Source organism: Bacillus coahuilensis m4-4 (assembly GCF_000171615.1).
Lineage (GTDB): Bacteria > Bacillota > Bacilli > Bacillales > Bacillaceae_K > Bacillus_T > Bacillus_T coahuilensis.
Map to the genome: position 1 here is coordinate 1 of NZ_ABFU01000066.3, position 92,904 is coordinate 92,904.

The 92,904-nt window shown below is 37.6% G+C and carries 95 protein-coding genes, 19 pseudogenes and 1 riboswitch; of the genes and pseudogenes, 73 read left to right on the forward strand and 41 right to left on the reverse strand.

Annotated elements, in window-relative coordinates:
- Window positions 1-50 precede the first annotated feature (50 nt).
- Window positions 51-173, reverse strand: coding sequence for a hypothetical protein (locus M44_RS29140; protein ID WP_272941207.1), 123 nt, complete (start codon window positions 171-173; stop codon window positions 51-53).
- A gap of 261 nt (window positions 174-434) precedes the next feature.
- On the opposite strand from M44_RS29140, the pseudogene kynU reads away from it, so the two are divergent.
- The 7 genes and pseudogenes from kynU to M44_RS24090 all read left to right on the forward strand — a co-directional run bounded on the left by kynU (window position 435) and on the right by M44_RS24090 (window position 6,216).
- Window positions 435-1,710 (forward strand): annotated as a pseudogene (gene kynU, locus M44_RS24075) (kynureninase).
- A pseudogene (kynB, locus tag M44_RS26510) lies at window positions 1,710-2,365 on the forward strand (arylformamidase). The pseudogenes kynU and kynB overlap by 1 nt, the downstream one beginning before the upstream one ends.
- Window positions 2,358-3,191: a tryptophan 2,3-dioxygenase gene (gene kynA / locus M44_RS17695; protein ID WP_010175755.1), complete on the forward strand. Its 834-nt coding sequence runs from the start codon at window positions 2,358-2,360 to the stop codon at window positions 3,189-3,191. Before kynB ends, kynA begins: the two are co-directional and overlap by 8 nt.
- 540 nt (window positions 3,192-3,731) lie before the next feature.
- Window positions 3,732-4,159: pseudogene (locus M44_RS30120) on the forward strand (TSUP family transporter).
- Window positions 4,160-4,252: 93 nt separating this feature from the next.
- Window positions 4,253-4,510, forward strand: coding sequence for a type B 50S ribosomal protein L31 (locus tag M44_RS17710; RefSeq protein WP_010175764.1), 258 nt, complete (start codon window positions 4,253-4,255; stop codon window positions 4,508-4,510).
- A 149-nt stretch (window positions 4,511-4,659) separates the two neighbouring features.
- The gene (locus M44_RS17715; RefSeq protein WP_010175765.1) at window positions 4,660-5,595 is read left to right on the forward strand and encodes a ring-cleaving dioxygenase; all 936 of its coding nucleotides are present in this window, start codon (window positions 4,660-4,662) and stop codon (window positions 5,593-5,595) included.
- A 13-nt stretch (window positions 5,596-5,608) separates the two neighbouring features.
- Window positions 5,609-6,216, forward strand: a pseudogene (locus M44_RS24090) (alpha/beta hydrolase).
- Window positions 6,217-6,258: 42 nt separating this feature from the next.
- Here M44_RS24090 and M44_RS24095 read toward each other — a convergent pair.
- Window positions 6,259-7,939: pseudogene (locus tag M44_RS24095) on the reverse strand (hypothetical protein).
- A gap of 113 nt (window positions 7,940-8,052) precedes the next feature.
- Entirely contained in the window at window positions 8,053-9,609 is a 1,557-nt protein-coding gene (locus M44_RS17730) for a catalase (RefSeq protein ID WP_010175771.1), read from the reverse strand.
- Window positions 9,610-9,735: 126 nt separating this feature from the next.
- A riboswitch (SAM riboswitch) is annotated at window positions 9,736-9,846 on the forward strand.
- A 161-nt stretch (window positions 9,847-10,007) separates the two neighbouring features.
- Here M44_RS17730 and M44_RS24100 point away from each other — a divergent pair.
- Window positions 10,008-10,352 carry a hypothetical protein gene (locus M44_RS24100; protein WP_010175775.1) on the forward strand — a complete coding sequence of 115 codons (345 nt, stop codon included), beginning with the start codon at window positions 10,008-10,010 and terminating at the stop codon, window positions 10,350-10,352.
- 100 nt (window positions 10,353-10,452) lie between these two features.
- The gene (locus M44_RS17745; protein ID WP_040365514.1) at window positions 10,453-11,304 is read left to right on the forward strand and encodes an STAS domain-containing protein; all 852 of its coding nucleotides are present in this window, start codon (window positions 10,453-10,455) and stop codon (window positions 11,302-11,304) included.
- Between the two features lie 18 nt (window positions 11,305-11,322).
- On the opposite strand, the gene M44_RS17750 is transcribed toward M44_RS17745, so the two are convergent.
- Entirely contained in the window at window positions 11,323-11,904 is a 582-nt protein-coding gene (locus M44_RS17750; RefSeq protein WP_010175779.1) for a DUF6944 family repetitive protein, read from the reverse strand.
- Window positions 11,905-12,043: 139 nt separating this feature from the next.
- On the opposite strand from M44_RS17750, the gene M44_RS17755 reads away from it, so the two are divergent.
- The 5 genes and pseudogenes from M44_RS17755 (at window position 12,044) to M44_RS17770 (ending at window position 13,691) form a co-directional block, all read left to right on the forward strand.
- Window positions 12,044-12,280 carry a glutaredoxin domain-containing protein gene (locus M44_RS17755; protein ID WP_029326965.1) on the forward strand — a complete coding sequence of 79 codons (237 nt, stop codon included), beginning with the start codon at window positions 12,044-12,046 and terminating at the stop codon, window positions 12,278-12,280.
- 12 nt (window positions 12,281-12,292) lie between these two features.
- On the forward strand, window positions 12,293-12,463 hold the full coding sequence (locus tag M44_RS28515; RefSeq protein WP_010175783.1) for a cyclic nucleotide-binding domain-containing protein: 171 nt from the start codon (window positions 12,293-12,295) through the stop codon (window positions 12,461-12,463).
- A pseudogene (locus M44_RS28520) lies at window positions 12,439-12,582 on the forward strand (cyclic nucleotide-binding domain-containing protein); the annotation flags it as partial. The gene M44_RS28515 and the pseudogene M44_RS28520, both read left to right, overlap by 25 nt.
- Window positions 12,583-12,969 carry a Crp/Fnr family transcriptional regulator gene (locus tag M44_RS28525; protein WP_237705334.1) on the forward strand — a complete coding sequence of 129 codons (387 nt, stop codon included), beginning with the start codon at window positions 12,583-12,585 and terminating at the stop codon, window positions 12,967-12,969.
- 77 nt (window positions 12,970-13,046) lie between these two features.
- Window positions 13,047-13,691: a peroxiredoxin-like family protein gene (locus tag M44_RS17770; protein ID WP_010175787.1), complete on the forward strand. Its 645-nt coding sequence runs from the start codon at window positions 13,047-13,049 to the stop codon at window positions 13,689-13,691.
- A 59-nt stretch (window positions 13,692-13,750) separates the two neighbouring features.
- Here the strand turns inward: M44_RS17770 and M44_RS17775 are convergent, their stop codons facing one another.
- The 3 genes from M44_RS17775 to M44_RS29145 form a co-directional block, all read right to left on the reverse strand.
- Window positions 13,751-14,302 (reverse strand): DUF3231 family protein, encoded by a 552-nt coding sequence (locus tag M44_RS17775; RefSeq protein ID WP_010175789.1) that lies wholly within the window; start codon window positions 14,300-14,302, stop codon window positions 13,751-13,753.
- A 95-nt stretch (window positions 14,303-14,397) separates the two neighbouring features.
- Window positions 14,398-14,718, reverse strand: coding sequence for a hypothetical protein (locus tag M44_RS17780; protein ID WP_010175791.1), 321 nt, complete (start codon window positions 14,716-14,718; stop codon window positions 14,398-14,400).
- A 100-nt stretch (window positions 14,719-14,818) separates the two neighbouring features.
- Window positions 14,819-14,944, reverse strand: coding sequence for a hypothetical protein (locus tag M44_RS29145; protein WP_010175793.1), 126 nt, complete (start codon window positions 14,942-14,944; stop codon window positions 14,819-14,821).
- A gap of 228 nt (window positions 14,945-15,172) precedes the next feature.
- On the opposite strand from M44_RS29145, the pseudogene M44_RS28530 reads away from it, so the two are divergent.
- The 4 genes and pseudogenes from M44_RS28530 (at window position 15,173) to M44_RS17795 (ending at window position 17,658) form a co-directional block, all read left to right on the forward strand.
- Window positions 15,173-15,795 (forward strand): annotated as a pseudogene (locus tag M44_RS28530) (ABC transporter transmembrane domain-containing protein).
- Window positions 15,747-16,448: an ATP-binding cassette domain-containing protein gene (locus M44_RS29150; protein WP_272941208.1), complete on the forward strand. Its 702-nt coding sequence runs from the start codon at window positions 15,747-15,749 to the stop codon at window positions 16,446-16,448. Before M44_RS28530 ends, M44_RS29150 begins: the two are co-directional and overlap by 49 nt.
- Window positions 16,432-16,854, forward strand: coding sequence for an ATP-binding cassette domain-containing protein (locus M44_RS29155; protein WP_272941209.1), 423 nt, complete (start codon window positions 16,432-16,434; stop codon window positions 16,852-16,854). The genes M44_RS29150 and M44_RS29155 overlap by 17 nt, the downstream gene beginning before the upstream one ends.
- 63 nt (window positions 16,855-16,917) lie before the next feature.
- Window positions 16,918-17,658, forward strand: a complete 741-nt coding sequence (locus M44_RS17795; RefSeq protein ID WP_010175795.1) for an SDR family NAD(P)-dependent oxidoreductase — start codon at window positions 16,918-16,920, stop codon at window positions 17,656-17,658.
- Window positions 17,659-17,705: 47 nt separating this feature from the next.
- Here the strand turns inward: M44_RS17795 and M44_RS24115 are convergent, their stop codons facing one another.
- Genes M44_RS24115 through M44_RS28545 form a run of 3 tightly spaced genes read right to left on the reverse strand, consistent with a single transcriptional unit; the run spans window position 17,706 to window position 19,278 of the window.
- The gene (locus M44_RS24115; RefSeq protein ID WP_010175797.1) at window positions 17,706-18,902 is read right to left on the reverse strand and encodes a mechanosensitive ion channel; all 1,197 of its coding nucleotides are present in this window, start codon (window positions 18,900-18,902) and stop codon (window positions 17,706-17,708) included.
- Window positions 18,872-18,967, reverse strand: a complete 96-nt coding sequence (locus M44_RS30125) for a mechanosensitive ion channel family protein (RefSeq protein WP_237705335.1) — start codon at window positions 18,965-18,967, stop codon at window positions 18,872-18,874. The genes M44_RS24115 and M44_RS30125 overlap by 31 nt, the downstream gene beginning before the upstream one ends.
- 32 nt (window positions 18,968-18,999) lie before the next feature.
- A complete protein-coding gene (locus M44_RS28545; RefSeq protein WP_010175799.1) occupies window positions 19,000-19,278 on the reverse strand; it encodes a mechanosensitive ion channel family protein in 279 nt (92 codons plus the stop codon).
- 153 nt (window positions 19,279-19,431) lie between these two features.
- Here M44_RS28545 and speD point away from each other — a divergent pair, with 153 nt between their 5' ends.
- The 10 genes and pseudogenes from speD to M44_RS28560 all read left to right on the forward strand — a co-directional run bounded on the left by speD (window position 19,432) and on the right by M44_RS28560 (window position 30,355).
- Window positions 19,432-20,238, forward strand: coding sequence for an adenosylmethionine decarboxylase (gene speD / locus M44_RS17805; protein WP_010175801.1), 807 nt, complete (start codon window positions 19,432-19,434; stop codon window positions 20,236-20,238).
- Window positions 20,239-20,589: 351 nt separating this feature from the next.
- Window positions 20,590-22,881, forward strand: coding sequence for an alkaline phosphatase (locus M44_RS29640; RefSeq protein ID WP_010175803.1), 2,292 nt, complete (start codon window positions 20,590-20,592; stop codon window positions 22,879-22,881).
- A 135-nt stretch (window positions 22,882-23,016) separates the two neighbouring features.
- Window positions 23,017-23,720: pseudogene (locus M44_RS24125) on the forward strand (DsbA family oxidoreductase).
- 129 nt (window positions 23,721-23,849) lie between these two features.
- On the forward strand, window positions 23,850-24,845 hold the full coding sequence (locus M44_RS17820) for a zinc-binding dehydrogenase (RefSeq protein ID WP_010175807.1): 996 nt from the start codon (window positions 23,850-23,852) through the stop codon (window positions 24,843-24,845).
- Between the two features lie 183 nt (window positions 24,846-25,028).
- A complete protein-coding gene (locus M44_RS24130) occupies window positions 25,029-25,382 on the forward strand; it encodes a GNAT family N-acetyltransferase (RefSeq protein ID WP_010175811.1) in 354 nt (117 codons plus the stop codon).
- 380 nt (window positions 25,383-25,762) lie between these two features.
- A complete protein-coding gene (locus M44_RS17830) occupies window positions 25,763-26,542 on the forward strand; it encodes a transporter substrate-binding domain-containing protein (protein WP_010175812.1) in 780 nt (259 codons plus the stop codon).
- 65 nt (window positions 26,543-26,607) lie between these two features.
- A complete protein-coding gene (locus M44_RS17835) occupies window positions 26,608-27,258 on the forward strand; it encodes an amino acid ABC transporter permease (protein ID WP_010175814.1) in 651 nt (216 codons plus the stop codon).
- A 19-nt stretch (window positions 27,259-27,277) separates the two neighbouring features.
- Window positions 27,278-28,006, forward strand: coding sequence for an amino acid ABC transporter ATP-binding protein (locus tag M44_RS17840; protein ID WP_010175816.1), 729 nt, complete (start codon window positions 27,278-27,280; stop codon window positions 28,004-28,006).
- Window positions 28,007-28,246: 240 nt separating this feature from the next.
- Entirely contained in the window at window positions 28,247-29,566 is a 1,320-nt protein-coding gene (locus M44_RS17845) for a GntP family permease (protein WP_029326967.1), read from the forward strand.
- A gap of 13 nt (window positions 29,567-29,579) precedes the next feature.
- Window positions 29,580-30,355: pseudogene (locus tag M44_RS28560) on the forward strand (3-hydroxybutyrate dehydrogenase).
- A 58-nt stretch (window positions 30,356-30,413) separates the two neighbouring features.
- Here M44_RS28560 and M44_RS17855 read toward each other — a convergent pair.
- Entirely contained in the window at window positions 30,414-31,526 is a 1,113-nt protein-coding gene (locus tag M44_RS17855; RefSeq protein ID WP_010175820.1) for a M20 family metallopeptidase, read from the reverse strand.
- A gap of 245 nt (window positions 31,527-31,771) precedes the next feature.
- Between M44_RS17855 and M44_RS24140 the strand changes: the two are divergent.
- The 3 genes and pseudogenes from M44_RS24140 to M44_RS17870 all read left to right on the forward strand — a co-directional run bounded on the left by M44_RS24140 (window position 31,772) and on the right by M44_RS17870 (window position 33,924).
- A pseudogene (locus M44_RS24140) lies at window positions 31,772-32,505 on the forward strand (transporter substrate-binding domain-containing protein).
- A 44-nt stretch (window positions 32,506-32,549) separates the two neighbouring features.
- Window positions 32,550-33,209, forward strand: a complete 660-nt coding sequence (locus M44_RS17865) for an amino acid ABC transporter permease (protein WP_010175822.1) — start codon at window positions 32,550-32,552, stop codon at window positions 33,207-33,209.
- The gene (locus M44_RS17870; RefSeq protein WP_010175825.1) at window positions 33,202-33,924 is read left to right on the forward strand and encodes an amino acid ABC transporter ATP-binding protein; all 723 of its coding nucleotides are present in this window, start codon (window positions 33,202-33,204) and stop codon (window positions 33,922-33,924) included. Before M44_RS17865 ends, M44_RS17870 begins: the two co-directional genes overlap by 8 nt.
- 57 nt (window positions 33,925-33,981) lie before the next feature.
- Here M44_RS17870 and M44_RS24145 read toward each other — a convergent pair.
- The 4 genes and pseudogenes from M44_RS24145 to M44_RS17885 all read right to left on the reverse strand — a co-directional run bounded on the left by M44_RS24145 (window position 33,982) and on the right by M44_RS17885 (window position 37,627).
- A pseudogene (locus tag M44_RS24145) lies at window positions 33,982-35,083 on the reverse strand (M24 family metallopeptidase).
- 12 nt (window positions 35,084-35,095) lie between these two features.
- The gene (locus M44_RS29645) at window positions 35,096-35,695 is read right to left on the reverse strand and encodes a sodium:solute symporter family transporter (protein WP_337444166.1); all 600 of its coding nucleotides are present in this window, start codon (window positions 35,693-35,695) and stop codon (window positions 35,096-35,098) included.
- Window positions 35,689-36,504 carry a sodium:solute symporter family protein gene (locus tag M44_RS29650; RefSeq protein ID WP_337444167.1) on the reverse strand — a complete coding sequence of 272 codons (816 nt, stop codon included), beginning with the start codon at window positions 36,502-36,504 and terminating at the stop codon, window positions 35,689-35,691. The genes M44_RS29645 and M44_RS29650 overlap by 7 nt, the downstream gene beginning before the upstream one ends.
- A gap of 505 nt (window positions 36,505-37,009) precedes the next feature.
- Window positions 37,010-37,627: an acetate uptake transporter gene (locus M44_RS17885; protein ID WP_010175827.1), complete on the reverse strand. Its 618-nt coding sequence runs from the start codon at window positions 37,625-37,627 to the stop codon at window positions 37,010-37,012.
- A 170-nt stretch (window positions 37,628-37,797) separates the two neighbouring features.
- Here M44_RS17885 and M44_RS17890 point away from each other — a divergent pair, with 170 nt between their 5' ends.
- The 17 genes and pseudogenes from M44_RS17890 (at window position 37,798) to M44_RS17965 (ending at window position 51,172) form a co-directional block, all read left to right on the forward strand.
- A complete protein-coding gene (locus M44_RS17890; protein ID WP_010175829.1) occupies window positions 37,798-37,995 on the forward strand; it encodes a PspC domain-containing protein in 198 nt (65 codons plus the stop codon).
- A gap of 77 nt (window positions 37,996-38,072) precedes the next feature.
- Window positions 38,073-38,825 (forward strand): Gfo/Idh/MocA family oxidoreductase, encoded by a 753-nt coding sequence (locus M44_RS24155; RefSeq protein ID WP_010175831.1) that lies wholly within the window; start codon window positions 38,073-38,075, stop codon window positions 38,823-38,825.
- 37 nt (window positions 38,826-38,862) lie between these two features.
- The gene (locus M44_RS29655) at window positions 38,863-39,120 is read left to right on the forward strand and encodes a hypothetical protein (protein WP_010175833.1); all 258 of its coding nucleotides are present in this window, start codon (window positions 38,863-38,865) and stop codon (window positions 39,118-39,120) included.
- A gap of 15 nt (window positions 39,121-39,135) precedes the next feature.
- Window positions 39,136-39,592: pseudogene (locus M44_RS24160) on the forward strand (GNAT family N-acetyltransferase).
- Window positions 39,593-39,667: 75 nt separating this feature from the next.
- Complete coding sequence (locus M44_RS17910; RefSeq protein WP_162013698.1) at window positions 39,668-40,051, forward strand: protein kinase family protein; 384 nt, start codon at window positions 39,668-39,670, stop codon at window positions 40,049-40,051.
- Window positions 39,991-40,344 (forward strand): aminoglycoside phosphotransferase family protein, encoded by a 354-nt coding sequence (locus M44_RS17915; RefSeq protein ID WP_420167127.1) that lies wholly within the window; start codon window positions 39,991-39,993, stop codon window positions 40,342-40,344. Before M44_RS17910 ends, M44_RS17915 begins: the two co-directional genes overlap by 61 nt.
- A 29-nt stretch (window positions 40,345-40,373) precedes the next feature.
- The gene (locus M44_RS17920; protein ID WP_155815004.1) at window positions 40,374-41,594 is read left to right on the forward strand and encodes a DUF4085 family protein; all 1,221 of its coding nucleotides are present in this window, start codon (window positions 40,374-40,376) and stop codon (window positions 41,592-41,594) included.
- 180 nt (window positions 41,595-41,774) lie between these two features.
- Window positions 41,775-43,010 (forward strand): acyl-CoA dehydrogenase, encoded by a 1,236-nt coding sequence (locus M44_RS17925; RefSeq protein WP_010175842.1) that lies wholly within the window; start codon window positions 41,775-41,777, stop codon window positions 43,008-43,010.
- Window positions 43,003-43,774, forward strand: a pseudogene (locus M44_RS24165) (SDR family oxidoreductase). Before M44_RS17925 ends, M44_RS24165 begins: the two are co-directional and overlap by 8 nt.
- A 32-nt stretch (window positions 43,775-43,806) precedes the next feature.
- Window positions 43,807-45,423: a long-chain-fatty-acid--CoA ligase gene (locus M44_RS17935; protein WP_010175848.1), complete on the forward strand. Its 1,617-nt coding sequence runs from the start codon at window positions 43,807-43,809 to the stop codon at window positions 45,421-45,423.
- 26 nt (window positions 45,424-45,449) lie between these two features.
- Window positions 45,450-46,013: a TetR/AcrR family transcriptional regulator gene (locus M44_RS17940; protein ID WP_010175850.1), complete on the forward strand. Its 564-nt coding sequence runs from the start codon at window positions 45,450-45,452 to the stop codon at window positions 46,011-46,013.
- 39 nt (window positions 46,014-46,052) lie between these two features.
- A pseudogene (locus M44_RS24170) lies at window positions 46,053-46,935 on the forward strand (3-hydroxyacyl-CoA dehydrogenase family protein).
- 15 nt (window positions 46,936-46,950) lie between these two features.
- Entirely contained in the window at window positions 46,951-47,364 is a 414-nt protein-coding gene (locus tag M44_RS17950; RefSeq protein ID WP_010175856.1) for an acyl-CoA thioesterase, read from the forward strand.
- Window positions 47,365-47,390: 26 nt separating this feature from the next.
- Window positions 47,391-48,452 (forward strand): phosphotransferase family protein, encoded by a 1,062-nt coding sequence (locus M44_RS17955; protein ID WP_010175858.1) that lies wholly within the window; start codon window positions 47,391-47,393, stop codon window positions 48,450-48,452.
- Window positions 48,452-49,804, forward strand: a complete 1,353-nt coding sequence (locus tag M44_RS24175; RefSeq protein WP_010175860.1) for an acyl-CoA dehydrogenase family protein — start codon at window positions 48,452-48,454, stop codon at window positions 49,802-49,804. The genes M44_RS17955 and M44_RS24175 overlap by 1 nt, the downstream gene beginning before the upstream one ends.
- Window positions 49,805-49,845: 41 nt before the next feature.
- On the forward strand, window positions 49,846-50,187 hold the full coding sequence (locus tag M44_RS30130; protein WP_155815005.1) for a hypothetical protein: 342 nt from the start codon (window positions 49,846-49,848) through the stop codon (window positions 50,185-50,187).
- A 1-nt stretch (window position 50,188) separates the two neighbouring features.
- Complete coding sequence (locus M44_RS17965) at window positions 50,189-51,172, forward strand: quinone oxidoreductase family protein (RefSeq protein WP_010175863.1); 984 nt, start codon at window positions 50,189-50,191, stop codon at window positions 51,170-51,172.
- A 162-nt stretch (window positions 51,173-51,334) separates the two neighbouring features.
- On the opposite strand, the gene M44_RS17970 is transcribed toward M44_RS17965, so the two are convergent.
- On the reverse strand, window positions 51,335-51,799 hold the full coding sequence (locus M44_RS17970) for a hypothetical protein (RefSeq protein ID WP_010175865.1): 465 nt from the start codon (window positions 51,797-51,799) through the stop codon (window positions 51,335-51,337).
- Window positions 51,796-52,004: pseudogene (locus M44_RS24185) on the reverse strand (helix-turn-helix transcriptional regulator). Before M44_RS24185 ends, M44_RS17970 begins: the two are co-directional and overlap by 4 nt.
- Before the next feature lie 654 nt (window positions 52,005-52,658).
- Between M44_RS24185 and M44_RS17980 the strand changes: the two are divergent.
- From M44_RS17980 to M44_RS24200, 9 genes are all read left to right on the forward strand, one after another.
- Window positions 52,659-53,699 carry an LLM class flavin-dependent oxidoreductase gene (locus M44_RS17980; RefSeq protein ID WP_010175869.1) on the forward strand — a complete coding sequence of 347 codons (1,041 nt, stop codon included), beginning with the start codon at window positions 52,659-52,661 and terminating at the stop codon, window positions 53,697-53,699.
- A 19-nt stretch (window positions 53,700-53,718) separates the two neighbouring features.
- Window positions 53,719-54,681, forward strand: a complete 963-nt coding sequence (locus tag M44_RS17985) for an ATP-grasp domain-containing protein (protein ID WP_010175871.1) — start codon at window positions 53,719-53,721, stop codon at window positions 54,679-54,681.
- A 457-nt stretch (window positions 54,682-55,138) separates the two neighbouring features.
- The gene (locus M44_RS29165; RefSeq protein ID WP_272941210.1) at window positions 55,139-55,702 is read left to right on the forward strand and encodes a spore germination protein; all 564 of its coding nucleotides are present in this window, start codon (window positions 55,139-55,141) and stop codon (window positions 55,700-55,702) included.
- The gene (locus tag M44_RS29170) at window positions 55,659-57,065 is read left to right on the forward strand and encodes a GerAB/ArcD/ProY family transporter (RefSeq protein ID WP_272941211.1); all 1,407 of its coding nucleotides are present in this window, start codon (window positions 55,659-55,661) and stop codon (window positions 57,063-57,065) included. Before M44_RS29165 ends, M44_RS29170 begins: the two co-directional genes overlap by 44 nt.
- A 77-nt stretch (window positions 57,066-57,142) precedes the next feature.
- Window positions 57,143-57,568 carry a GerAB/ArcD/ProY family transporter gene (locus M44_RS29175; protein ID WP_272941214.1) on the forward strand — a complete coding sequence of 142 codons (426 nt, stop codon included), beginning with the start codon at window positions 57,143-57,145 and terminating at the stop codon, window positions 57,566-57,568.
- Between the two features lie 174 nt (window positions 57,569-57,742).
- Window positions 57,743-58,603 (forward strand): Ger(x)C family spore germination protein, encoded by an 861-nt coding sequence (locus M44_RS29180; RefSeq protein WP_050771014.1) that lies wholly within the window; start codon window positions 57,743-57,745, stop codon window positions 58,601-58,603.
- A 4-nt stretch (window positions 58,604-58,607) separates the two neighbouring features.
- Window positions 58,608-58,976, forward strand: coding sequence for a Ger(x)C family spore germination C-terminal domain-containing protein (locus tag M44_RS25635; RefSeq protein WP_050771015.1), 369 nt, complete (start codon window positions 58,608-58,610; stop codon window positions 58,974-58,976).
- A 274-nt stretch (window positions 58,977-59,250) separates the two neighbouring features.
- Window positions 59,251-59,430, forward strand: coding sequence for a Fur-regulated basic protein FbpA (locus M44_RS18010; protein WP_010175879.1), 180 nt, complete (start codon window positions 59,251-59,253; stop codon window positions 59,428-59,430).
- 64 nt (window positions 59,431-59,494) lie between these two features.
- Window positions 59,495-60,172, forward strand: a complete 678-nt coding sequence (locus M44_RS24200) for a hypothetical protein (protein WP_010175880.1) — start codon at window positions 59,495-59,497, stop codon at window positions 60,170-60,172.
- A gap of 80 nt (window positions 60,173-60,252) precedes the next feature.
- On the opposite strand, the gene M44_RS24205 is transcribed toward M44_RS24200, so the two are convergent.
- The 3 genes from M44_RS24205 to M44_RS18035 form a co-directional block, all read right to left on the reverse strand.
- Entirely contained in the window at window positions 60,253-60,906 is a 654-nt protein-coding gene (locus M44_RS24205) for an SIMPL domain-containing protein (RefSeq protein WP_010175883.1), read from the reverse strand.
- 12 nt (window positions 60,907-60,918) lie between these two features.
- A complete protein-coding gene (locus tag M44_RS29660) occupies window positions 60,919-61,170 on the reverse strand; it encodes a hypothetical protein (RefSeq protein ID WP_010175885.1) in 252 nt (83 codons plus the stop codon).
- A 492-nt stretch (window positions 61,171-61,662) separates the two neighbouring features.
- Window positions 61,663-62,619, reverse strand: coding sequence for an L-lactate dehydrogenase (locus M44_RS18035; RefSeq protein WP_010175889.1), 957 nt, complete (start codon window positions 62,617-62,619; stop codon window positions 61,663-61,665).
- Window positions 62,620-63,198: 579 nt separating this feature from the next.
- On the opposite strand from M44_RS18035, the gene M44_RS18040 reads away from it, so the two are divergent.
- Window positions 63,199-63,645: an OsmC family protein gene (locus M44_RS18040; protein WP_010175891.1), complete on the forward strand. Its 447-nt coding sequence runs from the start codon at window positions 63,199-63,201 to the stop codon at window positions 63,643-63,645.
- Window positions 63,646-64,119: 474 nt separating this feature from the next.
- On the opposite strand, the gene M44_RS18045 is transcribed toward M44_RS18040, so the two are convergent.
- Window positions 64,120-65,415, reverse strand: a complete 1,296-nt coding sequence (locus tag M44_RS18045) for an NCS2 family permease (RefSeq protein WP_010175893.1) — start codon at window positions 65,413-65,415, stop codon at window positions 64,120-64,122.
- A gap of 186 nt (window positions 65,416-65,601) precedes the next feature.
- Here M44_RS18045 and M44_RS18050 point away from each other — a divergent pair, with 186 nt between their 5' ends.
- Window positions 65,602-67,242 (forward strand): M20/M25/M40 family metallo-hydrolase, encoded by a 1,641-nt coding sequence (locus M44_RS18050; RefSeq protein ID WP_010175895.1) that lies wholly within the window; start codon window positions 65,602-65,604, stop codon window positions 67,240-67,242.
- A gap of 6 nt (window positions 67,243-67,248) precedes the next feature.
- On the opposite strand, the gene M44_RS18055 is transcribed toward M44_RS18050, so the two are convergent.
- From M44_RS18055 to M44_RS18065, 3 genes are all read right to left on the reverse strand, one after another.
- Window positions 67,249-67,443, reverse strand: a complete 195-nt coding sequence (locus tag M44_RS18055; RefSeq protein WP_010175897.1) for a hypothetical protein — start codon at window positions 67,441-67,443, stop codon at window positions 67,249-67,251.
- Window positions 67,444-67,526: 83 nt separating this feature from the next.
- Complete coding sequence (locus M44_RS18060; protein ID WP_010175900.1) at window positions 67,527-68,138, reverse strand: nitroreductase family protein; 612 nt, start codon at window positions 68,136-68,138, stop codon at window positions 67,527-67,529.
- Between the two features lie 263 nt (window positions 68,139-68,401).
- A complete protein-coding gene (locus tag M44_RS18065; protein WP_010175901.1) occupies window positions 68,402-69,196 on the reverse strand; it encodes an alpha/beta fold hydrolase in 795 nt (264 codons plus the stop codon).
- A 128-nt stretch (window positions 69,197-69,324) separates the two neighbouring features.
- On the opposite strand from M44_RS18065, the gene mscL reads away from it, so the two are divergent.
- The 5 genes from mscL (at window position 69,325) to M44_RS24220 (ending at window position 73,462) form a co-directional block, all read left to right on the forward strand.
- Window positions 69,325-69,765 (forward strand): large conductance mechanosensitive channel protein MscL, encoded by a 441-nt coding sequence (mscL, locus tag M44_RS24210; protein WP_010175904.1) that lies wholly within the window; start codon window positions 69,325-69,327, stop codon window positions 69,763-69,765.
- 191 nt (window positions 69,766-69,956) lie between these two features.
- On the forward strand, window positions 69,957-71,117 hold the full coding sequence (locus tag M44_RS28570; RefSeq protein ID WP_237705336.1) for a HelD family protein: 1,161 nt from the start codon (window positions 69,957-69,959) through the stop codon (window positions 71,115-71,117).
- 17 nt (window positions 71,118-71,134) lie between these two features.
- Window positions 71,135-72,205: a UvrD-helicase domain-containing protein gene (locus tag M44_RS28575; protein ID WP_237705337.1), complete on the forward strand. Its 1,071-nt coding sequence runs from the start codon at window positions 71,135-71,137 to the stop codon at window positions 72,203-72,205.
- A gap of 247 nt (window positions 72,206-72,452) precedes the next feature.
- Entirely contained in the window at window positions 72,453-73,052 is a 600-nt protein-coding gene (gene wrbA / locus M44_RS18080; protein WP_010175906.1) for an NAD(P)H:quinone oxidoreductase, read from the forward strand.
- Between the two features lie 107 nt (window positions 73,053-73,159).
- Complete coding sequence (locus M44_RS24220; RefSeq protein ID WP_010175908.1) at window positions 73,160-73,462, forward strand: hypothetical protein; 303 nt, start codon at window positions 73,160-73,162, stop codon at window positions 73,460-73,462.
- Between the two features lie 17 nt (window positions 73,463-73,479).
- Here the strand turns inward: M44_RS24220 and M44_RS18090 are convergent, their stop codons facing one another.
- The 3 genes from M44_RS18090 to M44_RS28580 form a co-directional block, all read right to left on the reverse strand.
- Window positions 73,480-74,976, reverse strand: coding sequence for an HD domain-containing phosphohydrolase (locus M44_RS18090; RefSeq protein ID WP_237705338.1), 1,497 nt, complete (start codon window positions 74,974-74,976; stop codon window positions 73,480-73,482).
- A gap of 74 nt (window positions 74,977-75,050) precedes the next feature.
- Window positions 75,051-75,662: an RluA family pseudouridine synthase gene (locus tag M44_RS24225; protein ID WP_237705343.1), complete on the reverse strand. Its 612-nt coding sequence runs from the start codon at window positions 75,660-75,662 to the stop codon at window positions 75,051-75,053.
- Window positions 75,663-75,696: 34 nt separating this feature from the next.
- Window positions 75,697-75,945, reverse strand: coding sequence for a hypothetical protein (locus M44_RS28580; protein ID WP_237705339.1), 249 nt, complete (start codon window positions 75,943-75,945; stop codon window positions 75,697-75,699).
- 144 nt (window positions 75,946-76,089) lie between these two features.
- Between M44_RS28580 and M44_RS18100 the strand changes: the two genes are divergently transcribed.
- Window positions 76,090-76,485 (forward strand): DUF5365 family protein, encoded by a 396-nt coding sequence (locus M44_RS18100; protein ID WP_010175912.1) that lies wholly within the window; start codon window positions 76,090-76,092, stop codon window positions 76,483-76,485.
- Window positions 76,486-76,551: 66 nt separating this feature from the next.
- On the opposite strand, the gene M44_RS18105 is transcribed toward M44_RS18100, so the two are convergent.
- On the reverse strand, window positions 76,552-77,022 hold the full coding sequence (locus M44_RS18105; protein ID WP_010175914.1) for a thioredoxin family protein: 471 nt from the start codon (window positions 77,020-77,022) through the stop codon (window positions 76,552-76,554).
- Window positions 77,019-77,447, reverse strand: a complete 429-nt coding sequence (locus M44_RS18110) for a disulfide oxidoreductase (RefSeq protein ID WP_010175916.1) — start codon at window positions 77,445-77,447, stop codon at window positions 77,019-77,021. The genes M44_RS18105 and M44_RS18110 overlap by 4 nt, the downstream gene beginning before the upstream one ends.
- A gap of 168 nt (window positions 77,448-77,615) precedes the next feature.
- On the opposite strand from M44_RS18110, the pseudogene M44_RS24230 reads away from it, so the two are divergent.
- A pseudogene (locus tag M44_RS24230) lies at window positions 77,616-79,161 on the forward strand (GNAT family N-acetyltransferase).
- Window positions 79,162-79,604: 443 nt separating this feature from the next.
- Window positions 79,605-81,386 (forward strand): dihydroorotate dehydrogenase, encoded by a 1,782-nt coding sequence (locus M44_RS18125; protein ID WP_010175920.1) that lies wholly within the window; start codon window positions 79,605-79,607, stop codon window positions 81,384-81,386.
- 307 nt (window positions 81,387-81,693) lie between these two features.
- On the opposite strand, the gene M44_RS27200 is transcribed toward M44_RS18125, so the two are convergent.
- Entirely contained in the window at window positions 81,694-81,855 is a 162-nt protein-coding gene (locus M44_RS27200) for a hypothetical protein (RefSeq protein WP_010175922.1), read from the reverse strand.
- 348 nt (window positions 81,856-82,203) lie between these two features.
- Between M44_RS27200 and M44_RS18135 the strand changes: the two genes are divergently transcribed.
- Both M44_RS18135 and M44_RS18140 read left to right on the forward strand, forming a co-directional pair.
- Window positions 82,204-83,124: an alpha/beta hydrolase gene (locus tag M44_RS18135; protein ID WP_010175924.1), complete on the forward strand. Its 921-nt coding sequence runs from the start codon at window positions 82,204-82,206 to the stop codon at window positions 83,122-83,124.
- Entirely contained in the window at window positions 83,121-84,035 is a 915-nt protein-coding gene (locus M44_RS18140; protein ID WP_029326970.1) for an aminoglycoside phosphotransferase family protein, read from the forward strand. The genes M44_RS18135 and M44_RS18140 overlap by 4 nt, the downstream gene beginning before the upstream one ends.
- 18 nt (window positions 84,036-84,053) lie before the next feature.
- Here M44_RS18140 and M44_RS18145 read toward each other — a convergent pair whose 3' ends face one another.
- Window positions 84,054-84,380 (reverse strand): iron-sulfur cluster biosynthesis family protein, encoded by a 327-nt coding sequence (locus M44_RS18145; protein WP_010175928.1) that lies wholly within the window; start codon window positions 84,378-84,380, stop codon window positions 84,054-84,056.
- Between the two features lie 142 nt (window positions 84,381-84,522).
- Between M44_RS18145 and M44_RS18150 the strand changes: the two genes are divergently transcribed.
- On the forward strand, window positions 84,523-84,732 hold the full coding sequence (locus M44_RS18150; protein WP_029326971.1) for a CDGSH iron-sulfur domain-containing protein: 210 nt from the start codon (window positions 84,523-84,525) through the stop codon (window positions 84,730-84,732).
- Window positions 84,733-84,882: 150 nt separating this feature from the next.
- On the opposite strand, the pseudogene M44_RS24235 reads toward M44_RS18150, so the two are convergent.
- A pseudogene (locus M44_RS24235) lies at window positions 84,883-85,695 on the reverse strand (AAC(3) family N-acetyltransferase).
- A 13-nt stretch (window positions 85,696-85,708) separates the two neighbouring features.
- Window positions 85,709-86,730, reverse strand: a pseudogene (locus M44_RS24240) (DUF2332 domain-containing protein).
- Between the two features lie 123 nt (window positions 86,731-86,853).
- Between M44_RS24240 and M44_RS28585 the strand changes: the two are divergent.
- Window positions 86,854-87,750 carry a phospholipase D-like domain-containing protein gene (locus M44_RS28585; RefSeq protein ID WP_237705340.1) on the forward strand — a complete coding sequence of 299 codons (897 nt, stop codon included), beginning with the start codon at window positions 86,854-86,856 and terminating at the stop codon, window positions 87,748-87,750.
- A 1-nt stretch (window position 87,751) separates the two neighbouring features.
- Window positions 87,752-88,312: a phospholipase D-like domain-containing protein gene (locus tag M44_RS28590; RefSeq protein ID WP_237705341.1), complete on the forward strand. Its 561-nt coding sequence runs from the start codon at window positions 87,752-87,754 to the stop codon at window positions 88,310-88,312.
- Window positions 88,313-88,349: 37 nt separating this feature from the next.
- Here the strand turns inward: M44_RS28590 and M44_RS30135 are convergent, their stop codons facing one another.
- The 7 genes and pseudogenes from M44_RS30135 to M44_RS18195 form a co-directional block, all read right to left on the reverse strand.
- Entirely contained in the window at window positions 88,350-88,532 is a 183-nt protein-coding gene (locus M44_RS30135; RefSeq protein WP_202795628.1) for a putative quinol monooxygenase, read from the reverse strand.
- Window positions 88,505-88,636: a hypothetical protein gene (locus M44_RS29185; protein WP_010175942.1), complete on the reverse strand. Its 132-nt coding sequence runs from the start codon at window positions 88,634-88,636 to the stop codon at window positions 88,505-88,507. The genes M44_RS30135 and M44_RS29185 overlap by 28 nt, the downstream gene beginning before the upstream one ends.
- Before the next feature lie 151 nt (window positions 88,637-88,787).
- On the reverse strand, window positions 88,788-89,141 hold the full coding sequence (locus M44_RS18175) for a DUF805 domain-containing protein (protein ID WP_010175944.1): 354 nt from the start codon (window positions 89,139-89,141) through the stop codon (window positions 88,788-88,790).
- Between the two features lie 265 nt (window positions 89,142-89,406).
- A pseudogene (locus tag M44_RS24255) lies at window positions 89,407-90,489 on the reverse strand (ABC transporter permease).
- Window positions 90,486-91,397 (reverse strand): ABC transporter ATP-binding protein, encoded by a 912-nt coding sequence (locus tag M44_RS18185; protein ID WP_040365518.1) that lies wholly within the window; start codon window positions 91,395-91,397, stop codon window positions 90,486-90,488. The pseudogene M44_RS24255 and the gene M44_RS18185 overlap by 4 nt, the downstream one beginning before the upstream one ends.
- A 133-nt stretch (window positions 91,398-91,530) precedes the next feature.
- Window positions 91,531-91,758: a hypothetical protein gene (locus M44_RS18190; RefSeq protein ID WP_010175950.1), complete on the reverse strand. Its 228-nt coding sequence runs from the start codon at window positions 91,756-91,758 to the stop codon at window positions 91,531-91,533.
- On the reverse strand, window positions 91,739-92,233 hold the full coding sequence (locus tag M44_RS18195) for a class I SAM-dependent methyltransferase (RefSeq protein ID WP_010175951.1): 495 nt from the start codon (window positions 92,231-92,233) through the stop codon (window positions 91,739-91,741). Before M44_RS18195 ends, M44_RS18190 begins: the two co-directional genes overlap by 20 nt.
- A gap of 162 nt (window positions 92,234-92,395) precedes the next feature.
- Between M44_RS18195 and M44_RS18200 the strand changes: the two genes are divergently transcribed.
- Window positions 92,396-92,656, forward strand: coding sequence for a hypothetical protein (locus M44_RS18200; RefSeq protein WP_010175952.1), 261 nt, complete (start codon window positions 92,396-92,398; stop codon window positions 92,654-92,656).
- 67 nt (window positions 92,657-92,723) lie between these two features.
- Here M44_RS18200 and M44_RS30140 read toward each other — a convergent pair whose 3' ends face one another.
- Entirely contained in the window at window positions 92,724-92,882 is a 159-nt protein-coding gene (locus M44_RS30140) for a DUF6526 family protein (RefSeq protein WP_420167128.1), read from the reverse strand.
- Window positions 92,883-92,904 lie beyond the last annotated feature (22 nt).

Consider the following 92,904-nt stretch of genomic DNA (forward strand, 5'->3'; position numbering starts at 1 on the left):
AAGCCTCCTAATCCTTCTTACAAATAGAATAATAGTAGTAATAATGAAAGCTAACAGTCATACTCATTAAATGCTATATCTGGAGCAGGAGGCTCCGCAAAGGTTAAGGCATAGTTATGTTTAGAGCTACTTAATAGAAGAATGAATGTTGGTAAGGGGACTATTATATTCATATTATCTCCTTTAAACTCCACTATTGAATTATGAATATTTTAACCGAAATGAACAAATTTAGGTATAAATTATTTATTGATGTTCTATCACTAAATACAGACTTTTGAACTGCTACTCATGACAGTACCATACCAGTAGGTGTGTAAAGTACTAAGATTTGCACGAACAATAACTTTCGATCCCTGTTCGTTTTATCTATGATTCACGTTGTAAAGAAGATTGAAATTTGAAATAATTAAAAGAGCAATGAGGAAGGATGGATGAGAATGAACACGTTACAATGGGCAAAGGAAATGGATCAGCAGGATCCGCTAAACAAGTATCGTGAAGAGTTTTATATAGACAACAACAAGATTTACTTTGACGGTAATTCTCTTGGTTTATTATCGAAAAGAGCGGAGAGTGCTCTTTACAGTGTCATGGAAGCATGGAGGACATACGGGATAGATGGATGGACCGAAGGGAAACAACCATGGTTTTTATTTAGCAGAATCACTTGGGAATAGAATGAGGTCTCTAGTAGGTGCTGATGAAGGAGAGGTTGTGGTCAGTGGATCCACTACGGTCAATATGCACCAGTTGGTGTCTACTTTCTATCAGCCTAGGGAAGGAAAGACGAAGATCCTAGCGGACCATCTAAACTTTCCAAGTGATATTTATGCATTAAAAAGCCAGATAGCTCTAAAAAATTTGGATGACAAAGAGCATTTAATTCAAGTAGAAAGTAGAGATGGATATACATTACATGACGAAGATATTGTGAACGAGATGACAGAAGATGTAGCTTTTATTGTTTTACCTAGCGTTCTGTATCGGAGTGGGCAAGTGTTAAATATGGAGCGACTAACAACAGAGGCACATAAAAGAGGGATCCTCATCGGTTTTGATCTTTCTCATTCTATAGGAGCTATTCCACATGAATTGAGTAAATGGGATGTGGATTTTGCTTTTTGGTGTAATTATAAACATCTTAACGGTGGTCCTGGTAGTACAGGAGGGTACTATGTGAACAAGCGACACTTCGCGAAGGTTCCTGGTCTTGCTGGCTGGTTCAGTTCGGATAAATCCAAGCAGTTTGATATGAAGCATGAATTAGAACCAGCCTCTGATGCAGGAGCCTATCAAATTGGTACGCCTAATCTGCTAAGCATGGCACCTATTATAGGGTCCTTAGCCATGTTTGAAGAAGTGGGGATGGGAGCCATTCGAGAGAAATCTCTTAAGCTTACAGGCTATTTGATGAGCTTAATAGAAACCGAGCTAGGTGATGATCACTTTACGATTTGTAATCCTAGAGAGGACGATAGTCGAGGAGGTCATATTCTCCTTCAGCACAACGAGGCAGCAAGAATTTGTAAGGCATTAAAAGAGGCGGGAGTTATTCCGGATTTCAGATCTCCAAGCGTTATCCGGTTAGCACCTGTTGCCTTATATAATACGTTCACTGAAGTCTATCATTGCGTGGAAATTTTAAAAGACATTATGAAGAACGAGACCTATAAAAAGTTTGAGAACAAGCGAGGGGTGGTCGCGTAATGGAAAAAGGTAGATGGAAGGATATCTCTCAGGTTTTACAAAATGACATTCCACATTGGCCAAATGATACGCCGTTTACATATGAAACGAGATTTACTAAAGAACAAACAGGGTCTGTGAATGTTGGAAGAATTACGAGTAGCTTGCATACAGGAACTCATATAGATGCTCCGTATCATTTTACAAATGATGGGGAAAGAGTGTTGGATTTAGATATCAATCTATTTATTGGACCTGCAAAAGTGATAGACGTCTCTCTCTTTAATTGCTTAGATGTAGAATTACTTCGTTCCTTTCAGTTAGAAAGGGGAACGAAGAGGGTGTTGCTAAAACAACTAGTGAAGATGCACCAACAACGTTTCCTAAACAGATTCCATTGATTAAGCCAGAGGTCGCACCATACCTTGCCGGACTAGGGGTCATCTTACTCGGGGTTGATTTACCATCCGTTGATCCATTAACTAGTAAAGAGCTTCTAACCCATCATGAGCTTAATAAAAACGGTATTCATATTTTAGAGGGTTTGGTATTCGCCGATGTGGTGCCAGGAGATTATGAGCTGATTGCCTTACCTTTACCGATTCAAGATGGAGATGGTAGCCCAGTGCGCGCTGTCATTCGTCCATTAGGAAAAGGGGATGAGGAGAATGAGTAAGGACCCAAGAGTAGAGAATAGCATTCATACAGATTTTACTCATCATATGACGTACGGAGAATATTTGCAGCTGGATAAAATAGTAGATGCACAAAGTAGCCGGTCTGGCCATCATGATGAAATGCTTTTTATCATCATTCATCAAGTAAGTGAATTATGGATGAAACTTATTTTACATGAAACAAAAGCAGCGATTCTTTCCATTGAAGCGGATGATTTATCAACTGCTCAAAAGCGGTTGGCACGAGTAAGTAAAACACAAGCTCAGATTATTCAAGCTTGGGATGTACTATCTACGTTAACGCCATCTGAGTATATGGAATTTAGAGATTCACTTGGCCAAGCTTCTGGTTTTCAATCCTTCCAATATCGAATGATTGAATTTATGCTTGGGTATAAAACACCTCATGTATTAGAAATTTATAAAAAGGACTTAGTTTTACATCAGCAATTGGAAGAAGCTTATAGAGAAAAAAGCATCTATGATGTAGTCATTCGTGCTTTACATAAAGCAGGAATTCCGATAACTGAAGAAGTGTTAGAACGAGATGTGACGATAAGTTATCAAGCAAATCCTAGTGTACGTGATGCATGGATGAGAGTGTATCAACAAACGGATCAGTACTGGGAGTTATATGAGCTTGGAGAGAAGCTTGTAGATATAGAGGATTGTCTACAGCAGTGGCGATTTCGCCATATGAAAACAGTAGAAAGAATTATTGGATTTAAAAAAGGGACCGGTGGATCTTCTGGAGTGGGCTATTTAAAAAAGGTGTTAGACCAACGTTTTTTCCCTGAGCTTTGGGATATTCGAACAGAATTATAGAGAAGTATATGAGATGTCAACAGGAGGGTGGCTTAAAAGGTCGTAAAAATACGATTTTTATGAGTCATCTCTTTTCTTTTTGTAAATTGAATTGGGTATAAGATAATAAGAATAAGATTTTATTCTTTTTTAAGTACATAATAAATGTGATGAGATAAATTTTAATAAAAGTGTGATGAAAGAGGTGAAAAGCTATCATAATTCTTTATTTTTCTGTTGCCCTTATCGCAACCGTAATTGGTGCCTTAGCAGGAGGTTGGGGGGAGGCATTATTATTAAACCCGTTCTAGATCTTATTGGGAGAGATTCTATTGGGATGATTAGTATTTTATCTGCCTCCACTATTTTTTCCATGTCAGTAGTTTCGCTAATTCATGCTCTAGTAAGTAAGAGAAAGGTCAATCTCAAATTAAGCCTTCTTCTTTCAACGGGTGCAATTATGGGAGGGGTAATAGGGAAAAAACATTAGATTGGCTAGTAGAATATGATGAAATAAAAGAGTTGATTGGAAATCTTCAATCAGGCATTTTAGCCTTCATCATGCTACTTATACTCGTATATTTTTTAAATAAGCAAAAAATAAATTCGATGAAAATAAATAAGTCCTCCATAGTTTTATTAGTTGGTTTAGTGTTAGGGGTTCTATCAGCATTCCTATCTATTGGTGGAGGTCCATTAAATATTGCCATTTTGTCATTACTATTTGGCATGAGAATGGAAGCGGCAGTGATCCATTCCATTCTCATCATCTTTTTTCTCAAGGTGCTACTGTAATAACAGCATTTTTTTCAGGGAAGTTTGCGGGAGTAGATTGGCCTATTTTAGTCACAATGGTTATCGGTGGCCTGTCTGGTGGATTCATTGGATCTTGGCTGTTAAATCGGTTACCAGAAAATGTTTCAGAGCGATTATTTAGTTTAACTATATTTTCTTTAGTTCTTCTCAATGTATTTAATCTATTCTTCTAAAGTTTAGTCTGATTAAGACGGTTTATTTCTTGTATATGGGGAATAAGTAATACTAACATCGTTCAATGCTGAGAATTACTGGAGGTATTATAGATGAAGGAAGAAACTCACCCAGATTACAGAAAAGTTGTCGTCATGGATACAAGTAGTTGCAATAAGTTTTTAACAGGCTCTACGATGGAATCAACTGAAACCATTGAATGGGAGGATGGCCATACATATCCCCTCGTTAAAGTGGAGGTCAGTTCAGATACTCACCCCTTCTATACAGGAAAACAGAAATTCTCTGACCGTGGTGGTAGAGTAGAAAAGTTTAATGAAAAGTTTAATATGAAAACTGAAAAAGACTAAGAGGGAGGTGTCCAATAGCTATTATGGGCACCTTTTTCGTGAACGGATTACGAACGGCTATGTCTTACTGGAGGAATAAAATTGACAGGATGTGAAAATTGATTTAAAATTATCTCGAATTCAAGATAATTATTGGGGAGGGACATTACTTGAAAACTTTAGGTATTCATCATATATCAGCAATAGTTGGTCACCCTCAAGTCACAATAGATTTTTACGCAACGGTACTTGGGTTACGTTTAGTAAAACAAACGGTTAATTTTGATGATCCTAGTACGTATCACCTTTACTTTGGTAATCAAGAAGGAGAGCCAGGCACAATCATTACGTTCTTCCCATGGCCAGGAGCCAGACAAGGAATGATAGGAGACGGCCAAGTGGGGGTAACTTCCTATGTGATTCCGAAGGGAAGTAAAGAGTTCTGGAAAAAAAGATTAGCCTCTTTTGATATAAAAGTTGAAGAGACGAATAGATTTGGGGAAGATTATCTGCAATTTAATGATTCACAAGGCTTACAGCTGGAGTTAGTTGAACGCGCTGACGGTAAAAAGAATACATGGGAATTTGCTGGAGTGTCTTCTGATGCTGCGATCCAAGGATTTGCTGGAGCTATTCTTTTTTCTTCCCATCCGTTTTCCACTGGAGAACTTTTACACACTGGAATGGGCCTTCAAAAGATTGGAGAAGATGCTTATTATACTCGGTATCGTTCAGAAGGAAGTATAGGGAACGTAATAGATGTAAAGAAAATTCCAATGGGTAGAGGTCGCTCCGGTGCAGGGACTGTTCATCATCTTGCGTTTCGAGCGAAGGATGACCAGGACCAGCTTCAATGGAAAGAACACATTGAACATCTGGGATACGTGGTAACTCCTGTGAAAGATCGAAACTATTTTCATGCGGTCTATTTTAGAGAGCGTGGAGGATTACTTTTTGAGATTGCAACGGATCCACCTGGTTTCACACAGGATGAAGATATAGAAGCATTAGGAAAAGCGTTAAAACTTCCTCCGCAATATGAAGAGAGAAGAGAACAAATTGAGTCTATCCTGCTTCCGATTGAAGTAAAGGACCATATAAACTAGAGGAGGTTTCTCAATGAAGTACGTCTATAAAGAAGCGAAAGACCCTCAAAACCCATATTATTGTTGCTACATGGTACGGGAGGGAACGAGGAAGATTTACTTCCACTTGCTGAAATGATTGACCGTGACGCAGGAGTGTTAAGTGTGCGTGGAAGTGTACTAGAAAATGGAATGCCGCGCTTTTTTAAGAGACTTGCAGAAGGAGTGTTCGATGAAAAAGATTTAATTGAACGAACAGACGAGCTGTATGCGTTTCTCGACCACATTGCAGATGAACAAGAGTTTGATCGCAACAGAGTGATTGCGATAGGTTACTCAAACGGAGCAAATATTGCAGGTAGCCTATTATTTCATCATCCCCATTCTTTAAAAGCTGCGATTCTTCATCACCCAATGGTTCCAAGAAGAGGAATTACGATTCCTAATCTAGAGTCTACTCCTGTTTTTATTGCAGCGGGAACAAATGACCCAATTTGTTCTCTAGAAGAATCGAAAGAGTTAGCCGATCTCCTTAAAGGAGCAGGTAGTGATGTGACTTTACATTGGGAACACCGTGGCCATCAGCTAACGCTTGAAGAAGTCAAGGCAGCGAAGGAATGGTATGATCAATTGAATTTTTAAACAAAAAAACAACCAAGACTACACGGTCTTGTTGTTTTTTGTTTAGTTCGTTAGATTTTCAATGACTAATTCTTTTATAGGTAAGAATTCTTCTCCTGTGTTTAAGGTAATGGCGCGAATTTCGTCCCCCTCTTGCAAGTAAATGGATAAGGGGTTGGATTCGGCAGAGACGACATAGTTACTCCCGTTATCAAGTAAAAAGTACACAAGAACATAGTCCCCAGAGGTTTCCTTGAACACACGTGTAACGTTTCCAGTAATGCTAAGTTCTTCAGCATTAGAGCTGCCATCTACACTACTTCCTCCACGTTGTAATGCGACTTTGTATTTCTTTAATGCCTCTTTTGGCGTGGTAGCATAGGCAGAAATTTCTGGATTAGCAGCAGATACTATAAAATAGTTTTGAAAAAATCCATTGGAATCTAGCACTGGAGTTAGCCAGCTTGCTTCTCCATAAAAGTTGTAAAGAATCGGCATTTCCCCAGACCATTTCTTCTCAATAAATTTCTTTTCGATTATCTGAAGAGCTCCATAAGAATCCATGTACGATTCTTCTAAATTACCTGTGTAATACGTTGCTTTTCCTGTTCTCCCATTGGTTAAAGAGTAGCCAAGCATGGAATCTACTCCTTCTTTAGGGCTTGTAAAGTCAGTAAAGTAATACATCTCTCCATCTTCCATAAAAACAGGACTGACATTCGCTTCCGTACCTTCGTCTGATGGAAGCTTAACATTGGTTTTACCAAATATACTATTCCAATATCCTTCGATATAATTACCATAGTAACTATTTTGCAGGCTAACAGCTTCAGGAGAAATGGCTCCATCAATAAATTCTGGCGTCTCTTCAAATGTGTAAGAGGATACCTCACCAGAGGATGGATTGATCATAACGATTCCTAAAGGTGTAAATCCGTTTCGTGCACTAATAAACTCACCGTATGTTTGAATATAAAAAGGCTCTCCTTCATCGTTGATTTCTAATTGTACGTCTCCATAGAAAATTCTCTCAGGGTACGCGTTTCTAATTTTTCGGTCAACATTTTGGTGGAAATAGGAGGATGGCGTAAAAGTCATAGGTGTATCCATAAATACTGGGTTAGACGATGTATCGGTTGCACTCATGGTAAAATACCCAGGTGTTTCTTTTCCTTTTATCCATTTAAATAATCCTGAAAATTCAACTGGTGCAATGTACACGTATTGATCGTTCACATTTTGAATTTGTAGGTTTCCAAGTTCGTAATAGCTTGTATTTGGTACTTGACCAAAAGCCTTTTTCATTTTATTCCGTGCAAATTGTGGAGGGACACTTGCTGGTGTCACACTCTCATCAAACGCTTCGATTTCAACGTCTTCCTTCATTTTAGCTTGATTGAATTTTTCATCAGCATTGAAAAGGAATGCTGTAAGTAGAAAAATGGAGAAGATTAAAGTGCCTAAAAATAAAATCCCTTTCACGATTCGTTCTTTTCCAGTAGATAGAACGGTTCCTATAATAGTAGCAGTGAGAAGGAAGAACCAAATGGAAGAAACGTTTCGATCTAGATTGGTTAAATAGTACACTCCAAAAATGATGAAGGTAAAGATTAGTGCAGATCCTATCAATTTAAATAAGGAGAATGAAGATGGACTTTCCTTAGTAGATTTATGAAATAGTGGAACAGTAATGAGAGTAAGTAAAATAACCAAAAATGACAGAGAACAACAAAAGTGAACTCATAAAAATCTCCTTTCTATATGTGAGTGTAGTTGTATATACGAAATGGAAATCGAAAAGTTTCATTTCGGAGGAAAATAAAAGGAAGAAGCATATAGCTTTCTTCCTTTTATCCTTTAATAAGGGTCAGAAGGATGTCCTTTTTCTTCCGCTTCTTTAACAGCTGCTTCCATTTTGTCCACAGTCTTGTGATGTTCTAATCCTTCTTTTACTCGTTTACCATAGTCTTCGTCACATTGTGTGAACATCTCTATCATTCGGTCTTGAATTTCTTTTCGACAGCCTGATAAATTGTCAACTAAGTTTGAAATTAATTCTGAACGTTCCCATTCCTCAAATCGTCTATATGTTTCGCCAGCCTGACCGAAATTGTTTTCTCTGGAGATTTTTACTCGTTTTACATTGCCTTCTACATAAGGTTCATGTTCTTTTCCAGGGTTTTGTGCTTCTTTCAACCCTCCGATTAAGCTCGGTTCATAATTCACATGTGGATTTTGATTGGAGCTAAAGTTCGTTCGGTAATCCATTTGCCCTGCTTCTTGATTTGTAGCCACATGTTTTTTTGGCCGATTGATTGGAAGTTGTAAGTAATTGGAGCCGACTCTATAACGCTGTGTATCAGAATAAGAATATGTACGTCCTTGCAGTAATTTATCATCAGAGAAATCAAGGCCGTCCACTAAAACACCAGTTCCAAAAGAGGCTTGTTCTACCTCAGCGAAGTAATTCTCAGGATTCTTATTCAATACCATCTTTCCAACAGCATACCAAGGGTAATCCTCTTTGTACCATAGCTTTGTTGGATCAAGGGGATCAAAATCTAACTCAGGGTGTTCTCCGTCTGGCATAATCTGAACGTATAACTCCCATTCAGGATAGTCCCCATTTTCAATCGATTCGTATAAATCTTGAGTTGCATGACTATAATTCATACTTTGAATGTGATCGGCCTCTTGTTGTGTTAAGTTTTTTATCCCTTGCTTCGGTTCCCAGTGATATTTTACGAGAACCCCTTTGCCTTCTGTATTTATCCACTTGTAGGCATGTACGCCAGACCCTTGCATATGTCGATAGTTTGCCGGTATACCCCAAGGTGAAAATAGAAACGTAACCATATGCATGGACTCTGGTGTTTGGCATAAAAAATCAAACATTCGTTCAGGGTCAGATAAATTCGTTACGGGATCAGGCTTAAAAGAATGAACCATATCTGGAAATTTAAGAGGGTCTCGAATAAAAAAAATTTTCAAATTATTTCCAACAAGGTCCCAGTTCCCATCTTCTGTATAGAACTTAACAGCAAATCCACGTGGATCCCGTAAGCTTTCCGGAGAATGTCCACCATGTACCACTGTTGAAAATCTAACAAAGACAGGTGTCTCAATATCAGTATTGGTAAACACTTTAGCTCGTGTGTAGTTTGATAAGGGCTCTCCGTTATATGTTCCGTACGATTTAAAATAACCATGTGCTCCTGCCCCTCGCGCATGGACAACGCGTTCAGGAATTCGTTCTCGATCAAAATGAGAGATCTTCTCTAAGAAATCATAGTTTTCTAGTGTGGTTGGCCCTCTGTCTCCTATCGTCCGTACACTTTGATTGTCCGTCACAGGATGACCTTGCCGGTTCGTTAATATATCTTCCTCAAAAAGTTGCTTATTTTCCTCAGTCACTAAAGGCACCTCCTCATACGTAATAAAATTATACGAATAGTATTATTTCCATTATTGGATAATATATGTAATCTATATTTATCTTGAATTAATAGAGCGAAAAAGGTAAACTGGACGTAATTGTATAGTTTATCAAGAGTGAAGGAGAGATCAGGCTCAATGAATTCACAGCAACCTGCATGCTCATACATGCAAGGTGCTTCTACCTGCAAAGCATTTAGCTTTGGGTGATAAGAACGTTCTAGGCTCTTTTGCATCCATTGCAAAAGAGTTTTTTTATTGTAGCTCTGCTTATCATGCAGACCGTTTTCTACTGTATAACTCCAATCAACAGGTTGGAATACAGCAAGAATAAACATGACCGGAGCCTTCATGTAGAAAAAGGAGGAAATACATCAGTGAATGCAAATGGAAGGATTAGAGGATACTTAGCTCACCATATGAAGTTAGACTCATTTATTCAACATGTTTCATCCTCAGTAAATAGGCAACTGCAAGAATTAGATTCATCAGCAGAGATGGTAGTGGATATAGGATATAATTTTGTCTTGTTTTATGGAATAACAAATGAAAAAGTATTTCAAAAGCTACTTACCCATCAAGAAGCAAACCTCTTAAAAGCAAGAGGAAGTTATTTATTGGACCGAAGTATTTGGGAAGAAATTCGAAAAGTGAATACAGAGATTTGCCTCACGTCACACTACTTACAAACCGTATTTAGTCAACTTCCTAATTCAGAGTAGAGGAAAGGCTTAAAGAAAGACTTTTCCTTATTCATTTTGATATAATGAGGTCAAAATCTGAAGAAATAAGGTTATGTATTTGGCTGACGGAGGGAATGACGTGAATACTATTAATCGTATTGGTCAAGCATTGATAGATAGAAAATACGAGATTGTAAGAAATCTTCATCAAGAATTAGTGGGATTAGTGGAAGATTCTGAAAAGCTTCGTATTATGGAAGAAATGCAAGATGAGATTCTAGAAATGAGAGCCGAACTGGTCAACATTTTCGGTCAAATTATTAGAGATCAATCTTCTCAACAAGAAAGAGAGCATTTAATTGAACAATGGGGTGCCCAAACTGGAGAAACTATTTATCATTTAGGTGCTCATTTAGATGAAGCCTTATTTGAAACAAGATTTTACCGAAAACATATATGGAATGTACTGAAAGATGAGATTCAACAAAATGGGGTATCCATAGAAGAAATAGTTGAGATATCCGAAATCTTTCATCCTCTATTAGATCATGCAGTCTATTCATTTAGTTTAACCTTCGTTAAATTTCACCAACAAGCTTTATCCAATGCGAAGTTAGCATTTTTGGAGTTATCTGTACCGGTTGTTCCTGTTGCTGAAGGTGTAGCTATATTGCCTATCATAGGTACAATTGATACTGAACGTGCAAGACTTCTGATGGAAGAAACGTTACAATCTGCGACTAAATTACATTTAAACAAGCTCATTATTGATCTGTCAGGAGTCGTAGTAGTAGATACGATGGTGGCGGACCAACTATTTAAAGTTGCCTCAGCTCTAAAATTATTAGGAGTAGAAATTATTCTTACGGGTATTCGTCCTGAGGTTGCTCAAACGGTCGTATCATTGGGCATTCAATTTGAGAGTATTGTAATTAAAGCGAATCTTAAAGAAGCCATGTCAATCTTTGTTAAAGACGGACGTGTGGGGTAATCTATAAAAGTAGAGATCTTATTGATCTCTATTTTTTTCGTTTTCATTCGACCGGGTGTCAATGGATTGACCAATTGCGGATAATACAGACCCAACCGCTTGTATCCATGAACCCACAGCATTTAGTTCTGATGTGTCTTCATCTCTTTTTAATTCAATGAATCCAGCAATGGATTGAATGCTGTTACCTATCGTTTGCAATAAGTTCCCGTACAGGTTTAGAACTTGAACTTCAGTTGGAGTTTGTCCATAAACAAACGCTACGCTTATTCCACCTCCTAAAGCTTGTAATAAGTTTCCCTGTATATTTAATAACTCTTTTCGAGTCTCACTATAATGGAGTAATAATCCTACCAATACGGTTGAATTACCGATGGACTGTACAGCATTCCCTACTGAGGATAAATCTGCTGGTACTGTCGTATCTACAAGGACAGCATTCCCAGTAGCCTGCAATGTGTTTCCAATAATATTTAAGTCCTCTAATAAGATTTCCGGTAAGGGAAGGTTCGGTGTAGAACTAATAGCTGAGGCAATGGTTCCAAATGCTTGGGTCCATGCGCCAAATTCTGCGATTTGTTCAAGATTATGATTGTCCATCTGATTACCGCCTTCTTGATTTCTACTACAGTGTATTCACATACCCTACACAATGTTTCACTTAAATATAAATGTGAACTAGCTAACAGATTAGGATGAAAGGATTAGATTAGACTACATATTGAATAGAGCAAGGAAGTTGGAAAAGGAGCGAGAACAAATTAGAATGATATTATATACAATCACAAGCTGCCATAAGTGTGAAACAGTGAAAAAACGGTTAGACATACTACAAATACCATACAAAGAAATAAATGTTTTAGAACAGGTAAAGTCTGACCAAGAAAAAATTTATATAGATGAAGGGTTACCCCTACTAGTGATAGAAGGGGGGACATTAAATTACGACGCTATTATAGAATGTTATGAAAAATAAGAGGTGTAATGAGTGAATAAATTATTTATGTTGTCTCAAATCAATTTGTTAGATGAATTGCCCCATCATCAACTAGAGGAAATTAATGAGATGACGAGCTCGTCGCCCATAAAGAAAGGGACGATGATTTTAAGTCCCAATCATGAAATGCGCTCTTTATACTTTTTGAAAAAGGGCAAGTAAGGTTATACAAGCTCTCACCAAGCGGAAAAGAGTTTACGGTTGATATTCTAGGACAAGGAAATATTTTTGGAGAGACTTCTAGTTTTTCATTATCTGAAGATCATATTTATGCACAGACCATGGTTGATTCGTATATATGCACGCTATCAAAGGTACGATTTGAAGAACTACTTCGTAAAAGATCAGACCTGTCATTAAAACTAATTAGTATCCTGTCCAGTAAATTAAATGACGTGTACAGTATGAGTGAAAGTATTGCTTATAGGGACGTGAAGCAACGTATTATGGTACTGCTATTACAACTAAGTCATCGTTTTGGTGTTAGAAGCGGGGAATGGCAAACAGTAGGAGTCAAAATGACCCAGCATGATATAGCCAGCATGATTGGTTCTTCAAGAGAAACGGTGAGTTTATTTTTGGGTGAATTAGAGAAAGAAGGGGTTATAAAACGCAAACCTCTTCAAATTAACCCAGCATTAGTAGACACTTTAATGGAAAGTGTATAAGTGTTAGCTATCTAACATCTTTTCAATTTCAGCGAGGATAAAATAGACTTAAAATTACAAGAAGGTGGGAATTAATCATGACTAGTTTACGAGAACAATTTGATGAGAATATTCGTGCATTCAGTGAGCGCGCTCCTAAAGAAGTTGTTGAGCAAATGCAAACAGCCATTGATGAACTAGAGGCATCAAATGCCGGGAAAGGACTTCGAATTGGTGAAAAAGCACCTAACTTTACGCTTCCAAATGCAAAAGGTGAGAGCGTTACATTGTATGAAGTGTTAGAAAGAGGACCAGTTATCTTAACCTTTTATCGTGGAGGTTGGTGTCCATATTGCAATATGGAATTAAGAGCCTATCAAGAGAAACTGGAAGAAATTCACAACGTGGGTGCAGAGCTTATCGCCATTAGTCCTCAAACTCCAGATGAATCCTTAACTACAGCAGAAAAAAATGAGCTAGCTTATCATGTATTAAGTGATGAAGGAAATGTTGTGGCAAATGATTTTAATTTAGTCTATTCTCTACCGGATTATTTAGTGGAAATCTATAAAAGTTTTAACTTAGATCTTGTGAAGCACAACGGAAATGATGAGTGGTCACTACCTGTAGCTGCAACCTTTATTATTAAAGAAGATGGTACCATTCAGTTTGAATACAGTAAAGCGGACTATAAGGACCGTATGGAACCTTCTGAAATTGTAGAAAAAGTAAAAACATTATAAAACAAAAAGCTCGAGCTTAAATCATGAAAAAGGATTTTAGCTCGAGTTTTTTAACATTGTTAGTCGTTATATGGTGTACCAGGCGGTATATATGGAGGAGGTATTCGCAGCCATCCTCTTCTTTTCAATACATTCTTTAATGTTGCAGCGTATTCCATTAAATTAATTTGAATGGAAATGAATAAGAGACCAACATCTGATCGAATAGACTGCGACATGGATTGAGCGCAGAAGGAGATAGAGGCTGCTACTTTCACAGAGATTAAGTTGGCAATCTCATCATCTGTTAATCTCACGCCGTTTGGAACAGACATCGGATTAGATTCGGGTTTATTTGCATTGGATAATGGTAATGGTACCCCTTCTTTTACAAGTAAATCCTGTATCTTAATTGAATCTTGATTGCTTCCTTTAAGGGCATCTTCAAGTAATGTAATTAAATCTGGATCATTTGTCGTGTTTAGCCCGATTTGATAAAGAGAATGAGCTTCTTCGAAAGCAGTAAAAGCAGTCCATAAAGCCATGACTTCTCCAACGTGCAGGGGAGGTTTAGGCTCTTCATCTGTAAAATTCTTAACTAATTCAGTGAGCGCTTCAACAACATTAATCATTCTCCACCTCTATTTACTAAGACATTATTCCTAGTTTTCATCCTTTATAGAAAATTATGCAGACATTGATAAAAAAAACAAGAAGCTTTTAGATTCTAGCTTCTGTTTTCCATTGAACTATTTAGTGGAGAGGTTGTAAAGGCCGTGATGGTTGAACGACTAGAATAAATGGTATGTAGAGCATCGAACGCTTCGTTTGTCTCTGTTCCTTCAATGACTATTTTAAAAGTACGCTTATCTTTAGATGTTAGGAAATAGGATACTAACTTTGGTAAAGAAGATAATGCGATCTTTTTATGTCGTTCAATAAAATAAATATGACCATTATAATCCTTGGCAAAGTGATAGAGCTTTAAAACTTGCTGCATGGATAATGATTGATTCATTGTCACTTTTCTAGAATAGATTTCACTCATTGTTTTTGACCACCTTAATGGATTAGTTATTTATCTATACCTCCAAAAAGGGAAGATGAAACCAGTTTAATTGGAAGAAAAAATGAGCCCTATTGTGGACTCATTTTTTAGCTTGTGCTTTCTTTTTATTTATAGCAAGTTCTTCAGCGTATTCTTCTTGAGATTTACCCTGCTTTTGACTTTCTGATTGAATCTTTTTGAACTTGTTATCATTCAAATTAGGCAATCCTTTTCACCTCCTAGTCTACATATGTATGTAGTATGTGAAAAGCACATGAACTGTATTCAAAAGAGTGAATAGTAGTAACAGAAATGTGTTTGTGTCTATAATAAAGCTAAAATGAATGGAGAAGAGGGAAAAGTGGTTGAAAATAAGAAAAATGGTAGCGTGTTTCAGCTTTTAACCTTAATAAAGATAGCAGATCCACCCAAAGCATTATTTAGCATTTCATTAATGTTAAGTATCATAACGACTGTTGCAAGCTTAGCCATTCCATTATTAGCTAGCAGATTCATTGATAATTTTTCGCTAAGTGCTTTAAATACAGGGCTAATCATCTTACTAATTGTAGCTTTTTTTATTCAAGCTTTAGCTGGAGGTGTTTCAGTATACATATTAGCCAAAGTTGGTCAGCATATGATTGCGGCCTTGCGAAAGGAGCTTTTAAAAAACTTCTTATACTTCCTGTTAGCTATTATGATCACCATGAAACAGGAGATACAGTCAGCAGAATGACGAATGATACTGGAATCATAAAGAACTTGATAACAGAGCATCTAACTGGCTTTATAACAGGAATTATTTCTGTAATTGGAGCAATTGGTGTCTTATTCTATCTAGATTGGCCTCTTACGTTAGTGATGTTTTCCATTATACCCGTCGCTATTCTTATATTACTGCCAATTGGCAAGAAAATGGCAGACATATCAAGAGGATTACAAGCTGAGACGGCGTCTTTCTCGGCTGGGCTTACAGGGGTATTATCTGAAATTCGATTAGTAAAAGCTTCTAATGCAGAGGATATTGAATGGGAGCGAGGAAAAAAGGGATTAAAAATTTATATTCATATGGTATAAGAGAAGGCGTTATACAAGCAATTATGAGTCCCCTTGTTTCTTCGTTAATCATCGTCGTTCTTGTGCTCATTATAGGGTTTGGTGGTATACGTGTAACTTCAGGAAGTATGACGGCAGGAGAACTGGTTGCCTTTTTTATTTATTTGTTTCAAATTATCATGCCGATTACTCAAATCGTGGTGTTTATCACACAGTTTCAGAAAACAATTGGTGCTACGGAGAAGATTGTCTCCATTTTAGAGTTAGATGAGGAAAAACTTACTGAAGGGAGAGAAGTTCACCAAGCAGAAGGGCCTCTTGTTCTCGATTCTGTAGAATTTGGATACTCTTTTGATGAGATCACCTTAAAGGATATAAATATTGTGGCAGAAAAAGGCAAGGTAACGGCCATAGTAGGTCCAAGTGGAAGTGGAAAAACGACTCTATTTTCTTTAATTGAACAATTTTATCCTCCGATTAACGGAAGGATCTTACTGGGTTCTGAAGAAATTTCATCGTTTTCTTTGAAGTCTTGGCGCAAAATGCTTGGGTATGTATCACAAGATTCTCCTATTTATTCTGGTACTATTTTGGATAATATAACGTACGGATTGTCAGAGAACGTTACACAAGATCAAGTAGAAGAGGCTGCAAAAAATGGCCTATGCCCATGACTTTATTATGGACTTGCCAAAAAACTATGAAACAGAAGTAGGAGAACGGGGAATTAAGCTTTCAGGTGGACAACGTCAACGAATTGCTATTGCACGCGCTTTACTCCGTGATCCAGAAATATTAATGCTGGATGAGGCAACATCTAGCTTAGATAGCCAATCAGAAATAGTCGTGCAGGAAGCATTGAAAAATTTAATGAATGGGAGAACCACTATCGTTATCGCTCATCGACTTTCCACCATTGTGGATGCAGATCAGATCATTTTCTTAGAGAAAGGGCGAGTGACAGGGAAAGGTACTCATACTGAATTGTTTGCTTCTCATATGTTGTATCGTGAATTTGCAACACAGCAACTTCGTATAGGAGAGAAGTCAAAAGAAGCGACAAACTCTCTTACTAAATAAGAGTTTGTTTCTCTTTTAAAATGGGGAATGGTTCAAAGAGGAACAGAGGAGGAGGAAACGGGAATGTTTAGTGAATCAGTTGTGGTTATTACAGGAAGTGCTAATGGGATTGGAAAGGAAGTAGCAAGGCAATATGCAGAGCAAGGAGCAACTCTCATATTAGTTGACAGAGATCATCTAGGATTAGCTAAAATGGTGAAACAGTTGAGGAAGCAAACTGAGGTTGCAGAGTACTGTATCGATTTACAGAACGTTTCTGCCATTACAGAGACTGTTGAAAAAGTTGAGAAGAACTTCAGAAAAATAGATATATTAATAAATAATGCGGGTATTTCAAGGTTTCAGTCACCTTATGAGTTATCAGAGAATGAGTGGGACGAGATTATTGGTACGAATTTAAAGGGTTCTTTTTTTATGGCTAGGGAATGCGCTAAAGTGATGAAAAAACATGGTGGTGGAAAAATTATAAATCTTTCATCTACGAGAGCGTTAATGTCAGAGCCGGGTGGAGAGGCATACGGAGCCTCTAAAGGAGGTCTTCTTGCGTTAACGCATAGCCTAGCAATTTCTCTAGGGTCAGATCATATTCAAGTAAATTGTATTAGTCCAGGATGGATCCATACAGGGGATTATGAAGAATTATCCACTCAGGACCATCAACAGCATCCTTCAGGAAGAGTTGGGAAACCTAGTGATATTGCAAGGGCCTGTTTATTTTTAACCAATCCAAACAATGATTTTATTACAGGTGAAAACATAGTGATTGATGGTGGAATGACAAAGAAAATGATATATGGTGAATAAAATAAAAAAAGCTGATTTCAATTATATGAAATCAGCTTTTTATTTCGTTAAATGGTTGGTGGTGGTGTAAAGCCGTCTTGATGGTTATCATCATCCTCCTGAGTAAAGGTGGATGGTGTTTGCTTAGTCACAGACGTTTTTTCAATTCTTTTATCTAATTTAATTAAATATTTTTCAGCAAAATCACGTCCACCTAATCCGAATGCTAATCCGAAGGCTAAGGCTACTCCGCCAAGGATTAGCATAAAGGCTAATTGAACAATACTTTGTGCTACTTGTAATTGATCAAGTCCCATAAATACACTTAATGCAATAATCGCATATTTACTAATTACACCTAAAATCTGTAAGTCTCCTGTTAATATGGAAGATACTATTCTTTCAACAAACCCACCAATGATGATTGCTGCACCAACAATTAGTACAGCTGCTATTACATTTGGTACATAGGCAAGAACTCCAGTAGCAATCGTAACTAAAAATTCTAGCTCTACTAATTGAAGTGCTTCGACTGTGAACAGAAACACAATGAGTATTTGAGTGAGAGTTCCAATCAATGATGACAGAGAGAAACGGTTAGTTCGTATGTTTAGTTGATGAATGAAGGAATCTACTCCCACGTTTTTAAGTAAGCTAGAAACAAAACGAGCAACGAAACGACCAATGTAGATACCAGCAATAATAAGGATAACTGCCATAACAATATTCGGTATCTTAGTGAACACGTCTTCTAACATGGAGATAGCAGGTTCTGTTATTCCATCTAGTTGTAGTTGCTCTAGTGCTGTAATAATAACAGGAATTAAAATCAGAATATAAACAATATAACCTACTATTTTAGATAAAGGGTTGGACTCAGTAAGCTTGTTTAAGCCCAATTTCCTAGCCCACTGATCTATCCCCAACGCTTGTAAAAAGTTAGTAACAAGATCTCTTACTAACTTTGCGATAAACCAACCAATCACCACTACGAGGAATGCAGCAAGAAGATTAGGAATAAACGCTAGAAAATCTTGTAGCATGTTTGAGAATGGACCAGATAGTCCTTCAATTGATAAGGCTGATAGAATACCAGGTAAGAATACGAGAAGAACTAAGTAAAATACGACATTGGCAACCTGATCAACAATTGAAAATAATTGTTGGTCGTTTGTGATGAATGATGATTTCTTAAGAGCTTGAGAAACTCGTTGAGATTTGCCAATTCGTTGGATTATATTTTTAACACCACAGCAACGATCCATGCAACTAATAGGATTAGAGCAGCTTTAAGTAGTTGAGGAACGAAGCTTAAAATAGTGCTGAGCATTTCTGCAAGGGGACCAGCAAGAATGGTTAAATTTAATAAATTAAAAAACCAAATAAATACAAACAAGAGTACAAACAAGTACACAATTTTACTAATAATTTTTCAGAAGACCATTTTCTATCTCGTTTTGTATTTGGATCAGATTGTCCTAATAATTTATTGTCCCATTTTGTTCGTTTTAACAGGTTAAATACAGCTTTTTCAATAATCTTTGCTACAATCCACCCAATAATTAGTACTAGAATGGCAAGTAATAACTCTGGTAGTCGACTCGCATAATCCGCCATTTCAAATCTCCAGTAATTGTCCATACAATCTATCACTCCTTATTCATTTGTCAAAAAACGTTACCCCTCAATTTTTATCCATAAACTTCTTATGCATGAATTTTAAAGAATCGCATGATTGAATTTCCCTTTTTGGGGAATATAAAGCATGAGACAAGAAGAAATAGGGGGATTCGTATGGAACTCACTCACCAACAACGAATAGAACTTCATGGATTCAATAATTTAACCAAATCTCTAAGCTTTAATATGTATGACATTTGCTACACCAAAACAAAAGAAGAACGAGAAGCCTATATTGATTATATTGATGAACAGTATAATGCAGATCGTCTAACAAAAATTTTGACAAATGTTTCAGATATTATAGGGGCTCATATATTAAATATTGCAAAACAAGATTATGAACCTCAAGGGGCTAGTGTGACCATCTTAGTTTCTGAAGGACCTGTTGATGATGCTAAAGAAGAAGCGTTTAAAGAATCTCCAGGACCTGCTCCAACAGCGGTCGTAGGTGCACTCGATAAGAGTCATATTACCGTTCATACGTACCCAGAGTATCATCCAGATGATGGGATTAGTACGTTTCGTGCAGATATTGATGTGGCGACTTGTGGAGAAATATCTCCATTGAAGGCCTTGAATTATATGATTCAATCCTTTGAAACGGATGTTATGGTCATTGATTATCGAGTAAGAGGATTTACTAGAGATGTGAGTGGACATAAATTATTCATTGATCATGAAATTAATTCTATTCAGAATTACATTCCAGACGATGTGAAAGATCAATATAATATGTTCGATGTAAATGTGTATCAAGAAAATCTGTTTAATACGAAATGCAAGTTAAACCAATTTGACTTGGATAACTATTTATTTGGTTATACGAAGGATACTTTGTCGAAAATAGAACAAGAAGAAATCAGTCACAAACTGAATAAAGAGATGGATGAAATATTCTACGGAAAGAATATGTCATAGATTTTGGTAAACAAACTCGTCTTAAAGGCGGGTTTTTTTATTCATCGACATAACCTATTAATTATTAGAATTTTCATTTATATAGTTAGTGTAAACCATTCTTAATTGAATATAGCTACAGCAATAAAAATAAATAGCATGAAAAAAATGATGTAGTTATGGTCATTATCTGCGCAATAAGTTTTACTAATAAAATTTATTGTACACATAATATAAAATATTCTGATTAAATGTTAATTTGTTCGATAGAAATCTACATAAATTTTTACAATTATACCTATGAATGTTAAAAGTAGATTAACATGTCCACTCTATGATAATGGGTGTAAGAAACAAAGAGGAGGAAATAAATTGAAAAAACAATGGGGAAAAAAAGTAGCGCCAGTTGTTGCCGCGTCCGCTTTAGCCTTAACGAGTTTAATTTCAGGCTCAACGGATGCTTCAGCAAAAAAAGAGGTCCAGCTTAAGGGAGAAACCGGTGTAAAGAACATGATTATGGTCATTGCAGATGGAGCTGGACAACCATTTTACACAGCCTACCGATATATGAAGGATGATCCGTCAACTAAGGATCTTGAAGCAACTGTGTTTGACGATTATTTTGTAGGAATGCAAACTGTGTATGCGCATGATCATGAGGAAAATATTCCTGATTCTGCAGCTACGGCTACAGCAATGGCGTCAGGAATTAAGACTTACAATGGAGCTATCGGTTTAGATGTTCATGGGAACGAGGTTAAAACTGTTTTAGAGCAATCTAAAGAAGAGGGTCTTTCGACTGGTTTAGTCGCTACCTCTAGAATTAACCATGCCACTCCTGCTGCATATGTTGCTAAAAATAAAAGTAGAAGCAACTACAATGAAATTGCCGATGATTTTTATGACAACATGATAAACGGAGAACATGCTGTTGACGTAATACTTGGTGGTGGAGAGCAGTATTTTAAAAGAGCAGATCGCGATTTAACGAAAGAATTTCAAGAGGATGGATACGGTTATGTTACTACAAGAACTGAATTGATGAAAGATTCTCATGACCAGCTGTTAGGATTATTTGGAAAAGATTTAAGTAAAGCTATTGATCGACATGAAGAAGAACCTACTTTAGTCGAAATGGCGAAAGAGTCTATTGAACGTTTAGAGAAAAATGAAGATGGATTCTACTTAATGATTGAAGCAAGCCAAATTGATTGGGCTGGTCATGATAATGATGTTATTTCCGCAATGAGCGAAATGGAAGAGTATGCAGAGCTATTCGAATATCTTGTGGAATATGCTAAAGAAGACGGTGAAACATTAGTTGTTGCCACTGCTGACCATAGTACTGGAGGGCTTTCAATTGGTAGTGGTGGTCCTTATTTATTTCACGGTGAAGTTTTTGAAGCATTTAAACATACTCCAGATTACATAGCAGGTTTAATTGTGGGTGGAGCAGATGTGGAACAAACTCTTAAAGAAAACATAGATTTAGAGCTAACCTCTGAAGAAATTCAATCGGTTAAAGATGCAGCAGCAACAAAGGATTACTACACGATTGATGATGCAATCGATGCAATTGGTAACGAGCGCGTACGTGCAGGTTGGACAACAGATGGACATACAGGAGAAGAGGTCCCTGTATTTGCCTACGGTCCTCTTTCAGAGCATTATGAAGGATTAATTGACAACACATTTCACGCGGATATGACATTTGAAATCTTAGAACAAAACAAAGTAAATTCGATGGAAGCTGAGGTAACAACTCTTGCTGGTTCAGACCGTGTGGCCACGTCACTAGAAGTATCTCATACTCTATATCCTGATGGTTTCCCAGAAGATCATGGAAGTAAGACAGCGATTGTGACAACTGGTTCTGAATTTGCAGATGCATTATCTGCTGGGCCATTAGCTGCCATGTATGATAATGCACCGATTTTACTAAATACAGGTGAAAAGTTAAATGAAGAAGTGAAAGAAGAACTGAAACGTCTTGGTGCAGAACAAGTTGTTATTTTAGGTGGAACGAAAGCAGTGTCTAAGTCTGTTGAAGATATGATGAAAAAAGAATATGACGTGAAGCGAGTAAGTGGAGCGGATCGATTTAAGACGAATGAAATGATTAATAATGAATTAAAAGATGTGAACGGTGTATTTGTAGCTTCTGGTTCTAGCTTTGCCGATGCTCTTGCTGCAGCACCAATTGCTTCTGCTAACAACTGGGCTATTGTACTTACTGGTAAGGATGAAATTACTTCTGACGCCCTTGATTTTGTTAAAGGTAAGAAAACAGTCGTATTAGGTGGAGAAGCCGTAATCAGTAAAGACGTATACTCTCAAATTACAAAAACAGGTAAAGATGTAAAGCGTATTGCTGGAGAAAATCGTTATGAGACAGTTGCTGCATTAAATGAAGCGTTTAAAGCAGCAATGATATCCGATACAATGATTGTAACGACTGGAGAAAACTTTCCAGACGCATTAGCAGCTTCTGCGTTGTCCGTAAAAACAAAAGCACCAATGGTTTTAGTTGGCCAGTCTGTGAATGGAAAAGTAAAATCGTTCGTAGAAAGTTATTCAAAAGAGAATAAAGTACTTGATTTGTGGGTTGTTGGTGGAACAACAAAGCAAGTTGTTGTAGATGATTTAAAAAATACACTAAAATAAAAACTTTGACATCAAAGAGATGAATTCTCTTTGATGTCTTTCTATTTAGATAAGATTAATCTGAGTGTATTCCTCCTTACCTTTTCAAAAAGATGGTACAATGGGAGAGATACTAATTAATTGGATGTGATTACGATGCAAGTAGAAGTATGGTCAGATTTTGTATGTCCGTTCTGTTATATTGGCAAGAGGCGCCTTGAGAAAGCATTAGAAACGTTCCCTCATAAAATCAAGTTGAAGTCATTTTTAGAAGTTTTGAATTAGATCCTAATGCGCCAAAAGAAGGCAAGCAATCCATGGCAGAAATCCTTGCTACCAAATATCGTGTTAGTCTTGAACAAGCTAAAGGCATGTGTGACAATATGGCGGCTCAAGCGAAGCAGGAGGAACTAGATTATTATTTTGATACGATGATTCCTCGTAACTCGTTTGATGCTCATAGAGTTGTACACTATGCTTCAAAACACGGCAAAATGAATGAGATGTCTGAGAGACTTTTTTATGCTTTTTTCACTGAATCCAAAGATATTGCGAATCCAGATACTCTCGTAACCTTAGCTTCAGAAGTTGGTTTAGATGGTTTTGATGTACTCCGTATGCTTACATCTGATGAACATAAAAAAGATGTTCGGAATGATGAGGTTTTAGGTAGTAAGCTTGGGATAAAAGGTGTTCCATTCTTCATTTTTAATAAAAAGTATGCAGTGTCTGGTGCTCAACCTTTACAAGTATTCCAGGAGGTTCTTGAAAAATCTTGGAATGAAAATAAAGATATTGAAGTAGTAGCTAGTGAAGGAGAACATTGTACGGCAGATTCCTGTGACGTAACAAAAGAATAGAGAGATCAAGAAGGAGTATTTTATTTCATCATAATAAAATATTCCTTTTTTGTCTTATTCTTTGTCAATTATTCTTGCTTAGGCTACACTTTGCTATATTATGAGTAGCTACTAAGGAGGACATGCAGAATGAAGGCATTACTTTTGCACGATAAAGGACAATGGAAAGAAATGAAGGTAGAAGATTATGAAGCTCCACAAGCGAATTTAGGAGAAATTGTCGTAAAGGTTCAAGCAGTTGGGTTAAATCCAGTGGATTATAAAACAGCGACGGGCGGGAATCCAAATTGGAGCTATCCTCATATTCTTGGATTAGATGTGGCAGGTATTGTTACAGAGGTAGCAGAGGATGTTAAACATATAAAAGCAGGAGACAGAGTAGTATACCACGGTGACTTGACGAGAAAGGGTGGGTATAGTGAGTATGCAGTTACAACGGCTCATACTGTCTCTATCATACCAGAAGGGATTTCTTTTGAAGATGCCGCTGCCTTACCGACAGCAGGTTATACGGCGTATCAAGCACTATATAGAAAACTTCATATTGCGAGTGGACAATCCATTCTTATTCATGGGAGTGCAGGTGGTGTTGGCGGCTTTGCTATACAATTAGCGAAGCGAAGTGGACTTTCTGTTATGACTACTGCTTCAAGAGAGAACCACGAGTATGTAAAATCATTAGGGGCAGATTTTGTTATGGATTATAACGAAGTAGATTTTGTGGAAGATGTGCTACGCATGACTGAAAATCGCGGAGTTGATCATGTTTTAGATACGGTTAGTAGAGATAACGCTACAAGGTCCCTTCGTACTTTGGCTTTTAACGGACAGATTGCATTTATTGCGGGGCCACCTGATTTTACCGTGATTAAGCCCTTTACCAAAGCGATTTCCTATCATGAAGTGGCGCTAGGAGCTGCTCATGGAGGAGATCTTGTCGTACAAGAGAATTTAGCTACAATGGGCGATGAATTACTGAAATTAGTAGCTAGCGGTGAGATATCCCCTATGATTGAACAATCAGTACATTTAAAAGAAGTTCCACATGCATTAGAAGCGTTATCGAGAAGGCATGTAAAAGGGAAAATTGTTGCTGTTTTAGGTTTAATTGCAGCTAGAAAGTAAAGCATACTCTCTGTAAGTATGTCATAATAGTAGATGAAACGCTTACAATTAATGGGGGATAGGGTTATGACATTACATTTACGACCTGTCACAGAGGAGAACTTCTGGTCAATAATTAATTTAAAATCAGAAAGAGAACAAGAAAAAACCTTACCAAATCTTTGAACGATTTGTTGCTTCTAATTGTTTTTTATTGCCATCTCATCCGTTAATGGTTGGACAAATAGAGGGATATATGATGGAGATGCACTGGTTGGCTTTGCCACTCACGGATATGACAAAGGAAACAAGAGATATGAAATTGGTAGCGTTATGCTTGGTCATGAGTTTCAAGGAAAGGGCTACGGGAAATCAGCGATTCAGCTTGTAGTAGAAGAGATGATTGAACAGTATAACTGTGATGAAATCTATTTAACTGTAATCCCTGAAAATGAATCTGCCATAGGAGCATATAAAAAGATGGGATTTGAACGCACCGGTGAAATCTTTACTGCATCACATGATGAGCATGTGTATAAATTAAACATAATAAAGTAAACGGCAACAAATAAATGGAAAAGAGGATGTTTGAGTGGTATCACCACTTAATCATCCTCTTTTTTATGAATGTTAATTAATGTGATTGAACTAGTTTGATGAGATAGTGAGTCGACACTGCAAATAAATAGTAGATAAGAAGAGAGGGAAAAAATACGTTTACACGTGTATAGATAGGGTATTGACTAATGAATATTTCGAATTGTGAAGAAATAAGGAATAATATGGAGCAATTGTAAGGTAATCTCCAAACTTTTTTACTCACTACATCAGAAAGGGGCTGAGGATAGGAGAACGCTTGAAATCAATTTTGTGAATATTTTATACAATTAGTATAATTGGGATGTTCGGTAAAAAGAACAAGATTAGGGGGAATAGAGATGAAAAAGAAGGTAATGTTAACGATTTTACTTGCTATCATGATGAGTTTGGCTGCTTGTGGATCACAAGAAACGAATTCAACTGGTATGAAACTAGTTGAAGAAGAGAGATTTACATATGCAGCTTCAGGAGAATTTGCACCGTTTAGTGTAACGAACGGAGAAGGTCAAATGACAGGATTTGATATTGAAGTAGCAGAGGCTGTTGCAGATGTACTTGGTTTAAACCCTGTTCAGGAAAAATACAAATTTTCAGGGATTGTAGAAGGGGTCAAGGCAGGTAAGTTTGATGCTGCTGTTGCAAGTCATACGATCAATGAGGAGCGTTTAGAACAAGTTGATTTTAGCACACCGTACTATTACTCTGGCCCACAGATTTTTGTACGACCAGACAGTGATGTACAAACATTAGAGGATTTAGAAGGCTTGGAAATTGCGGTGTCAAAAGGATCTACATACGAAGAAAGTGCTGTGACTGTGACGGAAAATATCAAACGTTATGACAGTGATGTTGTTGCACTTGAAGCATTAAGCAAAGGAAAGCATGATGCTGTTATTACAGATTTTATAACGGGAAAAGAAGCTATCGCGAATGGACTAACAATTGAGGCAAGAGAACTTCTTGGTAGAAGTGAACAGGCTATTGCCGTTTCAAAAGAGAATAAGGAACTGTTAGAGAAAATTAATGAAGCATTAGACACCCTTAGAGAGAACGGAACTCTAGCTGAGATTAGTCAAAAGTATTTCGGAGATGACATCACGACAAACCCGGAAGAATAATTTCAAGAGTGAGGGATGAGGGAAGCCTCATCTCTTTTGTATATGGATTAGAAGGAGGGAGAAGGTTGGTACATTTTTTTCAAGAATTTGTAGATACATTTGATATATTTCTAAAAGGAATGGGATGGACATTTCTCGTAACGTTTGTGTCGGTCTTAATTGCGTTAGTCATTGGATTGTTTTTTGCTATCTTAAAAATTTCAGGTATTAAAGCACTTGAGTGGATTGCAAATACATATATTTTTGTGGTAAGGGGAACGCCCTTAATCGCCCAAATTTTTATTTTCTACTTCGGCTTAGCCTCACTAAATATTAGTGATTTTTGGTCAGTTGCTATGGGACTTGCCTTCCATAATGGAGCTTATATTGCAGAAATTCTTCGAGGGTCTATTCAATCAATTGATAAAGGTCAACGGGAAGCAGGTCGTTCATTAGGAATGAGTCAAGGACTTACGATGAGACGAATTATCTTACCACAAGCCTTTCGTCGTGCGCTACCACCACTTGGAAACCAATTTATTATTGCATTAAAGGACTCTTCACTTGCCTCTTTTATCGGTATGTATGAATTATTTAATGTAGCCACTACACTTGGTTCTAATAATTTTGACAATATGACCTATTTATTAATTGTTTCTGTTTATTACTTAGTCCTAGTCTACCTATTCACATTTATTGTTCAAAGACTAGAAAAACGTATGTCAATTAGTGATTAAAAAGGGAGAGTGCATCTGGATGAGTGCTATTTTAGAAGTAAAGAAACTGAATAAGTTTTTCGGTGACTTACATGTTTTAAAAGACATTGACCTTCAAGTAAGAGAAAGCGATGTTTTATGTTTAATAGGTGCAAGTGGCTCAGGTAAAAGTACTTTGCTACGATGTATCAATTTCTTAGAAGAGAAAAATAGTGGTGACATCATCATGAAAGGGAAGAGTGTAAGTGATCAAGATGATTTAAATCATTATCGATCAAAAGTAGGGATGGTTTTTCAGCATTTCTATCTGTTTCCACATCGAACTGTGATTGAGAATATTATTGAAGCTCCTATTCATGTGAAAGGAATAAAAAAAGAGCAAGCGCTAAAAGAAGCTAAGATTCTCTTACAAAAGGTAGGTCTTGCTGATAAAGAGAATGTTTATCCTAATAAACTATCAGGTGGTCAAAAACAGAGAGTAGCGATCGCTAGAGCACTAGCGATGAAACCGGATATTATGTTATTTGATGAACCTACATCCGCCTTAGACCCAGAGCTGGTGGGAGAGGTTTTAGCTACGATGAAGGAACTCGCTAAGGAAGGGATGACTATGATTGTCGTGACCCACGAAATGGGATTTGCTCGTGAAGTTGCAGACAGAGTGGTATATATGCATGATGGTCGAATTGTAGAGGATGGCAATCCTAATGAAATGTTTGAGATGGCAAAGGAAGAGCGGACTCGAGCATTTTTGGAGTCTGTACTGTAAGAAGCCTAGACGGCTTCTTTTTTTGTTTGTTTTTTTGAGAATGCTAGGTATATAAAGGAGTGTAAGCGTATACATTTTCTGTAAGAGTTTTTCTTTTGAACATGCCTTACAGACTATTCTATGATGACTAGTACATTTAAGTAGTTTTGAATCATTATAGATTTATAGCAAGCCTAGAATCTAGAGTAGGAAATAGGGTGAAAAAGAAGGATTCATTTTGAATAAGTAGAGGTGAACAGTTTGCTTAGTATGATTGGGTTAGTCGGAGGGTTGGCATTATTAATTATCTTAACCATGAGAGGGATGAATCTATTAGTAGCTGGTCCACTGTGTGCATTAGTGGTGGCTGTCTTTAGTGGGCTCCCATTGTTCCCGCAGTTGGTAGGTGAAGGAGAGGCCAATTTAGTAGGAAATTATATGTCAGGCTTCTCTGGATTTGTGGCCTCTTGGTATTTAATGTTCTTATTAGGTGCAATCTTTGGAAAAGTCATGGAGGATAGCGGAGCAGCGGATAGTGTTTCAAAGTGGATTGTCAATACGTTAGGAATGAAACGTGCTGTACTAGCTATTGTAGCAGCGTGTGCATTTCTTACCTATGGTGGGGTAAGCCTATTTGTTGTCGCGTTCTCTGTTTATCCAATGGCCGTTAGTTTATTTAAACAAGCAAATCTTCCAAGACGATTTATTCCCGCAGCATTAGCTTTTGGATCTGTAACATTTACCATGACTTCAGCAGGATCTCCCGAAATCCAAAACTGGATTCCAATTGATTATTTAAATACTTCCCCTTATGCAGGGTGGGAAGTAAGTTTGATTGTTGCCGTATTCATGGCCCTATTTGGATACTGGTGGCTAAAACGTATGATAAATAAGGCTGTAGAAAAGGGAGAAACCTATGTATCTCGTGAAAATGATCCCGTAATCGTTGATAAGGAACTTCCTAATCCGTTAACAGGTTTACTACCATTGGCCGTTGTATTAATCATCTCGTTTATCTTCCATGATTCATTGGCTCAATCTGCCCTGATTGTTGCCTTACTAGGAGGGGTAATAACAACATTAGCTTTAAACTATAACTATTTCACTAATTTCTGGGAAGCTATGTCGCAAGGAACGATTGGGGCTTTAATTGCCATTGGTAATACGGCTGCTGTCGTTGGATTTGGCGGAGTCGCAAAAGCAGTACCAGCATTTCAAACCGCTGTTGAGGCTATTACCAATATTCCAGGTAGCCCGCTTATTGGTGGAGCGGTCGCAGTTAGTGTTATTGCAGGTATGACAGGATCAGCATCAGGTGGGCAAGCCATCGCGCTTCCTTTAATCGCACCTCATTATATTGATGCTGGAGTAAACCCAGAAGCGTTACACAGGGTTGTTTCCATTTCATCGGGTGCTTTAGATTCATTACCTCATAATGGATATGTCGTGACTACCGTTCGTGCCATTTGTGGAGAAACTCATCAGGATGCTTATGGTGCAGTAGGTGCCGTTACCGTTATTGTTCCACTACTTGGGGTTATATTAGCGATTGCATTATTTTCACTTGGTTTAGGTATTTAAGGAGGGACTGTAGTTGGGAAGGGATAAAGTGGTTTTAATCACAGGAGCTGCAAAAGGGATAGGATTTGAACTAGCCCACTATTTTGCCAAGTCAGGTGCTAAGGTCGTTATTTCTGATATTGATGAAGAAGGTGTTAAGCGTTCTGTCAAACAATTGCAGGATATAGGATACGAGTCCTTAGGAAAAAAATGTGACGTAACGGTGGAGAAAGAATTAATTGAAACGATAGGTTCTACGAGAGGTCATTTTGGTAGGCTAGATATTTTAATTAATAATGCTGGTATTCAATATGTATCACCGATAGAAGATTTTCCAACAGATAAATTTGAGCTACTCCAAAAGATTATGGTAACAGCTCCATTTATTGCGATTAGAGAGGTTTTTCCAATAATGAAAGAGCAAGGTTTGGAAGAATTATTAATATGGCCTCTATTAATGGATTAATAGGATTCGCTGGAAAAGCGGCTTATAATAGCGCTAAGCATGGTGTCATTGGTTTAACGAAAGTGGCGGCACTAGAGGGAGCAGAGCACGGAATAACGGTTAATGCGGTTTGTCCGGGATACGTGAATACAGAGCTTGTTCAAAATCAGCTCAAGGATTTAGCATCAACAAGAAACGTACCGCTAGAAAATGTAATGGAAGACGTTATTTATCCTCTCGTTCCGCAAAAAAGATTATTAGAAGTAAGGGAGATTGCGGAATATTGTTTGTTTTTAGCAAGCGAAGGGGCTAGAGGTGTAACGGGTCAGGCCGTAGTCATTGACGGTGGTTATACAACCCAGTGAGTACTCAATTAAGGATTGAAAGTAGCGAAGGACTCAACATGAGCCACTTCGCTATTCTTTATGAATCTAGTAATAATAACCTCATAAACAATGCATATCTTTTGGCTAAATCGGCCATTTCTATATATTCTCCAATGGCATGGGCCCCATCTCCTTTAGCTCCAAGTCCATCAAGTACCGGAATCCCTGCAAGTGAAGCAAAGTTTCCGTCGCTCGTACCGCCGGCGTGAGTATGGTCTAGTTCAAACCCCTCTTTTAACGCTTCTTTTTTTGCTCGTTCAAACAGAGTCTCCGTACCTTTATGGAATTCTAAAGGAGGAGTTAAATATGACCATTCATACTCTAATGATCCTTTCTTTACTGTAAGCTGAGAAACTTTCTCTTTTACTCGTTCCATTTCATCCAACGTATTAAAACGTACATCAAAAATGACTTCTGCATAATCAGGCACCACATTGGTGGCAGTTCCACCCTTAATCTTTCCAGCCGAAAGAGTGGTACCTTTCTCATAATCTGTCCAGCTGTGTAGTTCGACTATAAGCTGAGACAGCTCTCCAATACTGTTAATTCCTTTTGCATGGTAGTTGCCTGCATGTACACTTTTCCCGTGTACACGTAAATGAAGTTCTCCTCCTCCTTTTCTACTTGTTTTAATTTTTTCTCCACTAGGTGGCTCTAAAACTAAAGCGTACTCAGCTCTTTTTGCATAATCTTCGATTAGTTGACGAGAAGAAGGACTTCCGATTTCTTCATCGCTGTTAAAGAAAAAATGGATCTTTTTTTGTGGATGTTTATTCATTTCTTTGAGTTGATAGAGTGCCGTAAGAATCATGGCGACTCCAGCTTTCATATCAAACACTCCAGGGCCGTAAATGCGAGTGCCTTCGTTTCTATACGGTTCAATTTTTAATCCACCTATCGGCTTTACCGTATCAAAATGAGAAAGAACGAGTAAACAAGAGTCTGAATGACCTAGCGTAGCAATCAACTGATTCCCCGATTTTTCTTGAATAATCTCCTCCACTTCACATCCAAACATTTGTAATTTCTCTTTTATATATTCACCTAAAGTATCTACGGCTTTCTTATTGGATGAAGGTGATTCTTGTAAAACAAGTTCTTTCAATTCTGTTAAAAATATATCTTCTGGAAATTGTTTGGACCAATTCATAGAAATCTCCCTTTAGTAAATTTGTATCAATATTAATAGGTATAAATAAATATAAAAAACATTGTGTTTAAAACTTTTTTATATATAATAATACAATAAATTGAATAAATATTAAATGTGTATCGGAATTCACTCTATGAAATTGTTATTCTAAAAAAATATTGAGTAATCAGAATTATATAACTATTATAATAATATAAAAGAAAAATAGGGGGAATAAAAATGAATAAAAATAGAAAAAATCAATGGCAGCAGCTTTTATGTTAGTCGGTTTAACAGCATGTGGATCATCGGAAGACGTGACAAGTGGTTCTAATGCAGAAACATTGGTTATGTTAACTTCAGCGGATTATCCGCCATATGAATCTGTTGATACAGAAACAGAAGAGATTATCGGGTTTGATGTTGACATTGCAAAACATATTACAGAGCAATTAGGTTATGAATTAGAAATTCAAGATATGGACTTTAATGGGCTATTGCCTGCTTTACAATCGGAGCGTGGTGATTTTGTTATGGCAGGTATGACACCAAAACCTGAACGACTAGAGAATGCTGATTTCTCTGAAATCTATTTTGAAGCAAAAAATACGATTGTAACAGCAGACGGAACAGAATATGCCACTTTAGAAGACCTTTCTGGTAAAAAGTTGGAGTTCAACTAGGCTCTATCCAAGAAGGAGAAGTTGAAGCTGTCGAAGGAATAGAAATCGTGTCGCTAAACAAAATTCCTGAAATCATTCAAGAGCTCAAATCAGGCCGTATTGACGCAGCGATTATTGAAGATACAGTAGCTAAAGGATATGTGGATGCAAATAGTGACTTGAAATTTACCGTAATTGAGAATACTGAGCTTGCTGGTTCAGCTATTGCTTTTCCAAAAGGATCAGATTTAGTAGGAGACTTTAACAAAGTACTAGCAGAAATGAAAGAAGACGGCACCATGGATGAACTAGTTAAGAAGTGGTTTGAAAACTAAAAAAGACAATAAAAATTGACAACAGAAGAGAGGTGTTATAGGGCTTGGATTTGCAATTTGATAAAATCGTGCCCTATATCCCTTTTATAGTAGAAGGGATATTGGTCACGTTAAAATTTACCGTGTTATCAACTTTTTTTGGATTCTTATTGGGAATTATTCTAGCATTCTTTAAAATTTCTACGATTAAGCCATTGAAATGGTTTGGGATAGCGTACACGTCTATATTTAGAGGGACTCCACTAATTTTACAAATTGCCTTAATCTATTTCGCTACTCCTCAGTTATTACGATACGATATCGATCCCTTACTTGCTGGTGTTATTGCGTTTGCATTAAACTCCGCTGCCTATATTTCTGAAACAATCCGGGGTGGAATTCTTGCAGTAGATAAGGGACAGAGAGAAGCGGCTATGAGCTTGGGAGTACCATATCGTAAAATGATGTGGCATATCGTTATGCCACAAGCGGTAAAAAAGATTCTCCCAGCACTTGCGAATGAAAGCATTGCCTTATTAAAAGAATCTGCACTAGTTTCTACCATTGGTGCCATGGATTTATTAAGAAGAGCGACTATTGTTAGTTCAAAAACGTTCCTATACTTTGAACCACTTATCCTTGTGGGTGGAATTTTCTATGTGATGGTTCTTATCTTAACATCTGGGGCTCGTTACTTAGAGAGGAGGATGCAGGTTAGTGATTAAAGTACAAGGATTGTATAAAAGCTTTGGAAAACTAGAAGTCCTAAAAAATATTGACACTAGCATTGAAATAGGAGAAGTGGTTGCCGTAATTGGCCCATCAGGTTCTGGTAAATCAACCTTTCTTCGTTGTTTAAATCTATTAGAAAATCCTACTAAAGGACAAGTTTTCATCCGTAATGAAGAAATTACCTCTAAAGACACAGATATATTAAAAGCACGTCAGCATATCGGAATGGTATTTCAGCACTTTCATCTGTTTCCTCATATGAATGTAGTAGATAATATTGCGTATGCACCTATTCAGGTGAAGGGGATGAAAAAAGAAGAGGCACATAAAAAAGCGATGCATTTACTAAGTATGGTTGGTCTTAGTGACAAAGCGAACGTGTACCCATCTAAATTATCAGGTGGTCAAAAGCAACGGGTTGCCATTGCGCGCTCACTAGTGATGGAACCAGAAATTATGCTGTTTGACGAACCAACATCTGCCCTTGATCCCGAGATGGTCAAAGAGGTGTTAGTTGTAATGAAGGAGTTAGCAAAGACAGGAATTACGATGCTAGTCGTCACCCATGAAATGGGGTTTGCAAGAGAGGTAGCCGATCGAATTCTATTCATGGACCAAGGAGAAATCGTGGAAGACTCTCCCCCAGTGAGCTTTTTTAAAGAACCAAAAACGGAACGAGCAAGGGAATTTTTGGAGAAAATTTTATAATGAGAAAGGCTTGTAGGCAACGGGGTGCCTACAAGCCTCTTTTCTATTACTTCATATCTAGTGCTTCTTTGATGAAACAACTAGTAACTCTTTCGGAAATGCTGTCAAAGCTTTGTAACCGTCCTTAGTAACCACAACATCATCTTCAATTCTCACTCCACCTACTTCTGGAACATATACGCCAGGTTCTATGGTAAACACCATATTCTCTTCAAGTAGATGATCATTTAAATGACTCATGGAAGGGTATTCGTGAACATTAATGCCGATCCCGTGTCCAATACGGTGAGGAAAGTACTCCCCGTACCCAGCATTTGAAATAAGGTCTCGAGCAACCTTGTCCAGATCTCCAATTCGAGTGCCAGGCTTACTTTCAGCTAATGCTGCAGCTTGTGCTGAGAATACAAGATCATATAATTCTTTTTGTCTTTCTGACACAGAGTCAAACGCTACGGTTCTTGAAATATCTGAACAATATCCGTCTAGTACAACTCCCAAGTCGAATAGAACGAAATCTCCTTTTTTTAGCTTTCGGTTTCCTGGTTTCCCATGTGGTTCACCGGCATGCTCTCCGAATAAAACCATAGTAGAGAATGACATTTCTTTAACACCTTTTTTCTTTAACTCATATTCTATTTTAGCTAAAACTTCCATTTCAGTGATGCCTTCTTGTAAGGTGTTGATACCGACCTCTACACCAAAGTCTGCTAACTCGGCTGCTTTTTTCATCGTGGCAATTTTATTTTCATCTTTCACGACGCGAAGTGGGTTTATGATTTCTTCTAAAAAGCTTACATGTGAGCCTGGGAAGAGAGCTAGTAACGATTCACTTCTTTTATAGTTGAGTACTTCACTTTCAAGACCAATTGATTGAATGAGCTTGGTACCTAACTTCTTCTCAATTAATTCCCAAGGATTTTAATGGTCGTAGTACCCAATACTATCATAGCTCCATCCAGTCCCTTGTAACTGATCCACTTCCATTGCAGGTAAGACAAAAAGCGGACTTTCATTTGAACAGGAACATCCCCATTAATCTTTCATGTGGATCCGTGTAAAAGCCTGATAAATAAAATACGTTTTCTGTTGAGTTAAAAAAAGCAACATCGATATTTTTTTCAGCTAACAAATTTTGAACATCTTTCATTCGACGGTTCAATATGATTCCTCCTTACGCTAGTAGTTGATTACTTGAACGGTTTTTGTTTGTCGTAGCTAGTGTAACAATAATTAGAACGAGTATAGCTACAGGTACAGCAATCACGACACTATTTAGGTCGAATGGCTTTTGTAGAACAACTTCCCAAATAAGGGTAGAAGCTACACCAGCAATCATAGAAGAGATACCTCCTGCAGCGTTTACGCGTTTCCAAAAGAAAACAGCTAGAACGGCAGGTGTAATACCAGCTCCATAAACCGTATAAGCATACATTTGTACACTTAAGACACTTGGGAAATAACTGATAATTATAAAGGCTAGAGCCCCTAATAAAACAATAGAAACTTTTGTTACCTTCAGTTGTAATTTATCTGATGCTTCAGGATTCACATACTTCAGATAAAGGTCGTACGTAAGATTTGTCGCAGCAGAAAGTAAATAGGAATTACCTGTTGTGATAATAAAGGATGCGGCGGCAGCTAGCAGAATACCACCTATGGCAATAGGCATAATGGTCGTGGTTGCCATTAATGCCATTCCAGGATCAATAGACGGGAACAAAGATCTTGATGCGAATGAAATAAGAGAGATGGCTGGAGAAATAATTAACATAGCAAGCAGCCAACCAATTTGCCCTTTCTAGAAGCACGATCACCTGTAGAAGAAGCTAATCGCTGATACATATTTTGATCTCCGAGTAAAAGGAACAAAGAGGGTAACAAGTAACCAATTAATTGAATCGTTGTTAAGTCTCCTGTTGTAGTCATATGCGATGCTGGAACATTCTGCACTATTTCTTCCCAGCCTCCAGCTATTATAAAGATGGTAGGAACTGTGATAAGCAATCCGCCAACCATTAAAAATCCACTAATGGCATCAGTCTGAGCTACTGAACGTAATCCCCCAATCATCGCTAAAAAGATTATAAGAGCTGCACCGATAGCTGTTCCTAGTCCAACAGACATCCCAGTCGTCAGGTTTAAAATAAATCCAAAGCCTTTCATTTGGTACGATACAATTCCAACATACGCAAGAATAATGATAAAACTTGAAAGATTTCGAGCAGAACTACCATATTTGGCTTCTAAAATTCCAGAAACGGTATATTTTCCAAATTCACGAATTTTAGGTGCCACTATATATAAAATACCGATTCCTATTAAAGTAGGTACCACTAGCATCAAGGAAGGAATAAGTCCAAAGCTATACGCTACAGAAGTTTCTCCACCTGAGATACTGCCACTTCCTGTCCAAGTTGCTAACAATGTTCCCATTAAAACAAAAGGACCTAAACTACGACCTGCCAGAACAAAGTCGCTACTACTTGAAACTTTCTTTGATAAATACGTCCCGATACCAATCATCAAGACGGCATATAATCCGATAAACCATAATAAATGAACATTTTGTTGAAGTTCCATTAACTTAAAATCAGCTCCTAAAATTTTTAGCGAGAGTTCTACATTGCAATGGATCTTACCGATTTCACCGGTAAAATGTTAGGGTGTCTACCACCTGTCTCTAAAATACATATAGAAAATAGATTTAGATAAACCAACTTTCGATATGATTCTAGTCAATTGACTTGCGTATAAGATCCTATTTTCAAACATGGAATCACTATCTCGCAAAAGTAATTACTCTATAACTCTAGCATAGAATGAGAAAATGAAAAAATGCACAAAAAAGGATTATAGCAGTGTATTTTCGAGATTTTAGAAAGAATGCTGAAAATGGAATTCGCAGTAAACTTATGTAGAGCAGTATATACAAAAGTTGTATAAATCATTAGAAAATTATGATAAATACAGGGAGATAAACACATGAAAATGGTTACATAGAACTAATAAATCCAGTGGTAAAATAGATATAATTACCTATACATTTACAAAAAAGAGAGGGGTTACCTCTCTCTTTTTTTAACGATTATTTAAAAATTCCGAATGGCTTTCCAACTGGTAGAGTAACTTTGTCGAAGTGAGTATTCAACACACTTGCTGCAGAACCATAGAAGCTCATAATAGCGATTAACAATTCAGAAATAGCCGCAAGCATGTGCATAGCTTCTGGCATAATACCAAGTGTAGAAAGGGAAAGACCAATAAATAAGAAATCGATAAGAACGAAAATAATGAAAAGAACTTTGTGTGTTTCCATCGCTCCTACTGTCATAAATAAGCTGAAGATTAAATATCCAATGTAAGCAACACCAAGTTGAGCAGGATCAACTGCCGCAGCGGCCGCTTCTCCAAATACGCCAAAGCTAATGAGCCAGCTCGTTCCGACACCTAACCAGAACAATCCAAATGCTCCGAATGCCGTTGTCCCAAATGTATTGTTATGCTTTGCATCTTGAACACTTGCGAAAAGCTGAGCTATTCCTCCAAGGAAAATTGCCCAAGGTAGTACAAAAGATACGCCGTCTGTCCAACCTAATTTTGCTGAAGAGGCCACTAACGTAACCATTGCTAATCCGAATAACCCTATAGCAGAAGGATCAGCCGTTGTTATTTGAACTTTTTGAGTTGTTTGAGATTGATTCAATGTTATCCCTCCTATTAAACATACTAGCTTACTTTACTCAATAATTAGTTTTTGCGCAATAGAATTTCATTATGTAGAAATAGTATAAAAATTGAAAGGGTATTCAATTGTGTAAGAAAGAAAGGATAGGGTATTAGTAAGAATAAATAGGATAGAAAGGATGTTGTAAAGTGAGTAAATTAGCAAAATCAAGTAAAAATAAAATGGTGAGTGGTGTCCTAGGTGGTATTGCAGAATATGTAGGGATGAGTGCAACGGTTGTTCGAGTACTATTTGTACTGATCATGATTGCAACAGCCGTATTTCCGTGCGTTGTAGGATATATTGTGGCTGCTATGGTTCTACCGAAGGATACAAAGGTTAATTAAAAAGCTTACTAATATAGTGAAAGGGTCGCCATGAGGTGGCTCTTTTTTGGTATAGTGAAAAAAAGGAGTGACTGTAAATGACAAACATATCAGTTGGGATTATAGGAAGTGGAAGTATGGCAGAACATCGCCATGCGCCTGAATATGCAGAACATCGCCATGCGCCTGAATATGCAGCACATCATCAGGTAGGTGAAATCGTATTTTACGACAGAAATCAAGATAGAGCAGAAAGGCTAGCAAACAAGTTCAAGGGTAGGTCAGTACATCGTATAGAAGATCTTTTTAATGATCCTCGTATACATCTGATTAGTGATTGTTCATCTAACGAAACTCATATGTTCAACACAATTGAAGCGTTAAACAAGGGGAAACATGTGCTTTGTGAAAAGCCAATGGCCAATACAATAGAAGAGGCTAAAGCGATGGTAGAAGCTTCTAAGAAGACTGGAAAGCGATTATTTATTGCTCATAACCAACGATTTGTGAGGGCACATCAAAGAGCTAAAGACATCGTAGATAGTGGTTCTCTTGGAAAGGTGCTTTCTTTTAAAACGACATTTTCACATAGGGGACCAGAGCATTGGGGAACAACAAAGTCGAATGCGACGTGGTTTTTTAAAAAGGAGCGTTCTTACAGTGGTGTGATTGGAGATATGGGAATTCATAAAATGGACCTCCTACGCTATATTCTATCTGATGAGATGGAAGAAGTGAGTGCTTTTGGTGGTGCTATACATAAGCAAGATGAGAACCATGAACCAATTGAAGTATATGATCATGTTACAAGTATTCTACGAACTAAGCGGGGAGTTTTAGGGGGATGCTAGCTTTTCATGGACGAACTACGGGAAAGAGGAAAATAGTATGACCCTTTACCTTGAAAAGGGAGCTATTCATATTGGTCGTGAGGAGTGTCCTCTTAATGTAGAAGAATATAGCGGAGATACTGTTCGCTATGATTTAGAAAGTCAAAAGAATAGCGGCGTAATCGATCATGTCATTCATTGTCTAACACATAACGTAAGCTCTATTATTTCAGGAGAAGAGGGATTAGAATCCTTAAAAGTTGTGGCAGCCATGAAGGAGTCTGCCGAGTCACGGAGTATTTGTACCATACAGTAAAAAGGAGGAGTGCTTATGTATCAATACTTCCATGGTCTAGTCATAAGGGAAGGAACAACTGGCGTGCCGGCAAACGAGGTAAAATGTTTATTTGAAGAGGTGGGCTGGGTTCGAGATGTACCAGAATGGCAGCTTGAGAAGTTTTCCCTCATAATGGAAAATGCTACTTGGGCTTTTACAGTTTGGGACCAGCAGCGTATGGTCGGGATGGTAAGAATAATTTCAGACAAGATGATGATGGCAACCATCTCGGATTTAATTGTATCGGAGGATTATAGGGGGCGTGGTATTGCAAAAAAAACTAATAGAGCTGTCTATGGCTAAGCTACCGCATGGGGATTGGTTTGCGCATACGTCTCGAGATGTATTCCCGTTTTACGAGAAATGTGGCCTTCACTTACTAGATGGAAAGACTCAAGGAACGCTTGCCTATTATGGGTATAGGGAAGCCAAAAAGCAGGGACACCGATAATGCATAGAAAAATCGGAGAAGGAAACACCGCAGAAGTATACTTATGGGTGAATGATACGGTATTGAAACTATTTCATGAAGGCACACCTAAAAGAAATTGAGAAGGAACTTATTACTAGTAAAATGATAAATGAAACGGGGCTCCCTACTCCGAAAGTTTTTGGAGTTGAAGAATATCGTGGTCGGACTGGTATCATCTATCAGTACATAGAAGGACCATCCTTATTTGTTGCAAACTATAGTCCAATGGACATGCTGGATTTATTACTAAAGCTTCAAGATTCTATCCATAAAATAGCTGCTCACCATTTCCCTTCTCTTAAAGATCGACTGATGCAAAAGATTATGGCTGTCTTTAGCCTTACGCTAGAAGAAAAAACAAAAAATGGATTGAAGTCATTCAACAACTTCCAAATGGAAACACACTTTGTCATGGAGATTTCCATCCCCTTAATGTGATGGTGACAGAAAATGGTCCGGTGTTGATTGACTGGGCCGATGCTACATGTGGACACCCTTATGGGGATATAGCAAGAACGTATATATTAGTCAGGTTTGGTGGAATGAGTCATCCACTGGAAGAAGAGATAAGGTTGAGAGAGCAACTGGCTGACGCTTATTTACGAAAATGTAACGTAAATAGGAAAGAGTTTGAGAGATGGCTCGTTCCTGTTGCTTGCGCTAGATTGATGGAAGGGATTGGGGGAGTGGGAGAGAGAGGTATTGTTGCAGATGGTAAGAATGAATGGTGAATATTTAGATGGATAGAGAGGGAGTTAGTATGTGGAACCTAACGAAACAAGCAAAAGAACACTTTCAATCCATTCATATACTTCCATTCATAGAATCCGATGATGAGTGGGCATGTGTAGTAGCAGAGGCAAAGTCTGAAGGGGTAGATCTACAAAAGCAATTAATAGGTGAGCTAGAGGAAGTGAAACCGGAATTATTGACAACCCTCCCAAAGCAATTCATTCCGTTTGTGGAAGCAGGTACGCTAAATCAACCAACTCTCCCGAAAACAATTCGCGAGGATTATTTAAACTGGGTAAGGGAGGAAACATCAAAGTTCGAAGATATATTAGACGCAGCTCAAAAAGAGACCCAGCACGCAATGACTAGTTTACCCCCCTCTGTTCAAGAAATCTTTCATTATAGTTTACATGATTCGAGAATAGATCGATTGGACCGAGAAGGTGACAATCTGCATCTATGGATCAACACGGATGGAGGATTTACTCCTCATTCCTATATTCTGCTAACATTTCAAGATATTGTAGATGAAGAAATCGATGTTGCGTTACAGGAAGGGCATTGGTTTATATATTATGAATTACAAAGACAAAACGAGCACTATGCATTTCGTGTGCTGTTTGAAAGTCCAGATTCAGAGTGGACCATCACAATGAAACAGTTAAAGGGAGAGTACTATTTTCATCCAAAAGAATATACACTCCTAAAGGATGAAGGAAATCTTTCGAAAACTTCTTTGCAAGATTTATTAGTTCGTTTAAATCGGGATTATTCCTATTGGTTTATAACACCTGACTTTATTCACTCTATTAATCTGATAGAAGGAGGAAAGATAGTAGGACTAGATATTCAAGTTAAGGAAGGCCAATTCATTGTAACAATTGGCTCTACATCCTATACTTACAGTCTATCTGATTATCACCCTATCCAATTTATTCATACAAATGTGTACGAGGATCCATATGCAAATCAAAACGAGCCATTATCTTTTGCGGAAGTAGAAGATGCTGTGCTAAGTGATGATCTAGAACTCCAAGCTCGAGCATGGAATACGATGTATACTTTTCCATTAGAATTGAAGGATATCATAAATAGTGTGCTAGGGAACGTGGTGCAAACAGAGGAAAATGGAATGTTGTTGTCTGTTTATGTGAACCATTTTTATAGGGAAGGAATTTTGACCTCAGATAATATAGAAAGGTTTTATAGTACTCTTGAACCCAATAGTGAAGATGGATATCAAGGATAGGTTACGAGAAATAAATAAAATGATGACTAAGGAAGACAAAGTCCCTGTCCCTCTCTGTCGATTTATTTATCGTTTTAATTATCAGAAAATACTTGAAATTATTCAGGGTCATCCTTTACACTTATTTTGTGCACAACATACCGACCGGTTAGTTAGTGAATGAAAGGAGTGTGAGTGAGGATGATTTTTTCTTTTGGAGAAAAATTTAAGCGCTTACATAATGAGTTAGAACAATTTATGGTGGAACAGGTGTATCCAGCTGAAGCTATATATGAACAGCAGCTAAATGAGCAGGCAACGAGATGGTCTGATGTTCCGCCTGTAATGGAGGAATTAAAAGCTAAAGCAAGGCAACGTGGTTTATGGAATTTATTTCTTCCTGATAGCGAGCTTGGTGGAGGATTAACCAACTTAGAGTATGCTCCACTTTGTGAATGGATGGGGAGGTCCATTATTGGTCCAGAGGTATTTAATTGTAACGCACCCGATACAGGGAACATGGAAGTTCTTGAACGATTCGGAACGGAGGAGCAGAAAAAAAGATGGCTAGAACCCCTCTTAAAAGGAGAGATCCGGTCATGCTTTTCAATGACTGAGCCAGATGTAGCATCGTCTGATGCTACGAACATTGAAGCAAGTATCATTCGGGATGGAGCCGAGTATGTGATTAATGGGCGTAAATGGTGGTCATCTGGCGCAGGAGATCCACGCTGTAAAATTGCGATTGTAATGGGGAAAACCAATCCGGATGCTCCCCGTCACGAACAGCAATCCATGATCCTTGTGCCCCTTCACACAAAAGGGGTGAAAATCGAACGAATGCTGCCGGTGTTTGGGTATGATCATGCCCCCCATGGACACGGTGAACTAACGTTCACGGATGTTCGGGTGCCTGCTTCAAATATTTTACTTGGAGAAGGGAAAGGGTTTGCCATTGCTCAAGGAAGATTAGGACCAGGCAGAATTCATCATTGTATGAGGTTAATTGGAGCAGCGGAACGAGCGCTAGAAATTCTATGTAAACGCGTACGAGACAGAGAAGCATTTGGAAAAAGGTTAGCAGAACAAGGGGTTATAGGAGAATGGATTGCTGAGTCTAGAGTAGAAATTGAACAGGCTCGTTTACTAACATTGAAGGCGGCCTATATGATGGATACGGTTGGCAACAAAGAGGCAAAAGCAGAAATTGCGATGATTAAAATTGTGGCGCCGAGCATGGCATTAAAAGTTATAGACCGAGCAATTCAAGCCCTTGGGGGAGCAGGTGTTAGCGGTGATTATCCCCTGGCAGCACACTGGGCAAATGCCAGAACGCTTCGCCTTGCTGATGGCCCTGATGAAGTTCATAAAGCCCAGCTTGCGAAATTGGAATTACGAAAATATAGCGAACGTGGGAGGGAGATAACGAATGTCTAGTCTTGATTTATTTAACTTAAAAGGGAAAGTGGCCATTGTTACCGGTGGGGGAAGAGGTCTAGGAGCTCAGATGGCGAGTGCAATGGCCGATGCGAGAGCAACCCTCGTTCTTTGTTCAAGGAAAGTTGAAATTGTGAGAAAGTAGCAGAGAAGTTAAGGGAAAAGGAGTAGAAGTCCTCGCTTTAGCCCTAGATGTTACAGACGAAGAGCAAGTAGAGAATGTGGTGAAAGAGACGCTTACACGCTTTGGTCGTATAGATATATTAGTGAACAACTCTGGAGCAACATGGGGAGCACCTGTTACTGAGATGCCCCTCGTTGCATGGAATAAGGTGATAAATGTCAATGTAACCGGCACATTTTTAATGACTCGTGCGGTGGGTCCCTCCATGTTAAAGCAAAAGAGTGGCAAGATTATTAATATTGCTAGTATTGCTGGGTTGAACGGGACGGATCCTCGTTATATGGACACGATTGCCTATAACACAAGTAAAGGCGCACTCATTGCGTTTACAAAGGATCTTGCCGTCAAATGGGGACCAGATAACATCCAAGTCAATGCAATTGCACCAGGTTTTTTCCCAACGAAGATGAGCCAACAGGTGATGGACCATGGTGCAGATTATTTTCTAAATATGACGCCATTACGTCGATTTGGAGGTGATGAAGATTTAAAAGGTGCGTGCCTATTTTTAGCATCTAAAGCGTCAGATTATATGACGGGTGGAGTGTTGGTTGTGGACGGTGGAACAAATGCCTTGTGATGAAAGGACCAAAATTTAAGGGGGAATAGTAAATGAGTAATGTGAAAAATTGGTTGGCAAAGTATCCAGAAGGTACAGTCACACACGATATTAGTATTCCAGAAATTTCTCTACCCCAAATGCTGCAGCAGTCAGTAGTCAAATACAGTGAACATATTGCTACAAGCTTTTACGGGAGAACAACAAGCTATAAAGAGCTGTACCATTATGTAGTGGGATTTGCTTCGTCCCTTCAAAAACAGGTTTCAAAAGGTGATAGACTCGCCATTATGCTGCCAAATTGTCCCCAATATGTTATTGCTTATTACGGAACTTTATTAGCTGGAGGAATTGTCACCCAAATTAATCCAATGCTTGTTGAACGAGAACTAGAGTACATATTAAAAAACTCTGGTTCAACTGCCATTGTGAGCTTTGATGCCCTCTATCCTCGAGTCAAAGCTGTTCAAGAACGAACCCATGTTGAGACGGTACTAACTGTTAGTCTTCATGAAGAATTCACTCCAGATCTCCCAGATTTAACCTTCACGCACTTTTTACAAAGCTCTGATGGAAATTTCACCCCAATTGACATTGACCCGAAGCATGATGTAGCCGTGTTGCAATACACGGGGGGAACAACTGGACGGTCAAAAGGAGCAATGCTAACTCACTTTAATTTAATGGCCAATACATCACAATCATTTGAATTCTATCAAAAAGAGTTCCAGGTAGGGAATGATAAGTGCTTAACTGTTATTCCTATATTTCATGTATTTGGGATGAGTGTATGTATGAATTTAACGCTATTTTGTGGAAGTGAGATTGTAATGTTACCTCGCTTTGACTTACAAGAGGTACTTGAAACCATTAAACGAGAGCAACCAACGGTTTTTCCAGGAGTTCCAACGATGTATGTAGCCATCGCAAATCATCCAAATGCGGAAAGTTACGGAATTGACAGCATTCGAGTGTGCAACAGTGGAAGCGCTCCGATGCCTGTTGAAGTGATGAAAGCCTTTGAACAAAAGACAGGGGCAAAAATCACAGAAGGCTACGGATTATCAGAAGCAGCTCCAGTGACCCATAGCAATCCTCCGTTCAGTAAAAGAAAACCAGGTACATGTGGTCTTGGGTATCCTCAAACAGAATACAAAGTAGTGGATATTGCTACTGGAACCATGGAATGTAAGCCTGGTGAATTGGGCGAATTGATTATAAGAGGACCTCAAATTATGAAAGGCTACTGGAATATGCCGGAGGAAACAGAAAATACAATACGAGACGGTTGGCTGTTAACAGGAGATATTGTTTCCGTTGATGAAGAAGGTTATTTGTCTATCGTAGATCGCAAGAAGGACATGATTATTGCAGGAGGATTTAATATTTATCCTCGGGACATTGAAGAAGTGTTATATGAACACCCTGTTATTCAAGAGGCTGTTGTTATTGGTGTGCCAGATGAATATAGAGGCGAAACCGTGAAAGCGTTTCTTGTATTTAAGGAAGGAAAACAGGCAACAGAAGAGGAGTTGTTGGAGTATTGCCGTGCTAATTTGTCTGCCTATAAAGTACCAACATTTTTTGAGATACGAGACGAATTACCGAAAACAAGCGTAGGAAAAATTCTACGACGAGCACTACGGGATGAAACTGTAAAACAATCATAAAAATAGAGAAAAAATGAGGAGCAATCATGAAAGAGCAGATGACAGAGAAGGCAATTGAATTATTCGCACGTAAAGGATTTAAAGAAACAAGTATCCAAGATATTGTGGACAGTTTAGGTGTCACAAAAGGGACATTCTATTATTACTTTACATCAAAAGATTCCTTGCTTATGGAAATTCATACAGCCTATATTGAAAAGTTGTTAATCCAACAGGAGCAATTGTTAGAAGACAGGAGTAAATCGGTTCAAGAAAAACTATATAGCATTGTGTATAGCTTAATTCAAGATATCGGTGAGCATGGTCAAAGTGCCAGAGTGTTTATTCGAGAAATGAGAAATTTAAATGATAACGATTTAGAGAAGGTGATCCCGTTACGGGATAAATTCCGTGAGAATATTGAAGAACTCATTCAAGAAGGAGTCGAATACGGAGAATTCCGAGATGATTTATCAGTGGATATTGTCACATTTGGCATTCTCGGCATGGCCAACTGGAGCTATCTTTGGTATCAAATGAACGGCCGGATGACAGAGGAAGAAGTAACGAAAGTATTTATGGAAATGATTCTGAATGGATTAAAGAAATAAGGGGGGCATGCTCCCCTTTTCTTAACGGGAGGATTCTTGATGGAGAATAAAGTGCAGAATATTACGGTGGTAGGAGCAGGGCAGATGGGGCATCAGATTGCTATGCTTAGCGCACTTGGTGGATATACTACAAATCTAGTAGACGTTAGTCAGAATGCATTAATTCAAGCAGAGAAAAAGTTAAAAAGACATCATGAACAAATGGGTGGCAAAAGGGAAAATTCCAGAAGATAGGATGCTCTCAGCATTTAGTCGATTATCCTTTTCAACAGAATTAGAGAAGGTGATCCCTGATTCAGAATTTATTATTGAAGCGATCGTCGAAAAATTAGAGGCAAAAAGGTCCCTTTTCAACCGTCTTGATAAACTTGCACCGCCTCATGCTATTCTGGCATCGAACAGTTCAACGATCGTTAACAGGTTAATCGCAAGTGTGACAAACAGAAAAGATAAAGTCGTGAATATGCATTTCTTTTATCCTCCGCTCGTTATGGATTGTGTAGAAGTTGTAAAAAGTGAAGAGACGAGTGAAGAAACAGCGCAAATGACACTGGATATCTGTAAAAGGATGAACCGTACGGGAATACTGCTTCATAAAGAAATCTCAGGATTTATCGCAAATCGGATACTAGGAGCGCTACATAAAGAAGCGATGTATCTTTATGAAAACGGCTATGCAAGTTTTGAAGACATTGACTTGATTTGTAGAAAAGCATTGAGGCATCCAATTGGACCGTTTGAATTAATGGATTTATCTGGAATCGATGTGGGCTACTATGTGATGGAACAGCGCTATAGAGAAACGGGAGATGAGAGTGACAAACCGTTTAAAAGTTTTATAGAAAAGATGGAAGCAGGAGAACTTGGTCGGAAAACTGGTAAGGGATTTTATCAGTATAAGGAGAATGGAGTACGAGTATAAAAGGAGGGAATTTCTATGGCACATGAGTTGCCAATCCGAATTCGGTATAGAGAAATAGACGTGTTAGGACACGTGAACAATACCAATTATTTTGTTTACTTTGAGGATGCGAGAGTCTCGCTATTTGAAGAGCTTGGATACGGTGTGAGTATAGAAGATTGGAAGTTTATACTCGCTTCTACAACGTGTGATTTTCTAGCACAAGCAAGGTTTGATCAAGAGTTAATCATTCGTACAGAAGTTGGAAGAGTGGGGGACAAAAGTTTTACCTTACTGCATGAAATTGTGGATAAGAAGTCAGGGGAGAGAATTGCGGTAGGGAAAGCTATCATCGTCTATTTTAATTTTCAGTTACAGCAAAGTGAATCTATTCCTTCAAGTTTAAAAGAGAAGCTTGAAAAATATGAATCTACTGTAAAGGAAAAGTAGGAGTCAAAAGGAAAGGAGAACGATTTATGACACAACTCATTCCTGTCCGTCAAGGAGAAGAAATAGATACGAGGAAACTGCAAGAGTTTGTAACAGAAAATCTACAGGTGCCACATGAGGAATTGGAGATTCAGCAATTTGCATCAGGGGCTAGTAACTTAACATACAGTGTAAGAATCGGCGAGTGGGAGGCTGTGTTACGTCGTCCTCCTTTAGGCCCTGTTGCTCCGAAAGCTCATGACATGGAAAGGGAATTTCTTCTACTTCAATCTATTCACCCAACGTTTCCGGTTGCGCCAAAGCCCCTTGTTTTTTCTAAGGATGAGACGATTGTGGGAGCACCGTTCTTTTTGATGGAGCGGAGGCACGGATATTTATTTGATACAAGTTATCCTAAAGAAGTCACCCCTTCACATGATACAAATCGAATGCTATCAAAGCTAATGGTTGATAACCTTGTTAAGTTACATGGAATTTCGTATAAAGGAACGAAGCTTGAAGAACTATCGAAGCCTGAAGGATTTATGGAAAGGCAGGTAAAAGGGTGGTTAAAGAGGTACGATCGAAGTCAAACAGATGATATAAAAGAAGTCGAGCCGTTACGTAAGTGGCTACTATCTAACATCCCACATACAGAGGAATCTACCGTTATTCATTACGACTATAAGTTAAACAATGCCTTGTTTTCTCAAGATGTGAAAGAGATGGTGGGATTGTTTGATTGGGAAATGTCCACAGTGGGAGATCCCCTTGCAGATGTTGGGGCAGCCATGAGTTACTGGATGGAACCGGCAGATCCAAAGCTATTAGTCTACGGATTAGGACAACCGACGCTCACGATACAGAAAGGATTTTATACTAGAGCAGAATTTATCGATTCATATGGGATGGCAACGGGTCGCGATATGAGTAAAATCCATTACTATACAACCTTTGCTACATTTAAATTGGCTGTTATTTGTCAGCAAATCTACTATCGCTATCAAAAAGGGCAAACAACAGATGAACGATTTCAACAGTTCAATCAATTTGTTCGAACACTCATTCAGCATGCAGAAGGCTTAGCTGAAAAAGGAGGGATCCACTAATGAAAACGAAAAGACAGGAAATTCAAGGTGGAGAGTTCATCGTTCGAACTCCGGCCTTACATACTGTGTTCACTCCAGAAGATGTAACAGATGAGCAAAGGATGTTGATGGAGACAGCTAAACGTTTTGTTGAGGATAGGGTAGACCCGTACCGTTCGGCCATTGAGGATGGAGAATTTGACGAGGTTGTTCGGCTACTACGTGAAGCGGGAGAACTCGGACTCTTAGCCCATAGTGTACCAGAAGTTTACGGGGGACTGGGCTTAAATAAAGTGACCAAAGGAATTGTGGGTGAAATGACAGGGAGAACAAGCGGCTACGGTGTTGCTCATTCAAATCATACATGTATTGCAACTCTTCCAATCACGTATTTTGGTACTGAAAAACAAAAACAAAAATATTTACCAAAGCTTGCAAGCGGAGAATATATTGGTGCGTACTGCCTAACAGAACCAAACGCAGGTTCTGATGCTCTTGCTTCGAAAACCAAGGCGATTCTTAACAACGAAGGATCACACTATATCCTGAATGGAACAAAAATTTATATTACAAATGCATCATTTTCTGACACCTTTATTGTTTATGCCAAAGTAGATGGGCAGCATTTTACTGCATTTATTGTAGAAAAAGGTTTCCCTGGTCTTGTTATTGGTCCTGAAGAAAAGAAAATGGGAATTAAGGGTTCGAGCACGTGTTCGGTACTATTAGAGGATTGTCTAGTTCCTAAAGAAAATGTGTTAGGAGAAATTGGAAAGGGTCATGTGATTGCCCTAAATGTGCTGAATCTAGGTCGTTATAATTTAGGTTTTGCCGCCATGGGTGGTGCGATTCATGCTCTAGATACGACGATGGCTTTCATTAAAGAACGAAAGCAGTTTGGTCGTCGTATAAGTGATTTCCCAGCGAGTAAAGAAAAGATTATAAAAATGGCGGCACGAATTTTTGCTGCTGAGTCGATTCAATACAGAACGGGAGGTTTGTTAGATAGCAGATTAGAAGGGTTAAAGGAAAATGCATTACCGAAAGAAGTGGCGGCGGGGTTAATGGAGTATATCATGGAGTGTGCGATATGTAAGGTATACGGATCTGAAACTCTAGATATGGTCGTAGATGAAGGACTCCAGTTACACGGAGGAGCAGGATACATTGCGGAATATCCGATTGAACAAATGTATCGCGACTCTCGTATTAATCGAATTTTTGAAGGTACGAACGAAATTAATCGGTTAGTTTTGCCCACTCAACTTTTAAAAAAATTGACCATCGGTGCCTATTCTCTAAATGAAAAGGAAGAGAGGAAACGCTACTTTCCACTGTCAGGGAAATTAATCGCAGTCTCAGTGTCCTGCTGATAACTAAATATGGTGAAGCGTTACAGCATGAACAAGAGGTTATGATGAAGTGGTCTGATTCGCTCATCGAGTATTACGCGCTTGAATCGTCTTGCTTGCGAAACGAAAAAAGTGGAGGGGCCTATTCAGCTCTCGTTCAACTCTTAGAGTTTGAAAGCTTATTAAGAATAGAAAGCATCTGGAAGCAGCTTGTATCAGAAGTGGTTGAAGGAGATGAGCGTAAAAATTGGCTTGTTAGAATAAATAAAGTGATTGTCAGGTATTTACCGACGATTCAACTTGAACAGAAAAGAAACTTAGCTGACCAATTAATACATGAAGGTTTTTATAAAAAAGCATTACAACGAATGGGTGTAACGCAAAATATAGAGGAGGTACGCTAAGATGAAAGCGATTCAGTTTAAAGAGTATGGAGGACCAGACGTTTTACAAGTTATCGAATTAGAAAGACCCATACCAAAGAAGAAGGATGTATTAATAAAGATCGAAGCCATTGGAGTCAACTATGCAGATACAGCCAGAAGAGAAGGAGCGTATGTTGTCGAAACGCCTCTTCCTTATGTGCCTGGTTCAGAGGTAGTGGGGGAAGTGGTCGAGCTTGGTGAAGAAGTGGTGGGCTTAGAAATAGGAACAAAGGTCGTTACTCTACTAGGGTCACCACGTTCTACAGGTTACGCTGAATATACTCTAGCAGACTCTCGTTCTCTTATTCCGTTACCAGATGGACTTGATCCTCACTTGGCTGTTTCCTTACCGTTGCAAGGTCTTAGTGCTTATCATATTTTAAAAACGATGGGGAGATTAGAAGAAGGGGAATCGGTTCTTATACACGCAGCAGCTGGTGGTGTTGGGGGTATTGCCGTTCAGCTTGCCAAAGAATTTGGTGCGGGAAAAATTATTGCTACTGCTAGCACGGCAGAAAAGAGGGAATTAGCTTTGAGTTTAGGTGCAGATGAAGCGGTAGATTATACACAGGAAGGCTGGGAGGATCGCGTCCTAGAATTAACAGATGGAAATGGAGCAGATGTTATCTTAGAGATGGCTGGTGGAGATGTGTTTAAAAAATCTCTTAAATGTCTTGCCGTATTTGGACGGCTTGTTATTTACGGAGTGGCAAGCGGAGAGCAGCCACATTTACATCCAGCCTATTTAATGGGAAAAAATCAATCTGTAGTTGGATTCTTCCTTCCACAAATGATGAACAAACCAAAGCTATATCAAAGAAGTTTAGTGGAATTATTTGAGCTTCTGCGAGAAGGGAAGCTCTCCTTGACCATTGGGGGCGTCTATCCTCTAGATGAAGCAGCAAAGGTTCACGAGCTTCTTCAAGGTCGGAAGACGAAGGGGAAAATGATATTGGTACCGTAAAGACCATTACATGAGACCAAAATATAAGGAGAGGGGCCCTTTCCTTCAAAGCGATTTTGCTTTTGGAATGGCCTCTCACTTTATATACTTTATTGACCAAATATAAGTTAGATCTTACAGGTGAAATCATTAGTTTACGCAAAAAGACAAAGTCCCTGTCCCCTAGTAATTTTTCTTCCACGATACTAAGTAGCTAATCATTTGAGTAAGAGGTAATAGTAGAAACAGTAGGATTGGATAATAAGGAACTTGGTCGATAATAAATGGATAGAGTACTAACAGTGCTGTCACAATAGGAAACGAATACCACATGCTAATATAAGAAGCTCTACAAGCCAGACTCGTAATTTGTTTTTCACGTTCATCCGTTTCTTCTAATTCAGGTGGTAGCAATAGGGATTTCGACCAAAACTTATTTTGCTTCTTACTGCAGCTAATGTAAGATAAAATTCCTCCTATTATAATAAAAGCTACGAGTGGAATAAGATTAATCTCAATCATAAATGTCTGGGTTGAACTTTTCACCACATTAGCAAATTGTGTAAATGCATCATACATTTCTACCATAGCCCAAGCAAAAAGTCCTAAGGTTAAAGCTGAAATAAAAATGTTTTGACGTACTCTCATTTTTCTTCCTCCTCAAAATAAAAGATTTCTTCAACGGGTAAATCAAACAGAGTGGCGATATTCATAGCGAGTAATAAGGAAGGTACATAGCTTCCTTTTTCAAGTGCAATAATCGTTTGGCGAGTAACATTCACCGAATCAGCCAAGGCACCTTGTGTTAATTGTGCCTTGCACGAAGTTCTTTCACGCGGTTTTTAACAATCATGCTGACCTCCATATTATAATCGTTAAGTATATTGTATAGTTAACTTTACATATTGTAAAGTTTATTTTACTTATAGTATAATTTAGCGCTATGGTATTAGTTAAAATGAGTTAAGTGCGTTTGTGTTGTCCCATAGTTCTTGCGATGATGAGAGTGTGACTGTGTTGGACGCACTAAATTTCGGTCAGAGATTCATTGTCCCGTCAAAAGGATAGTGATGTGCGCCAAATCCCCAAGAGCCTGCGTCCAAATTACGAGATGCTGCGCCAGAGCTTGCCCTTGCTTGCGTCAAATTTCGGTCTAAGCCCTATTTTCGCGTCTAAAGGAAAGATAGCTGCACACATTTCATATCGATCTGCGCTGAGATTTACTCAAGCGGCGTCTGTTTAGAACTGCCTTCATTCTTACTTGAAATTTCGTTACGCAACTCCTATTCTTAGACACTTTCTTCGGTCAAAAGCTACATTTAAAACAGTAATACAGCTTGGTATCAATTCATCATCTTTAAAATATAGTAATAACAAATACAGCTATTGACATATCATACGCTTTATCATACTATCACTTTAATATGATAAACATATCTATTTTTTTAATCATAATTCCTATTAAACAGGTTGGTTAAATTGGGTTTTTAATAAAGGAGGGGTTGAAATGAAATACGGTTTTTGGTTACCGATTTTTGGTGGTTGGTTAAGAAATATTGAGGATGAAAAAATGCCAGCTACATTTGAATATGCCAAAGAAGTGATTGTTAAAGGGGAAGAATGGGGATATGACACGACACTTATTGCTGAATTGTATTTGAATGATATAAAAGGATTTGAAGCAGATTCCTTAGAAGCTTGGTCAACGGCATCCGCTTTAGCAGCGGTTACAAATAAAATAGAAATTATGACGGCCATTCGTCCAGGTTTTCATAATCCTGCGGTAGCGGCAAAAATGGCGGCTACGATTGATCAGATTAGTAACGGGAGGTTTACATTAAATGTAGTATCGGCTTGGTGGGAGCAAGAAGCAAAGCAATATGGTGGAATTTTCACTGAGCATGATGAGCGATATGAGCGAACAAGTGAGTTTCTTGAAGTGATGAAGGGGCTCTGGAAAAGTGAAAACCCTTTCTCATATGACGGTAACTATTATTCTATTGAAAATAGTCATCTATATCCTAAACCAGTTCAAAAGCCTCATCCCGTATTATATGCTGGTGGAGAAAGTGAAAAAGGAAAAAATACGATTATCGAGCATTGTGATGCGTATGTGATGCATGGTGGTACTGTATCTGAAATTAGGGAAAAAGTAAATGATATGAAGCAGCGTAGAAGCAAAACTACTACGATCCCTCTTTCTTCCTTTGGTATGGCGGCGTATGTTATTTGTCGAGATACAGAGGAAGAAGCTTTAGAGGAGCTGCGTCGTATCACTCATGTAGTAGATTCTAGCGGGTATGTAGGTTACAACGATTTCACAACAAAATCTCAACTAGAACAAAAAATTAAACTTCAGGATTATTCTGTGTCGAATCGTGGATTACGTCCTAATTTAGTCGGTACACCTAGACAAATTGCTGAGAAGATCCTTGCTTTTGAAGAAGCAGGAATTGATTTATTACTCCTTCAATTCTCTCCGCAATTAGAAGAGATGGAGAACTTTTCAAAAAAGGTAATGCCACTTGTGGAAAAAAATCGAAATTAACAAAAGGGGAAGATGTCCGTTGAGTAAAATATACGTTATACATGAAAATGATGAATGGACAGTCCATTTAACGAATAGATTAGAAGAATATAATCTGCCATATGAGCTATGGCATCTAGACGAAGGGAGTATAGATCTTTTATCCTCTCCACCAGAAGGAATATTCTATAGTAGAATGAGTGCAAGTTCTCATACAAGAGGGCATCGTTATGCTCCAGAATTGACGGCTCAAGTGCTTTCATGGTTAGAGTATCATGGTAGGACCGTCATTAATGGTTCTCGTGCTCTTCAGCTAGAAATAAGTAAAGTTCAACAATACTTAGAACTAGAAAAACATGGAGTTAAAACCCCTAGAACTATTGCAGCTGTTGGAAAAGAGGCTTTACTACAAGGGGCAAAGGAATTTGAAGGGACCCCGTTTATCACGAAGCACAATCGTGCAGGTAAAGGACTAGGAGTTCAATTATTTCATTCTCTTCAAGCTTTTGAGCAATATTTAGATGGGGCGTATGAAGAGCCTATCGATGGAGTAACCTTACTTCAAGAATATATTCAATCTCCAGATCAATCTATTACTCGCTGTGAATTTGTAGGGAGAGAATTTGTATATGCCGTTCAAGTAGATACATCTGAAGGGTTTGAGCTGTGCCCAGCAGACGTGTGTAGTATAGAAGAGTTATTTTGTCCGGTAGGTGAAGTAGTTGAAAATAAACCTAAATTCCAAGTGATTGAAAACTTTCAAGACCCCATTATTGATCAGTATAAACAGGTTCTCCTTGCAAACGGTATATCAGTAGCAGGTATTGAATTTATTCGAGACAAAGAGGGTGTAATCTACACGTATGATATTAATACGAATACCAACTACAATAGTGAAGCGGAAAAATATGCGGAACGTTTTGGAATGCTAGAGCTTGCGATATTTTTAGGAAAGGAATTAGACCATAATAATTCGGTTAGCAAAAAGACGATTACAAAGTAAATGATCAGATGGAAAACGACTGGAAACATAGTATACTAGATCTATAGGATGTAGAAGGAAGGTTTCCGTATGTTCATTGGATTACTCGCAACAGGGCTTATTCTTGGGATCATGGTTCGATTTGGAATGAAGGCTTTTACTTCGGGTTATGGCTTTGCAAATGACCTTGAGAATAATCCAGTTCTCCTAAAGGTATGTAATAATTGTAATCACCGAATTCCTAGGAACTATACGAAAAATTTGTGTCCACATTGCCATAAGCCTCTGCAATAAAGTGATAGAGAGACTGCTACCTAACCCAAAGTAGGTTTGGTAGCAGTTTTTTTAATTTTATTTGGAAAAATTACCCTCATCAGTAAAAAACTCCAGCTACAAGCAAAACACCACCCACTGTAAACATAATTTCTAAATAAATGGTAAGGATAACTCTAAAGCCTTATCGTAAAGGAGGATGAATTTGAAAAGAAGAGTACTCCAAAGAAAACAAACCAAGTCAGATCAAGGCAAACTTGTTTCAGAAGAGTTAGAAGTGAATATACAGGATCTTAACTCTATTTTTTCTCCTGAACGAAATAAGGACTATATCACTCGTACATTGACGGTTTCTGGGTTGGATCAAAAATCAGTAGTAGTCTATATGGCAAGTATTTCAACATCACAAGATATTGAGTCAAGCATAATCAATCCTTTAGTGAAGAATCAATCCCCTACTAAAAAGATTGAAGACATTGTTTCAGCATCCTCCATTACGCCTACCGATGATTTTTTAAAAGTAGTCCGCCATATAAGCAAGGGAGACACGGTATTATTACTAGATGGATCCCAAAATGCCTATATCTTTGCTACGTCTGACTTTCAAAGTAGGAGTATTGGAAAACCTGAAAACGAAATGTCTATTAAAGGACCAAAAGAATCTTTTACAGAAAAGTTAGGAACAAATTTATCTCTTATTCGAAAAAAAATAACATTCAGAAAAGTTGTATGCAGAGAGTCATGTTGTATCGCAGCGCTCATTAAATGAAGTGCTGTTAATTTATAATGATGATCTTGTCAGCAAAGATACACTAGAGGAAATACGAAACAGACTTAAAAAGATTAATGTGGATGCAGTGCCAAACATTTCTTTATTAGAGCAGTATATTGAAGAAAGCAACAGGTCTCTATTTCCTACGATTCTCTATACGGAGCGACCTGATCGAGCTGCAGCGTTCTTAGAGGATGGACATATTGTGTTGTTAATGGAGAATAGTCCAGATTGTCTTATTCTCCCTGCAACTTTTTGGTCATTTTTTCATTCTTCTGAAGATCATTTTTTACGCTTACCGTACGGAAACTTCACACGCATCCTTAGGGTGTTGGCTATTTTTATCACCCTATTTTCTTCATCCATCTATATAGCTATTACAAATTACCACAGCGGTATGCTTCCTCCGGATTTACTGTTTGCAATTGCAGGAGCGAGAGAGAAGGTTCCACTGCCTGCCGTCTTTGAAATTTTACTCATGGAAATCGCTTTTGAATTGATACGTGAAGCTGGACTGCGAGTACCTAACCCTATAGGTCCAACGATTGGAATTGTTGGAGCGCTCATTTTAGGTCAGGCCGCCGTGGATGCAAATATCATTAGCCCCATTGTGATTATCGTTGTGGCTCTTTCTGGATTATCTTCTTTTGCTATAAATGATTTAAGCTTGAATTTTTTAGTACGAATGCTGAAGTTTATGTTTATCATTTCAGCTGGTTTTTTTGGCATTATGGGTATGGCCTTCTCCTTTACAATGGGACTTTGTTATATGGTTACGATTAAATCGTTTGGTGTGAGTTATCTAGCTCCAATGTCTCCGTCCTATCGATCTTCAGATGATACGGTACTAAGAAAATCTCTATGGAATGAACGATTAAGACCTGGTTATTTAAAAACGGCTGATGTTGTTAAAAAAGACAAAAAATCAGGAATGAGAAAGGAAGATACGATGAGTATGAAGGTGATGGATCAAATTGGTCAAAAAGAATATTTTGCGATCCTCTTAATAATTATTGGATTAAAAGTTACAGATATGACGCCTTCTCTCATTTATCCAGATGTGTTGAGTTCATCATGGATGGTTCCGGCACTTTCTTACCTTATCCTTTTAATTCCTATATCCTTTTTATGTCATCTATTAGTCAAATTAGATAAGGGAGGCTTATATGAAGTTAACGGAAAGGTGTTTGGTAAGGCATTAGGGAATCTACTAAATATCATTTTTTTAGGTATATTATTTGCTGCTATTGTCATTGAGAGTAGAAGTTATGTTGATTTAATTTCTACTATGTATTTTGAACAGTCTCCTGTCATTTTTATTTTACTTTTTATTCATGCTTGTTTGTTTTTATGGTGCTAAGAAAGGACTAGAGGCCATCGGAACTGTATCATGGCTTTCCTTTTTATATTTAGAAGCCGCTATCCTTTTTTCGTTTAATTTTAATGATTCGGATTGGAGATTTTAATCGGATGTTCCCCATACTTGGACCAGGTGTAAAAGTAATCGCACAAGAATCCTTTTCAAATTTATCCCTGTATGGCGAGGTCATCGTATTAGCCTTCATCTTTCCTTTTATACACAATGTGAAAAAGTTCAAAAAGACCACTATCGTGGGATTGTCAGTGGTCATGGTAAAACTATTTATTTTTTTTATCGTGTATTTACTTTTATTTGATTATCCATCTGCTAAGAATATTACGTATCCTTTTCATGAAGCCATAAGAAATATATCCCTTGGCTATTACTTAGATAATCTAGAAACCCTTTTTTTACCTATTTTGGCTCATTGGAACATTTATAAAGATTATGGTATTTCTCTATTTGTTAGCCTATATTTTTTCAAAGATTGTCAAAATAGATGAATTCGAGCATCTATTATTTCCTTTAGCAGTCATTGTGTTGTTAACCGGAATGATACCTGAGAATGCAGCCGTTAATGTCTATACGGTTGGTAAAACCTTGTTCAACTACAGCTCTTATTTCTTTTTGATTTATCTAGTATTACTATGGATATTCGCAAAAGGAAGGAAGTTAATATGAGCAGACACATAGTTCTTTTCATGATGGTCATCCTATTTCTTTCAGGCTGTTATGACAAAAAAGAAGTAGAAGAGCAAGCCTATGTTGTCGCTTTAGGACTGGATCAAGGTAAAGAAGGAAAGCTGAAAGTTACCTATCAAATTGCTAATCCTGAAGTAGGATCTGCTGCAAAGGGAGGACAAGCAAACGAAGATCCTTATGAAATTGTGACGTTTGAAACCAATGATTTTGTTTCAGCGAGAGATACATCTAATGCATTTATTACACGAAAAGTGACGTATGAGCATCTAGATGTCATCATTACACATGAAGATCTTGCAAAAACGGAACAATTTTTACGCCTCATGTATGTTACTACGAAAGATAAAAGTATACGGAGAAATACGAAGCTAATATTTACGAAAGAACCTGCTGCCGAGTTTTTAAAGCAGAATAAACCTATTCTTGAAACAAGACCTCATAAATATTTTCAATTTATGACACAACGAACAAATGAGACGGGACTTGTACCAGAAGCGAATATCCAGCGATTTCTAACCATTGCAGAAGGAGATGCCGATTTATTCTTAGGGATGTATGCAAGTACAGTTCAAGAAGAGGAAAATAAGAGAGCAAACGAAGATGAATTTTTAGCAGGACAAATTAATAAAGAGGGTGGAAACCCCACTCAATTTATTGGATCGGCTGTGTTTAAAGAAGGCAAGATGATTGGAAAATTAACCGGTGAACAAACGAGGTTAGCCTTAATATTAGATGAAACGTTAAATATGTCCGATATCATTACCACCTACCCTGATCCACTAATGGATGAATATAGAATAGCGGTGAGGTTAATGAAGAGTAAATCAAATAAATAACAAAATGAACCTGCAAGGGAAAACACCGACTGTTGAAATAAAAATTCCAATAACGATTGATGTACTAGATGTCCCGAGTTTAAAAGACTATGCAAATGTTGAGAAGAACAAAAAACTGTTAAGAGAATCAATAGAAACCGCACTAGAAGATAACTTAATGGAATTGATTAAAATGACGCAACATGAATTTAAAGGAGACCCATTTAATTTGTCTTTAGAGGGGAGAAAAGAGTTTCTCACCATATCCCAATACGAGAAGTTTGATTGGATGAACAGTTATCCGAATCTTATTATTACAGTAGATTGTATGATTACAATCGGAGAATTTGGTAAGCAAATAAAAACACCGAACCTGAATGTGTTAAAGGATTGATTGTAGATGATATTCGTATTTTGGGCCATTATAGTATGTGCCATAACTTATACAGGAGGATATTCTTATGTCCTTTTTAGAACAAAAAAGAAAATGGGGGGCTTTGGAGTCTTACTGCTTACAGTTCTCATTATCATCCTCCCTTTTTTTGTGACCATCCATTAAAAAAGGACAGAGTATAAGGTTTACCAGTGTGAATTATTGGGAACAGTTTTAATGATATAAGTTAAACATTAAAACATCACGAATGAACGAAAGGGTGGAGATGATAATCATGAAAGAACAGTCTCTTCAAGTCACCCATGACTCTGTTAAAGATTATTTTATTCATATGCTATTAGATCACGGATTTGTTAAGTTAGAAGATGGAAGACAATTATATGAAGGCTCCTTTTCTGAATTAAAGGCACTTTGTCAGCAGCTTATTCTGATAGAGCAAGATATAGCATTATAACAACAGAGAGCGGTCAAGAGACGGCTCTTTACTTATTAAATTATTGTTTAAGAGGAGCTTGCCTATGTTTTGGTGGAGCTTTATTTTTATGGTTAGATTTGTGTTCATTCATTTACTCTCCAAAAATATGAAATTTTTATCCGTAATTCCAAGAAGTCGCTTCCTTTCAGTAGCAGGTGGAATCTCTGTTGCGTACGTGTTTGTTCACTTATTACCAGAACTTGAGGAGCATCAACAAGTTTTTGATGATGGGGAGGTGTGGGTTTGGCTAGGTAGTCATGCCTACGTTCTTGCTATGGTAGGGCTTAGCATATTTTACGGCTTAGAAAGACTAGTCAAAACTTCAAAGAGGAAAAATACTCGTCCATCATCAAAGCCTACTGCGGGTATATTTTGGTTACATATTTGGTCCTTTTTCCTTTATAATGCATTAATTGGTTCTCTCCTTGTACAAGAGGAATATGAGGGACTACATGAATTATTTTTTAACTTTTTAGCTCTTGCAGTACATTTTATTTCAAATGACCATGGCCTACGTGAACACCACCGACAAGTATACGATCGATTCGGGCGATTTATATTGGCTAGTGGGATTGTATTGGGGTGGATTGTTGGCCATGTTTTAGAAGTGAATGAAATGTTCCTTTCATTTCTGTTCGCATTTTTAGCGGGGGGTATTATACTAAATGTTTTAAAAGAAGAGCTCCCTGAAGATCGTGAAGCAACTTCTGGGCATTTATGACAGGAGTGGCTGGATACACAACACTGCTAATCATATAAGGTGTGGACTATCCGATTAGGGAAGGGATAGTCCATACTTTATTATTGGAATGTAACTTCTACTTTTGCCGTAACGCCTATTTTTCCGGTTGGAATAGGTGTTGTACTTTCGGAACTGACTCCTAGTACTTTCCCGTAAGGTGTTGGTGAAGTAGAAGTAGATAGCTCGACTATTTTAACGGGAGCTAGTTTTCCACCTACCGTTGATACATTTCCTAAGCTTCTAGCCTTTGCTAAAGCACGCTCATAGGCCTTAACTAGTGCTTGGTTGTAATATTCTTCGGTTTGTTCCACATCAAATTGTACGCTTTCTACGATATTAGCCCCATTAGTCACAGCATCATCTATGACTTTGCCAATTTTCGTTAAATCTTTCATCTTTACTTGAAACACTTGACGAACCTCATACCCTTTAAACCGCTGTTTTCCTTCAATATAATCATACTGTGGGTAAATTTGATAGGTGGACGTTTGTATATTTTTAGAAGGAATGCGGTTCATTTTAAAGGATTGTAATATTTCTTGGGAAATCGCTGCGTTTTCCTTTTGAGCCACTGCTAGTTCTTTATTTGAAGTTAAAACCCCAATTTTTGCATAGGCTACATCTGGTTCAACATTGATGGTATACGAACCGTACACTTTAATCGTGTGATCTTGTGATTTGGTTCCTCTACTATATGATAGATAAGGATACATCCAATCTCCTCCTTACACACATGTAAATGAACGAATTCTTCGTAAGTCTACTCCAAAGTATACCCAACCCCATCCAGTCCAACGATATCCACTTACACTTCTTCGACCCACAAAGGTAGGGTAAAACCAGTAAGATTGTCGATTATTTTGCCAAATATACGTATAACGAAACAAGCAGCCTCTTATGGAACCAGGATCAACAGCCATTACAGAAGCGGACTGTGTTTCAACGGGAATTTGAGATGGTGGTGGTCCAGGAGGCATTTTGGTTTCCACCTTGAGAAGGTGATTGGCCAGGGAATCCAGGTTGATTCGGTTGTCCCCCACCTTGAGGGAAACCTGGGAATGAGCTTAGTGGACTTGTAGGCGGTGGGAAAAAAGGCAATTGACGATACATAGACATACCCCTTTCTTTATCGTGATCTTCTGTTTTAGCCTATGTGTTCTTATGAATTTAGGTGCATAACTACTTAAGAAAAGTTAGTATATTGTTAGGGAAAGGGTTATTTGGGATAATGGGAAGTCTGTTTAACCAATGAACGGTTTAAACAGGTAGTTTATTAGAGTAGAGAAGGAGGTTTAAGACGTGGGGTTACTCATCGTTAGATTGGTAGCGTATCTTCCAATCTTTTATCGAATACCTAAAAGGTTAGACTCTCTTGAAAAAGAAGTAAAAAGGTTAAGTGATATGAATAGGTCATAGGAATTCTGCGTAAATAAGCCGCTACCGACGAGAGTCAATAACGGCTTGTTTTCTTACTTTTGTGTAGCGAATGAATGATGAATCACATCTTTTAATACTTTCGCAGAATGCTGGAACTGCTCATTTTCTTTCTCGTTTAGTGGAAGTTCAATCACTTCTTGAATGCCTTCACGGTTAATGATTGCAGGAACACCGATATATAAATCTTCCTGACCATACTGACCTTCTAAAAGGGCAGATACAGTGAGTATAGACTGTTCATTATTAAAAATGGCTTTCGTAATTCTAACGAGCCCCATTGCAATACCATAGTATGTTGCTCCTTTACGTTCAATAATGTGATAAGCAGCATCACGTACGTTGACAAATATATCATCTAAGTCGGTCATCAATTCATTGTTTGGCTTCTTGCTAGCCTGTTCCAATGGACTTAAACCAATGCGAGCGTGGCTCCAAACAGGGAATTCAGTGTCTCCATGCTCACCCATTATATAAGCGTGGACATTACGAGTATCAATATTAAAGTAATCCCCTAAAAGATAACGTAGACGAGCAGTGTCTAAAATTGTACCAGAACCGATGACCCTTTCTTTCGGTAGACCAGAAAATTTCCAAGTAGCATATGTTAAAACATCAACTGGGTTTGTGGCAACTAAGAAAATCCCATCAAAACCACTGTTCATTACCTCAGTCACAATCCCTTTAAAAATTTTGACGTTCTTTTCAACAAGATCTAATCGAGTTTCTCCTGGCTTTTGAGCAGCTCCTGCTGTAATAACAACTAGATCTGCATCATGGCAATCTGCATAAGTACCAGCATAAATCTTCATAGGAGAAGCAAATGCAAGTCCATGATTCAAATCACGCGCATCGCCATTAGCTTTGTTGAAATCTAGGTCTATTAAAACCATTTCTTGAGCAATCCCTTGATTTAACATGGCAAATGCATAGCTTGAACCAACGAAACCTGTACCAATTAGTGCAACTTTGTTTTTTCTTTTTCCGAACATCATCGATCACCCTTTTATTTTGAATTTAATTGTTAGTTTGAGAATTCTTTAAGAACCTAAAGGGTTCTAATTGTGAAAAGTTTCACAATATCTACAACTGAATAATAACACAATTTTGTTTGGTTGTGAAGTATTTCACATGTAGAATATACCATGTGTGTAGTGGAAAACAGTGTGATAAACATCACACCTTGTGAAGTTTGTTCATGGGATTCATAAATTTGTCATATTGAAAGCGTTTTTGTCTAGCCGGTTAAGGGGACAGGGACCTTGTCTTCTACCTTAGCTAATCTAACGAAACCTAGGACCCGACCGCCACCTACCACTAAAATGCTAAAATGGATTTAACAAAAAACAAAAAGCCTTGATCCGAAGCTCAAGGCTTTTAACTAAGAGTAAAAGGATATTATTTGGAGTTCAAGTTTTTCAGCAGGACAAAGTCCCTGTCCCCTCGTCCGTTCAATAGGGCGCATTTGTTGTAAAAAATATAATGTCATATAATATAGTTAGTGACTATTTTATATGACCTTTATTAGTTAATTATTAACAAAATAAAAATGAATGCAAGGAGGAATGAAAATGGCAGAGCATCATTTTCATTTAAAGGCGCATTGGCCAGGACTACGTAATGATGTAGGTGAAATCGAAGCCGATCATTTAGTGACAAAAATCTCTATACCAAAAGAAATGAACGGTCCCGGTATTGGTACAAATCCTGACGAAATGCTCCTTGGGGCAGCAGCAACATGTTATATTATTACACTAGCCGCAATGATGGAACGTAGTCAGATAGAGAAAGATGGATTAACGATGGAATCAGAAGCAATTGTTGATGTGACAGATGGTATATTTACATATAAAAAAATTATCCATCGACCAGAAATAGTATTGAAACAATATGCTTCCGATCGAGACAAAAAGGTCGCACAAAAGATTGCGGAAAAAGCTGAAAAATCTTGTATGATTAGTCGTGCAATTCAAGGCAATGTGGATATTCAATTAGAAGTAACTATTAAAACTGCTTAATTGTAGATTCAAATGAAGTTGTGGAAAGCCCAAATTTCATTGTGATTTAATAAGGTATATCAGTTAATGAGAGCTATAGTTTATTTAAGAATCGGTGACGATTGTCGAATAACAAAGGTAGAAAATGATTGAACTTAAATTCACATCGTGTCTTCAGGAGAAGAATCCATTTTGATTAATCTTTTTTCAAAATGGATTCTTTTCATTAGTGTTGATGTTAGGATTTGTGAGATATTTTTGATCAAACTTTTTTGATCAAACTTTATTCTAAAGCAACAATAGTAAAGCAAACAGAACTACACTGACGCGGAGATCGTGAAAAAAAGCGCACCACCTTCTAGGAAAAGCGCAAAAGTAGAGAACTAGACGCCAATGGTCCACTCCAATATAATCAATGAAGCCTTTGTAAAACTCCAACTTTTTCCACATAAAAAAACTACAGAGACAACTAGTCTCTGAGTCAAAGATCAATCATTAGTGTGGTAAAAATACCAACTGAATAAAGAATAACACGGCAAAAATATAGAGTAATGGATGAACGTCTCGCCATTCTCCTTTAAATACTTTTAATACAGGATACGTAATAAATCCGAATGCAATACCCGTCGCAATGCTTGATGTTAATGGCATAGTCAAGATAACCAAAAACGCTGGGAATGCTTCGTCTAATTTATTCCAATCTATTTGGGCGATATGTCCCATCATAAAGCTACCAACAATAATTAGTGCAGGAGCTGTTATGGCTGCAACACTTGAAATAGAACCTACTAAAGGAGCAAAGAATGCCGCAATAGCAAATAAACCTGCAACCGTTACGCTTGTTAAACCAGTTCGTCCACCTGCTGCAACACCTGAAGAGGATTCAATATAAGCAGTTGTTGGGCTTGTTCCTAGTGTAGCACCTACTGTTGTTGCTACCGAATCAGCTAATAGAGCTTGACGAGCACGAGGCATTTTCCCATCATTCATAAGACCAGCTTGACTAGCTACCCCGACCATTGTTCCTGTTGTATCAAAAATGGTAACAAGTAGGAAAGAGAAAATAACGGCATATAGTCCGTATGTGAATACATCAGCTAAATCGCTTAAACCAAAAGCAAATACTCCATCTGCAAACATTGGAAATTGAGCAATTCCTTGTTCAAACGACAATTCACCAGTGAAGAAAGCAATAATAGCTGTGATAATCATCCCAAAGAATAATGCCCCGTTCACACGTAAGATCATAAGGATTAATGTAACCAGTAATCCAACTAGAGATAAAATAACGGGTAGTGAATGTAAATCACCTAAACCTACGATGGTTGCGGGATTTGCCACAATGATTCCAGAATTTTTAAGACCAATAAAGGCGATAAATAAACCGATACCTGCTGAAATGGCATTTTTCAAGTTGCTTGGAATAGCTTCGATTAATTTTTCACGAAGTGCTGTTAAGGATAAAAGGACAAATAAGATCCCTGCAACAAACACAGAAGCAAACGCTACTTGGTATGAAACACCTCCACCTAATACAACAGAATAAGCGAAGTAGGCGTTTAAACCCATTCCTGGAGCAATCGCTATCGGATAATTGGCAACAAGACCCATCCATAATGTTCCGACGACTGCTGCGATTACTGTGGCAAGAAATACTTGGTTAAAGGGTACACCTGCGTCAGCCAATATACTTGGGTTAACGACAACGATATATACCATGGTTAGAAACGTAGTTAAGCCGGCTAGCAGCTCTGTCTTAACTGTTGTTTTATTTTCATCTAATTTAAACATAATGACCTCCAAAAACACGAACATTTTTAAACACAATTTATATAATATTCGTTTTTATGATTTTTTTCAAGAGTTTTGTTTTAAATTTTTTGTAAAGGAATATAACGAAATTGTCAGATTTTTATTCCAATCCTTCCATATTTCCAATACTATAGGAGTAACGACAGTAAAGGTTGGGATGACAAAATGTATAACAAATTAAAGAATTTATCAGTCCCTGAACAAGCAGAATATCTGACAGAAATGCTTGTCGAACGCTCGAGTATGAATGGAACAGATGGAGAAATCCAAAAAGCTTATTTGATATACGACATAATTAAGTCTTTCCCGTATTTTAAAGAGCATCCAGAACAAGTTTGGATTCAGGAACTAGAGAAGGATCCATTTCGCAGAAAAAATGTTTGGGCTCTTCTTAAAGGAGAGCAGGCTAAGACATTGCTGATGCATAGCCATTTTGACACAGTTGGTGTGGAAGATTTCGGAGAGTTAGAGGATATAGCACACAGTCCAAAAGCACTCCAGACATTTTTTCAGCAGTTTGATGAACAACCTGAATTGAAGAAAGAAGCGCAGTCTGGTGATTGGATGTATGGGCGCGGAGTACTGGATATGCAAAGCGGGGTAGCGGTCCATCTAGTTAATTTACTGTTTTATAGCGAAAAATCTAGTTTAAACGGAAACCTTTTATTTCTATTCAATGCAGATGAAGAAACCAACCATAGAGGAATGATTGGTGCTGTAGATGAAGTTCTTCGCCTTAAAAGAGAAGGATTAGACTTTTTAGCAGCTATCAATACGGACTTTATCTCTCCTCAATATAATCAGGAATCAATCAAAAGAGTATACACCGGAACAGCGGGGAAAGTGTTACCAAGTTTCAGTATTTATGGAAGAGAAGCTCATGTAGGAAATGCACTTTCTGCTATAGAGCCAACAACGTTAGCGAGTCATTTGGTTTCTAGAATTAATTATAACTTGGAACTTATGGAAGAGATCGACGGAGAATTAATTCTTCCACCAACTTGCTTGCAGCTACGTGATACGAAGGAGCAGTACAGTGTCCAGACACCAGTTTCGACGAGACTTTATTTTAATTACTTCCTTTATGAAAAAAGTCCAAACGACATCTTACAGGAATTAAAAGAAATAGCACAACATGTTGCTGATGAATATGAGAAGATGGCCATTCGGAATGACAAGGTGTACCGTTCGAAACATCATCTCCCTCTATCTACGTTACAGTGGAAAATAGAGGTGCAAACGCTTCAAGAATATGTAGAGTATTTAACGGAACAAGGCATACAGGTTCAAGATCTTATGAAGAAGGTAAACCTAGAGGGGGATGAGCGAGCACAAGCTTTTGAAATGGTAGATATATTGCAGCAAGCAGATCCTAAGAAGCACCCAAGAATCTTACTATTCTTTGCTCCCCCCTATTTACCAAGTAATTATTTGTCGAGGGATAACTCTTATGGTGAATTCATTGAAGAGCAGTTAGAGGAACTTCTTCCGAAATTACAGGAGCAATACAATGAAGTGTTTGCCATGAAGCGATTTTTTCCTTATTTATCGGATGGGAGCTTTTTATCGATACATCAATCAGATCAAGAATTAGATGAGTTAAAGCAGAACATACCTTATCAAGAGGTATTACTGCCTGTGCCATTTAAAAGTATTAAAGAATTGTCTATTCCTTCTCTGATTTTTGGCGTATACGGAAATGATGGTCATCAGTGGACGGAACGACTATATAAGCCTTATTCATTTCATAAACTTCCTTTTATCATACAAGATGTAGTGGAAAGGTTATTAGAAGAGAAACCATGAGAAGTGCTAGGACTCCTCATGGAAAAAATTTCTAAAATGCTCTTCTTCGTCAATCGATGAATTAGAGTAGTAAGGATTTTCTTCTGTTGCATCTTGTGGATCTACGTTTGTTTTGATGACTAGGGTAGGACTAGACGAAGGAGCTGCAATCATTCGGTCCTTTAATTCTTTAAAATCTGGTAATGATTCGTTGTATTTCACTATACCACCTCCCTAGATTAGTTTGCCCCAGGATGGGTGAAATTAAAAACCCCCTTAAACTATTTGGTTTAAGGGGGTGTTGTTTATTTTACAAATTCAACAACGGATTCTAGTGGTAGTCGGCTAGAAGGACGAGCTTCTTGAAGTGGCTTTCCGATTGTAATTAACATAACAGGAACATAGCGATCAAAAATTGAAAATTCTTCTACTAATGCTGCTGGGTTAAATCCGCCGATTGGGCAAGTGTCATAGCCGCTGGCTTTAGCAGTTAGCATAAATTGCATCGCTGCTAATGAAGCGTTGCTGAATGCTGCATCGCGTGCTACTTGTTCACTTTGGTATGCACCTTGAATTTGAGCGTTTAGTGCATCTTTAATCTCTTGTGTCATAAATCCAGCTTCCACGGCAGGATTAAATACAGGATCAACATTCTTGTTTGCTTCTAAGTCACCTAAAACCGCAATGACGGCAGAAGCTTCAAGGACTTGCTGTTGATTGTAGGCAATTGGAAGTAATTTTTCTTGAATTTGCTTTTCGTCAAACACTAAGAATTTCCAGTGTTGTAAGTTCCAAGCGGATGGTGCTTTTGTGGTAATTTCTAACATCTTTGATAACTCTTCACGAGAGATTTTATGGTTAGGGTCGTAAACCTTAGTGGAACGACGCTCTGTTGCTACATCAAAAAAGTTTGTCATAATCTGATGTGTCCTCCTTAAATGGATAATATTACTACTTAAAAGTTAGTAACTTTTTGTAAGTGAGTTTAGTGTATACCATGAAAAGAAAAATGGTCAAGAAATCTGTTTAAGGAGCATGCAACGGGTGTAGCACAGAGGTATATAGTAAGCGACCACCCTATCATAGTATGAGCAAAAAATGTGGAGTGAAAGAATTAACTACGCTGGTTCCATTATTTACATGACAATGAATATGAAAAATAGGGAAAAAGAGACAAATTTTATTTTTGTCTCTTTTTTATGTTTGCTAAGTATAAACCAGTGGAACTGTGAAGGGAAAGAAATTGTCTGTATTGATCCTCAAACAGGTTTGGAGCATGTCGATAGGCCAAATGACCAGCGTTACTCGCAATTACCAAGGTTAACAGTTGAACTTTTTCCTTAAGAGTTATGAGTGTATCTAAATGAATCTGATCAAATTCTCCCATGAACCAAAAGTAGGGAGCTTCTATTAACGGAAGTTCTTGTTCAAATGGATAAGAAAAGAATAAATCGACAATTTGTTTCATAACGTCGGGATTCATCGTGACGCCGTACTCGATAAACTTTTCTGGTCCTTCGTCAACGGTGAGTAAACGAGGAATAACAGAGTTTGCATATTGGCCGATCCAATCTTTAAAGTCTAAATTATAGAACGTTTCCTGGTTCCTTTGAAACGCTTGAAATAAATCGGTTTTTGGTTCAGCGAGGTAGCCACCAACACAAGCTAAAGAAGAAACCATATCGGGGTAGCGAAAAGCAAACGCGCCTGCAATAAAATTTCCAAAGCTAAGTGAACATAGGTGAGCTTTAGTAATGCCTACAGTATGATAAATTTCTTTAAGCTGTTCAGTAAGAGTATCGATGGATAAGACTATATTTTCTCCACGGTCAGTACCATGACCTAATAAGTCATATTTAATAACATGATAATCGTTAGACAATGATTCAAACTGATATTTAAAGGCTTGTTGATTTCCTACAACCCCATGAATAAATATGATGGCTTCACCACTGCCTTTTTGTTCAATGTTCAACGCGCAAGCCTCCTTTTCTTCTTATGTATTATAGAAGGTTTTACCATAAGCGTAAACAAAAGAGATGTTTACAGGGTTATTCATATTCCATTGGCCTGTCCCATAAAGTGTAGGGGAGGAGGGGTACAATGTGGAAAGAGTTTAAAGAGTTTGCAATGAGAGGAAATCTGATTGATTTAGCGGTAGCTATCATGGTAGGGAGCGCCTTTAGTAAAATTGTTGACTCTCTTGTTCAACATATTATGATGCCCGTTATAAGTGTGCTAATTGGTGGCATAAACTTACAAGCACTCACATTAAGATACCGATCTATTTATATTCCATATGGAGAGTTTTTGCAATCATTAGTGGATTTTTTCATTATTACTGCTAGCATTTTTTTCATAATTAAAATGATGAATAGAATAAAAGGGAACCGGAATAGCTCGTATGAAATTCAATCTGCATCTGAATTGGATGTGTTAAAAGAGATACGAGATTTATTAAAAGAAGAACAGAAACTAAAGCAAGTATCTATCACCCTTCGGGCAAATAAACGATATGATCATCATAAAACCAATAAAAGATAACCCTAAACCTCGTCTTATTTGACGAGGTTTAATCATGTCCATATAGATATTAATTCCAATTGTTTTTAAAGAGATCTTACTCCATAACGGTTGATTTGTTCTCTAGTTTTTGGTAATATCTACTATTGCTCCCCAATCACCCACAGATTCCTTTCATGACGGCTGCAAATAATCGAAAGGAGAAGCGAAGGATGGAAAAACAACCACTTCACCCTGAATTTCAACAAGAGGCCAATCGATTAGAATTTACGAAGAGATATATCGACGCAGTCATTAAAACAGCCCAAACAAGTAAAGATCAATTTAAGCAAAATATGAAAGAAGCGTTTGGAGATGAAGATTTTATTGAATCCTCTGCTGCTTACACCGACTTAATTGCGAATGCAAGCTTTTTTGACATGTCTCAAGATGAAGTAAATGCTCTCATCAAAGCTCGGAACAAACCATACTTTGCAAGAATCGATTATAAGAGAGAAGAAAGCGCGAACCATGAAAAGCATTACATAGGAAAGACATCTCTTTATCAACGTGAAAACCAGGAGCAAATCATTGTGGATTGGCGTTCACCTATTGCTAATCTCTATTATGAAGGACGAATTGGTAAGGAAAGCTATCAAGCTGAAGGTGAAACATTTCATGGTGAGCTTACGTTAAAGCGCCAGTATATGATAGAAAAGGGAAATTTAGAGGAAATACGTGATATTGATTTAACCACCATGGATGAATTACTTCAAGATTCCCTAGCGAAAAGCTCAAGTAACCGTTTAACAGAAATCATTTCCACTATTCAAGAAGAGCAAAATCAAATTATTCGTGCTGACCTAAATAAACCGATCATTGTTCAAGGAGCGGCCGGAAGTGGCAAAACGACCATTGCCCTGCACCGAATATCCTATTTTATCTACCAATACAAACAATACTTTGATCCAAGTCAGTTGATGATTTTGGCCCCAAGTCATTTATTTATAGATTATATATCAGAAGCACTTCCTGAACTTGGAGTAGAGAGAATCAGACAAACCACATTCTCTGACTATGCACTCACCTGTATTGAAAAAACATTACGAATACGTAAAGATGATAAATTAATGAATTTAGTCGAAAATCAAACAGAAGCCTCTCTGGTAGCGGCAGATGTGGCTAGATTTAAGGGTTCTAGAGAAATGAAAAGAACACTTGACCGTTATATCCAACACATTTTTTTAAGATTTCAGACGAAAGATGACTTCTATATTGATAAATACCGCTTATATGCAGCAAATAGATTTAATAAGCTGTTGATAGAGGAATATCATTATTTACCTCTATATAAACGGATTGAGAAGTTAAAGGGGATTTACAAGGTACGGTAAAGAATAATCGCCAGCTTATGTTACAAAAAGTAGAAAGATTTTTCGATGATAAAATTGAAAAAGCCCTTTTTAGAAAAGAAAGTCCAGAGCGCAGGGAGTATGTGACGAAAGCGTTGGATAAGAAAGAAGAACGCATCGTGCAACTCAAAAAAGAAATTCGCAACGGGGTGAATTCTTATTTTAAGCAGTTTGAAAAAAAGAATATTTTGAACTATTACAAAGAGTTATATAGTAACCCAACCATGTTAGTCGAGCTTTCAAATGAGGAATTAACCATGCAGGAAGCTGAAATGATTTGTGATTATAGCAATAGGCAATTTACGTCAGGTAGAGTGGAAGTTGAAGATTTACCCGCACTCCTTTACTTACAAACCCATCTATTTGGAGTGGATAAACAACATCGAGCAAAAAATGTAGTGATTGATGAAGCGCAAGATTATTCTTATATGCAGATTCAGTCCTTAAAATCAGCACTGGATACTGATATGTTTACACTTGTTGGAGACTTGGCTCAAGGTATTCACTCTTATCGAAGTATCTCAAGCTGGGAGCCCCTATTAAAAGAAATCTTCCCACGAGCGACATATAAAGAACTACAAAAAAGCTATCGGACAACCGTTGAAATTATGAATGAAGCGAATAAATTGCTTGAAAAGCTACCAAACACATTTCCGAAAGTAACGCCAGTTGTGAGGTACGGAGAGACTCCCACCTACGACCAGATAACTTCTGACTTTCAAGGTCATCTGTGGGAAAGATTATTAAGCTATAAAGAAGACGGCTTACAAACATTTGCTATTATCGGCAAAACAGCGAATGAATGCGAAAAGATTGCAGATGAGATGAGTGACAGAAAAGATGAATTTGTTATGTTAAAAGAAAATGAAAGAATTCCGAAAGATAAGGTCGTCATTGTCCCAAGCTATCTATCTAAGGGTTTAGAGTTCGATGTAGTGTTCTTAGTATCAATAGATGAACAATTTAAAGAATCAAATGTATTAGACATAAAGCTCCAATATGTGGCAATGACTAGACCACTTCACCGATTGCATTTATATAGTAAAAATAAGGATGCATTTATAAAATAAATTGGTTGTCAAATGAAGGCGGAATTTACTTGAATTCCGTTTTCTTTTCATTTTATATGAATATTTATCTCAATTTCAAAATAAATTATATTGTTGTCTAGCTTTTACGTTTCAGAGCCCAACCTTACGGGAATTAGAAGGGAGGAGCGTGGATTTCAATTCTTAAAATATACATAAAGATTCATTTATTCTTATTCATCCTAGATCATTCTAGTTGAATTAATATATTGAAAAGGGGACATGGACGATGAGTTCAGTAAAGGTTGCAGTTATTTATTACAGTTCAACAGGTACGAATTATCAGTTAGCGGAGTGGGCAAAGGAAGGTGCGGTAGAGGCTGGGGCTGAAGTAAAAGTGTTGAAAGTGAAAGAATTAGCACCGAAGGCAGCGATTGAGTCCAACCCAGCATGGAAACAACATGTTGAGGAAACCCAACATGTCCCGGAAGTATCTCTACACGACTTAGTATGGGCTGATGTGTATATATTCTCAAGTCCTACGCGATACGGGAACATCCCTTCACAACTTCAACAATTCTTTGACACAACGGGTGGATTATGGTTTCAAGGAAAGTTAGCAAATAAGGTTGTGACAGGCATGGCTTCTGCTAGTAACTCTCATGGCGGACAGGAGCAGACCATTCAATCCATTTATAAGACGATGATGCACTGGGGAGCGATTATAGTACCAGCAGGCTACACAGACGATAGTATTTTTGCTGCTGGTGGAAACCCATATGGTACTAGTGTCACCATTGATCAAGAAGGAAACATGATTGAAAATGTAGAGGCGGCGGTGAAGCATCAAGCTAAGCGTACCGTGTCTATTGCTAAATCACTTCAATAGAAAACAGGGCAATGAACTTTTCTATCGTTCATTGCCCTGTTTTTTGATTCATAGCCATTCATTTGCTAAGCTAAGAGAATGAATGAAACAAGGAGAGATCCTATTAGATGGAAATGGAATCAACTATATCAATTACATATGTACAAAGCAAAAAAGTGATCAATCAACTTATGCAAGTAACAGAAAATAAGTATTACACTCTAACCTTACTTGAATGGGGGATTTCAACACATGATCAAACATTTAGTATACTTGAAGTCTTGGATATCTCCTATCGTTCTTTTTCTAATCATGGGGGTATTTTATATTTGCACACAACAAAAGGCTTATTTCCTTTTCATATAAAAGAGTCTCCTGAACCTTTTATTGAGAAATGCCAAGAATGGCTAGAACAAAAAAATAGAGGATGAAAATTCACCCTCTACCTTCAATTTGCTTTCTGGTATTCTTCATTTTCTATCGCATCTAAAAAATGATCAACATACTTGGCGTCCCACTGTGTACCTTTACCGGACTCGAGTATAGCCCTTGCCTTATGGCTCGGCATTCCCTTTCGATATGGACGATCTGATGTCATCGCGTCATAAGAATCAGCAACAGCTATAATACGACCGAAAAGTGGTATGTCTTCTCCAGCTAATCCTTCAGGATATCCTCTACCGTCATATCGCTCGTGATGGTATTTAATCCCTGGAAGAATAGGGCGTAATTCAACAGGTAACTTTACTTGTTCTAAGATATTGGCCCCTATTACTGTATGTGTTTTTATTTGTTGAAATTCAAAGTCTGTTAATTTCCCCTCTTTTAATAGAACAGAATCTGGTATGCCTATTTTTCCAATATCGTGGAGTAGAGCAGATTTTCTTAGGAGGTCTATTTCTTGATGAGAAATTCCAGCTTTTTCTGCAATCATCACAGAATACTCAGCGACACGAATGGAATGTCCTGCTGTATAAGGATCTCTAGCATCTAATGTAGCTGCAAATACTGTAAAGAAGCTTTCAAGTAGTTGTTCATTCCGTTCATCTCGCTCTTTTATACTTGAAACCATATGATTAAATCCACTTACAAGGTTAGAGAATTCGTCTGTATAAATATTGTTCATCGTGTCCAAGTGTCCTTGCTTCACCTTGGCAAATTGCAGCTTTAGAGAATTAATAGGAGCATCAATACTTTTATATAACAAAATAGAATTGATAAAAGAAAGAGTCGTAATGACAGCTAAAACAAAACCAGCCCAAGTCCAATAGCCATTTGAACCATATTCATCTAATCGTACGTTTGATGCTAAAATAAATAATAGTATAGGAAATGTTGCGGTAAAGATAAAGGAGGTTAAAAGCTTTTTCTTTATACTAGCATAGTAATCATGATTTCCATCATCCATAATTCTTAGTTTATGTCCTCTTAATTGAATGTCTAGTATTAATCGTTGACTGGACTCAGAAGTCTGAAAAAACTCAATAACAGCATGAAGCGTTGCAATTAAAATAGCACCTCCACATGCATAGACAACGTATATATAGGGTAAGTGAATCCACCCTTTATAGATAAAAAGAAGGATCAGAATGACAGCTGGAATGGAAAGGCCAAATAAATGTGGACCTAATATTCGTTTAACGGTTTCAATGGGAAAACGTTTAGCAGCGACTAAAGCTTGGTCATATTCTTCTTTAGAGGGTAGTGATCGTTCATAAAATTGTTTAATAGGTTTAATATTCTTTCTGTAGCTTAGAATTTCTCCTGCAAACATAAAGATGGAAGAAAACATAATAATAAAGCACAATAGCGTGATTTCAAATGGACTAATATCAAGAAGTGTGTAAAAAATAAAAACACTTCCAACCCCAAAAACGGCAAGAGAGGAACTGACTATGTAATGTTTTAGTGTTTCTCGCTGGAATTTCTTAAAACTTTCCATCATTTCCTCTCCTTTCTTGTCAATAGATGTATTATACCATTTACACTTTTCGAAAGGGAGATTGATTTATTGTCAATTTATGCAAAAAGCATCCATCTTTTTTCCTTAGGGAGAGGTGCTAGTATAGTAAATGGCTCCTCTGAAATAGGATGAACAAATTGAACACTTTTAGCATGGAGAGCTTGGCCGTTTGGGTCTTTTGTTCCTCCATATAATGTATCCCCCAATATTGGATAGCCTAAATGACTCAAATGAACTCGTATTTGATGAGTTCTACCTGTTTCTAAAGATAATTCTAACAAGCTAAGATTATTTATGTTCTTTACTACTGTGTAATGAGTTACCGCAGTTTGACCATTAGGCGAAACTCTTCTCCTAGTAGGGTGATGACGATCTTTGCCAATCGGTTTTGAAATCGTATCATGATTTTTCTGTAATTGGCCATTCACGATGGCAAGGTATGTTCTTTTAATGTGTTTATGTTGAAGCATTCTGTCTAAGATTGCTTGACTTAAATGATGTTTAGCGAAGATAACCGCTCCGCTAGTGTCACGATCAAGTCGATGAATCGGATGTGCCCTGCACTTAACTCCTTGAGATTCAAAATAACTAGCTACAAAGTTACTTAATGAATCGTGTTGGTTTTCGTGAGAAGGATGAGTATCAACTCCAGTAGGCTTATTCACCACCAATAAATGATCATCCTCAAATAATATTTGTAGTCTACCCACTGTTGGTATAAATCCATAGTCTTCTTCTATAAAAAGGGAAAAAGATACTATCACCTATTTGAAGGGGAACCTTCCAGTTTGCTTTCTCATTATTTAATAGAATGCTGTTCTCCATTCTCCACGTATGGACCAACTTTTTAGGAGCCATCCACTTATCTTTAAGAATCTCTTCTATAGTTAATCCCTCCCAATTAGAAGGGGCATCAATCTTACAATAATTACCTATTTTTTGTATAAGCATATGGAACCTCCAAAAATCCTAATGTGGTCGTTCTTTTCTTAGGGCACTTGTTTCTGAAGCATGCATGGTGAATCTTACCACAGTCTTCAGGCCAATACATATGATATTCTAGTAGCAGCATATAGGTAGGGTGGGATAAATAACATGAAAGTACTCATAGCATCAACAGAGGAACAAGAAGCTGAAATACTCGACCTTCTTGATTATATGTACGAAGAGATTTTCCCTCAATTTTTTTCTGATGTAGAAATTGAAAAGTTTAGAGGGGAGCATTTCTTACATATGTCTCGTGAGGAGCTTTCGTATTACGGAACGCGTAAGGAATATTTTATGATATTATCTAGTCTTCAAACCATTATATCAATCATTGAATCCAAACAGAAAGAAAAGCAGTATGAGTATTACAGAAACTTATTTCTTCAAAATGTAGGTATACTTGAAGAAAACGGGATCACTTGTCCTTTCGAACTGGATCATTTCCTCATTAAGAATACAGACATAAGTCGATTTGGGAAAGCGGCGAATGTCTACTTGGCGTAAGAATAAAAAACTCGGAGTTTATAAATTAAACTCCGAGTTTTTTTGCTAATTAAAATGTGAAACAGATTAATCTACAACTTCACTATTTAACCATGTGCGTAAATCTTCTTCAGGATGTGCACCTACTAAGCGGCTTACTTCTTGTCCGTTTTCAAAATGAATGATGGTTGGAGTTGCTTCGATGTTGTAGTCTATCCACCCTTGTTCAAATTCTTTCACATTATACTGAACCATATATATACCAAGTTCATCTGTGATTGGCACAAGAATTGGTGTAGTTGAGCGACAATGTGGGCAATCAGAAGCATAGAAATACACAGTCACTTCTTCCCCGTTTTCTAATTTTTCATCTAGCTCATCTGGAAGAATGACATTTTGGTAATTCGGATCATCTAAAATTTCTAACGTTGAAGCATCCAATGTAGCTTTTCCAAATGGATTTCCTTCTGCAGCTTGTTGATTCTGGTAATAGGTTAATCCACCAATTGCACCAAATAATATAAGTATACCAAGTGTAAAAATGATAATTTTTTTCACTGTTTTTCCTCCTTTAAAGACCGTTGTAGCAGAAATGTTGAAATGAAAATGATAACAAATGCTGTTAAAGCTAAGAATGGAATGGTAATAAATCCAAGAAAGTTAATATATTCTCCTGTACAAGGTACTCTACCACATGAAGGGGCAGCTTCAGTAAGAAACGTTAACTTTTGTAAGGAATAATGATAAGCGGAGACGAACAATCCCAAGCTTGACAGGATTCTTGTATACATCCATATGTTTCCATCTTTTTTGGCAATGGCCACCGCGTAAAGAATCGTCATAGGATACAWTWAAWTCCTTTGATACCAACATAAGGWACAAGGTTCATAGCCCTTTATTTCTGAAAAATACAAGGAGCCCATCGAGGCAATTAAGCTAGCTGCGAACCCTAAAAATAATACATTCTCTTGTTTTTTAGACATGCCGCTACCTTCTTTTTAATTAATTTAAGCTATACCCATTTTAAAATATACACTACTATGAACATATGAACAATAAATGAAACATTCTTGTCCTTTTTGTGAATAAATTTTGAGTTTATCTTTTTAAAAAAGAAGGGAAAAAATAAACGTCAATAGAGGAGTGAGAAAATGGCTACCAAATTAGATTTATCACAATATGAGAAGAAAATTCGAATTCGAAAAATAGAAAAGTCAAGATATACCAGAGATTATTGAACTTCAGCATATATGCTTTCCAGGTATGGATCCATGGAAACAGGAGCATTTATTAAGCCATCTAGAAATGTTCCAAGAAGGTCAACTAGTTGCCGAGTTAGAAGACAAGGTTATTGGGTCTTGCTCAAGCTTAATGATAAATTTTGATGAATATGATGATCGTCATTCCTGGGATGACATAACAGATAATGGATACATAACGAACCATAATCCAGAGGGATATAATCTTTATGGCATTGAAGTAATGGTTCATCCAGACTTTAGAAAAATGAAGGTTGGTCACAGGCTTTATGAAGCTAGGAAAGAGCTGGCAAGAAAACTAAATTTAAAAAGTATTATTATTGGTGGACGAATCCCTAATTATCATAAATATTCAACTGAAATGAGTCCAAGAGAGTATGTGGACGATGTATCTAGACACAAAATTTACGATCCTGTACTAAGCTTTCAGCTCCTTAATGGATTTACGTTGATGAGAATTAATCCAAACTATTTAGATGATGATGTGCAATCTGGGAAATATGCAACGTTAATGGAATGGAATAATATCGACTACCGTCCTTCGACTAAAAGATATTTTAAAACGAGTTACCCTGTTAGAATTTGCGTGGTTCAGTACATGATGAGAAAAATTAATTCCTTTGAAGAGTTCGCTAACCAAGTTGAATATTTCACCGATGTAGCATCGGATGCAAAATCTGATTTTGTCGTGTTTCCTGAAATCTTTACAACTCAGCTTATGAGCTTTTTAAATGAAAAATCGCCTAGTCAGGCAGTTAGAAGAGTGACGGAATTTACTGAGCAATATATAGAACTTTTTACAGATTTAGCCGTACGTTACAACGTGAATATTATTGGTGGCAGCCATTTGGTAAAAGAAGAGAATGATGAAATTTATAATATAGCTTATCTTTTTAGAAGAGACGGTACGATTGAAAAACAATACAAAATTCATATTACACCAAACGAGAGAAAATGGTGGGGCATTAGTGCTGGGGATGAGGTAAAAGTTTTTGACACGGATTGTGGTCGAATTGCTATTCAAATTTGTTACGATATTGAATTCCCAGAATTAGCACGAATCGCTACAGATAAAGGGGCAAAAATTATTTTTACCCCATTCTGTACGGAAGATCGTCAAGGGTATCTTCGAGTTCGTTATTGTTCACAGGCACGAGCTATCGAAAATCAAATTTACACCGTTATTTCTGGTACCGTTGGCAATCTACCTCAAACAGAGAATATGGATATTCAATATGCACAATCTGCTATCTTTGCCCCTTCAGACTTTGAATTTGCACGCGACGGAATTGTTGGAGAAACCAATGCAAATATTGAGATGGTGATGATAGGGGATGTAGACCTCGAGGTTCTGAGAAGACAAAGACAATCTGGTACTGTTCGTCAGCTTAAAGATCGTCGTCATGACCTGTATAGCATCAACTATTCAAAATCATAATGAACTAAAGAGGGTGTCCCAAAAGTATAATCTTTTGGGACACCCTCTTCTTTTCTCAACAAATGATCATCAATAAATAAGCCCGGTTGATTTCCGCGAAAGGTACTCCATTCTCCGGGGCGGAGGTGAGCCTCCTCATAAAATGCTGCGCATTTTATTCGTGCGGTGAAAACTCGAGTAAGCCTATTCAAAGTCCTCGGGCTAAAGCCCTGTGGGGTCTCACCTTTTCCGCTATTTCCCTCGTGAGTCTCGCGCCTGCAGCGAGAACCAACCTAATTAAAATGAAAAGATGTGATAATTCTAAAATAATAATAAAAAAGAAATACTTCAAAAAAATCGTCTTTTAACGACCTTTTGAGTCAACCTCTTTACTTTTCATTTATGTTTCTGGATTTTTCCATTACACTATTAATAGATCTACTAAAAGGAGCGAGGTGACACCTATGCCAGATTGGTCTTATCATATTATGTTTCATCCATTTTTAAAGAGACTACCTCCTTTTCATTCTAGAGAATTTATTCATAAAGGAATGACTAGTATTTCAAATCTCCCAAAAGGAGAAAAAATCATTCATTTTCTTGGAAGAGAAGAAAGCTCTCCTCAATTGATAAAGACTATAGATGATAATTTACTCGTTAATTCTATTGGACTATCAGGAAAAATAGATCCTTTACTGACAGGTACAAAAGCTTTTTCGAATTTAGGATTTTCATTTATCGAGGTTGGTCCAGTGACAATCCAACCTAAAAGAGGTACTCCACCTAGTAGGAATCCCAATACGCAGCAGGTTGAATTTTCTAGTGATTTGGAGTTGATTGGATTAGAGGCAACAAAGAGGAAACTTAAAAAACTCTCTATCTCTCAAGCTATCTTCATTCGATTGGCTGGAACGACTTCGGAAATACGTATGCTCATACAAGAATTAAATTCCGTGGCAAGCGGTTTTATTGTTGATGTCTTCGATGAGGACTACACGCAATTTACACATAACCCTATATACGTTTCTACAGCATTAAACGATTTACACATTCAAGCTAGTGGGATGTCTAAGAGTATTAAAGGGTATGTTGTGGAACTTGGTGAAGAAAATGTGAATTCACTCACACTAAAAAAACTACGTGATTTCACTAGTAAGTGCCCTGCTAAAACACTGCTAACATCAGGTGGAATTTCTGAACCAATTCACGGAGTACAATTATTAAAATCAGGAGTCGACCTTATCATGCTTCAAGGGGGCTATGTTACATCAGGTCCTGGTCTTACGAAAAGAATAAATGAAGCATTACTAAATTTAGACGTTCAACAACCTGAAGAAACTCCTGGATGGAAATCTTTTTGGATATTTGGCCTCCTTATATTTTTAGGCGGGTTACTAGCTCTACTTTTTAGCATTACGACGATTCTTCTTCCCTACGACGAAACCTTCTTACGAATGCAACGAGAAGAGATTTGGGCTTTTAATGAAAGAATTATGCTATTCATGACTCACGATCGAATCACCCTTGCTGGGACGATGATCTCAGGCGGAATTCTCTATATGACCTTAAGCTATTTTGGTGTCAAAAATGGGTTAAAATGGGCAAAGGATGCTATTAATGCAGCAGCGATCATTGGATTTTTAGGCATCTTTGCTTTTATTGGCTTTGGATATTTTGATTGGCTCCATTTAGTATTTTGGATGATTCTTCTTCCTTTTTATATTGATGGGTATAGAAAGACAAAAGATAGTAAAGAAACACCAACATCCTCCAATTTATTCAATGATTCTGTTTGGAGAAAGGGCGTGCTCGGTCAATTTTTCTTTGTCATGCTTGGATTTGCCTTCGTTATTGGAGGGGTTGTCATTTCAACATTCGGAGTAACGAGTGTGTTTGTTCCAACAGACCTTCTGTATATTTGTATGACACCTGACCAGCTACAAATGTTTAATGATCGATTAATCCCCGTGATTGCCCATGATCGTGCAGGCTTTGGAAGTGCGCTTCTTAGTGTAGGAATTTTAGTCCTTACTTTATCCCTTTGGGGGTTCCAACAAGGACAAAAATGGATATGGTGGACATTGTTTTTAGGAGGGCTACCTGCATTTATTTCAGGTATTTCAATTCATTTTATTATAGGTTACATTTCTTTTATTCATCTATTACCTGCTTATGTAGCTTTAGGTTTATATTGTCTAGGACTATACTTTAGTTATCCCTTCTTTAGGAAAAGCTCTGTTAAATAACGTCACTAGCTTTCTGTAGAAAGTTAACACACATCTCAGTACTTATTAATAATTCCTTAGAAAATAAATTACAAAGAAGGAGCAGTCGAAAAGATCTTAAGAATTAATAGAAAGAAGACTACATATTTTACTTATAGTCTTCTTTCTATATTTCCTAAAAATTACTTAATTATTTAATTTTAAGGATACAGGTTGTTCTTGGAATTCCACTCCCTTTTCCACACTACCTACTTCATTTAATGGAACAAAACTAGTTGTTCCAGGTAAAAGTAAGTCATCAATTTCTAATACTGCTTTATCTACTCCCCTATACCTTCCGATGAAGATACCTGCTGATTCTTACCCCAAAAAAAGTAACCCCTATTGGTTCACCACGTCGAAATCGTTCACGGATCGTTTGTTCAAGTCCAGAAATAGTGCAAGAGCATGTATTGAACGTAATACTTGGCTTATGACCATGAAAGCTCATCTTTCTCCTCCTTTCAATTTGATATACTTCATTGTATTTACTAGAGAAGAAAGATGTATAGACACGTAGCTTTACTTTATTAAAAATCAGCAAATCTCTTTCTTTATGAGAAAAAACGAAAAACCATTAAGGAATAAGCTATCAATACTGCAAAGTTTACAAGGCTGAATCAAGTAGTGTCATAGTATTTTTGAACTTTTAGAATATCCAATCATCCTATTCCGAATTGAAAATACTAGTAGCAACATAAAGGTTATCATATATTCAATAGTAAATACCTCTTCTTCATTCCTTTTTTGCTACTTTAAGTGGTACTATAACGTATATATACCAAACGAGGTGAATGGGATGAAAAAGCGTTGGCTTTTAGGAATTGGCGGATTGGCAAGTGCAATAGCTGGCCTAGGAATCTACTCAACAAACCGTTTATTACATATGGAGAAAAAGAATGATGAAGAAATTCTTCAGAGAGAGATCAACTATCACATGGTAAATATGGAAGAATATGAAGCACTTCCAAAAGAAAATGTCACCGTTCCTTCTGGGCATGGTTATACTATTCATGGTGTTTTTGTGAAACCACATAACACAAAGAAATTTGTCATTTTCGCTCATGGAATTACTGTTAATAAAATGACGTCTATTAAATACATGAACCTTTTTATTAAACGTGGATACAATGCTGTCATTTATGATCACAGAAGACACGGGGAGTCTGGCGGAGCTACCTCTACGTTTGGCCATTTTGAAAAAGAAGATTTAAAAACGGTGATTAAAACTCTAAGAGAGCGTGAAGGTGAAGAGATGACCTATGGTTTACACGGAGAGTCCATGGGTGCCGTCACTTCCTTGCTTTACGGAGGAATTGCAGAGGACCCTCCTCAGTTTATCGTTGCTGATTGTCCATTTTCAGATTTTGAAGAGCAAATCCTCTATAGATTCAACGTTGAGATGAAATCAAATGGAAAATGGCTTCTTCCCATCACAAATCTATTTTTAAAATTGCGTGGTGGATTCACGACGAAAGATGTGTCACCACTTAAAGTTGTAGAGAATATACCATGTCCTGTTCTATTCATCCATAGTAAAGACGATACGTTTATTCTCCCTGCTATGACTCAAAGCTTATTTGAAAAAAAGAAAGGTGCTAAAAAACTTTACATTGCACCATACGGCGAGCATGCAGAGTCCTATCTTCGAAATCAAGAAGAATATGAGAGAGTACTCAATGAATTTCTAGTAGAACATTCTTTAGTAGATAAATTATGATGATGCCTAGAAATGTCGAGCTTACATTTAGAGCCGTTCATGGGAATGATAAAACAAACCTGTATCTGTTAACTATTCGTAGTATTATCAAGAAGATTGAACGTAGATTTAATGGGCGATTACAAGATCCATACCCAAAGCTTAGCTATCATTTTGTTGCCCCCTTCATCCTTTATGATGGTACCATTCTTGCTCTTAAAACCGCACCACCAAATGTAGAATTTCAACAAGAAATACTAGCTCTTAAAGCTTTTCAATCTCCTAAATTTGTGCGACTTGTAGAGTACAGCTTGGAGGAAGGTTGGATGCTCCTTGAAGCATTGAATCCTGGAGTGACCTTAAGAGAATACGATATACCTGACGATGAAAAAACGAAGATTGCCCTATCCATTTTAGCTTCTACTTGGCAGCCTATTCAAGAAGCAAAGGGATTTCCACATGCCAATGAATGGCTGCGTAGTATTGATACCTATAAGGGAGAAGACATTCCCTCTTCTATCATGAATCTTGCAAAACAATGGAAAGATGAACTTCTATCTACATCATGTGAGGAGTATTTATTACACGGTGACTTTCATCACGGAAATATTCTACTAGACCATACAAAAGGATGGATAGGAATTGATCCTAAAGGGATTATAGGAGAACCTGCCTTTGATACGTTTCCATACCTAACAAACGAACTTATGAATCAACATGACCCGTATACTCTATTAAAAAAGCGGATAGAACAATTTTCTGTAGGGCTTGGCATTTCAAGGATTCGTTTAATCCAATACGGCTTTTGTGGAGCAGTACTCTCATCTATTTGGACACTTGAAGAAGGGCTCGGAAGTATTAAGGATGGCATCACTATTTGGAATTTATTTTTGGGAGCATGGGAAGAACTTGAAGACCAAAAGAAAAACTAGAGAAGAAATGAACCTTCTCTAGTTTTTTGTATGATCAATAAATGCCATTCTTCCATTTAAGATGTGACTAGGAGCTTTTAGTTGAATGTGCCCCTTTTCTGTTACATCTATTTTTAATTGCTCATCATAGAACACTTTTTTAGATGTTTCCACTAAAATTGGCATCACATTCGTTTCAAGCTTTTCATCCCCATCATCAGGTTCAGAAACAAACCATAAGGCTGGTACTCCATTTAGTACACATCCAGTTCCTTCTGTTTCATATCGTAGCTTTAAATAGCCAGCTTTTCCGTTCGTTTTACTTTCAACAAACTGCTGTGCTGAAGGTGTTAACTCAATTTTCATGTTGATTCACCCTTTCAGTGAGAGTTACATCTAGTTTACCAGTAAAATTGCTGTTCGTCTCCTAACACGTCTTGTCATATTTGAATAGACAGGATAGTATTACTAATGGGGAACTTTAATTTGTATGAAAGGGTGTTGGAGCATGAGTAAAGTAACGATTAAAGTGAATGATAATGGTTCGTTTCGTGTGACTGGAGATATTGAGCTAATTGATGGGGAAGGAAATGTGATTGAAACGAAACCCGCATTTTCACTTTGCCGATGTGGTCTTTCAAACAAGATGCCATTTTGCGACGGGGCACATAAAGGAAAATTCGAAAGTATCGTCCGTGCAGAAAATAAAGAAGAATAAAGAAAAATCTCCAGATTAACCATTGGTTTACTGGAGATTTTTTCTTACAAAGTCGTTATACCTATTAAGAACAATCTAATTAGAACAATATTTTTACTCTATCATCAATAGTCTTGACACCTTAAGGTACAAAGTTGAAGGGAAATAGTTTTATTCATTGCTAGTTTTATCATAATTTTCTAACCAACTCTGCGCAAAATCCACTCCTTCTCTCAGTTTAAACAACCTTGTTTGAGCCTTTCCTATTTTTCCTAAGATAACTTGATTATTTTTTTCAAAAGCTTCTCCTATACTTTCAAACAATTCTTCTCTTGTTTCAATGTCGACAAATTCCTGCCACTTACTATTGCCGTCTATTTCTAGAGGTGCACCCTTTTTATTAACCTTTTTTTAGGTAATTTTATACTCAGCCAAGTGAAAGCAGGTATTTCCATCATAGCCAGCCCCTAATAAAAGAACATGTGCATCCATATCATATAATTGTTGTAATGGAGAGCCTTCTCCTAACCCATTCTCAAGCTCATGATGATGGACAATCTTCTCTTTATGCTTTCCCCATGCACAAAAGGAAACATCAGGATGCTCACTTCTAATAACACCCGGAAAGCTACGAAAAATTTCTGGGATTTTCCCTATGCCGAAGGTCGGTGTATAGGCTTTATGAAAGGCTGGCATCGTATCTCTAATGGTTTGCCACCACTCTTCTGGTACTGGAGGTGCCTCCCAATGAGCAGGGTCTGATAATACTGCTGAATGTGCTGGCATAACTAAAGTACCATCTTCACTTAGAACATTCAGTAAGGCTTGTATGACCGCTACTTCCCCACCATTTACCCAGCCAATGGAGGAAAGCGAGGAATGGACGAGGATGACCATTCCTTTGTTCACGCCTAAATTTTCTAATTCATGTGTTAGAGATTGGACTGTATTTGGTGTTTTTAACCCCTTCATCGTCTTTTCCATGATTGCTCTCCTTCTACTGTGTGTTTAGTATCGACATGGACCATTCAAACGATCTTCCATGACCATCTGTTTCTCCAATCGTATGATTTGTTTCCACACCATTTTGATAGAAATCTAAATGGAGCTTTCGATCCCACATATTATTATAGAGATGAAAGATATCTCGATTTTCTCCCGCCTTTTTAATGGTGTCTAATAAAAAACATTTTTCTTTTTCAGGTATTTGGTTAGCTACATGAGTATGAAAAACTCCAACTATTGAATCCACTGGCATTTTTTCTAGAAAGTGTGGCAATAACTTGATTCCATCACCTTCATATAGCTGCACTGAATGATTCTTCCTTTCTACTACAGCTTGCTCAAATACTTCCAGTCTTCTTTCATGCTCAGGCCAGATCAATGCCTTCAACCAGGGATAATCTTGCTCATGAACAATATGTAAATCGATTCCCACTCTCTCCACTACCGGGGGCGGTTCTTCTTTTAAAATGGTTCGGTTCCTCTAATTTCAGAGGTAATATGTACTTTTGATGTCTGTTTTCCAACTCTTTTCCCATTGGAGAACTCATAGCTATATTCGTTCCATAATAGCTGTAAACCTGCGCTGGTACCAATCTCGATGAGTGCCAGAGGCTTTTTTGTTCGTTCGTAAACGTGTGAGAATGCAGCGTACAAATAAGCACATCTACTCACTTCATTTGTTTGCACTATTTTTTCCCTAAGAAGTTTAGTAATCTTTTCTTTATAGATTTGACAAAAATCTTTAAAATAAGGAAATGCCTTTTCAGGATCCTTTGGATTCTTCGTCATACTTGAATAATAGTTTTTCAAAGGATGGTCAGTACCACCCAACAACAAAAAATGTACAGCACCAAATAATAAATTAGGCATAGGTTGTCCTTCTTTACAGGCAAGGCATAGCTGCAATAGTTCTTCATCTATTGATACCCCAAGGGCAAGATTCTCATATAGAGGACTTGACCCATTACACTCTATTTCTGCAAACTGTTTAAACCGTTTTGAGATCCATTCCATTTTCTTCCCCCCTTTTTTTAATTAGTATCACAGACCATTCATTTTATTGGTCATTTTTACGCTTCAATCGTTTGAAAATAGGGTAAAGATAGGAGGATTTTTAAGATTGAGGAGTGTGTCCTTATGAGAAAGATGAATAAAATTATTGTCATTACTATTTGTGCACTTTTACTGATTACGATGATCTATCATAGAGTAAAACCTTTACCAGAAGGAATTTCCTATGCTTCAGATATAGTAGAGCTAAGTGAAAATGAGGTGGAATTTTTAGCAGATGTAACGTATCAAAAAGATGGAAAGGAAATAGTTGACCATACTATTTTTAATGAAATAACACAAGCGATTCAATCAGCAGAGCATTTTATAATCCTTGATCTCTTTTTAGTGAATAGCTACTCAAACGGAGAACGGGATTACCCTACGATTAGCTCTGATTTATCCAAAGCACTTTTAAAGCAGCTGGAAAATCATCCAGATTTAAAAGTTATTTTTATTACCGACCACATCAATACGACGTACGGATCTCATATTGCTGAAGAGATAGCTCCCCTAGAAAAAATGGGTGCAGAAATTGTCTACACGGATTTAAATCAATTGAGAGATCCTAATATTCTGTATTCGGGTCTTTGGCGAACCTTATTCCAGTGGTTTGGTCAAGAAGGAACAGGTTGGTTACCTAACCCCATGGCAAACTCTGCTCCAAACGTTACGCTTCGATCTTATTTAAAATTATTAAATATAAAGGCGAATCACCGAAAAGTGGTAATTACAGAGGATGCTGGATTTATCATGTCTGCCAATCCACATGATGCCAGTGGGTTTCATAGTAATATTGGATTTAAGGTGAAGGGAGAAATTCTTTTTGATATGATTCAAGCAGAGCGTGCAGTTGCAGCCTTTTCGAATGGTGATTTATCACACTTTCCCACCGAAGAAGAACTTGAACGCTGGATACAAAAGTCTTCCCTTCCTAAGGGGGATAACAAAAAAGCTGCTAGCTCAAATTTTAACAGAAGGTAAAGTGAGAGATGCCCTGGTTGAAGCATTAGTAAGCTCAGAAAAAGGGGATACTATTTGGATTGGGATGTTTTATTTAGCAGATAGGGATATTCTTCAAGGTATTCATACGGCAGCTCAGAACGAAGCCAGTATAAAAATTATTCTTGATCCTAATCAAAATGCATTTGGACAGCAAAAAATGGGTCTCCCTAATTTACCCATCGCGTCTGAACTAATGGAGTTAAATGACAGCCATATCGACATTCGTTGGTACAATACAAATAAAGAACAATATCATACGAAGCTATTTTACAAACAGTCTAAAGATCAACATACAATTATTGGTGGTTCTAGTAATTTCACTTCTAGAAATCTAGATGATTATAATCTTGAAGAAGATATTAAGATTGTCACCTCTCCTTCTAGTATGCTTTCAGCTGAGGTAGAACACTATTTTTCCATGCTATGGAATAATGAAGGAGGAGAATTTACGACAGAATATGATACGTATCAAGATTCACTCCCAGTTTTTAAATACATTTTGTATTGGTTACAGAAAGTGTTTCAAGTTACAACGTATTAACGGAAAAAGGCCAAGTAATCACTTGGCCTTTTTCATTTTACTTAAAAGGAGTATATACGTTAATTTCTCCTTCTTTACTTGTAAGTTCTCCAAGTGTAGGTACTACCTGTTTAAAATGGGGAGAATTCATATGATTCGTAAGATGAAACGTGCTTTCCCATTCTTCAATCATTGTAAAAATTGTAGGGTCTTTTACATCCTGGAATAGTTCATAGGAAATGCACCCTTCTTCTTTAAAGTTTCTACAATAAGATCATTTATTCGTTCTAGAAACAGTTCAGTTTGTCCTTCTTTAACGAAATTTTTTGCTACAACTTTAATCATGCTTCTCACCTCACTACTAGGATGACATAAAAATAGTTTAAGTACACTTCATTTGCTTATTTGATTTTTTGAAAAGCTATTGATTTGGTTAGAATTTATTGAGAATACGACAAAAAAGAAAGCCACACGGATGAGGTGGGCTTCTCTAAGATTAAATTGCTTGATTCTTTGGGTTTTCACCAAAGCGATTGGCAGTTGGCTCACTGTCAAGGCATGTAAATACTAAGAAAACAATTCCGCCAATTAGAGGGACTAGATTAATGAGAAGCCACCAACCGCTACGACCTGTATCGTGTAATCGTCGAACACTTACAGCTAATGAAGGAAGCAAGATTGCTAGTGAATAAATTCCTGTTAATACAGATGGCAATCCAACTGCTAATTCAATTAATGTGAGTACTATAGAAATTAGAGTAGTAAACAAAATAAACATCCAATACTCTTTTCTTCTCGCACGTCCTTGGAACCCTACATAATTCTTTAGTACTTTCAAATACCAGCTCATTTAAGAACCTACTTTCTTAGTAAATTAAGGAAAAATAATGACCTTTAAAAATTATAGCACATACCGATAAACAGAAAATACTAAATTACTAAAATTTTGTCGATTATAGAAAAATATTCTACTATATATGAAGAATTGGTAAAATGCTCAGATTAATTCTAATTAATCAAACTTGCTCGAAATCGACAAACACCCTCTAACAAATGCGTTTTGGGTTAATTTCACCAGCAAAGACATTCTTAATATATGTACTAAAGATTATTCTTTATTCCCATTTAAACACATAACTTGCTATAGCAAATCCCCCTATTAACCAGCCGAAGAGGATAAGTGTTTCTGGTGCTAATTCAAGAAACGCCGTTCCGATATTCATAGTTTCTCGTAGCGCTGAGGATAAATGAGCAATAGGAAGAATTTTCACAATGGGTTGGATAAATTCCGGCATATTACTTATCGGAAAGAATACCCCTCCTAAAAATAACATGGGAAATGATGCAAACCCTGCTATAGGTCCTGCACTTTCAGGATTTTTAGCAATGCCCGCTATGATAAATCCTAAAGACATAAAAGCTAATGTCCCAAGAGCAATAAAGAATATAAGCGCGAGCCACGAGCCTTCCACATTAATTCCAAACACTAAATTGGCTATTAGTACGACCAGTAGTGCTTGCGATCCATTCAGCAATAGTCGTGCGGTAATTTGTGCAGCAATAAAAGTAGAGGCTTTCAATCTCGTCCCTTGCATTCTTCGTAATATTCCACGTTCTCTCCATGCAGAAATCTGTCCTGCTACCCCGTTCATATTGTTACTCATAATCATCATGGCGACAATGCCAGGGATTAAAAAGTCAACGTAACGAATGTTGAGCGCTTCAATTCCCACTTTTTCAATCGTTACTAATGGTTCATAGTCGACCAACTCTTTACTGTATTGATCAATGATACCATTCACAACGGTTATTCCCAGTTCAGCGGTCTGTTAAATTTTTTCGTTATAATACACCGGGATCCTCGTACTCGTTCCTTCTTCTACCTTATAACCTTTAGGAATTTCCATTAACAGTTGAATATCCCCTTTTTCTACTGCCTCTTTTCCTTTCTCTACGGTATCAAAGATTTCGGTAGAAATTCCTTCATTTGAAAGAAATACATCCATTAATTTAGAAGATGACTCGTTATTCGAAGCATCGGTCATGCCTATATTTATGGTACCCGTGTTTCCTCCGCCTATAAAAGAGCCTAAAGCCAGCATTAAAATGATAGGAAATAATAAGGTGAAAAACAATACTTGCCGATTACGACCAAAAATTCGTAGCTGTGCTAACGTTAACTGCCAATATGCTCTCACGATTCTCGCAACCTCCTACCTGTCATGTGAATAAAAACATCTTCCAAGGTAGCTTGACGTGTTTGTAAATCCTCAATCTTAACGTTTTCTTCGGTCGATTTGTTAATTAAAGAAGTTAAGGTCCGTTGAATGTCATCTGTGTATAGCTGTACAAAACGATCTTTAATTCTAACCTCTTCTACCCCATCCATTCCAGAAAACCATTCTTCAGATTGTCGGTTTGTAAGATTAAATTCTACAGTACTAGAGGATTGCAATGTTTTGACTAAGTTCGTTGGCGTATCTAATGCAATAAGTTCTCCTTGATCCATAATGCCAATTCTGTCACAAAGAACATGAGCTTCATCCATATAATGAGTAGAAAGAAGAACCGTTTTCCCCTGTTCCTTTAACCTTTTTACGATGTCCCACAGTGTTCTTCTAGCCTGTGGATCTAGTCCTGTTGTTGGTTCATCAAGGAACACAATATGAGGATTATGTATAAGGGCTAATGCAATAGCTAAACGCTGTTTCTGACCACCAGAAAGTCCTTTAATACGGGCATTTCTTTTTTCCGTTAAAAGCATATCCTCAATAAGCTTATTGATGTCTATATGTGAAGGGTAAAAGCTTGCATATAAATGAAGAATTTCTTCCACTTTTAATAGTTCAAATAAAGACGTGGATTGAAGCTGAACTCCTATAACTTCTTTTACTTGATTCACTTGAGTTTGAACATCATACCCTGAAAGTGTAGCGGTTCCACCGTCTGGCTTTCTTAAGCCGACTAGCATTTCAATCGTTGTCGTTTTACCGGCTCCGTTCGGACCGAGCAACCCAAAAATTTCTCCCGTATGCACTTGGAAATGTATGCCCTTTACTGCTGTGAAGGAACCATATCGTTTGACTAACCCCTCTACATTTACCATGATTTCACTCAACTAAAGACCTCCTTAACTGTTTCTTTTCTTCTATTTTATCTTATTCGTTGAAAGATAGGGGAATAACATGAAATTTCATGTAGTCACCCCTAATAGTACAGTTTGCCTTCGCTACACTTTTTTACAAACGATGATTTTTTCTTCCATCCATTCTTTCACCTTCGCCTGTAGTGGYCCATGCTGATTCTAAATACGTAAAAAGTTCAGGATTTATATTCTCAGATAGTTGAAATTCAATACCATGTTCAATATCTTCATCAAACACTTTTGGGATGTCCAAAGATTTCACAACATCGAATCCCTTCGTTTCGAATAACCCTCTCCATTCCTTAAGAGTTCTTAACTTCATTAAACCATAAAAATGAAACCAACTGGTGTTCGGCTTCATTGCTCAGCTCTTCTCTTTTGATTGCTTCATTTATGAGCATGACTCCATCCTTTTTTAAAACTCTATAAAACTCTTCTAATGCCTTTTCTGCCTGTAAAAAAGACAACACAGACTCAATTATAATCACATCAAATGTACTATCCTCTGCAGGAATTTTGTATAAAGAACTACAAATATACGACAGGTCTAACTCCCTTTCCTCTATCAACTGTCTTTTTGCTTTTGCTACCATGACGGGGTGCTGATCAATTCCAACCACTGAACAGTCAAACCATTGGGCTAAAAATAATGCTGTCGAACCTATTCCGCATCCTGCATCTAACACTTTCGTACCTTCTGAAAAATCGTATTGATCAAGTAACGCTTTTGTTCCCTGGATACCTCCTGGATGTGCAGAACTGACACCAAACTCACTAAGAAAATCTAGATAGCTCACGTTTTCATTCCCCCTGCTTTTGACTAGTACCATACTATGTAAATACAGCTTTACCCGCTGCTAATTGTTTTCTATTTTGTTTCAATTAGGCATTGGTACMAMCCCGAAGGACAAGGCTTACATACTATACAGAGAAATACGTACAGATTAGGAGGGAAAACGGTGGGTTATTACGATTTATGTAATCGAAATGTGGGTCAAGTAGTAAGAGTACGTGAAAAATGTGGACGTGTTCACGTTGGAAGAATCACTCGTGTGTCTCGTTCACATGTATTTATTAATCCAGTATCACCTAGTGGACCAAGGGGATTTGGTTATGGCCCTTACGGATACAGACCATTTGGATTCGGATTTGGAGCTGGTCTTGCGATTGGATTTGGAGCAATAGCGGCTCTTGCCGTTGTAGGAGCTTTTTTCTGGTAATTGGCCAACAAAAACGCTTGAGAATAGGATTCCTCAAGCGTTTTTGTACCGAATAATTTTAAACACTTTATACTCTATGATGGTCCGCTCTCCAATTTCGGATAGACTTTTTAATTTCATCCGCGCTTACGTTTTCATTTACTGCACGATCTACAAGTGTAGGAAGCTCTTCATCCGAAACAAATCGCAGAGCCATGATTTGTTTTAATGTTACTGCTTTGTTAATTCTTTACAGGGCGATTCGCGCC

Excerpts from the sequence above, each read along its gene's own strand:
- M44_RS29140 (WP_272941207.1), bottom strand. The coding sequence starts at position 173 with ATGAATATAATAGTCCCCTTACCAACATTCATTCTTCTATTAAGTAGC.
- kynA (WP_010175755.1), top strand. The coding sequence starts at position 2,358 with ATGAGTAAGGACCCAAGAGTAGAGAATAGCATTCATACAGATTTTACT.
- M44_RS17710 (WP_010175764.1), top strand. The coding sequence starts at position 4,253 with ATGAAGGAAGAAACTCACCCAGATTACAGAAAAGTTGTCGTCATGGAT.
- M44_RS17750 (WP_010175779.1), bottom strand. The coding sequence starts at position 11,904 with ATGGACAATCATAATCTTGAACAAATCGCAGAATTTGGCGCATGGACC.
- M44_RS28525 (WP_237705334.1), top strand. The coding sequence starts at position 12,583 with ATGGTTGATTCGTATATATGCACGCTATCAAAGGTACGATTTGAAGAA.
- M44_RS17770 (WP_010175787.1), top strand. The coding sequence starts at position 13,047 with ATGACTAGTTTACGAGAACAATTTGATGAGAATATTCGTGCATTCAGT.
- M44_RS17775 (WP_010175789.1), bottom strand. The coding sequence starts at position 14,302 with ATGATTAATGTTGTTGAAGCGCTCACTGAATTAGTTAAGAATTTTACA.
- M44_RS17780 (WP_010175791.1), bottom strand. The coding sequence starts at position 14,718 with ATGAGTGAAATCTATTCTAGAAAAGTGACAATGAATCAATCATTATCC.
- M44_RS29150 (WP_272941208.1), top strand. The coding sequence starts at position 15,747 with ATGGGAGCGAGGAAAAAAGGGATTAAAAATTTATATTCATATGGTATA.
- M44_RS29155 (WP_272941209.1), top strand. The coding sequence starts at position 16,432 with ATGGCCTATGCCCATGACTTTATTATGGACTTGCCAAAAAACTATGAA.
- M44_RS17795 (WP_010175795.1), top strand. The coding sequence starts at position 16,918 with ATGTTTAGTGAATCAGTTGTGGTTATTACAGGAAGTGCTAATGGGATT.
- M44_RS24115 (WP_010175797.1), bottom strand. The coding sequence starts at position 18,902 with ATGGATCGTTGCTGTGGTGTTAAAAATATAATCCAACGAATTGGCAAA.
- M44_RS30125 (WP_237705335.1), bottom strand. The coding sequence starts at position 18,967 with ATGCTCAGCACTATTTTAAGCTTCGTTCCTCAACTACTTAAAGCTGCT.
- M44_RS28545 (WP_010175799.1), bottom strand. The coding sequence starts at position 19,278 with ATGGACAATTACTGGAGATTTGAAATGGCGGATTATGCGAGTCGACTA.
- speD (WP_010175801.1), top strand. The coding sequence starts at position 19,432 with ATGGAACTCACTCACCAACAACGAATAGAACTTCATGGATTCAATAAT.
- M44_RS17820 (WP_010175807.1), top strand. The coding sequence starts at position 23,850 with ATGAAGGCATTACTTTTGCACGATAAAGGACAATGGAAAGAAATGAAG.
- M44_RS17830 (WP_010175812.1), top strand. The coding sequence starts at position 25,763 with ATGAAAAAGAAGGTAATGTTAACGATTTTACTTGCTATCATGATGAGT.
- M44_RS17840 (WP_010175816.1), top strand. The coding sequence starts at position 27,278 with ATGAGTGCTATTTTAGAAGTAAAGAAACTGAATAAGTTTTTCGGTGAC.
- M44_RS17855 (WP_010175820.1), bottom strand. The coding sequence starts at position 31,526 with ATGAATTGGTCCAAACAATTTCCAGAAGATATATTTTTAACAGAATTG.
- M44_RS29645 (WP_337444166.1), bottom strand. The coding sequence starts at position 35,695 with ATGTTAATTATTTCTCCAGCCATCTCTCTTATTTCATTCGCATCAAGA.
- M44_RS29650 (WP_337444167.1), bottom strand. The coding sequence starts at position 36,504 with ATGGAACTTCAACAAAATGTTCATTTATTATGGTTTATCGGATTATAT.
- M44_RS24155 (WP_010175831.1), top strand. The coding sequence starts at position 38,073 with ATGACAAACATATCAGTTGGGATTATAGGAAGTGGAAGTATGGCAGAA.
- M44_RS29655 (WP_010175833.1), top strand. The coding sequence starts at position 38,863 with ATGACCCTTTACCTTGAAAAGGGAGCTATTCATATTGGTCGTGAGGAG.
- M44_RS17910 (WP_162013698.1), top strand. The coding sequence starts at position 39,668 with ATGAAGGCACACCTAAAAGAAATTGAGAAGGAACTTATTACTAGTAAA.
- M44_RS17920 (WP_155815004.1), top strand. The coding sequence starts at position 40,374 with ATGTGGAACCTAACGAAACAAGCAAAAGAACACTTTCAATCCATTCAT.
- M44_RS17925 (WP_010175842.1), top strand. The coding sequence starts at position 41,775 with ATGATTTTTTCTTTTGGAGAAAAATTTAAGCGCTTACATAATGAGTTA.
- M44_RS17935 (WP_010175848.1), top strand. The coding sequence starts at position 43,807 with ATGAGTAATGTGAAAAATTGGTTGGCAAAGTATCCAGAAGGTACAGTC.
- M44_RS17940 (WP_010175850.1), top strand. The coding sequence starts at position 45,450 with ATGAAAGAGCAGATGACAGAGAAGGCAATTGAATTATTCGCACGTAAA.
- M44_RS17950 (WP_010175856.1), top strand. The coding sequence starts at position 46,951 with ATGGCACATGAGTTGCCAATCCGAATTCGGTATAGAGAAATAGACGTG.
- M44_RS17955 (WP_010175858.1), top strand. The coding sequence starts at position 47,391 with ATGACACAACTCATTCCTGTCCGTCAAGGAGAAGAAATAGATACGAGG.
- M44_RS24175 (WP_010175860.1), top strand. The coding sequence starts at position 48,452 with ATGAAAACGAAAAGACAGGAAATTCAAGGTGGAGAGTTCATCGTTCGA.
- M44_RS30130 (WP_155815005.1), top strand. The coding sequence starts at position 49,846 with ATGATGAAGTGGTCTGATTCGCTCATCGAGTATTACGCGCTTGAATCG.
- M44_RS17965 (WP_010175863.1), top strand. The coding sequence starts at position 50,189 with ATGAAAGCGATTCAGTTTAAAGAGTATGGAGGACCAGACGTTTTACAA.
- M44_RS17970 (WP_010175865.1), bottom strand. The coding sequence starts at position 51,799 with ATGAGAGTACGTCAAAACATTTTTATTTCAGCTTTAACCTTAGGACTT.
- M44_RS17980 (WP_010175869.1), top strand. The coding sequence starts at position 52,659 with ATGAAATACGGTTTTTGGTTACCGATTTTTGGTGGTTGGTTAAGAAAT.
- M44_RS29180 (WP_050771014.1), top strand. The coding sequence starts at position 57,743 with ATGAGCAGACACATAGTTCTTTTCATGATGGTCATCCTATTTCTTTCA.
- M44_RS25635 (WP_050771015.1), top strand. The coding sequence starts at position 58,608 with ATGAACCTGCAAGGGAAAACACCGACTGTTGAAATAAAAATTCCAATA.
- M44_RS18010 (WP_010175879.1), top strand. The coding sequence starts at position 59,251 with ATGAAAGAACAGTCTCTTCAAGTCACCCATGACTCTGTTAAAGATTAT.
- M44_RS24200 (WP_010175880.1), top strand. The coding sequence starts at position 59,495 with ATGTTTTGGTGGAGCTTTATTTTTATGGTTAGATTTGTGTTCATTCAT.
- M44_RS24205 (WP_010175883.1), bottom strand. The coding sequence starts at position 60,906 with ATGTATCCTTATCTATCATATAGTAGAGGAACCAAATCACAAGATCAC.
- M44_RS29660 (WP_010175885.1), bottom strand. The coding sequence starts at position 61,170 with ATGCCTCCTGGACCACCACCATCTCAAATTCCCGTTGAAACACAGTCC.
- M44_RS18035 (WP_010175889.1), bottom strand. The coding sequence starts at position 62,619 with ATGTTCGGAAAAAGAAAAAACAAAGTTGCACTAATTGGTACAGGTTTC.
- M44_RS18040 (WP_010175891.1), top strand. The coding sequence starts at position 63,199 with ATGGCAGAGCATCATTTTCATTTAAAGGCGCATTGGCCAGGACTACGT.
- M44_RS18045 (WP_010175893.1), bottom strand. The coding sequence starts at position 65,415 with ATGTTTAAATTAGATGAAAATAAAACAACAGTTAAGACAGAGCTGCTA.
- M44_RS18050 (WP_010175895.1), top strand. The coding sequence starts at position 65,602 with ATGTATAACAAATTAAAGAATTTATCAGTCCCTGAACAAGCAGAATAT.
- M44_RS18060 (WP_010175900.1), bottom strand. The coding sequence starts at position 68,138 with ATGACAAACTTTTTTGATGTAGCAACAGAGCGTCGTTCCACTAAGGTT.
- mscL (WP_010175904.1), top strand. The coding sequence starts at position 69,325 with ATGTGGAAAGAGTTTAAAGAGTTTGCAATGAGAGGAAATCTGATTGAT.
- M44_RS28570 (WP_237705336.1), top strand. The coding sequence starts at position 69,957 with ATGGAAAAACAACCACTTCACCCTGAATTTCAACAAGAGGCCAATCGA.
- M44_RS28575 (WP_237705337.1), top strand. The coding sequence starts at position 71,135 with ATGTTACAAAAAGTAGAAAGATTTTTCGATGATAAAATTGAAAAAGCC.
- wrbA (WP_010175906.1), top strand. The coding sequence starts at position 72,453 with ATGAGTTCAGTAAAGGTTGCAGTTATTTATTACAGTTCAACAGGTACG.
- M44_RS24220 (WP_010175908.1), top strand. The coding sequence starts at position 73,160 with ATGGAAATGGAATCAACTATATCAATTACATATGTACAAAGCAAAAAA.
- M44_RS18090 (WP_237705338.1), bottom strand. The coding sequence starts at position 74,976 with ATGATGGAAAGTTTTAAGAAATTCCAGCGAGAAACACTAAAACATTAC.
- M44_RS28580 (WP_237705339.1), bottom strand. The coding sequence starts at position 75,945 with ATGCTTATACAAAAAATAGGTAATTATTGTAAGATTGATGCCCCTTCT.
- M44_RS18100 (WP_010175912.1), top strand. The coding sequence starts at position 76,090 with ATGAAAGTACTCATAGCATCAACAGAGGAACAAGAAGCTGAAATACTC.
- M44_RS18125 (WP_010175920.1), top strand. The coding sequence starts at position 79,605 with ATGCCAGATTGGTCTTATCATATTATGTTTCATCCATTTTTAAAGAGA.
- M44_RS27200 (WP_010175922.1), bottom strand. The coding sequence starts at position 81,855 with ATGAGCTTTCATGGTCATAAGCCAAGTATTACGTTCAATACATGCTCT.
- M44_RS18135 (WP_010175924.1), top strand. The coding sequence starts at position 82,204 with ATGAAAAAGCGTTGGCTTTTAGGAATTGGCGGATTGGCAAGTGCAATA.
- M44_RS18140 (WP_029326970.1), top strand. The coding sequence starts at position 83,121 with ATGATGATGCCTAGAAATGTCGAGCTTACATTTAGAGCCGTTCATGGG.
- M44_RS18145 (WP_010175928.1), bottom strand. The coding sequence starts at position 84,380 with ATGAAAATTGAGTTAACACCTTCAGCACAGCAGTTTGTTGAAAGTAAA.
- M44_RS18150 (WP_029326971.1), top strand. The coding sequence starts at position 84,523 with ATGAGTAAAGTAACGATTAAAGTGAATGATAATGGTTCGTTTCGTGTG.
- M44_RS28585 (WP_237705340.1), top strand. The coding sequence starts at position 86,854 with ATGAGAAAGATGAATAAAATTATTGTCATTACTATTTGTGCACTTTTA.
- M44_RS29185 (WP_010175942.1), bottom strand. The coding sequence starts at position 88,636 with ATGATTAAAGTTGTAGCAAAAAATTTCGTTAAAGAAGGACAAACTGAA.
- M44_RS18175 (WP_010175944.1), bottom strand. The coding sequence starts at position 89,141 with ATGAGCTGGTATTTGAAAGTACTAAAGAATTATGTAGGGTTCCAAGGA.
- M44_RS18185 (WP_040365518.1), bottom strand. The coding sequence starts at position 91,397 with ATGGTAAATGTAGAGGGGTTAGTCAAACGATATGGTTCCTTCACAGCA.